General features: G+C 68.6%; 108 protein-coding genes, 1 other RNA gene, 1 pseudogene and 1 riboswitch (1 of these 111 running past the window's edge). Of the genes and pseudogenes, 73 read left to right on the plus strand and 37 right to left on the minus strand.

Annotation, left to right across the window (positions count from 1 at the left end):
- Positions 1-271 (plus strand): hypothetical protein (locus HOV77_RS01555; protein ID WP_290856446.1); only part of this gene is annotated, 271 nt, incomplete at its 5' end.
- A gap of 184 nt (positions 272-455) precedes the next feature.
- Positions 456-1310: a hypothetical protein gene (locus HOV77_RS01560; RefSeq protein ID WP_290856453.1), complete on the plus strand. Its 855-nt coding sequence runs from the start codon at positions 456-458 to the stop codon at positions 1308-1310.
- 82 nt (positions 1311-1392) lie between these two features.
- On the opposite strand, the gene HOV77_RS01565 is transcribed toward HOV77_RS01560, so the two are convergent.
- The 3 genes from HOV77_RS01565 to HOV77_RS01575 form a co-directional block, all read right to left on the minus strand.
- On the minus strand, positions 1393-2301 hold the full coding sequence (locus HOV77_RS01565) for a phytanoyl-CoA dioxygenase family protein (RefSeq protein WP_290856455.1): 909 nt from the start codon (positions 2299-2301) through the stop codon (positions 1393-1395).
- Between the two features lie 255 nt (positions 2302-2556).
- Positions 2557-3405 carry a hypothetical protein gene (locus HOV77_RS01570; RefSeq protein WP_363259448.1) on the minus strand — a complete coding sequence of 283 codons (849 nt, stop codon included), beginning with the start codon at positions 3403-3405 and terminating at the stop codon, positions 2557-2559.
- Positions 3406-3516: 111 nt separating this feature from the next.
- The gene (locus HOV77_RS01575) at positions 3517-4266 is read right to left on the minus strand and encodes an enoyl-CoA hydratase-related protein (protein ID WP_290856461.1); all 750 of its coding nucleotides are present in this window, start codon (positions 4264-4266) and stop codon (positions 3517-3519) included.
- A 52-nt stretch (positions 4267-4318) separates the two neighbouring features.
- On the opposite strand from HOV77_RS01575, the gene hemW reads away from it, so the two are divergent.
- Positions 4319-5530: a radical SAM family heme chaperone HemW gene (gene hemW, locus HOV77_RS01580; RefSeq protein WP_290856464.1), complete on the plus strand. Its 1212-nt coding sequence runs from the start codon at positions 4319-4321 to the stop codon at positions 5528-5530.
- On the opposite strand, the gene HOV77_RS01585 is transcribed toward hemW, so the two are convergent.
- Positions 5523-6020: a DUF4870 domain-containing protein gene (locus tag HOV77_RS01585; RefSeq protein ID WP_290856467.1), complete on the minus strand. Its 498-nt coding sequence runs from the start codon at positions 6018-6020 to the stop codon at positions 5523-5525. The two genes, hemW and HOV77_RS01585, sit on opposite strands and share 8 nt — an antisense overlap.
- Positions 6021-6300: 280 nt before the next feature.
- Between HOV77_RS01585 and hrcA the strand changes: the two genes are divergently transcribed.
- The 4 genes from hrcA to HOV77_RS01605 all read left to right on the plus strand — a co-directional run bounded on the left by hrcA (position 6301) and on the right by HOV77_RS01605 (position 11588).
- Positions 6301-7320, plus strand: a complete 1020-nt coding sequence (hrcA, locus tag HOV77_RS01590; protein ID WP_290856469.1) for a heat-inducible transcriptional repressor HrcA — start codon at positions 6301-6303, stop codon at positions 7318-7320.
- A 10-nt stretch (positions 7321-7330) separates the two neighbouring features.
- The gene (gene dnaJ / locus HOV77_RS01595; protein ID WP_290856471.1) at positions 7331-8464 is read left to right on the plus strand and encodes a molecular chaperone DnaJ; all 1134 of its coding nucleotides are present in this window, start codon (positions 7331-7333) and stop codon (positions 8462-8464) included.
- A 3-nt stretch (positions 8465-8467) separates the two neighbouring features.
- Positions 8468-9199, plus strand: a complete 732-nt coding sequence (locus HOV77_RS01600; RefSeq protein ID WP_290856473.1) for a 16S rRNA (uracil(1498)-N(3))-methyltransferase — start codon at positions 8468-8470, stop codon at positions 9197-9199.
- 145 nt (positions 9200-9344) lie between these two features.
- Entirely contained in the window at positions 9345-11588 is a 2244-nt protein-coding gene (locus HOV77_RS01605) for a pectinesterase family protein (RefSeq protein ID WP_290856475.1), read from the plus strand.
- A gap of 15 nt (positions 11589-11603) precedes the next feature.
- On the opposite strand, the gene HOV77_RS01610 is transcribed toward HOV77_RS01605, so the two are convergent.
- Complete coding sequence (locus HOV77_RS01610; RefSeq protein WP_290856477.1) at positions 11604-14030, minus strand: hypothetical protein; 2427 nt, start codon at positions 14028-14030, stop codon at positions 11604-11606.
- 155 nt (positions 14031-14185) lie between these two features.
- On the opposite strand from HOV77_RS01610, the gene HOV77_RS01615 reads away from it, so the two are divergent.
- From HOV77_RS01615 to HOV77_RS01645, 7 genes are all read left to right on the plus strand, one after another.
- On the plus strand, positions 14186-14530 hold the full coding sequence (locus HOV77_RS01615; RefSeq protein WP_290856480.1) for a histidine triad nucleotide-binding protein: 345 nt from the start codon (positions 14186-14188) through the stop codon (positions 14528-14530).
- The gene (locus HOV77_RS01620) at positions 14527-15873 is read left to right on the plus strand and encodes a serine hydrolase domain-containing protein (protein ID WP_290856482.1); all 1347 of its coding nucleotides are present in this window, start codon (positions 14527-14529) and stop codon (positions 15871-15873) included. Before HOV77_RS01615 ends, HOV77_RS01620 begins: the two co-directional genes overlap by 4 nt.
- Positions 15874-16128: 255 nt before the next feature.
- Complete coding sequence (locus HOV77_RS01625) at positions 16129-17175, plus strand: PhoH family protein (RefSeq protein ID WP_290856484.1); 1047 nt, start codon at positions 16129-16131, stop codon at positions 17173-17175.
- A 71-nt stretch (positions 17176-17246) separates the two neighbouring features.
- A complete protein-coding gene (gene ybeY, locus HOV77_RS01630) occupies positions 17247-17765 on the plus strand; it encodes an rRNA maturation RNase YbeY (protein ID WP_290856487.1) in 519 nt (172 codons plus the stop codon).
- Positions 17765-19030 (plus strand): hemolysin family protein, encoded by a 1266-nt coding sequence (locus HOV77_RS01635; RefSeq protein WP_290856489.1) that lies wholly within the window; start codon positions 17765-17767, stop codon positions 19028-19030. Before ybeY ends, HOV77_RS01635 begins: the two co-directional genes overlap by 1 nt.
- Positions 19023-19394, plus strand: coding sequence for a cytidine deaminase (locus tag HOV77_RS01640; protein ID WP_290856492.1), 372 nt, complete (start codon positions 19023-19025; stop codon positions 19392-19394). The genes HOV77_RS01635 and HOV77_RS01640 overlap by 8 nt, the downstream gene beginning before the upstream one ends.
- Positions 19391-19837 carry a GNAT family N-acetyltransferase gene (locus HOV77_RS01645; RefSeq protein ID WP_290856494.1) on the plus strand — a complete coding sequence of 149 codons (447 nt, stop codon included), beginning with the start codon at positions 19391-19393 and terminating at the stop codon, positions 19835-19837. Before HOV77_RS01640 ends, HOV77_RS01645 begins: the two co-directional genes overlap by 4 nt.
- Here the strand turns inward: HOV77_RS01645 and era are convergent.
- Together era and HOV77_RS01655 are read right to left on the minus strand one after the other, a co-directional pair.
- A complete protein-coding gene (gene era / locus HOV77_RS01650; protein ID WP_290856496.1) occupies positions 19834-20721 on the minus strand; it encodes a GTPase Era in 888 nt (295 codons plus the stop codon). The genes HOV77_RS01645 and era overlap by 4 nt on opposite strands.
- A 37-nt stretch (positions 20722-20758) precedes the next feature.
- Positions 20759-21310: a Uma2 family endonuclease gene (locus tag HOV77_RS01655; protein ID WP_290856499.1), complete on the minus strand. Its 552-nt coding sequence runs from the start codon at positions 21308-21310 to the stop codon at positions 20759-20761.
- A 167-nt stretch (positions 21311-21477) separates the two neighbouring features.
- Between HOV77_RS01655 and gatB the strand changes: the two genes are divergently transcribed.
- Positions 21478-22971, plus strand: coding sequence for an Asp-tRNA(Asn)/Glu-tRNA(Gln) amidotransferase subunit GatB (gatB, locus tag HOV77_RS01660; protein ID WP_290856501.1), 1494 nt, complete (start codon positions 21478-21480; stop codon positions 22969-22971).
- A 79-nt stretch (positions 22972-23050) separates the two neighbouring features.
- Here the strand turns inward: gatB and HOV77_RS01665 are convergent, their stop codons facing one another.
- Positions 23051-24565: a metallophosphoesterase gene (locus HOV77_RS01665; protein ID WP_290856504.1), complete on the minus strand. Its 1515-nt coding sequence runs from the start codon at positions 24563-24565 to the stop codon at positions 23051-23053.
- The gene (locus tag HOV77_RS01670; protein WP_290856506.1) at positions 24565-25668 is read right to left on the minus strand and encodes a PQQ-dependent sugar dehydrogenase; all 1104 of its coding nucleotides are present in this window, start codon (positions 25666-25668) and stop codon (positions 24565-24567) included. Before HOV77_RS01670 ends, HOV77_RS01665 begins: the two co-directional genes overlap by 1 nt.
- Before the next feature lie 198 nt (positions 25669-25866).
- Here HOV77_RS01670 and HOV77_RS01675 point away from each other — a divergent pair, with 198 nt between their 5' ends.
- Together HOV77_RS01675 and HOV77_RS01680 are read left to right on the plus strand one after the other, a co-directional pair.
- Positions 25867-26235: a VOC family protein gene (locus HOV77_RS01675; RefSeq protein ID WP_290856508.1), complete on the plus strand. Its 369-nt coding sequence runs from the start codon at positions 25867-25869 to the stop codon at positions 26233-26235.
- Positions 26236-26319: 84 nt separating this feature from the next.
- Positions 26320-27174 carry a 2-hydroxyacid dehydrogenase gene (locus tag HOV77_RS01680; RefSeq protein WP_290856806.1) on the plus strand — a complete coding sequence of 285 codons (855 nt, stop codon included), beginning with the start codon at positions 26320-26322 and terminating at the stop codon, positions 27172-27174.
- On the opposite strand, the gene HOV77_RS01685 is transcribed toward HOV77_RS01680, so the two are convergent.
- Complete coding sequence (locus HOV77_RS01685) at positions 27168-27527, minus strand: PH domain-containing protein (protein WP_290856511.1); 360 nt, start codon at positions 27525-27527, stop codon at positions 27168-27170. The two genes, HOV77_RS01680 and HOV77_RS01685, sit on opposite strands and share 7 nt — an antisense overlap.
- 96 nt (positions 27528-27623) lie before the next feature.
- On the opposite strand from HOV77_RS01685, the gene HOV77_RS01690 reads away from it, so the two are divergent.
- Positions 27624-28712 (plus strand): exo-alpha-sialidase, encoded by a 1089-nt coding sequence (locus tag HOV77_RS01690; protein ID WP_290856513.1) that lies wholly within the window; start codon positions 27624-27626, stop codon positions 28710-28712.
- The gene (locus HOV77_RS01695) at positions 28709-29389 is read left to right on the plus strand and encodes a hotdog domain-containing protein (protein WP_290856515.1); all 681 of its coding nucleotides are present in this window, start codon (positions 28709-28711) and stop codon (positions 29387-29389) included. Before HOV77_RS01690 ends, HOV77_RS01695 begins: the two co-directional genes overlap by 4 nt.
- Positions 29390-29513: 124 nt before the next feature.
- Here HOV77_RS01695 and HOV77_RS01700 read toward each other — a convergent pair whose 3' ends face one another.
- From HOV77_RS01700 to HOV77_RS01710, 3 genes are read right to left on the minus strand one after another with little or no spacing between them, the layout of a single operon-like run.
- Positions 29514-30056 carry a hypothetical protein gene (locus HOV77_RS01700; RefSeq protein ID WP_290856521.1) on the minus strand — a complete coding sequence of 181 codons (543 nt, stop codon included), beginning with the start codon at positions 30054-30056 and terminating at the stop codon, positions 29514-29516.
- 18 nt (positions 30057-30074) lie between these two features.
- The gene (locus HOV77_RS01705; RefSeq protein ID WP_290856526.1) at positions 30075-32312 is read right to left on the minus strand and encodes an FtsX-like permease family protein; all 2238 of its coding nucleotides are present in this window, start codon (positions 32310-32312) and stop codon (positions 30075-30077) included.
- Complete coding sequence (locus tag HOV77_RS01710) at positions 32309-33031, minus strand: ABC transporter ATP-binding protein (protein WP_290856528.1); 723 nt, start codon at positions 33029-33031, stop codon at positions 32309-32311. The genes HOV77_RS01705 and HOV77_RS01710 overlap by 4 nt, the downstream gene beginning before the upstream one ends.
- A 109-nt stretch (positions 33032-33140) precedes the next feature.
- Here HOV77_RS01710 and HOV77_RS01715 point away from each other — a divergent pair, with 109 nt between their 5' ends.
- On the plus strand, positions 33141-34367 hold the full coding sequence (locus HOV77_RS01715; protein WP_290856531.1) for a sensor domain-containing protein: 1227 nt from the start codon (positions 33141-33143) through the stop codon (positions 34365-34367).
- Positions 34352-34999 (plus strand): response regulator transcription factor, encoded by a 648-nt coding sequence (locus tag HOV77_RS01720; protein ID WP_290856533.1) that lies wholly within the window; start codon positions 34352-34354, stop codon positions 34997-34999. The genes HOV77_RS01715 and HOV77_RS01720 overlap by 16 nt, the downstream gene beginning before the upstream one ends.
- Positions 35000-35080: 81 nt before the next feature.
- Here the strand turns inward: HOV77_RS01720 and glyA are convergent, their stop codons facing one another.
- Positions 35081-36346 (minus strand): serine hydroxymethyltransferase, encoded by a 1266-nt coding sequence (gene glyA, locus HOV77_RS01725; RefSeq protein ID WP_290856535.1) that lies wholly within the window; start codon positions 36344-36346, stop codon positions 35081-35083.
- Positions 36347-36374: 28 nt separating this feature from the next.
- Positions 36375-36466: riboswitch (ZMP/ZTP riboswitch) on the minus strand.
- Positions 36467-36573: 107 nt separating this feature from the next.
- Here glyA and HOV77_RS01730 point away from each other — a divergent pair.
- Entirely contained in the window at positions 36574-38547 is a 1974-nt protein-coding gene (locus tag HOV77_RS01730; RefSeq protein WP_290856538.1) for a cellulase family glycosylhydrolase, read from the plus strand.
- A gap of 166 nt (positions 38548-38713) precedes the next feature.
- On the opposite strand, the gene HOV77_RS01735 is transcribed toward HOV77_RS01730, so the two are convergent.
- The 3 genes from HOV77_RS01735 to ilvD all read right to left on the minus strand — a co-directional run bounded on the left by HOV77_RS01735 (position 38714) and on the right by ilvD (position 42530).
- Positions 38714-39931, minus strand: a complete 1218-nt coding sequence (locus HOV77_RS01735; protein ID WP_290856544.1) for a bifunctional glycosyltransferase family 2/GtrA family protein — start codon at positions 39929-39931, stop codon at positions 38714-38716.
- Between the two features lie 64 nt (positions 39932-39995).
- On the minus strand, positions 39996-40580 hold the full coding sequence (locus tag HOV77_RS01740; protein WP_290856549.1) for a thioredoxin family protein: 585 nt from the start codon (positions 40578-40580) through the stop codon (positions 39996-39998).
- Between the two features lie 102 nt (positions 40581-40682).
- Complete coding sequence (ilvD, locus tag HOV77_RS01745) at positions 40683-42530, minus strand: dihydroxy-acid dehydratase (protein ID WP_290856551.1); 1848 nt, start codon at positions 42528-42530, stop codon at positions 40683-40685.
- A 152-nt stretch (positions 42531-42682) separates the two neighbouring features.
- Here ilvD and HOV77_RS01750 point away from each other — a divergent pair, with 152 nt between their 5' ends.
- The 6 genes from HOV77_RS01750 to serA all read left to right on the plus strand — a co-directional run bounded on the left by HOV77_RS01750 (position 42683) and on the right by serA (position 51972).
- On the plus strand, positions 42683-44992 hold the full coding sequence (locus tag HOV77_RS01750; protein WP_290856553.1) for a GGDEF domain-containing phosphodiesterase: 2310 nt from the start codon (positions 42683-42685) through the stop codon (positions 44990-44992).
- 142 nt (positions 44993-45134) lie between these two features.
- Positions 45135-46955, plus strand: coding sequence for an acetolactate synthase large subunit (locus HOV77_RS01755; RefSeq protein ID WP_290856555.1), 1821 nt, complete (start codon positions 45135-45137; stop codon positions 46953-46955).
- Positions 46955-47476, plus strand: a complete 522-nt coding sequence (gene ilvN, locus HOV77_RS01760; RefSeq protein WP_253760931.1) for an acetolactate synthase small subunit — start codon at positions 46955-46957, stop codon at positions 47474-47476. Before HOV77_RS01755 ends, ilvN begins: the two co-directional genes overlap by 1 nt.
- Before the next feature lie 163 nt (positions 47477-47639).
- A complete protein-coding gene (gene ilvC, locus HOV77_RS01765) occupies positions 47640-48650 on the plus strand; it encodes a ketol-acid reductoisomerase (protein ID WP_290856559.1) in 1011 nt (336 codons plus the stop codon).
- Between the two features lie 166 nt (positions 48651-48816).
- Positions 48817-50106, plus strand: coding sequence for a mannosyl-3-phosphoglycerate synthase (gene mpgS, locus HOV77_RS01770; RefSeq protein WP_290856561.1), 1290 nt, complete (start codon positions 48817-48819; stop codon positions 50104-50106).
- 267 nt (positions 50107-50373) lie between these two features.
- The gene (gene serA / locus HOV77_RS01775; RefSeq protein WP_290856567.1) at positions 50374-51972 is read left to right on the plus strand and encodes a phosphoglycerate dehydrogenase; all 1599 of its coding nucleotides are present in this window, start codon (positions 50374-50376) and stop codon (positions 51970-51972) included.
- A gap of 523 nt (positions 51973-52495) precedes the next feature.
- Here the strand turns inward: serA and HOV77_RS01780 are convergent.
- Both HOV77_RS01780 and HOV77_RS01785 read right to left on the minus strand, forming a co-directional pair.
- Positions 52496-53353, minus strand: coding sequence for a hypothetical protein (locus HOV77_RS01780; RefSeq protein ID WP_290856570.1), 858 nt, complete (start codon positions 53351-53353; stop codon positions 52496-52498).
- Positions 53350-54096: a hypothetical protein gene (locus HOV77_RS01785; RefSeq protein ID WP_290856572.1), complete on the minus strand. Its 747-nt coding sequence runs from the start codon at positions 54094-54096 to the stop codon at positions 53350-53352. Before HOV77_RS01785 ends, HOV77_RS01780 begins: the two co-directional genes overlap by 4 nt.
- Positions 54097-54383: 287 nt before the next feature.
- Between HOV77_RS01785 and HOV77_RS01790 the strand changes: the two genes are divergently transcribed.
- Positions 54384-55415, plus strand: coding sequence for a 3-isopropylmalate dehydrogenase (locus tag HOV77_RS01790; RefSeq protein ID WP_290856574.1), 1032 nt, complete (start codon positions 54384-54386; stop codon positions 55413-55415).
- A gap of 165 nt (positions 55416-55580) precedes the next feature.
- The gene (locus HOV77_RS01795) at positions 55581-56666 is read left to right on the plus strand and encodes a branched-chain amino acid aminotransferase (RefSeq protein WP_290856577.1); all 1086 of its coding nucleotides are present in this window, start codon (positions 55581-55583) and stop codon (positions 56664-56666) included.
- Positions 56667-57025: 359 nt separating this feature from the next.
- On the opposite strand, the gene HOV77_RS01800 is transcribed toward HOV77_RS01795, so the two are convergent.
- Positions 57026-57781 (minus strand): bifunctional DNA primase/polymerase, encoded by a 756-nt coding sequence (locus HOV77_RS01800; protein WP_290856579.1) that lies wholly within the window; start codon positions 57779-57781, stop codon positions 57026-57028.
- 240 nt (positions 57782-58021) lie between these two features.
- Here HOV77_RS01800 and HOV77_RS01805 point away from each other — a divergent pair, with 240 nt between their 5' ends.
- The 12 genes from HOV77_RS01805 to HOV77_RS01860 all read left to right on the plus strand — a co-directional run bounded on the left by HOV77_RS01805 (position 58022) and on the right by HOV77_RS01860 (position 69386).
- Entirely contained in the window at positions 58022-59251 is a 1230-nt protein-coding gene (locus tag HOV77_RS01805) for a helix-turn-helix domain-containing protein (protein WP_290856809.1), read from the plus strand.
- On the plus strand, positions 59248-59787 hold the full coding sequence (locus HOV77_RS01810; RefSeq protein WP_290856581.1) for a flavoprotein: 540 nt from the start codon (positions 59248-59250) through the stop codon (positions 59785-59787). Before HOV77_RS01805 ends, HOV77_RS01810 begins: the two co-directional genes overlap by 4 nt.
- 93 nt (positions 59788-59880) lie before the next feature.
- Positions 59881-60882, plus strand: a complete 1002-nt coding sequence (locus tag HOV77_RS01815; RefSeq protein ID WP_290856583.1) for a glyceraldehyde 3-phosphate dehydrogenase NAD-binding domain-containing protein — start codon at positions 59881-59883, stop codon at positions 60880-60882.
- A 160-nt stretch (positions 60883-61042) separates the two neighbouring features.
- Positions 61043-61816 carry a Nif3-like dinuclear metal center hexameric protein gene (locus HOV77_RS01820; protein ID WP_290856824.1) on the plus strand — a complete coding sequence of 258 codons (774 nt, stop codon included), beginning with the start codon at positions 61043-61045 and terminating at the stop codon, positions 61814-61816.
- Between the two features lie 133 nt (positions 61817-61949).
- Complete coding sequence (locus HOV77_RS01825; RefSeq protein ID WP_290856586.1) at positions 61950-62690, plus strand: C4-type zinc ribbon domain-containing protein; 741 nt, start codon at positions 61950-61952, stop codon at positions 62688-62690.
- Positions 62687-63772 carry a bifunctional RNase H/acid phosphatase gene (locus HOV77_RS01830; protein ID WP_290856593.1) on the plus strand — a complete coding sequence of 362 codons (1086 nt, stop codon included), beginning with the start codon at positions 62687-62689 and terminating at the stop codon, positions 63770-63772. The genes HOV77_RS01825 and HOV77_RS01830 overlap by 4 nt, the downstream gene beginning before the upstream one ends.
- A 13-nt stretch (positions 63773-63785) precedes the next feature.
- Positions 63786-65651 carry a DUF2142 domain-containing protein gene (locus HOV77_RS01835; protein WP_290856599.1) on the plus strand — a complete coding sequence of 622 codons (1866 nt, stop codon included), beginning with the start codon at positions 63786-63788 and terminating at the stop codon, positions 65649-65651.
- Positions 65652-65795: 144 nt separating this feature from the next.
- A complete protein-coding gene (locus HOV77_RS01840; RefSeq protein ID WP_290856601.1) occupies positions 65796-66032 on the plus strand; it encodes a DUF3311 domain-containing protein in 237 nt (78 codons plus the stop codon).
- Positions 66032-67663, plus strand: a complete 1632-nt coding sequence (mctP, locus tag HOV77_RS01845) for a monocarboxylate uptake permease MctP (RefSeq protein WP_290856603.1) — start codon at positions 66032-66034, stop codon at positions 67661-67663. The genes HOV77_RS01840 and mctP overlap by 1 nt, the downstream gene beginning before the upstream one ends.
- Before the next feature lie 141 nt (positions 67664-67804).
- Entirely contained in the window at positions 67805-68380 is a 576-nt protein-coding gene (locus HOV77_RS01850; protein WP_290856605.1) for a nucleotidyltransferase family protein, read from the plus strand.
- Complete coding sequence (locus tag HOV77_RS01855) at positions 68380-68661, plus strand: hypothetical protein (protein WP_290856607.1); 282 nt, start codon at positions 68380-68382, stop codon at positions 68659-68661. The genes HOV77_RS01850 and HOV77_RS01855 overlap by 1 nt, the downstream gene beginning before the upstream one ends.
- Complete coding sequence (locus HOV77_RS01860; RefSeq protein WP_290856609.1) at positions 68661-69386, plus strand: metallophosphoesterase; 726 nt, start codon at positions 68661-68663, stop codon at positions 69384-69386. Before HOV77_RS01855 ends, HOV77_RS01860 begins: the two co-directional genes overlap by 1 nt.
- A 61-nt stretch (positions 69387-69447) precedes the next feature.
- Here the strand turns inward: HOV77_RS01860 and HOV77_RS01865 are convergent, their stop codons facing one another.
- On the minus strand, positions 69448-70518 hold the full coding sequence (locus HOV77_RS01865) for a glycosyltransferase family 4 protein (protein ID WP_290856611.1): 1071 nt from the start codon (positions 70516-70518) through the stop codon (positions 69448-69450).
- Positions 70519-70904: 386 nt separating this feature from the next.
- Here HOV77_RS01865 and HOV77_RS01870 point away from each other — a divergent pair, with 386 nt between their 5' ends.
- Both HOV77_RS01870 and HOV77_RS01875 read left to right on the plus strand, forming a co-directional pair.
- On the plus strand, positions 70905-71294 hold the full coding sequence (locus HOV77_RS01870) for a heavy metal-binding domain-containing protein (protein ID WP_290856613.1): 390 nt from the start codon (positions 70905-70907) through the stop codon (positions 71292-71294).
- Between the two features lie 28 nt (positions 71295-71322).
- A complete protein-coding gene (locus HOV77_RS01875; protein WP_290856620.1) occupies positions 71323-71649 on the plus strand; it encodes an STAS domain-containing protein in 327 nt (108 codons plus the stop codon).
- Between the two features lie 70 nt (positions 71650-71719).
- Here the strand turns inward: HOV77_RS01875 and HOV77_RS01880 are convergent, their stop codons facing one another.
- A complete protein-coding gene (locus HOV77_RS01880; protein WP_290856625.1) occupies positions 71720-73825 on the minus strand; it encodes a glycogen debranching N-terminal domain-containing protein in 2106 nt (701 codons plus the stop codon).
- 96 nt (positions 73826-73921) lie between these two features.
- On the opposite strand from HOV77_RS01880, the gene HOV77_RS01885 reads away from it, so the two are divergent.
- Both HOV77_RS01885 and HOV77_RS01890 read left to right on the plus strand, forming a co-directional pair.
- Positions 73922-75142 carry a glycosyltransferase gene (locus HOV77_RS01885; protein WP_290856828.1) on the plus strand — a complete coding sequence of 407 codons (1221 nt, stop codon included), beginning with the start codon at positions 73922-73924 and terminating at the stop codon, positions 75140-75142.
- Between the two features lie 173 nt (positions 75143-75315).
- Positions 75316-76146 (plus strand): SigB/SigF/SigG family RNA polymerase sigma factor, encoded by an 831-nt coding sequence (locus tag HOV77_RS01890; RefSeq protein ID WP_290856627.1) that lies wholly within the window; start codon positions 75316-75318, stop codon positions 76144-76146.
- A gap of 4 nt (positions 76147-76150) precedes the next feature.
- Here the strand turns inward: HOV77_RS01890 and HOV77_RS01895 are convergent, their stop codons facing one another.
- Entirely contained in the window at positions 76151-78550 is a 2400-nt protein-coding gene (locus HOV77_RS01895; RefSeq protein WP_290856630.1) for a SpoIIE family protein phosphatase, read from the minus strand.
- Positions 78551-78685: 135 nt separating this feature from the next.
- On the opposite strand from HOV77_RS01895, the gene HOV77_RS01900 reads away from it, so the two are divergent.
- The 3 genes from HOV77_RS01900 to HOV77_RS01910 are packed head-to-tail and all read left to right on the plus strand — an operon-like array spanning position 78686 to position 81875.
- A complete protein-coding gene (locus HOV77_RS01900; RefSeq protein ID WP_290856632.1) occupies positions 78686-79804 on the plus strand; it encodes a sugar ABC transporter substrate-binding protein in 1119 nt (372 codons plus the stop codon).
- Entirely contained in the window at positions 79801-80652 is an 852-nt protein-coding gene (locus tag HOV77_RS01905; RefSeq protein ID WP_290856634.1) for an ATP-binding cassette domain-containing protein, read from the plus strand. The genes HOV77_RS01900 and HOV77_RS01905 overlap by 4 nt, the downstream gene beginning before the upstream one ends.
- Positions 80649-81875, plus strand: coding sequence for a sugar ABC transporter permease (locus HOV77_RS01910; RefSeq protein WP_290856637.1), 1227 nt, complete (start codon positions 80649-80651; stop codon positions 81873-81875). Before HOV77_RS01905 ends, HOV77_RS01910 begins: the two co-directional genes overlap by 4 nt.
- Positions 81876-82210: 335 nt before the next feature.
- On the opposite strand, the gene HOV77_RS01915 is transcribed toward HOV77_RS01910, so the two are convergent.
- Positions 82211-82750, minus strand: a complete 540-nt coding sequence (locus HOV77_RS01915) for a methylated-DNA--[protein]-cysteine S-methyltransferase (RefSeq protein ID WP_290856639.1) — start codon at positions 82748-82750, stop codon at positions 82211-82213.
- Positions 82751-82780: 30 nt separating this feature from the next.
- Positions 82781-82969: a hypothetical protein gene (locus HOV77_RS01920; protein ID WP_290856641.1), complete on the minus strand. Its 189-nt coding sequence runs from the start codon at positions 82967-82969 to the stop codon at positions 82781-82783.
- 104 nt (positions 82970-83073) lie between these two features.
- Here HOV77_RS01920 and HOV77_RS01925 point away from each other — a divergent pair, with 104 nt between their 5' ends.
- Genes HOV77_RS01925 through HOV77_RS01935 form a run of 3 tightly spaced genes read left to right on the plus strand, consistent with a single transcriptional unit; the run spans position 83074 to position 85687 of the window.
- Complete coding sequence (locus HOV77_RS01925) at positions 83074-83475, plus strand: hypothetical protein (RefSeq protein WP_290856642.1); 402 nt, start codon at positions 83074-83076, stop codon at positions 83473-83475.
- Between the two features lie 9 nt (positions 83476-83484).
- Positions 83485-84765: a low temperature requirement protein A gene (locus HOV77_RS01930; protein ID WP_290856643.1), complete on the plus strand. Its 1281-nt coding sequence runs from the start codon at positions 83485-83487 to the stop codon at positions 84763-84765.
- Positions 84677-85687 carry a hypothetical protein gene (locus HOV77_RS01935; protein ID WP_290856644.1) on the plus strand — a complete coding sequence of 337 codons (1011 nt, stop codon included), beginning with the start codon at positions 84677-84679 and terminating at the stop codon, positions 85685-85687. The genes HOV77_RS01930 and HOV77_RS01935 overlap by 89 nt, the downstream gene beginning before the upstream one ends.
- Before the next feature lie 16 nt (positions 85688-85703).
- Here the strand turns inward: HOV77_RS01935 and HOV77_RS01940 are convergent, their stop codons facing one another.
- Both HOV77_RS01940 and HOV77_RS01945 read right to left on the minus strand, forming a co-directional pair.
- Positions 85704-85997, minus strand: a complete 294-nt coding sequence (locus HOV77_RS01940) for a ribosomal protein L7/L12 (RefSeq protein ID WP_290856645.1) — start codon at positions 85995-85997, stop codon at positions 85704-85706.
- 30 nt (positions 85998-86027) lie between these two features.
- Positions 86028-86303 (minus strand): hypothetical protein, encoded by a 276-nt coding sequence (locus HOV77_RS01945; protein WP_290856646.1) that lies wholly within the window; start codon positions 86301-86303, stop codon positions 86028-86030.
- Positions 86304-86597: 294 nt separating this feature from the next.
- Between HOV77_RS01945 and HOV77_RS01950 the strand changes: the two genes are divergently transcribed.
- From HOV77_RS01950 to HOV77_RS01965, 4 genes are read left to right on the plus strand one after another with little or no spacing between them, the layout of a single operon-like run.
- Positions 86598-88826, plus strand: coding sequence for a nitrate- and nitrite sensing domain-containing protein (locus tag HOV77_RS01950; RefSeq protein WP_290856647.1), 2229 nt, complete (start codon positions 86598-86600; stop codon positions 88824-88826).
- Positions 88804-89211 carry a roadblock/LC7 domain-containing protein gene (locus tag HOV77_RS01955; protein WP_290856648.1) on the plus strand — a complete coding sequence of 136 codons (408 nt, stop codon included), beginning with the start codon at positions 88804-88806 and terminating at the stop codon, positions 89209-89211. The genes HOV77_RS01950 and HOV77_RS01955 overlap by 23 nt, the downstream gene beginning before the upstream one ends.
- Positions 89208-89597 carry a DUF742 domain-containing protein gene (locus HOV77_RS01960; protein ID WP_290856649.1) on the plus strand — a complete coding sequence of 130 codons (390 nt, stop codon included), beginning with the start codon at positions 89208-89210 and terminating at the stop codon, positions 89595-89597. Before HOV77_RS01955 ends, HOV77_RS01960 begins: the two co-directional genes overlap by 4 nt.
- The gene (locus tag HOV77_RS01965) at positions 89578-90156 is read left to right on the plus strand and encodes an ATP/GTP-binding protein (protein ID WP_290856651.1); all 579 of its coding nucleotides are present in this window, start codon (positions 89578-89580) and stop codon (positions 90154-90156) included. The genes HOV77_RS01960 and HOV77_RS01965 overlap by 20 nt, the downstream gene beginning before the upstream one ends.
- 16 nt (positions 90157-90172) lie before the next feature.
- Here the strand turns inward: HOV77_RS01965 and HOV77_RS01970 are convergent, their stop codons facing one another.
- Positions 90173-90712, minus strand: coding sequence for a tyrosine protein phosphatase (locus HOV77_RS01970; protein WP_290856657.1), 540 nt, complete (start codon positions 90710-90712; stop codon positions 90173-90175).
- Between the two features lie 17 nt (positions 90713-90729).
- Positions 90730-91692, minus strand: coding sequence for a DMT family transporter (locus tag HOV77_RS01975; protein WP_290856661.1), 963 nt, complete (start codon positions 91690-91692; stop codon positions 90730-90732).
- 74 nt (positions 91693-91766) lie between these two features.
- On the opposite strand from HOV77_RS01975, the gene HOV77_RS01980 reads away from it, so the two are divergent.
- The 6 genes from HOV77_RS01980 to HOV77_RS02005 all read left to right on the plus strand — a co-directional run bounded on the left by HOV77_RS01980 (position 91767) and on the right by HOV77_RS02005 (position 98863).
- Positions 91767-92678 (plus strand): LysR family transcriptional regulator, encoded by a 912-nt coding sequence (locus tag HOV77_RS01980; RefSeq protein WP_290856664.1) that lies wholly within the window; start codon positions 91767-91769, stop codon positions 92676-92678.
- A gap of 335 nt (positions 92679-93013) precedes the next feature.
- Complete coding sequence (locus HOV77_RS01985; RefSeq protein WP_290856666.1) at positions 93014-95596, plus strand: discoidin domain-containing protein; 2583 nt, start codon at positions 93014-93016, stop codon at positions 95594-95596.
- A gap of 60 nt (positions 95597-95656) precedes the next feature.
- Entirely contained in the window at positions 95657-96646 is a 990-nt protein-coding gene (locus HOV77_RS01990; RefSeq protein ID WP_290856669.1) for an ADP-ribosylglycohydrolase family protein, read from the plus strand.
- A 77-nt stretch (positions 96647-96723) separates the two neighbouring features.
- Complete coding sequence (locus HOV77_RS01995; protein ID WP_290856671.1) at positions 96724-97152, plus strand: YciI family protein; 429 nt, start codon at positions 96724-96726, stop codon at positions 97150-97152.
- 27 nt (positions 97153-97179) lie between these two features.
- Positions 97180-98433, plus strand: coding sequence for an RNA polymerase sigma factor (locus HOV77_RS02000; RefSeq protein WP_290856673.1), 1254 nt, complete (start codon positions 97180-97182; stop codon positions 98431-98433).
- A 34-nt stretch (positions 98434-98467) separates the two neighbouring features.
- Positions 98468-98863 (plus strand): DUF4259 domain-containing protein, encoded by a 396-nt coding sequence (locus HOV77_RS02005; protein ID WP_290856676.1) that lies wholly within the window; start codon positions 98468-98470, stop codon positions 98861-98863.
- 1 nt (position 98864) lies between these two features.
- Here HOV77_RS02005 and HOV77_RS02010 read toward each other — a convergent pair whose 3' ends face one another.
- The 5 genes from HOV77_RS02010 to HOV77_RS02030 all read right to left on the minus strand — a co-directional run bounded on the left by HOV77_RS02010 (position 98865) and on the right by HOV77_RS02030 (position 100824).
- Positions 98865-99116: a hypothetical protein gene (locus HOV77_RS02010; protein WP_290856682.1), complete on the minus strand. Its 252-nt coding sequence runs from the start codon at positions 99114-99116 to the stop codon at positions 98865-98867.
- A 247-nt stretch (positions 99117-99363) separates the two neighbouring features.
- Entirely contained in the window at positions 99364-99555 is a 192-nt protein-coding gene (locus HOV77_RS02015; RefSeq protein ID WP_363259472.1) for a PIN domain-containing protein, read from the minus strand.
- A 6-nt stretch (positions 99556-99561) separates the two neighbouring features.
- On the minus strand, positions 99562-100023 hold the full coding sequence (locus tag HOV77_RS02020; RefSeq protein WP_290856834.1) for a helix-turn-helix domain-containing protein: 462 nt from the start codon (positions 100021-100023) through the stop codon (positions 99562-99564).
- A gap of 55 nt (positions 100024-100078) precedes the next feature.
- The gene (locus HOV77_RS02025; RefSeq protein WP_290856689.1) at positions 100079-100234 is read right to left on the minus strand and encodes a hypothetical protein; all 156 of its coding nucleotides are present in this window, start codon (positions 100232-100234) and stop codon (positions 100079-100081) included.
- Positions 100235-100242: 8 nt separating this feature from the next.
- Complete coding sequence (locus HOV77_RS02030; RefSeq protein WP_290856691.1) at positions 100243-100824, minus strand: HD domain-containing protein; 582 nt, start codon at positions 100822-100824, stop codon at positions 100243-100245.
- 102 nt (positions 100825-100926) lie between these two features.
- Here HOV77_RS02030 and HOV77_RS02035 point away from each other — a divergent pair, with 102 nt between their 5' ends.
- A complete protein-coding gene (locus HOV77_RS02035; protein ID WP_290856693.1) occupies positions 100927-101205 on the plus strand; it encodes a hypothetical protein in 279 nt (92 codons plus the stop codon).
- 126 nt (positions 101206-101331) lie between these two features.
- Positions 101332-101709, plus strand: coding sequence for a hypothetical protein (locus tag HOV77_RS02040; protein WP_290856696.1), 378 nt, complete (start codon positions 101332-101334; stop codon positions 101707-101709).
- A gap of 449 nt (positions 101710-102158) precedes the next feature.
- Here the strand turns inward: HOV77_RS02040 and HOV77_RS02045 are convergent, their stop codons facing one another.
- Entirely contained in the window at positions 102159-103331 is a 1173-nt protein-coding gene (locus tag HOV77_RS02045) for a Fic/DOC family N-terminal domain-containing protein (RefSeq protein WP_290856698.1), read from the minus strand.
- Between the two features lie 610 nt (positions 103332-103941).
- Positions 103942-104338, minus strand: an RNA gene (gene rnpB / locus HOV77_RS02050) — RNase P RNA component class A.
- Between the two features lie 130 nt (positions 104339-104468).
- On the opposite strand from rnpB, the gene HOV77_RS02055 reads away from it, so the two are divergent.
- From HOV77_RS02055 to npdG, 5 genes are all read left to right on the plus strand, one after another.
- Complete coding sequence (locus HOV77_RS02055; protein ID WP_290856701.1) at positions 104469-105230, plus strand: sulfite exporter TauE/SafE family protein; 762 nt, start codon at positions 104469-104471, stop codon at positions 105228-105230.
- 41 nt (positions 105231-105271) lie between these two features.
- The gene (locus HOV77_RS02060) at positions 105272-106318 is read left to right on the plus strand and encodes a hypothetical protein (protein ID WP_290856703.1); all 1047 of its coding nucleotides are present in this window, start codon (positions 105272-105274) and stop codon (positions 106316-106318) included.
- 271 nt (positions 106319-106589) lie between these two features.
- A complete protein-coding gene (locus HOV77_RS02065) occupies positions 106590-107207 on the plus strand; it encodes a hypothetical protein (RefSeq protein WP_290856705.1) in 618 nt (205 codons plus the stop codon).
- 86 nt (positions 107208-107293) lie between these two features.
- Positions 107294-108679 carry an RNB domain-containing ribonuclease gene (locus HOV77_RS02070; RefSeq protein WP_290856707.1) on the plus strand — a complete coding sequence of 462 codons (1386 nt, stop codon included), beginning with the start codon at positions 107294-107296 and terminating at the stop codon, positions 108677-108679.
- A gap of 123 nt (positions 108680-108802) precedes the next feature.
- Positions 108803-109495, plus strand: a complete 693-nt coding sequence (npdG, locus tag HOV77_RS02075; RefSeq protein ID WP_290856709.1) for an NADPH-dependent F420 reductase — start codon at positions 108803-108805, stop codon at positions 109493-109495.
- Positions 109496-109539: 44 nt separating this feature from the next.
- Here the strand turns inward: npdG and panB are convergent, their stop codons facing one another.
- Complete coding sequence (panB, locus tag HOV77_RS02080; protein ID WP_290856711.1) at positions 109540-110376, minus strand: 3-methyl-2-oxobutanoate hydroxymethyltransferase; 837 nt, start codon at positions 110374-110376, stop codon at positions 109540-109542.
- Between the two features lie 277 nt (positions 110377-110653).
- Between panB and ettA the strand changes: the two genes are divergently transcribed.
- The 4 genes and pseudogenes from ettA to HOV77_RS02100 all read left to right on the plus strand — a co-directional run.
- Positions 110654-112330, plus strand: a complete 1677-nt coding sequence (ettA, locus tag HOV77_RS02085) for an energy-dependent translational throttle protein EttA (RefSeq protein WP_290856713.1) — start codon at positions 110654-110656, stop codon at positions 112328-112330.
- A 7-nt stretch (positions 112331-112337) separates the two neighbouring features.
- A complete protein-coding gene (locus HOV77_RS02090; protein WP_290856715.1) occupies positions 112338-112748 on the plus strand; it encodes a thioesterase family protein in 411 nt (136 codons plus the stop codon).
- Positions 112730-113365 (plus strand): hypothetical protein, encoded by a 636-nt coding sequence (locus HOV77_RS02095; protein WP_290856717.1) that lies wholly within the window; start codon positions 112730-112732, stop codon positions 113363-113365. Before HOV77_RS02090 ends, HOV77_RS02095 begins: the two co-directional genes overlap by 19 nt.
- Before the next feature lie 369 nt (positions 113366-113734).
- Positions 113735-114098 (plus strand): annotated as a pseudogene (locus HOV77_RS02100) (YbjN domain-containing protein); its annotated part runs 53 nt beyond the window's last position; the annotation flags it as partial.

A 114098-nucleotide genomic window follows, 5' to 3' on the forward strand; every position in this document is an offset into this window, starting at 1 on the left:
CTGCGCCTCCAACGTGGTGGCCGGCGTCGGTGGCACCGTCGTCAGCAGCACGCCCGACGCGGTCTTCGGCGACTGCCGCAACGCGACGGTGAAGATCACCCAGGACGACCCGACCTCGGTCATCTCCGTCCTGGACAACACCTCGATCAACGCGGCGCCGTGGCAGATCTGCGGCTCCAACTCGGTCGCCGGTGTCGGTGGCACGATCGCGCTGCAGTCCAGCACCACGGTCTTCGGCGCCTGCCACAACGCCGACACGATCATCGACTGACGACTGATCGGGTAAGCGAGTCAGGTACGCGTGGGGCGGGTCTTCGGATCCGCCCCACTCTCATGTCCGGACTGGTACGCGGTAACGAGATCAGCTTCGGGTCGTTACCCAATGTGCAGTGTTTGCAGCATTTAGAAGCATTTGTCCACTTTATTTGGACCAATCTCCAGTACGAGGAGTGACCATGCAGGTGAGAAAGGTGGGGGCGGTCGCCGTCGGCGCGCTCGCGACCGTGGCCGCTATCGGCGGACCAGCCGCCGCGGCGCCCGGCTTGACGACGCAGCAGAACGCCGCCACGACCACCACCGCGACCGCCACTGGCGCCGCCAAGGCGCTGGACAAGGTGGGCGAGCCGTTCTTCCAGCCGCTCATCACGATCGGCACGGGCTCCTCGATCAACGCCGCCGCCTGGCAGATCTGCGGCTCGAACGCGGTCGCCGGCCCGGGTGCCGTGATCACCTCGGGTACGCCGCACACACAGCTCGGCGACTGCACCAACTCGAACGTCAAGTTGAAGCAGGACACCGTGCCGGGTCTGATCTCCATTTTGGACGACACCTCGGTCAACGCCGTCCCGTGGCAGGTCTGCGGCTCGAACGTGGTGGCCGGCGTGGGTCTCCAGGCCGCCATCAACTCCCCGGCGACCGTCGTCGGCGACTGTGACAACGCCAACACGCAGATCACCGACGGCAAGAACGTGGCCGGCCCGAGCAGCCTGGTCTCGGTGCTCTCCGGCTCTATCGTGAACGCGGCCGCCTGGCAGGTCTGCGGTTCCACCGCCGTCATGGGCCTGGGCGTCTCGGCCGGCTTCGACTCGCCGACCACCGTCACGGGAACCTGCCGCGACAGCAACAACTCGATCAGCGTACGCGAGCCGCAGGCGGCCATCCCCGTGCTGAGCAACGTCGTGCTGGACGTGCTGCCGCTGCAGGTCTGCGAGCAGGACTCGCTCATCTCGCTCGTCGGCCTCTCGCCCGCGATCAACAGCCCGGCCAACGTGCTCGGCGGCTGCGTACCGCCGCACACGATCTACCAGTAAGCCGGTTACACGCGAAACGGGGGCCCCGCCGGGGCCCCCGTTCTCGTTCAGCTTTCGCGACGGTCGATTTATTGACGATCGATCAGCGCAGCCAGGGGATGTTGCGGTCGAGCTGGCCCCGCTCCTTCAGCTCCTTGCGCAGCGGGATCTCGTCGTCGATGTAGCCGTCCCAGTTGATGCCCCAGTAGTTCGCCGAGTGCGGCGCCTCGCCGAGCAGCTGACGCTGGACCGGGGTGCGGTTGGCGTACCACTCGCCGTTGGGGTCGAAGTCGATCGCGTCGAGGTGCCGGATCCAGCGGTACGTGTAGCCGATGAACAGCATCTTCCGCGTGATCGTGGAGAGGTTCGTCGACCGGGAGTGCCACTGGCGGCGGTCGAAGATGAACGCGTCACCGGGGTTCGCGGTGATCTCGACGGTGCCCTCGGGGTCCGGGTTGTGCACCGAGAGGTCGGCCGGCCGGGGCAGCGAGTTCTTCAGGTGGCTGCCCGGGATGACCTTGGTCGCACCGCGCCCGGTCTCCGACAGGTCGGAGAGCACGTACGCGATCTTCAGCGAGAACATCGGCCGCGGGAGGTTGGGGTCCATCGTCTCCGGGTCGGAGTTCTGCCGGTACCCGTCCTGGTGCCAGCCCCAGTAGGGCTTCTCCGGCTCCTTGGCCGGCGGGGTCACGTCGAGGTGGTTGTGGTGCGAGTAGATGTTCCAGCCGGCGAGGCCCCACATGTAGGGCAGGACCTTCGGGTGCGTCAGCAGGTCGCCGAACAGCTCGTCCCGGTTGAGGAAGCCCAGGAGGTGCACGGTGCCGTCCTTGTGCCGCCCGGCCTCGAGCTCCTCGGCGTAGACCCGGTCGACCGCCGATTCCAGGTCGGCCCGATGCTCTTCGGTCAGCACGTTGCGCAGCAGCAGGAAGCCCTGCTCGTGGAACTCCTTGCGGTCCACCTCGCTGATCGGCTCGTAGCCGGTGAGGCCGTAGCCGTAGTCCTTCTTCGCCATGTCTCCCCTTGGGTGGTGAGCGGTCTGGGAGGGACCGGTCGGGACCGCTGCTCGGGCTCGGCCGGACACAAAGCGCGATGGTAACTCGCGTTCCTTGCGTTGTTCAGACCGAGATCTGCACCACCGCAAGGCGCTCACGTAGAGCTGATCAGCCGTTACATGGAGTCCACCAGGTTCGGGGCAAATGTCCGATGTGCTGGAATCCTGGCTCGGCGATGCCGTCCGCCCGGTTTCCCACCTCGTGGGACACGACTTTCAGAGTGCCGCGATGACTCGGGAGGCGTCGTTGACCGCGGCCGGCTTCCATTCGCCGGAGTCGGCGGTCCAGACCCGCCCGGCGAAGGTCACGCTGGCCACTCCGTGATCGGCGGCCCGGGCCACCAGCCAGTGGGCGTACGCCCAGCCCTTGGTCGCGTCGGTCGCGCTGACTAGCACCGCCTTCGCCCCGGTGTCGGCGGTGGCGCTGACCGACCCGTAGTCCAGCTTCATCGCCTCGGCCACCTCGCTCAGCGCGCCGAGGTCGGTCACCTCGCCGTCGGCGTCCGGCAGCGTGCAGCGCACCGCGGCGGGGTCCTTGCCGAGGAGGGCGTTCGCGATCACCTCGGCCTCATCGGCCCACTTCTGATACGCCTCCGGGTACGCCGACCGCTGCACCTTCTGGGCGGCCTCGGTGACCCGCATCTTCTGCCAGCCCTTGACCTTGAGGAGGGCGGTGTAGAACTTCTTCGCGGCGTACCGCGGATCGGCGATCTGCTCCGGCGTCCCCCAGCCCTGGCTGGGCCGCTGCTGGAAGAGGCCGACCGAGTCCCGGTCGCCGCCGTCGAGGTTCTCCAGCTTCGACTCCTGCAACGCGGTCGCCAGTGCGACGACCACCGCGCGATCGGGGACCTTCCGCCCGATGCCGACCGCCGTGATCGTCGCGGCGTTGCTCATCTGCGTCAGGTCCAGCCCGACGTTGGTGTCCGCGTTGCTGACCGTGCAGCCGGCCGAGCGCGGGAGGTGGAACGGGTGCGAGCCGTTCTTCGCGACGAAGTAGAGCGCGATCCCGCCCAGCACGGCGACGACCACCAGCCCTACCAGCGTCCCGCGTGCCGCCCTCGTCACGCAGACCACTCTAACCCCGTCCCGCTGCCTTCCCGACCGCGCTGGATCAGGGATCTCGGCCGAATCTTGGAGCCTGATTCGACCCGGATCCCTGATCCAGCGCGAAAGCGACTACGAGGCGAGCCAGGAGGGGGAGCGCTTCTCCCGGGCGGCGGCGACGCCTTCCCGGCCTTCGGCCGAGCTGAAGTGCTTGACGGACAAGGCGGTCAGCTGGTCCATCCCGGTCGGGCCTTCGCGCAGCAGTCGCTTCGTGGCTCGCAGCGCACCCGGTCCGCCGCGCAGCAGTGACTCGCGGTACGCCGCCGCGGCCGGCTCGAGAGCGTCGGCGGGCACACTGCGGCTGACCAGGCCGATCTGCTCCGCCCGGGGTCCGTCGAAGACGTCGCCGGTGAGGAACAGCTCCGACGCCGCCCGGGAGGTCAGCCGGGGCAGCACGACGGCCGATATCACCGACGGGACGACGCCGAGGCGTACCTCGGTGAAGGCGAAGTGGGCGGTGTCGGCGCAGACCGTGATGTCGGCCGCCGCCATCAGCCCGAGCCCGCCCGCCCGGGCCGGTCCGGCGACCACCGCCAACACCGGTTTGGCGTGCTCGGCCAGGGCTTCCAGGACTTCGCCGAGCCGGGCGACCGGCAGTGCTTCGCCGGAACCGGCCTGCGTCTCTTTCAGGTCCGCCCCGGAGCAGAACACCGTGCCGGTGTGGCGCAGCTCGACGAGGCGTACGCCGTCGTCGGTCGCGGCTGCTTCGAGGGCGGCGAGGAGCTCCGCCATCAGTGCGAGGGACAACGCGTTGCGGTTGGCCGGGCTGTCGAGCGTGATCGTGGCCACCCCGCCGGAGTGCGCCGCCTGAATCAGAGCCATGCCCGTCAGGTTAACGGTCGTTCAACAACAGCGCTGGGGCAGACTGGTAGCCATGCCAGCCACGTTGCCCGACGGTGAGCCCGTCCCGACCTCCGGCGAGCTGCCCGCGTCGGCACTCGACGGCGTCGGCGAGCGTGACTTCGGCGTCTATCTGCACGTCCCGTTCTGCGCCAGCCGATGCGGGTACTGCGACTTCAACACGTACACCCCGACCGAGAGCGGGCTGGCGCAAGGCGACTACGTGAGCGCGGCGCTCGCCGAGATCGAGCTGGCGCGACGCGTACTGCCCGAGGCGGGACCGGTCCGGACCGTCTTCGTCGGCGGTGGAACACCGACCCTGCTCCCACCGGACGACCTCGCCCGGCTGCTCGATGCCGTCGATCAGGCGTGGGGGCTGGCCCCCGGAGCCGAGGTCACCACCGAGGCCAACCCCGAGTCGGTCGACCCGGCGTCGCTGGCCCGGCTGCGCAAGGCCGGGTTCACCCGGATCTCCCTGGGCATGCAGTCCGCCGCCGCGCATGTGCTGCGGGTGCTGGATCGCCGCCACACGCCGGGACGGGCCACCGCGGCGGCGGCTGAGGCTCGCGAAGCCGGCTTGGAGCACGTCAACCTCGACCTCATCTACGGCACGCCCGGCGAGACCGCGGCGGACTTCGAGGCGTCGCTCCAAGCGGCCGTAACCGCGGGGGTCGACCACGTCAGCGCGTACTCGTTGATCGTCGAGGACGGGACGCGCCTGGCTGCGCGGATCCGGCGGGGTGAGGTCCCGATGCCGAGCGACGACGTGGCCGCGGATCGGTACCTGGCCGCGGAGGCCGTGTTGAGCGGAGCCGGTCTGGGCTGGTACGAGGTCTCGAACTGGGCGGCTTCGGAGGGAGCGCGATGCGCGCACAACCTCCTGTACTGGACCGGCGGCGACTGGTGGGGGATCGGGCCGGGCGCGCACTCGCACGTCGGCGGGGTCCGCTGGTGGAACGTCAAACGCCCGGCGCACTACGCGAAGCTGCTGGCCGACGGCCATTCGCCGGGCGCGGGCCGGGAACGGCTGAGCGACGAGGATCGCTACGTCGAGGACGTGATGTTGCGTCTGCGTCTACGCGACGGCTATCCACTCGCCCAACTTCGTGACGACGGACCGCTCGCTGCCGAGCGAGCCCGGGCCGACGGCCTCCTGGACGACGCCGAGTACGCGGACGGCCGCGCGGTGTTGACCCTGCGCGGCCGTCTGCTGGCGGATGCGGTCATCCGCGACCTGCTTACTTGATCACGTTGACGGACAACGGATACGAGTAGAAGGCGCCCTCGTTCGCCTTGAGACCCGCGATCACCCCGAAGACCGCCGCGATGATGATGGCGATGGGCAGCGTGATGAAGCCGATGATCGCGCAGAACAGCACGTAGCTCAGCACGGAGATGATGGCCCAGAGGCCCTGGAAGTTCAGCGCGGCGAGCGCGTGCGCCCGCACGGTGGGCGATTCGTTGCCTTTGACGAGCATGGCGATCAGCGGCGGCACCCAGCCGAGCCAGCCGCCACTGACGACGGCGGCACCGGCGCCGCCGAAGTGGGCGATGAGCGCCCACATCTTCTCGTCCTGGTTGGCGAAGCCGGTCGGCGCGACCTGGCCGGTGACCGGCGTGCTGTCGGCAACCGGCGGCGTGGAGCCCGTCACCGGCGGAGGCGGCGGCGCGTCGTACTGAGGGGCGGCCGGCGGCTCGGGGTCCGGCGTCCCCGGAGGGGTGGGGGTTTCACTCATGCGCGACACGGTAAGCCCACAGATCAATATGCGCCAGAGCTCGCATTCGACCGGTTGGCGACACTAAGACGGCCAAATGTCCAGTCATTCGTCGCCGATGGACGTCTATGTCGACACGGCGTACGCCCTCGGTGGCCGATGCGCCAGCGAGCCGCGTATCCGAACAGCCGGTAAACTGGCACTCGCGGCGTACGAGTGCCAGAATCGAGCCGCAGCCCGACCCTCGCCAGGGCCGGGGCCCCGACCGCACAGGACAGGGCAGAGGCAGGGAGGTGCGCCGGTGGGTCTCGACGATCGCAAGCTCGACGTCTTGCGCGCCATCATCGAGGACTACGTGTCGACGCAAGAGCCCGTCGGCAGCAAGTCCCTGGTCGAGCGGCACTCCCTCGGCGTCTCCCCGGCGACCGTACGCAACGACATGGCCGTCCTCGAGGAGGAGGGCTACATCCGGCAGCCGCATACGAGCGCGGGCCGGGTCCCGACCGACGCCGGTTACCGCCTTTTCGTCGACCGGCTGTCGAAGATCAAGCCGCTCTCGCCGGCCGAGCGCCGGGCGATCGAGCGCTTCCTGCTCGGCGCGGTCGATCTCGACGATGTGGTGCACCGCACCGTCCGGCTGCTGGCGCAGCTGACCCGGCAGGTCGCGGTGGTGCAGTACCCGTCGCTGTCCCGGTCCAAGGTCCGGCACCTGGAGTTGGTGCCGTTGTCGACTACGCGGATGATGTTGGTGGTGATCACCGACACCGGCCGGGTCGAGCAGCGCCAGGTCGACATCCCGGGCACGCTGCCCGCCGACGACGTGCTGGAGCTGCGCCGCATCATCAACGCCAAGCTCGGCGGTCAGCCGCTGACGCAGACCCCGCCGTTGGTGCAGAGCCTGGTCGAGGAGGTCAGCGACGACCTGCGCCCGGCCATGACCACGCTCGCCACCGTGCTGCTGGAGACCCTGGTCGAGCGGCACGAGGAGCGGATCGCACTGGCCGGCACGGCCAATTTGACCCGCGGGGGCATGCTGGACTTCGCCGGCTCGATCCGGCCGGTGCTCGAGGCCCTTGAGGAGGAGGTCATCCTCCTCAAGCTGATCGGCGAGCAGTCCGGGTCGACGCGGGTCAGCATCGGTGACGAGAATGAATACGCCGATCTGCGGGCGACCTCCATCGTGAGCACCGGATACGGGCCGGGTGGGCAGATCGTCGGCGGACTGGGCGTGCTCGGCCCGACCCGGATGGACTATCCCGGCACGATCGCGACCGTCCGGGCGGTGGCCCGGTACGTGGGCGACCTACTCGCACAGAACTGAAGAGGATCACGTGGCCAAGGACTACTACGGCATCTTGGGCGTGCCCAAGGACGCCACCGCGGACGACATCAAGCGCGCTTATCGCAAGCTCGCGCGGCAATACCACCCCGATGTCAACCCGGACCCCGAGGCGCAGGACCGCTTCAAGGAGATCAACGCCGCCTACGAAGTGCTCTCCGACGACCACAAGCGGCAGATCGTCGACCTCGGCGGCGACCCGCTCGCCCCCGGTGGCGGCGGCATGGGCGGCGGTCCCGGCGCGGGCGGCCCGTTCGTCGGGTTCCAGGACATCATGGACGCGTTCTTCGGTGGCGCGACCGCCCGGGGACCGCGGCCACGCGTACGCGCCGGGGCGGATGCGATCATCCGGCTCGATCTGGAGCTTCAGGAGACGGCGTTCGGCGTGGAAGCGCCGCTCACCGTGGACACCGCCGTCCTCTGCTCGACCTGTTCGGGCGCCGGGACGGCAGCCGGCACCCACCCCGTGACCTGCGACATCTGTCACGGCAAGGGCGAGGTGCAGTCGGTTCAGCGTACGTTCCTCGGCCAGGTCGTCTCGACTCGTCCGTGCGCCGCCTGCCAGGGCTTCGGCACGACCATCCCGAACCCGTGCGCCACCTGTGGCGGGGAGGGCCGGGTGCGTACGCGGCGGACGCTGACCGTGAAGATCCCGGCCGGGGTCGAGGACGGCATGCGCATCCGGCTGGCTCAGCAGGGCGAGGTCGGTCCCGGCGGTGGCCAGCCCGGCGACCTCTACGTCGAGATCCACGAACGGCCGCACGACGTCTTCGCCCGCAAGGGCAACGACCTGCACTGCAAGGTGACGGTGCCGATGACGGCGGCGGCGCTGGGCACCCGGCTCACCATCAAGACCCTCGACTCGGAGGAGCAGGTCGACGTGAAGGCCGGCACGCAGCCCGGCGCCACGGTACGCATCAAGGGCCGGGGGGTTCCGCAGTTGCGCGGCAGCGCTCGGGGCGACCTGTTCGTGCACCTCGATGTGCGTACGCCGACCAAGATCACGCCGGATCAGGAGCGGATGCTGCGCGACTTCGCCAAGTCGCGGGGCGAGGAGATGGCCGAGCTTGCCAAGCAGACCGGCGGTTTCTTCAACTCGCTGCGCAACGCGTTCAACGGCCACTGATCCGTGAGCAAACCGCTGTTTCTGGTCGACGCGCTGCCCGCTGCCGGGCGGTTCGTCCTGGAAGGTGCGGAAGGTCGGCATGCCGCCGACGTCCAGCGCCTGCGTCCGGGCGAGGAGCTGCTGCTCGGCGACGGTCACGGCGGTGTCGCCCCGGCCGTCGTCAGCTCCGTCGGTAAGGGCACGCTGCTGCTCGACGTCGGCGCGGCGGCGGTGGCCGAGGTCGCGCAGCCGCGGATCGTGGTCGCGCAGGGCCTGGCCAAGGGCGACCGTGGCGAGCTCGCGGTCCAGGCGATGACCGAGGTCGGCGTGGACGAGATCCTGCCCTGGGCGGCCGCGCGCAGCGTCACCCAGTGGCGCGGCGATCGCGGCGCCAAGTCACGCGACAAGTGGGCGGCCACTGCCCGCGAAGCGGCCAAGCAGGCCCGCCGCGCGTGGGTCCCGTCCGTGGGCGGCTCGCCCGACGTCTCGACCAAGCAGCTCGCCGCGCGGATCAGTGCCGGCTCCGCGTTCGTCCTTCATGAGGAGGCACTTGTACGCCTGGCGGCCGTCGATCTGCCGGACACCGGTGACCTGATCCTGGTCGTGGGTCCGGAAGGCGGCGTCGCGCCGGACGAGCTTGCCACGTTCACCGAGGCCGGGGCGATTGCCGTGCGGCTGGGCGACAACGTTCTGCGTACGTCGACGGCGGGGGTGGCGGCGATCAGCCTGCTGAACACCCGGCTCGGCCGGTGGTGACTGCAACTGCAAACGGTTGCAAACCTGTCTGACGTAGTCAATTGACCCACTCGGATCTGCTCAGACATGGCCGATCTAGCTCTTCGATACATTTGCATGTGCAGAAATATTGGTAGGCCGCGCCGGTTTTCGTAACGTGCTCGGCATGCGTACGACACGTCTGGTGCTCGCCGTCTCCCTCGTCGCCCTCGGGCTGACCGCCGGACCGGCGCCCGCAACCGCGCAGGGCCCGCAGAACGGCCCCGGCCGCGACGCCCTCGCCGCCAACGACGGCTGGGCCTCGGCGACGACCGGCACGTCCGGTGGGGGCGCGGCCGATCCCGCGCACACCTTCGTCGTACGCGATCGAGCTGGGCTCGTGGCCGCGCTCGGCGACGGCACCGACACCACGCCCCGGATGGTCTACGTCGCCGGCAAGATCGACGGCGACGCCGCCCCGGACAACTGCGCGAAGTACGCCGACCCCGGCTACACGCGAGAGGCTTACCTCGCGGCGTACGACCCGGCGGTTTGGGGGCGGACGACGAAGCCGAGCGGACCGCTCGAGACGGCCCGTGCGGCGTCGCAAGCGAGGCAGTCCGCCGAGACGAAGATCCGCGTCTACGGCAACACCACGATCTTCGGCCTCGGCGGCGGCGCACGCCTGTCCGGGATGAACCTGATGCTCAGCGCGGCCGACAACGTGGTGATCCGCAACCTCGACGTCGAAGCCCCGGTCGACTGCTTCCCGAGCTGGGACCCGACCGACGGCGCGGAGGGCAACTGGAACTCCGAGTACGACGCGATCACGCTGACCTACGCGTCGACGCACGTCTGGATCGACCACAACAGCTTCAGCGACGGCCGCTACCCCGACTCGACCCAGCCGCTCTACTTCGGACGGCCCTATCAGTGGCACGACGGGCTCGTCGACCTGATCCGAGGCAGCGACTTCGTGACGATGTCGTGGAACGTCTTCGCCGACCACGACAAGACCCACCTCATCGGCAACACCGACAAGACCACCAACGGCGACGAGGGCAAGCTGCACGTCACCATTCACCACAACATCTATCGCAACTCCGGCCAGCGGGTGCCACGGGTACGCTTCGGCCAGGTCGACGTCTACGACAACCTGTATCAGGTCACCGACCCGGACGCGTACTCGTACAGCTGGGGTGTCGGCGTCAACTCGGCCATCGTCGCCCAGCACAACGCCTTCGAACTGGCCGACGGCGTCGATCCTGCGAAGATCATCAAGTACTGGAAGGGCACCGCGATAACGGCGTCGGACAACCTCGTGAACGGCGCTGTCGTGGATCTGCTTTCGGCGTACAACTCGGCGAATGTGGAGCAACTCGGCGCGGACGCCGGCTGGACCCCGACCCTGCGCGCCACAGTCCATGCTCCGGCCCAGCTGGCGCGAGTGTTGCGCGAGCTGGCCGGAGCGGGCCGCGCGGGCCGCGCGGAGACCATCACGGTCGACCCGCTCGGTGACTTCCCGACCGTGCAGTCCGCAGTGGACGCCGCACCGACCGGCAGCCCGGCGCGGGTGACCATCCGGGTACGCCCCGGCGTGTACCGCGGCACCGTGACCGTCCCCTCGGACAAGCCGAATCTGGCGATCGTTGGAACCACCGGCCGGGCCGAGGACGTGGTCATCGTCGAGAATCACTGCAACGGCTGCCTCAAGCCGGACGGCACGACGTACGGCACCACCGGCAGCGCGACGGTCACCTTGAAGGGCAACGACTTCCTCGCGCGCGACGTCACTTTCGCCAATGACTTCGACGAGGCCGGCCACCCCGAGATCAGCAGCAAGCAGGCGGTCGCAGTGAAGACGACAGGCGACCGCATCCTCTTCGACGGCGTGCGATTCCTCGGCAATCAGGACACGCTTTACGTGGACACCCCGGTCGTCACCGCCACCGCCCGGGTCTACGTTCATGACTCCTATGTGGAGGGAGATGTCGACTTCATCTTCGGCCGGGCGACCGCCGTCTTCGACCACGTACGCATCCACGGCCTCGACCGAGGGCTGAACCCGGCGGGCTACTTCACGGCGGCCAGTACGCAGCTGTTCAACCCGCGGGGTTTCCTGATCACGCACTCGACGCTGACCAGCGACGCCCCGGCGCAGTCGTACTACCTCGGGCGGCCCTGGCACCCGAGCAACGACCCGAACGCGCAGGCCCAGGTCGTGATCCGGGAGAGCAGCCTGCCCGCCGCGATCAAGAGCACCCCGTGGACCGACATGTCCGGCTTCTCCTGGCGGGACGCCCGGTTCGGCGAGTACGCCAACACCGGGCCCGGCTCCGTCGGCGACCCAGCCGACCGGCCCCAGGTCGCTGACCCCGGTTTGGTCACCGTCGCCGCCTACCTGGGCGACTGGACCCCTGGGTGCCTATGAGCGCCGAAATTACCTCTATACCTCGCGATCAAGGTTCTGCGTGGCATCGCTGTACATCACTGATGCACTGATGTCGTCGGCGCTTTGTGGTCGCTTTGGATAGTTCGACCACATCCGCGTATAAGGTGAGTCGTCTAGACTGATGAAACGCAGCACCTCACCTCGATCGGAGAACCGCGCCGACGGCATGGCATGCTGTGGCACATCTAGCTCGGGCAATCCCAACCAGGCGAGCCCCGACGGGCGGTACAGGATCAGCTGGTGTCCTCTGGTGGCCGTCAAGGTGACGATCGACCGGCTAGCCTCATCACGTTCCGTGCGAGTTCGGCGGTAGTGCATTCGGGCAAAACCATTGACCTCTATCGTTTCAATCGCCTCTCTGATCGCGGTAAGAGCGATTCGTAGGCGATCACCTGGATTTGTCGTTCTTCTCCGTGGGTGCAACCATTCGTTCCTCGCTTCATTGATATCTGCGCCTATTAACCCTCTCGTCAAACCTTGCAGCGCGTCCAGGATCTCCGTCCGACTGTCGCTAAGTAAGTCTAGGAATGGAACAATATGTGAGAACGGAAATTGCTCCAAACTCTGCGACTTAAACCAGATCGGAATACGATTCTCTGATCGAAGATACTCATCTTCGCGGCTGATTGTGCTCTTAAGGTATTCGGCAATCAGGCCGAAGCCACGGGCCAACGGGTAGAGCGTTAGTTTGCCGTCAAGATTCAGTCGCGGATTTCCTGACTCGTCTACGTCGTGTGCTGCTTGTGTCTTAAGGATTTCAAGCGCGGCCACGCTATCTTTGTGAGGGCGGTACGTGAACGGCTGCTCGCTCGAGAAATGATCATTAGCAAGACACCACGTCGTGTACAGTAGAGAATCCTGCAAAATGGCCTCGACCTGAACGAAATAGTTTACAATTTGACCGCGGAGCTGCTCTTCGTCGACATCGAACGCTTTCAAATCTCCTTGTCGAGTCAGGCTAACCATCTTCTCATGCTGCTGCCAGAACATCTCATGAGGGTCGAAAGAATCTTCCACAGAAAAGCCGAGTTTCCATAGAACTGCGTCGACTCGCTCGTGATCAGTTGTTAGCGTGCGTTCGTTCAGCATGAGTTTCTCGGCTGCGACTATAAAGTTGCTCCGTCGTGCCAAAAGAAGAGCATTCACAGCTTCGCGCGGCGTCCGTGATCTAAGATACTGCTCAACTACGGCCTCAATATTTTCCGTGCCATCATCTCGAAGTTGCAGATGCCAGGCAAGTTCTAGTCGATCTTCCTCGCTGTCGAATCGATACATTTGTCGGACTAGGCGGCGCAGTCGCAAGACGGCCAACGACTTCTCGTTGGGTCGCAGGCGAAGACCATTAACGCTCAGCTCCGGACGTAACCCAAATGCATTACCCATGGGACGTTGCGACAATCGGGGTCGCCTCACCTCGGTCGGCGGGATCTCGATGTCGCCGGATGATATCAAGGCATCTATCGCTGCGAATATTTCTCGATTAGCCGTAAGAAGTACTAGTTGAATTAGCTCTGCGGAATTAAGGCGAGCCGCTATGCTCGACGCCGGCCCGCCAGGCCCTCCCAACTCGCGAAGGATAGTCCGAAGCTCGCCACGTGTATCGTCGAGCAAGCGACCTGCTAGGGTTTGTAGTTCGCCCAACGTAAGAGCATCACCAATTAGGCTGGCTATCGAGTCGCCGGCGAAGTCATCGTAGGGGTCCGCTGGATAGATGGAGAACCGCCGGAAATAGCCCGACCAGTCGCTAGAGCTCGGGAATTCTCGTGCGAGAATCTTGTCGGACTTCTCTCGGCTCTCGTTAATGTCTGCTTCTCGTGCTGTCTCCAGTTGATGGTAGTGAAGGCGCGTGCACGTGTCGTCCGCGCAATGGTATGCAAAGCGAAGGCTTGGGCTCAAACTACGACGTTCTTTAGATCGCAGCAATCCGTACGGGCCGACAACGAGATTGCCGACTTGGAAGACTCCTTGCGGCGTGCCATCCATGAGCTCGAGGGTGTCACGGTGAGTTACTCGACTTTTCCTGTTGAGACCTAGGTCATGAGCCTTGTCGTACAACAGCCGACCATATGTGTATGGGTACCTTATTTCGGCGTCGCGAACCTGCTTGGAAACCGCCGAGGCTAGTCGTTGAATGTCTGTTGCAGTTGGATCGATAAGCGAATCCACCTGTAGCAAATCGAGGTAGCAGATGAAGCGTGCGCAGGGATATGGGACGCCCCGCTTCATCATTTTCTCGACGACACGCTCGCCGTCTCCCGTAAGCACGAGTGGATCGTATAACGGCTGGGTTATCTTATATTCGCGCCCGATGATGCAGCGTTCGACAAGAGTCCGAAGATCTAGCAATTCATTGAGTGCGCGTCGGAACTCAATGTCACCATAACGCTCGGCGAGTTGATCATCGGTCAGCGGTTCCGACATGTCCAAACGATACCGTGAAACCTTGATGGAAAGCGATGGTTCGCTCGCTCATGAACTTAGTGCAATTTCCTGGAGAGTTGACCGAATAGCGCCCAGTCGTTCGGTGCAGAGTGTGAGCCACCGGCTCGGTAGCGACAACCGTTAAGGTGAGCGACGTGACCGATTGCCTGTTCTGCCGGATCGTGGCGGGCGAGATCCCCGCGACCGTGGTGTACGAGACCGACGCCGTGCTGGCCTTCCGGGACATCCGGCCGAAGGCCGGCGTCCACGTGCTCGTGATCCCGAAGCAGCATTTCGACAGCGTGGTCGAGCTGGGCGCCGATCCCGCTGCGGCGGGTGCGCTGATCGCGGCGGTCGGCGAGGTCGCGCGAGCGGAGGGCGTCGTCGAGCCCGGCTTCCGGACGATCTTCAACACCGGCCCGGACAGCGGCATGGAGGTCCCGCACGTGCATGCCCACATCTTGGGCGGTGGTCCGCTGGGAGCTATGGTCGCTGGGTGATCGACTCCGTCACCCGCTCCGTCCAGCGTCTACAGGCCGACGCCCGGATTCCCGCCCTCACCGTCGCCGTACGCCGCAACGACCGTCCGCTGTGGACGATGGAGGTCGGCGAGTCGGGGACGAGCCGGCCGCTGGATTCGCGTACGCGTCTGCGCATCGGCTCGGTGACGAAGACGTTCACCGCCGTGCTGATCATGCAGGCGCGCGATGCCGGGCTGCTCGATCTGGACGACGCCATCGGTACGCATCTGCCGATCCCGAAGCACGGTGAGCTCACCCTGCGGCGGCTGCTCAGCCACACCGCCGGGTTGCAGCGGGAGCCGTTCGGGGACGTGTGGGACACGCTGCGCGTACCGGGGGCGGAGCAGTTCCTCGCCGATCTCGACCGCGCCGAGGCGCTCTACCCCCAGTCGCGTCGCTTCCACTACTCCAACCTCGCGTACGCGCTGCTCGGGGCGGTCGCGGCGGAGAAGTTCGGCGCGTCGTGGGCGTCCCTGGTCGCCGACCGGATCGCCGCCCCGCTCGGACTGGAGAGCATCGGGCCCGACGTCGACGAGTTGTGCGCCCAGGGCTTCCTGGTGGACCCGTACTCCGATCACGCTCGGCCGGAACCATCGACCGACTTCGGCGTCTTCGGCCCGGCCGCTCAGCTCTGGGCGACCGCGGCCGACATGGCCACCTGGGGTGCCTTCCTCGCCGACCCGGCCTCGGCCGACCCTGACGGCAAGGTGCTGGCCGCCTCGACGCTGCTGGAGATGCGCTGGCCGCACACCGTACGCGACGACGAGCAGTGGGTCTCCGGGCTCGGGCTCGGCCTCATGGTCTACCCGCGACCGCAGCGCGTGCTGTATGTCGGGCACAACGGGGCGATGCCCGGCTTCCTCGCCTCCGTCTACGGGCGGGTCGGTGGAGCGGGCAACCCCGGTGGCGTCGGCGTCGCGGTGCTGGCCTCGTCGGGGACCGCCGACGAGATCTTCCCGTTCGCACACAACCTAGTCGATGAAGTGCTCGGCGCCGACCCGCCCGCCATCGCGCCCTGGCGGGCCGGCGAGCCCGCTCCGGCGGCGTACCGGTCGGTGTTGGGTCGCTGGTGGGGCGAAGGGTACGAGTACGTGTTCCGGTGGTCTGACGGTCGCCTCACCGCCCGGGGTGCGGACGACCCTGCCGGGCTGCCGCCGTCGGTGTTCGAGCCGCTGGAGGGCGACGTTCTGCGTACGGTGTCCGGCCGGGAGGTCGGCGAGCTGCTCCGACTGCATCGAGACAGCGAGGGCGTGGTCACCCGGATGCATTGGGCGACCTACCGCTTCACCCGGTCTCAAGAGACCTTCGACGGCCAGCTCTAGTCCCGCGAACGCGGCGGAGCCGCCGCGGTGTGAGCGGCGCGAAACCCGACGGATCACGGATATCGCGGCCAAAACCGCCCATGATCACATGCATAACCGTGATCTGCGGCGGAAAGCGTGCCGATCAGAGCCGGATGAGGTGGCGTTTTCCCACAGATCAAGGTGGGAATTCCGGTGGCGAAGCCCGGTACCATGGACTCCACCGGACGCCGCAGAGCACGGAGAGCAGGTGCGAGAAGGCCGTAGCGCCAGCCCATGACAGAGACCGTTTCGAGCAACCAGCAGACCCCTGAGCGGGTTCAGACGAAGTTGACCGTCAACGACCCGCACGCGATGGTCAAGCTCTTGGGCGCGGGCGACGGCATCCTCCGGCTTCTGGAGAAGTCCCTCGTCAGTGACGTCCTCGTGCGGGGCAACGAGATCACGATCTCCGGCCCGGCGGCCGAGAACGCCTTGGCCGAGCGGGTCTTCACCGAACTCCTGGAACTGATCGAGAAGGGCGAGACGCTGACCGAAGACGTGGTCCGCCGCAGCATCGGCATGCTCACCTCGGGTGAGGCCGAGCGTCCGGCGGAGGTGCTGACCCTCAACATCCTGTCCCGGCGCGGCCGGACCATCCGGCCGAAGACGGTCGGCCAGAAGCGCTACGTCGACGCCATCGACCAGCACACGATCGTGTTCGGCATCGGCCCGGCCGGTACCGGCAAGACCTACCTGGCCATGGCGAAGGCGGTCCAGGCGCTCCAGGCCAAGGAGATCACCCGGATCATCCTGACCCGCCCGGCGGTCGAGGCCGGCGAGCGACTGGGCTTCCTGCCCGGCACGCTCAACGAGAAGATCGACCCGTACCTGCGGCCGCTCTACGACGCGTTGCACGACATGATCGACCCCGAGTCCATCCCGCGGCTGATGACTCAGGGCACGATCGAGGTCGCGCCGCTGGCTTACATGCGCGGCCGGACGCTCAACGACGCCTTCATCATCTTGGACGAGGCTCAGAACACCACGCCCGAGCAGATGAAGATGTTCCTGACCCGGCTCGGCTTCGGCTCCAAGGTCGTGGTCACCGGTGACGTCACACAGGTCGACCTGCCCGGTGGCACGAGCAGTGGCCTGCGGGTCGTCCAGGACATCCTCGATGGCCTCGAAGACGTCCACTTCTCGAAGCTGACCAGCGCCGACGTGGTCCGCCATCGGCTGGTGGGCGAGATCGTCGACGCGTACGCGAAGTGGGACGCGGAGCAGAACGCCACGCAGATGCCGCACAACCTGCAGCCCCGGCGCGCCGGCCGGCGACGCTGACACGGATCCGGCGGCCTGGCGAAAGCCGGGCCGCGGGAAACGCAGCCGGGCCGATGAAGGAAAATGACGAGATGTCCATCGAGATCGCCAACGAGTCCGGCTTCGAGGTCGACGCCGACGAGATCGTCGCCGTCGCCCGGCACGCCCTCGACGAGATGGGCGTGAACCCGCTCGCCGAGCTGTCCGTGCTGCTGGTCGACGTCGACTACATGACCGAGCTGAACCACCGCTGGATGGGCGGTGACGGGCCGACCGACGTCCTGGCGTTCCCGATGGACGAGGAGACGATCGACCACGGTCCGGCCGAGGGCCGGGCCGAGCCCGCGCTGCTGGGCGACATCGTGCTGTGCCCGGAGGTGGCGACCCGCCAGGCCGCGCAGTTCGGCTCGGACGACCCGCGGATGCGGCAGCCCGACGCGCCCGCGCCCACCCCGTCGCCCGACTACACCATGGCCGACGAGCTCCAGATGCTGACCGTCCACGGCGTCTTGCACCTGCTCGGATTCGACCACGGTGAGCCCGAGGAGGAGCGCGAGATGTTCGGCCTGCAGGCCAAGCTGCTCAACAGTTGGCGGGGGCGCGGGCGCTGATGTCCGATGGTCCGTTGATCTGGACGGCGGCCGCGCTGGTTGTCGTCGCCGGGTTGGTGGCCATGACGGAGGCCGCGCTCGGCGTGGTGTCTCCGGCCCGAGCCGGTGAGATGGCCAAGGAGGGTCAGCGGGGCGCCGCGACTCTCCAAATCATCGCCGGTGACGTGGTACGCCACCTCAACCTGCTGCTTCTGCTCCGGATGGCGTGCGAACTCGTCGCCACCGTCATGGTCACCCTCGTCGCCGTCGACACCTTCGGCACCGCCTGGGGGGCCACCTTCACCGCCGCTGTGATGACCGTGATCCTCTTCGTGGTCATCGGTGTCGCGCCGCGGACCCTCGGCCGGCAGCACGCGTACCGGGTCGGGCGATATGCCGCCCCGATCGTGTTCTGGCTCAGCCGGGTCCTCGGCCCGTTGACGCGCCTGCTGATCGTGCTGGGCAATGTGCTCACTCCCGGCAAGGGCTTCCGCGAGGGCCCCTTCGCCACCCAGGTCGAGCTGCGCGAACTGGTCGACCTCGCCGAACAGCGCGGCGTCGTGGAGCACGGCGAACGCCAGATGATCCACTCCGTCTTCGCGCTCGGCGACACGATCGCCCGCGAGGTGATGGTTCCGCGTACCGAGATGGTGTGGATCGAGAGCGACAAGACTCTGCGCCAGGCGCTCCAGCTAGCTTTGCGGTCCGGCTTCTCGCGTATCCCCGTCATCGGCGAGTCCGTCGACGACGTGCTCGGCGTCGTCTACCTCAAGGACCTGGCGCGCTCGCTGACCGGCGGATACGACGAGGTCACCACGGTCGGCCGGGTGATGCGCGAGGCCGTCTTCATCCCGGAGTCCAAGCCGATCGACGACCTGCTCGCCGAGATGCAGGCGGCCCGGACGCACATGGCCGTGGTCATCGACGAGTACGGCGGCACCGCCGGCCTGATCGCGATCGAGGACATCCTGGAGGAGATCGTCGGCGAGATCACCGACGAGTACGACGTGGAGCGTCCGCCGATCGAGCACCTTCCCGAGGGCGCGGTCCGCGTCTCGGCCCGGCTGCCCGTCGAAGACCTCGGCGAGATCTTCGACGTCGAACTGCCGACCAACGAGGTGGAGACGGTGGCCGGTCTGCTCGCCCAGGCCCTCGGCCGCGTACCGATTCCGGGCGCGAGCGCCCAGGTGGGCGGTCTCACCCTCACCGCGGAGGGCGCGACCGGCCGTCGCAACCGCATCGACACCGTGCTGGTCACGCCGCAGAAGGAGCTGCAGGATGCCTGACACCCCCGCCCTCGCGCCCGCTCCGGCCGAACTCACGGCCGAGGACGCGAAGCTGGTCACTCTCGCCCGGTCGGCGCGGGCTCGCGTCGCCGCTCTCGAAGGGGCGGCGGTACGCGACCAGGACGGCCGCACCTATACCGGAGTGACGGTGGCCCTGCCCTCGTTCGGCTTGGGCGCTCTGCAACTGGCGGTGGCGGCGGCGGTGGCCGCGGGTGCCACGACGCTGGAAGCGGCGGCGCTGGTGACCGAGGCGAGCACGCTCGACTCGCAGAACGCCGATGCCGTACGCGACTTGTCGGGAGTTGCGCCGGTCTACCTCGCCGACGCCACCGGCAAAGCGTTCGCCGTGCTGCCCGGCGAATGACGAGCGGCGATGACTTCGTCGTCTGTCACGAGCTGGACGAGCACCGCCTCGCACAGCTGACGGCCCTGTTCGCCGAGGCGTGGTGGGCCAGTGAGCGTACCGAGGCGGAGATCGCGGCGCTCGTCCGTGGCTCGGATCTCGTCGTCGGCCTCGTCCGGCGGTCGGACGACCGTCTCGTGGGGTTCTGCCGAGTGCTGACCGATTGGGCGTACGTGGCGTTGATCTTCGACGTCGTCGTCGCCGGAGATGTCCGCGGCAGAGGGCTCGGTGATCGGCTCATGGCCGATATCGTGGCGCGCCCGGAACTGTCGGCCGTACGCAGCCTGGAACTGGTCTGTCAGCCCGACCTCGTCGGCTTTTACGAGCGGTGGGGCTTCACCGATCAGGTCGGCGGCTCGCAGCTGATGCGGCGTACGACCGACCCCCGGTTACGTCGCGGCTAGAAACCGAGCCGCCGGAGCAGCTTCGGGTCGCGCTGCCACTCCTTGGCGACGCGTACATGGAGGTCGAGGTAGACCTTCGTGCCGATGAGGTCCTCGATCTCGACCCGGGCGGTCGCACCGATGTTCTTCAGCCGGGAACCGCCCGCCCCGATGACGATCGCCTTCTGGCTGGGCCGCTCGACGTAGATGTCGGCGAAGACCCGGGTCAGCCGGTCCTCCGGCAGGATCTCCTCGACGAGAACCGCGATCGAGTGGGGCAGCTCGTCGCGTACGCCCTCCAGCGCGGCCTCGCGGATCATCTCGGCGATCAGCACGTGCTCCGGCTCGTCGGTGAGCATGTCGTCCGGGTAGAGCCGGGGCGATTTCGGCAGGTGCCCGACCATGACGTCGACCAGCACGTCCAGCTGTTTCCCGGCGACCGCGCTGACCGGCACGACGTCGGCGAAGTCGCCGAGCTGGCTGACGGCGAGCAACTGTTCGGCGAGAGCCTGCTTGCTCACGAGGTCGGTCTTCGTGACGACCGCGACCACCTTGGCCTTGAGCTCGGCGATCTCGGTGGCGATGAACTTGTCGCCCTTGCCCACCGGTTCGTCGGCCGGTATGCACAGCCCGATCACGTCCACCTCGGACCATGTGGTCCGGACCAGATCGTTGAGGCGCTCGCCGAGCAACGTCTTCGGGCGGTGCAGCCCGGGGGTGTCGACCAGGACGAGCTGCGAGTCAGGCCGGTGCAACACGGCCCGGATCACGTGCCGGGTGGTCTGTGGCTTGTTCGACGTGATCGCGATCTTCTGCCCGATGATCGCGTTGGTGAGGGTCGACTTGCCGGCATTCGGCCGCCCGACAAAGCAGGCGAAACCGGCACGGAACTGATCATCAGCCACACGACTACGCTACCGGTCAGCCCAGCGGCGGTTCGCGTCAGCCCGGCAGTAGGTCGCGCGGGTCGATCGTGACGTTGACCGGCTCGGTCAGGACCAGCGGTGTTCCAGGCGCAGCCGTCGCAGCTTCTCGATAGGTATCGCCCTCTAGATGGTAGAGCTGGAGGACAGGACCCTCCGGCTCGACGAGGAGATACCACTCGATACCGGCTTGCGCGTAGTAGTACATCTTCGTTACTCGGTCATGCGCGGCGTTGCTGGGCGAGGTGATCTCGCAGACGAGGCGGATCTCGTCCGGGCTGAGACTCAGCGCCTCCAGGTCTCCCGCCTCGGCGATCACGAGATCGGGGATGACGACCCGGCCGGGTCGCAGTCGAAGATTGATCGCCCTGAGGACAACCAGGCCGGCCGCGTCGGCGGAGCCGAGAAGCTCGGTGGAGAGATGGCCGGAGATCATCTGGTGTCGCCTTGTCGGCGCTGGACTCACGTAGAGGCTCCCATCGAGGAGCTCAATCGGCACAGAAGTCTCGCCCAGGGCGAAGTACTCCTGCTCGGTCCAGGGCAGCAGGTGTCTGCTCAGCACGATCGTCATGCCCACCTCCACCGACAGATTCCCCAGAGCGTCATTCTGCCCCGCCTGATGGATCGGCATGCGACGGCGGAAACCCGGTCGCGGGACCGAGGGGTCGGCCGACTACCCTGGTCGGGTAGTTTGCCGCGTTTCGTAGCTCGCCGAGAGCATGTGCCGAGGAGTCCAGCATGACGACGGTTGCGCCGCCCGCGTACGACGAAGTGACCGCGACGTTCGAGCCGGTCGTCGGGCTGGAGACGCACGTCGAGCTGGGTACGCGGACCAAGATGTTCTGCGGCTGCCCGACCGTCTTCGGGGGCGCGCCCAATACGCAGGTCTGCCCGGTGTGCCTCGGACTGCCGGGCAGCCTTCCGGTGGCGAACAAGGCCGCGATCGAGGCGACCATCCGGATCGGCCTGGCGCTCAACTGCTCGATCGCCGAGTGGTGCCGGTTCGCCCGCAAGAACTACTTCTACCCGGACATGCCGAAGAACTACCAGATCAGCCAGTACGACGAGCCGCTGTGCAGCGACGGGTGGCTGGACGTCGAGGTCGACGGCGAGATGGTGCGGATCGGCATCGAGCGGGTGCACCTCGAGGAGGACACCGGCAAGACGCTGCACGTCGGCGGGGCGACGGGCCGCATTCACGGCGCGTCGGAGTCGCTGGTGGACTACAACCGGGCCGGCATCCCGCTCGTCGAGATCGTGACGAAGCCGATCCCGGGCACGGGTGCGAAGGCGCCGATCGTCGCGCGGGCGTACGTCAGCGAACTCCGGGACGTCATCCGCTCGCTCGGCGTCTCCGACGTACGCATGGAGCAGGGTTCGCTCCGCTGTGATGTGAACACCTCCCTCAACCGGCCGGGCGAGGAGTGGGGTACGCGTACCGAGACGAAGAACGTGAACAGCTTGCGCAGCGTGGAGCGTGCGGTGCGGTCGGAGATGATCCGCCAGGCGGCCGTGCTGAGCGCGGGCGGCACGATCACCCAGGAGACCCGCCACTTCCACGAGGACACCGGCGAGACCACCTCCGGCCGCTCGAAGGAGACGGCGACCGACTACCGGTACTTCCCGGAGCCGGACCTCGTGCCGCTCGCACCGGACACCGCGTGGGTACGCGAACTGCAGGCCGCGCTGCCGGAGTTGCCCCGCGTACACCGTCAGCGGCTGCAGCGCGAGTGGGGGCTGTCCGATCTGGACATGCAGTCGGTCGTGAACGCCGGCGCGGTCGAGCTGATCGAGGCCACCATCGCCGAAGGCGCCGTCGCCGAAGCCGCTCGCAAGTGGTGGCTCGGCGAGCTGTCGCGTAAGGCGAACGAGACCGGCGTCGAGCTGGCCGCCATCGGGGCGACTCCGAAGCAGGTCGCGCAGCTGCAGAAGCTCGTGGACGACGGCAAGCTCACCGACAAGCTGGCCCGCCAGGTGCTCGAGGGCGTCGTGGCCGGTGAAGGCGACCCGGAGCAGATCATGCAGGCCCGGGGCATCGAGGTGGTCTCCGACTCGGGCGCGCTGACGGCCGCCGTCGACGACGCGATCGCCGCCAACCCCGACGTCGCCGACAAGATCCGTGGTGGCAACGTCGCGGCGGCCGGGGTGCTCATCGGCGCGGTGATGAAGGCGACCAAGGGGCAGGCGGACGCGAAGACCGTCCGCGAGCTCGTCCTGAGCCGCCTTTCCTGACCGGAACCCTGCAGATCACGATTACGCAGGCCAAAACCGCGCGGTGAGGCCTGCATTACCGTGATCTGCAGCGAAAGAACTAGCCGGTGGGAGTCGGCGTCGGCGCAACGGACGTGAAGGGTGCGACCTTCCGGGTCAGCGACACTTGAGCCAAGCCCGTCCCGCCCACGTGGATGTCGTCGTACGCCTGAAGGTCGGCCGATGCCGTCCCGGTGGGTGCGGAGAAATACAACACCGACATCGCCAGCGGCAACGGCGTACCAGATTCAAGTCCGCGAAGGCCCGCACCGCCGGTCGAGCCTTGAATCAAGAGCAGGCTGGCGTCCTCCGTGGCGCCGGTGCCGGGCTCCGCGGGCATGGTCGACACGGAGCGGGCGTGGGTGTGCCCGGCGAGGATGATCGGGCAGTGACCCGCGATCGGGCCGGCCGCGATCGGGTCGTGGATCAGCGCCACGTCGACCTTGCCGTGCTGGGCGTCGATGGTGGCCGCGAGTTTCGTGCCCGATGAGCGGACGAGGTCGACGGTCTTGTCGGTGAGCAGCGAATCGCTGGCGCGTTCCTGCTTGTCCGGCGTGAAGCGGGGGTCGCCGATGCCGGCGAAGGTGATGCCTTTGACGGTGGTGATGCCGTTCTCCAGGACGATCGCGTTCGGCTGGCTCGCGACCTCCGACGAGGTCAGTGCCGAGTCGTGATTGCCACGGATGTAGATGTAGGGAACCTTGAGCAGGGCGATCGAGTCGGCGTACGAGCTTTCCATTTCGCTGCCCCAGTCGTTGATGTCGCCCGTGTCGACCACCACGTCGATCTTGAACTGCTCGACGACGGATCGGACGACGGTCCACGCCGCCGGGTTGAGGTGCATATCCGAGATGTGCAGTACGCGTACCGTCCCAGGCGCGGGATCGTAGGTGGGCAACGAGGACAGCGTGCTGTACAGCGTCGAGACGTTGTTGACCAGCTTCTGCAGCTGATCGGCGTACGCCGTGTAGTTCTGCGCGATCTTCCGGGCGTCGCCGACGACGGCGGGGGCGTTGGCGAGCAACCCGTCGTACCGGGGCTCGGACAAGGCGTCGGCCCGGAAGGTGGCGAGCGCCAAGCCCAGCGAACCCCCGGTGACGACCAACGCCAGCCCACCGCACAACGCCACCCGGCTCATCCGCCGGAACACCAACGCGGCGAGCGCCATCGTGGCCAGGATCGCGACCGACAGCGTACGCAGAACGAGCCGCACGAGGCCGCTCAGCACGTCGTCGACGGCGTGCTCGCTGGCCCGGCTGATGGCGGTGCGATCCGAGATGAGCTGTTCGGTACGCCCACGGTCGAGCGAGTCCATCTGGACGGAGACGTGAGCCGGGCCGTCGTGGGTGTCGAAGCTGAGCGAACCGAGCGGCGGGATGTCGACTTCGCTGTCACCGTAGAGCGTGGGCTCGATCGACAGGGTGGCCTGGAACGGGCCGACCGGGGTGGAGGTGTGGGCGCCGAGCGCGACGCCGATCCACACTCCCGCCAGGGTCACGATCAGGACACCGAGGGTACGCACCGCAGCGCGCAGCCCGCTGGCGTCGAGGATCGTCCTAACCCGTAACCGCCGCATCAACCAAGACTTACCCGAAGAATCCGGTCATCGCTACTCTCAGGCTGGCCGCGTCCGTCCTTATTGCTGGTCAGCACCCAGACGGAACCATCCGGGGCCAGCGCGGCGTGCCGCAGCCGCCCGTACTCGTCGAGCAGCGCCGCGACCGGCGGGGCCGCCATCGTCCCGGCCGCGCCGTTGAGGGGTATCACCCACAGCCGACGCCCGCGCAGACAGGCCACGACCAGGCGATCATGGCTGATCGTCGCGCCCGAGCAGGACGCCTCGTCGGGCTGCCAGGCGACGACCGGGTCGACGAATCGGGCGTCGTGGGCGGCTCCCTCGACCTCCGGCCAGCCGTAGTTCTTGCCCGGCTCGATCCGGTTGATCTCGTCCCAGTTGTTCTGGCCGAATTCCGTCGCCCACAGGTGACCGCCCGAGTCCCAGGCGAACCCCTGGACGTTGCGGTGGCCGTAGGACCAGACCAGCGAGTCGCCGAACGGGTTGCCCGGCGCGGGCTTGCCGTCGGTGGTCATCCGCAAGATCTTCCCGCCGAGGCTCTTGAGGTCCTGCGAGTTCCCCCGGTGTGAGGCGTCGCCGGTCCCGGCGTACAGGAAGCCGTCCGGTCCGAACCCGAGCCGCCCGCCGTTGTGAATCCCCGAGATCGGGATGCCCGTGACGATCGGCTGCGGCTGTTCGCCGATCTTCCAGCGGGCGATCCGGTTGTCCGACTTCGTGGTGTAGTACAGAAACAACGTCTGGTCCTGGGCGTACTGCGGGGACGCGGCGATGCCCATCAGCCCGCCCTCGCCGTTCGAGTCCGCCTCGGTGATCTTGCCGACCTCTTTGCTGGTCCCATCGGTCGTGACGGCAAGCACGCGGCCACTCTCGCGCTCGGTCACCAGCGCGGAGCCGTCCGGCAGGAACGCCACCCCCCACGGCACCTCGAGCTTTTCCACCAGCACCGTCGTGCTCACCACCGTGGGCGGGCCGGCCGTCGCGGTCGAAGCGGGCACGGTCGGCGCGGACGGCGCGACCACGTCCGGGTTGCGGCTTTCGGAACAGCCGGTCAAGCCGGCTGTCAAGGTCACGGTCGCGATCGCCACGGCGAGGGCACGGCGCATGGCACCAACCCTACGCACGCTCGTCCAGGGTGTCGTCATGAAGACGACGACACAGTGTCGTGTGCTAGGTGTCGTCACAAGACGACGACACCGCACCCGGTCGATCGGTTCCTTCAACGTGTACGCACAACGCAGCGGTCGCCGCCGGCAACTAGGTTGCGGCTGTCCTGGTCGGGGAGTGGAATCGGGGACGTGCCGATGATTCGCAACGTGGCGTTCGACTGCGCCGACCCGTACACGCTCGCCCAGTTCTGGGCCAAGGTGATGCACGTCCGGCTCGATGACGACCACGAGCCGGACGATCCGGAGACCGGGATCCAGCCGCCCGAAGGTCCCGCGCTGTACTTCCAGCGCGTACCGGAGCCGAAGACGGTCAAGAACCGGGTGCACATCTGCCTCACCCCGGAGATTCCCCGCGACCAGGAGGTCGATCGCGTTCTGGGGCTGGGCGCGACCCTCGTCGCCGACCATCGGCGGCCCGACGGACTCGGCTGGGCCGTGCTGGCGGACCCCGAAGGCAACGAGTTCTGCGTATTGCGGAGCGAAGAGGAGCGCCGTCGAGCCTAGGCTGAACGGGTGAAGATCTGGATCTCGCACCCCGACGCCGTCGACTTCCTGGGCCCGCTGCCGGATGGGGCGGACCTCGCGTTCCTGCCCACCCCCGACTCGCCGCTGCCGGGCGACCCCGCCGAGGTGGAGTTCTGGGTGCCGCCGTTCCTGTCCGGCGGAAGCACGACCGTCCTGCTGCCCCGGATGACGTCGCTGCGAGTGGTGCAGCTGCTCTCGGCCGGGGCGGACGCCTGGGCGCCGAAGGTGCCACCCGGCGTCACGCTCTGCGACGCTCGTGGAGTCCACGATTCGAGCACCTCGGAGTGGGTGCTCACGGCCATCCTCAGTTCGCTGCGACGGTTCGACCACTTCGCCCGGGCGCAGGCCGACCGCCGGTGGGCGTACGCGGAGGTCACGCCGACGGATGAGCTGGCCGGCAAGCGGGTGCTCATCGTCGGGGCGGGATCGATCGGCTCGGCGGTCGCCCGGCGACTGGAGCCGTTCGAGGTCTCCCTGACTTTCGTGGCTCGCACCGCTCGCCCGGCCGACGGCGTACGCGGTGTCGACGAGCTTCCCCACCTGCTGCCCGAGGCCGACATCGTGGTGGTGCTGGTGCCGCTGACCCCGGCGACGACCGGCCTGATCGACAAGGCGTTCCTGGCCGCGATGCCGGATGGGGCGCTGCTGGTCAACGCCGCCCGAGGCCCGGTCGCGTCGACCGAGGCGCTGGTCGCCGAGTTCGGCACCGGCCGTCTGTGGGCGGCGCTCGACGTGACCGATCCGGAGCCGCTGCCCGCCGACAGTCCGCTGTGGACGATGTCGAACGTCCTGATCACGCCGCATGTGGCGGGGTCGGTGCGAGGTGTGCTCCGGCGGGGCTACCAACTCGCCGGAGCGCAAATGCGCCGGTACGCCGCCGGCCAGGAACTCGTCAACGTCGTACGCGACGGCTACTGAGCCTGTTCAAGTGCCTTTCCACTCGCCTGCACGAGCCGGGGGAGGTCCTCCGGGCGTACGGCGGTCAGCGTAATGCGGCTGCCGTCGGTGAGGGCGGCCTCCACCCTGTTGCGGTCGGCCGGGACGAAAGCGTCGATCCGGGACCACGCGATCTTCCGGCTCGCGAAGAGCGCGCGTACGCGTACCCCGTTCGAGTCGGCGTCGGTGCCGGAGCGCCACGCCCAGACGGCGAACGCGGCGATCGCCAGCGGAACGAAGACGAACCATCCCGAGGCCCGGAGCAGGGGCAATGCGCCGATGGCCGCGATGAGGCCGGCGACCGGCACGGCGGTCGGCTGACGGAAGCTGGTCACCTGCGGATTCTCGCATGTCCTGCTAAGTGTCGGACATCACGGGAATACTGTCGGGGTTGGTGAAGGCAGCGTCGCTGGACCAATCGGGAGGTTGCGATGTCCGTACTGCTGATGATCGGGACCGGCAAGGGCCTGTTCCTGGCCCGGCGGGAGCAGCCGGGGCAAGCGTGGCAGGTCGGTGTCCCGCACTTCCCGATGACGGCGATCTACGCGGTGGGCATCGACCCCCGCCCGGCTACTCCGCGGCTGCTCGCCGCGATCGACAGCTCTCATTTCGGGCCGAGCGTGGCGGTCAGCGACGACCTCGGCGCCTCCTGGCGGGAGCCGGAGGAAGCGCCGATCGCCTTCCCGGCCGGGACCGAGACCTCGCTGCGGCGGGTTTGGGCCTTCGCGCCCGGTTCCGCTGCGGGTGACCCGTCCGTGGTGTGGGCCGGCACCGAACCGTCGGCGCTGTTCAAGTCGGTCGACGGCGGGGTGAGTTACGAGCTCGTGCAGAGTCTGTGGGACCACCCGCATCGGCCGCAGTGGGGCGAGGGATTCGGCGGGCAGGCCATCCACACGATCACCCCGCACCCGGCCGACCCTGATCGCGTACTCGTCGCGATGTCGACCGGTGGCGTCTATCGCACCACCGACGGCGGCCGGACGTGGTCCGCCACCAACACCGGGATCAAGGCGTACTTCCTGCCCGACCAGTTCCCCGAATTCGGTCAATGCGTGCACAAGGTAGCCCGCGACCAGGCCAATCCGGAGCGGCTCTACCTGCAGAACCACCACGGCGTCTACCGGTCCGACGATGACGGCGTGACCTGGACCTCGATCGCCGACGGCCTGCCGAGTGACTTCGGCTTTCCGGTGGTCGCGCACCCCGGCCGCGGCGACACGCTGTGGAACTTCCCGCTCACCGCCGACGGCAGCCGGTTCGCCCCGGACTTCAAGTGTCAGGTCTTCCGGAGTACCGACGCCGGGAAGTCCTGGCAGCCACAGTCGGCCGGGCTGCCGACCGAGCCGTTCTACTCGACCGTGCTGCGTGACGCGATGTGCACCGACACCGCCGATCCGGCCGGGGTCTACTTCGGCGGGCGCAGCGGCGAGGTATACGCCAGCCCCGATGAAGGCGAGTCGTGGGAACGCGTCGCCACGCAACTCCCGGGCATCCTCTGCCTCCGGGCGGTCGCGCTGTGAGCGTCACGGTTCTGGTGCCCTCCGCTCTGCGTACGGAGATCGCGGGGGAGAAGTCCGTCTCGGTCGACGCCACCGGCGACCTCGCTGCAGTCCTGGCCGAGGTGGAACGGCAGTGGCCGCGGCTGGGTCGCCGGCTGCGAGACGAGCAGGGACAGCTGCGGCGCTACGTCAACGTCTACGTCGACGGTGAGGACTGCCGGGGCCTGGCCGGACTGGCCACCCCGGTCGCGGACGGCGCGGAGATCCAGGTGCTGCCGTCGGTCGCCGGTGGCTCGGAGTTCACGGCGGCCGACGGAGACAAGGTGCTCGCCGCCAACTTCGCCGACTGGGTACGCGACCTCAGCCTCACCGTCGAAGAGGTCGGCGCGGACTACGCGACGTTGCGCCTGCCCTGGTCGGCACGGCTCGCCCGGGAAGGCGGCGCGTTGTCGGGGCAGGCCCTGATGGCGGCGGCCGACACCGCGACGGTGATCGCGATCAGCTCGGCCAGGGGCGGCTTCGGCCCGATGACGACCGTGCAGCTCAACGCCACCTTCCAGCGTCCCGTCGTCGGAGTCGACGTGCTGGTGACCGCGCGCCTGACCAAGCTCGGCCGGTCGATGGCGTTCGCGCAGGTCGACATGGTGGCCGGCGGAGTTCTCGCCGCCCAGGCCACCACCGTGTACGCCCTGCTCTAAGCCCGCTCGCGCGATCATGGTTGCGAGGAAACGATCAGGGCAGCGGGGACACGACACGCCGGTCGATCACGCCCGAAAGTTCATGATCGCGCGGAAACAACGGAGAAAAGCGCGGGAGAGGAGGTCAGAGGAGGGCGGACCAGAAGGGGACGCGAGCGAGGGACGAGCGAGCGTCCGAGCCCCCGACGCCGAACTCGCGGAAGAGGTAGTCGGCGAGGGTGTCGCCGTACACGGTGACGTCGGTCTGCATGACGGAGAAGATCGGCAGGTCGGCGACGTCCAGCGCGGGGGCGTACCGGTGGCCGTAGACGGGGACCAGTGTCGGGGCCTGCGCCAGGGCGCGCCGGGCCACGCCGACCGCCTTGTCGGGGGTGCTGGGTTTGATGCCCCAGGTCGGGAGCCAGAAGCCGTTCTCCTCGACGTCGAAGAGCACTCCTTCGATCGGGGCGGCCAGGGTTTCGCCGAGGAGGGCGGGGGAGCCGCGCCAGTCGGGCCAGCGCCGTGACCCGCCCGGTACGCCGGCCGCCAGCAGGGTGCGGTGATCGGGATTGAACCGGAAGCCGAACCGGGTTTCGAGGGCGCGCAGTTCGTCCCCGGTCAGGCCGGGCCCGATCGGGGACGGTAGTGCACGCAGCAGCTGGTGGGCCACTGCCTGGGTCAACGGCATGCCGTCAGGATATGCGGATCAAGCCCGGGAACGGGCCGAAGAGCGGGCCGACAGCAGGGCGGAGCTGACGGCGAGCAGCAGGCACGCCCCGGTGACCCAGCCGACGGTGGCCCAGTGCAGGTGGAGGCGTACGGCGGTTTGGGTCTCCTCGGCGAGCCCGTGGGCCATCCCGGCCAGGCCGGGTACCACGACGGCCAGGCCGAGCAGGGCGCCGACCCCGACGACGAACACCGTCTCGACGGCCACCGTACGGCGTACCTGCCGTTGCAGAGCGCCACTGCGGGACAGGACGAGCCGATCGGTTCGGCGGGCCTGGGCCGACATCGCCATCGTCGTCGCCACCGCGATTCCGGTGTAGCCGACCGACAGTCCGATGAGGACGAGCGCGAACAGCCACAACAGCCGGGTGTCTTCGGCGTACTCGCCCTCGGCGTAGGTCTGCGCGTCGACGACGCGAAGACCGAAGGAGGAGCCGCCGGAAGCGGAAGCGCCCATGGCGTACGGAGTCAGCGCCGAAGGATCGTGTGCCCGGACGACGTCCCGGGGAAGGACGAGATCCGCCCCGGACCGGGCAAACGGCACGGACAGCGATACACCGTCCGCGAAGGTCACGACCCGCGTCCCCGAAGCCGCAAACGACGCCCGGCCGAACGCGGAGAAGGCCTGCGAATCGGCGAACACCCGGGTGGTGAGGTCGCCGGAGCCGCCCGAGGCGCGTACTGCCGCGTCGGTCAGACCGGGTGTCTCGTCGGGCAGCGCCACGGAGATCCCGTGCAGCTCACGAGCCTTGCCCGCCGGGTACGCCTCCCGCATGGTCGCGACCATGCTGCTGAGCAGGACGGCGAGTCCGACCGTGGCGATGATCGGCGCGGCCGTGGCCGCCGTACGCCGGGTCGCGGTCTGGATCTCGCCGCGCACGAGCATCCCGGTCGCACCCCGGAGCCGCAGCAGTGGCCAAGTCACGAGTCGGGCCAGCGGTCCGAGCACGAGTGGTGCCCAAGCGGTCGCGGCGACGATCGCCGCCATCGCTGTGAACAGGGCGTTGTCGACTCGGTGGGCGGCATCGGCTGAGGCCGTCAAGATCGCCATAGCGCCGGTCAGAAGAGTGGCCAAGAGGGCGCAGATCCAGCGCATAGGCGTCATCGCCCGAGCCTCCACCGACGCGTCGAGCAGCGCCTCCATCGGGCGTACGCGCGCCGATCGGCGGGCGGCCGACCAGGACCCGGCCAGCCCCACGACCACGCCTACCACGACGGCTACCAGAATCGGCCCCAGCGTTGGGCGTACCACTAGATCTTCGTTCTCCAGCCCCGAATGGACCAGGAACCGGCCCAGGAGAGGCGCGGTGACCAGGCTGAGCAGCGCCCCCGCAGCCGCCGCCGCGACACCCACCAGCAGCGCCTCGCCCGCGATCAGCCGCCGGATCTGCCGGGGCGTGGCCCCGACGAGCCGCAACAGGGCCAGTTCGCGGCGGCGATGCGCGGCCTGGAGCGCGAACGTGCCGGACACGACGAAGACGGTGACGAATCCCCCCAGCGTGGCCATGGCGATGAGCAGCTGCGTGCCGAGCCAGCGGATGCGCGACTCCTGCTCGGGTTCGAGGATCTTGCGCTCGTCGCCGCTGACCACGACGCCGCGATCGCCCACGGTCGGCACAATGTCCGATGTGGACCAGACGCCGAGCGTGACGACACCCGGCGCGAGACGCGTCGCCAGCCGGTCAGACACGTAATAGCCGGGGCCGCTCACGGTGCCGACGACGGTCATCTCGGTCGGCCCGGCACCGGTCAGCAGCGGCACGCGCGTGCCGGGCCGCAGACCCAGCGCGGCGTCCACGACCAGCTCGCCGTCCGCGTCCGGCGCGCTTCCTTCGATCAACTTGTACGCACCCAGCAGCGCGCTGGACCAGTTATGACCGTCCGTGGCCGACAGGGGCCGGCCGTCGACCACCGCCTGGGCGTAGAAGCCGCGGTCCACGACGACCTGACTGACCCCGGGCTGGGCGGTGAGATCGGCCGTCAGCTGCTCGGTCTCGGCGACCGACCAGGGCCGCATCGCCCGGACGACTCCGTCGGCGTTCTCGGCGACAGGCGCGTGCACGACGAGCGGGGCAGCGGCGAACCGCTCTGGGGTCTTCGGCGCGGCGGAGGCGTACACGAGCAGGGAGGTGGCGAGCAGCGTCACGCCGAGCGCGAGCGCGGCGAAGCTGCCCACGAACCCGCTGATGCGGCCGCGAATGGTGGCGGTGGCGATCATCGGACACCTGCTTCGAGCCGAGCCATCCGGGTGGCGATCTGCTCGGCGTCGGCCCCGCTGAGCTCCCCGACGACGCGACCGTCGGCCAGGAAGACGACGCGATCGGCGTACGCGGCCGCGACGGGATCGTGCGTGACCATGATGATCGTCTGCCCGTACGCGTCGACCGAGCGCCGCAGCAGGCCGAGCACCTCCCGTGAGGTGACCGTGTCGAGGGCGCCCGTCGGCTCGTCGGCGAACAGGACGTCGGGCCGGGTGATCAGGGCACGAGCGATCGCCACGCGCTGCTGCTGGCCACCGGAGAGCTCGGCCGGCCGGTGCTGGGCGCGGTCCGACAGCCCGACCTCGGTGAGGACTGCGAGGACGCGGTCGGCCTTGGGTCGGCGGCCGGCCAGCCGCAGCGGCAGTTCGACGTTCTGCGCGGCGGTCAGCGACGCGACCAGGTTGAACGCCTGGAACACGAAGCCGACGTGCTCGCGGCGCAGCAGCGTACGCCGGTGCTCGGACAGCCCGGCCAGCTCGACTCCGGCCAGCGTCACGCTGCCCGACGTGGGGTCGTCGAGGCCGGCGGCGCACTGCAGAAGCGTGGACTTGCCCGAACCGGACGGGCCCATGATCGCCGTAAAGGTGCCCCGGTCGAAGTCGAGGTCGACGCCGTCGAGCGCGGTGACCTGCTGGTAAGTCTTGCGGAGACCGTCGAGGCGGACTGTGGTTGACATGCCTTCGATTCCAGTCCGATTCGGCGTGGAGATCATTGCCACAGGCGTGACTTCACGGGTAGTGCCAGCACTACCGCTTTTTTGAAGTCGATCTCGTTATCGTCGAGGCGTGCAGACCCGAACCGCCTGGCAGGCCATCGCCCAGCGGCCGCTGCGGTTCCTGACCTCGTCCTGGCCGTGGCGCTCGTTGGCGTACCTCGTGACCGGGGTGGCCGTCGGCGTCGTCACCGGCCTGCTGATGATCGGGCTCGCGGCGGCCGGGGTGCTGTTGCTGATCGTCGTCGTCGGGATCGGCGTCCTCGTCGTCACCGCGCTGGCCGGGATCTACGTCGCCCGGTTCGAGCGCTGGCGGCTGCGGCTCGTCGATCTCGACCGCGCTGCCGACCCGCACCGGAAGCCGTCCGCGCCCGGTCTGCGGGCCTGGCTGACGACCCGGTTACGCGAGCAGGCGACCTGGCGGGAGTTCAGCTTCGTCGTCATCTGGCTGGGCGGGCTGTGGTTCGTCGACCTCGGCGTCCTGGCCCTGACGCTGTGGCTGCCGTTCTACTTCATGAGCGTGCCGATCGCCGACCCGAATACCTGGCCCTGGATGGTCATCGGGATCGCCATGCTGCTCCCCGCGCCGTACACGATCACGGCTTGGGCCGGCGCCCGCGCCGCCCTGACGCGGGCACTCCTCGCGCCGCGGGACGACGAGCTCGGCGTACGCCTCGACGAGGTGACCCGGTCGCGGGCGCGCCTGGTCGACGCGTTCGAGTCGGAGCGGCGGCGGATCGAACGGGACCTCCACGACGGCGCACAGCAGCGGTTGGTCTCGCTCAGCGTTCAGCTGGGCCTGGCCCGGCTCGACGTCGCGCCCGACTCGGCCGTCGCGAACCAGCTGGCGGCAGCACAAGAGCAGGTCACGTTGGTGCTGAGCGAACTGCGCGACCTCGTACGCGGAGTGCACCCGCAGGTGCTGACCGATCACGGGCTGGCCGCCGCGATCGAGGAGATCGCCGACCGTGCGCCGATTCCGGTCACCGTCGACATCCGCCTGCCCGGCCGGGTGGCCGGGGTGGTCGAGCTGACGGCGTACTTCGTGATCGCCGAAGCGCTCGTCAACGTCGCCAAGCACGCCAGTGCGTCGCATGCGTCCGTCCGGGGCCGCCTCGAACCCGACCTCCTCGTCATCGAGGTACGCGACGACGGCGTCGGCGGGGCGGACCCGTCCGCCGGCAGCGGCTTGACCGGGCTGGCCGATCGAGTCGCCGTCGTGGACGGCCGCGTACGCCTGTCGAGCCCGCCCGGCGGCCCGACCCTGCTCCACGTGGAGATCCCATGCCACTCCGTGTAGTCCTGGCCGAGGATTCGCTGCTGCTCCGCGAGGGACTGATCGGGCTCCTGAGCCGGTTCGGTCACGAGGTCGTCGACGCGGTGGGGGAGGCGGGCGCGATCGCGGCGGCGGTTCGGGCGGCCGAGCCCGACCTGCTCATCACCGACGTACGCATGCCGCCCAGCAACACCGACGACGGCCTGCGCGCTGCAGTCGAGCTGCGTCAGGAGCGGCCGGAGCTGCCGGTGCTCGTCTTGAGCCAGTACGTCGAGCAGTCCTACGCGGTGCGCCTGCTCGACTCGGGCGGTGGGCTGGCCGTCGGTTACCTGCTCAAGGACCGAGTGGGAGCGATCGCCGACTTCGTGCAGGCGGTCGAGCGGGTGGCCGAGGGCGGCACGGTCGTCGACCCCGAGGTCGTACGCCAATTGCTCCGCCGACGCCGGGATCCGCTGGAACGGCTCAGCGCCCGGGAACGGGAAGTGCTGGCGTTGATGGCGGAGGGCCGGTCGAACGCGGCCGTCGCGAAGCAGCTGTTCGTCACCGAAGCAGCCGTGAACAAGCACGTACGCAGCATCTTCGCCAAGCTCGACCTGCCTCAGGACACCGAGGACCATCGGCGGGTGCTCGCCGTGCTCGCGTACCTCCGCGCTTAGCTGCCTTTCCGCTGCAGATCACGGTTACGCAGGCCAAACCGGCTGCGGGAGGCATGCGTAACCGTGATCTGCAGGAACGGTCTAAGCGGTGAAGCCCGGCATCGGGTGCGCCGCGAGCAGGTCGCGTACCTCGCCGGCGATCCGGTCGAGGGCGGCGGTGTCCTCCTTGACGGCGGCCGTGACCGTCTGGTCCATCCACTCGGCGACCTGCGGCATCTGCGCCTCGGTGAGGCCGCGGGTAGTGAGCGCGGCGGTGCCCAGCCGGATGCCGGACGGGTCGAACGGGCGGCGGGTGTCGAACGGTACGCCGTTGAAGTTCAGCTCGATCCCGGCCGCGTCCAGCGCCTTGGCGGCCGGCTTGCCGGGGATGCCCTTGCTGGTCAGGTCGATCAGGATCAGGTGGTTGTCGGTGCCGCCGGAGACCAGGTCGAAGCCACGCTCGTTGAGCGCTGCCGCCAGGGCCGACGCGTTCGCGACGATCTGGTGGGCGTACTCCTTGAAGGACGGCTGGGCCGCCTCGTTGAGCGCGACGGCGATGCCCGCGGTGGTGTGGTTGTGCGGGCCGCCCTGCAGACCGGGGAAGACGGCCTTGTCCACGACGGTGGCGTGCTCGGCCTTGGCCATGATCATCGCGCCGCGCGGGCCCCGCAGGGTCTTGTGCGTGGTGGTGGTGACGACGTCGGCGAGGCCGATCGGCGACGGGTGCGCCCCGCCCGCGACCAGGCCGGCGATGTGCGCGATGTCGGCCATCAGGATCGCGCCGACCTCGCGGGCGATCTCGGCGAACGCCGGGAAGTCGATGGTACGCGGAATGGCGGTGCCGCCCGCGATGATCAGCTTCGGCCGCTCGGCCAGGGCCAGCTCGCGGACCTTGGTCATGTCGACGCGACCGGTCTCGGGCTCCACGCCGTAGTGGACCGGGCGGAACCACTTGCCCGTGATCGAGACGGGCGAGCCGTGGGTGAGGTGGCCGCCGTGGGCCAGCGACATGCTCATCACGGTGTCGCCGGGCTGCAGGAAGGCGAGGTAGATCGCGAGGTTGGCCGGGGAGCCGGAGTACGGCTGCACGTTGGCGTGCTCGGCGCCGAAGACGGCCTTGGCGCGCTCGACGGCGAGGCTCTCGATCGGGTCGATGAGCTGCTGGCCCTCGTAGTACCGCTTCCCGGCGTAGCCCTCGGAGTACTTGTTGGTCAGCACCGTGCCGGTCGCCTCGAGCACGGCGGAGGAGACGTAGTTCTCGGACGCGATCATCCGCAACTTGTCGTGCTGGCGCTGGGCTTCGGCCTCGATCAAGTCGGCGAGAGCGGGATCCTCGGCCGCGAGGTGGGAGATCTTCGGCTCGTGCATGGGGTCAACCTCCTGGCAGACGTAACCCGGCCGGCACCCAGGCGCACGGTGCATGTGGCCGATCGGATCGCTCCCCGGTGGTTCTCCACCCGAAGTTCGGCGCCAGTCGCGACCTGTCGAAGTTTAGGCCACCTCGGTCCGGGGGCTATCGGAGTGTTGACACTTAACCGGTTCAGTGATGTGATGGCGCTCTCACACGGACATCCATCGCCTCTAGGAGTACGCCCATGCTCCGGCGCTTCTGCCTGCTGCTCGCGGCCTGCCTCGCCGTCGTACTGCCGGTCACTCCGGCGGCCGCCGCAGACTCCGGTTATGTCACCCGTCAGGGGACTCAGCTGAAGCTGAACGGCAAGCCGTTCAAGTTCTACGGCAGCAACAACTACTACCTCATGTACCAATCTCCGGCGATGGCCGACGACGTCTTCGCCGACGCGCACGCCGCCGGGTTCACCGTGCTGCGTACGTGGGCGTGGCTGGACATCGGCAACGCCGACGGCAGCGATTCGGTCGCCGGCAAGGCCAACGGCGTGTACCTCCAGTACTGGGATCCGGCGACCGGCGCGCCCGCGTACAACGACGGGGCGGACGGCTTGCAGCGCCTCGACTACGTGCTCTATCGCGCGCGACAGAGCGGGATCAAGCTCGTCCTCGCCTTCACGAACAACTGGAGCGACTTCGGCGGGATGGATCAGTACGTCCGCTGGGCCGGCTTGTCACACCACGACGACTTCTACACCGACGCCCGGATCAAAGGCTGGTTCAAGGACTGGATCAGCCACGTGCTGAACCGCGTCAACCCGCTGACCGGGGTGGCGTACAAGGACGACCCGACCGTCATGACCTGGGAGCTGGCGAACGAGCCCCGGTGTCAGGGCTCGGGCGGGTACCCGGCTTCCGACGCCTGCGGGATGCAGCACCCCGAGACGATCACCGCGTGGGCCGACGAGATGACCCGGCACGTGAAGTCGATCGACCGCAAGCACCTCGTCAGCGTCGGCGAAGAGGGCTTTACCTGCGACAACCTCGGCACCGACGACTGGACCACCAACTGCGGGCCGGGCACCGACAGCGCCGCCCTCACCGCGCTACCCGCCGTCGACGTGATGTCCTTCCACCTCTATCCGGACGGCTGGGGCAAGACGGCGTCGTGGGGCACGCAGTGGATCGAAGACCACATCACCACCGCGCACAGCCTCGGCAAGGCGGTGATGCTCGGCGAGTTCGGCTACAAGGACAAGGCCACCCGCAACCCCGTCTATCGCGAGTGGACGGACACGATCCGCGCCAACGGCGGCAACGGCTTCCTCTACTGGATACTGTCCGGCTCGCAGGACGACGGGGCGCTCTACCCCGACTACGACGGGTTCACCGTCTACTGCCCGAGCCCCGTCTGCACCACCATCGCCAACGGCGGCGACGAACTCGTCCACGGGCAGAGCAGCCGTCCGCCGGTGGCCGACCACGACACCGCCGTCACCGAGTTCGACACCCCGATCGGGCTGCACCCGCTGGCCAACGATGTGGCGTACCGGACGTATCTGCGGCCCGCGTCGCTCGATCTCCAGCCCGACGTGGCCGGGGTCCAGGGCTCGGTCACGATCGCCGGTGGCGTCTTCACCGCGGCCTCCGGCGACGTGAGCTTCGTGCCGACGTCTGGGTTCGTGGGCAAGGCGACTGCGCACTATGTGGTACGCGATGCGGCCGGTCGCCGCTCGAACGTGGCCGACCTGGTGGTGACCGTCAAACCCGATCCGACGGCAGCGATCCTGATCGAGTCGTGGGAGTCCGGAGTGGACGGATGGGCGCCGGGAAGCTGGCAGGCGAACGCCGGAACCGTTGCACAGACCGCCGACTTCCACACCGACGGTGCGTACGGGTTGCACGTGGCGGCCGCCGACGGCGGGTGGTTCGGGTTCACCCCGGCCCAGCCGCTGAACCTCGCGGGCAAAGCCACTCTGAAGTACGACGTCCGCGCCGGGGCGTCGGCCGGTACCTCGACGACGGTGGCGTTGCAGGTCGGCTCCGGCTGGGCGTGGTGCCAGGGCTCCTGGATCTGGGTGCCGCAGGGCAGCTCGGCCACGATCGAGATCGACCTGTTCAACGGAGTGTCGTGCGATCAGACCGCGCTGGGCGAGGTGCACGGCGTCCTGATCTACCTCAGCTCGGGCGACTTCGACCTGGACGACGTTCGGGCCGAGTAGCCGGGCTCCGCAGCGGCGCCGGCCGGCGTAGGAGTGGGAGCCGCCCGGCCGGCGCTTCGTCAGGCCGCGCTGGATCAGGGTTCTCGGTCGAATCTTGGCGCAAGATTCGACGCGGAACCCTGATCCGGCGCGATTCGGCGTGGGCGTCCGCGAGGCGGCGTAGGCGTCAGTGGGCCGTGGCGGGACGGAAGACCCAGGCGCGCATCAGCACGAAGCGGAGCAGCGTCGCCAGCAGGTTCGCCACGACGAGCGCGGCCATCTCGACCGGGCGGGCCGGCGTACTGGTGACGGCGTGGAGCACTGCCAGCGACCCGCTCGTGAGGACCAGTCCCAGCCCGAAGATCAGCAGCCCTTGAGCCTGGTGGCGCAAGGCGTCCGCCGATCCGCGTACGCCGAAAGTCAGCCGCCGGTTCGCCGCGGTGTTCGCCACCGCCGTGAGGAGCAGTGCGAGCAGATTCGCCCCCTGAGCGCCCAACCCCGGTGCGAACGCTGCATAGAGCAGCAGGTACGCCAAGGTGCTGGCGACGCCGACGCCGCCGAACCGGATGAGCTGCCCGAGCAGGGTGGTCTCGGCGTCCCGCCGACCGCGGCCGAGTCGTTCGCGCAGGTGCGCCAACGGAAGCGCGCCGGTGAGCAGGTTGCGTCCAACGCGGGCGATGCCGCGCAGGTCTGCCTTGATCGTCGCGACGATGTCGACCCGGCTGTCCGGATCGTCCACCCAGTCGACCGGCACCTCGTGGATGCGCATCCCGGCGTTCTGCGCGAGGACGAGCAGCTCGGTGTCGAAGAACCAGCCGGTGTCCTCGACCAGCGGCAACAGCTCTCGGGCGACGTCGGCCCGGATCGCCTTGAACCCGCATTGGGCATCGGAGAACGACGCGGCCAGGGTTCCGCGCAACAGCAGGTTGTAACCCCGGGAGATCACTTCCCGCTTGGCTCCGCGGACCACCCGGGACTGCCGGGCCAGCCGGCTGCCGATCGCCACGTCGGAGTGACCCGTGATCAACGGCGCGATCAGCGGCAGCAACGCCGCCAGATCGGTGGACAGATCCACGTCCATGTACGCCAGCACCGCGGCGTCCGAGGTGGACCAGACCTGACGCAGGGCACGGCCCCGGCCCTTCTGCTCCAGGCGTACCACTCGGGTATGCGAGAGACTGGCCGCGAGCCCGGCGGCGACCTGCGGCGTGGCGTCGACGGACGCGTTGTCGGCGATCGTGATCCGGAAGCTGTAGGGCAGGTGCTGAGTGAGGTACGCGTGCAGCCGCCGGACGCTCGGCCCGAGGTCGGTCTCCTCGTTGTAGACCGGAATGACCACGTCGAGGACGAGGTCCCGCTGGTCGGCGGGGCGCGCGAGGCCGGTGGCAAGGGTCGGGGCTGTCATGACGTCCAGGCTGGCCGGGCCCGATCAGCGCCGGATCGGCCTGGCCTGGACGCCACCTGTGAACCTAGACGGGCTCGTTGCCCGGCTTCCACTTGATCGAGCAGCCCGTGCTCGGCCAGTGCGGCTCAGGCACCGATTCGCCCGCGAGCACGGCGTCGACCGCGGCGGCCAGCGACTCCCCGGTCGCGACCGAACCGTTCTTGGGCCGCGAGTCGTCGAACTGCCCCCGGTACGCCAACGGCCGGTTCCCGTCGGCGTCGGCCGGGCCGTAGAGGAACAGATCCGGCGTGCACGCCGCCCGATAAGCGCTCGCCACCTGCTGGCTCTCGTCATGCAGGTACGCGAACCCGAAGGCGGCCCGTTCGGTCTGCTCGACGAGCTTGGCCGGGGCGTCGTCGGGATAGTTCTCGACGTCGTTGGCGCTGATCGCCACGGTCGCCAGGCCGAGCTTGGCGTACCGGGTGGTCAGCTCGCCGAGCGCCGCCTCGATGTGCCGCACGTACGGGCAGTGGTTGGACAGGAACGCCACGAGCAGCGCCGGGGACTCCCGATAGTCGTCGAGGGAGACCGGTACGCCGGTCGCAGCGGAGGGCAGGGTGAAGGCGGGCGCGGGGGTGCCCAGCTCCACCATGAAGGAGTTGACGGCCATGTGCCCCAACGTATCCCGCCCGCTCCGTCCATGCAGATCAGGGATATGCATGGTTCCCGAGGCGGGGAAGGCTGCATATCCCTGATCTGCGTGGAAAGGGCCTTAGTCGGGGACGCGGCGATAAGCCCCGTCGCTCGCACTGGTGGTCATCGACGCGTACGCCCGCAGCGCCGCACTGATCGGGCGGACCCGATCGGCCGGGGTGTAGGGCTTGTCGCGCTTGTCCTGGGCGACCCGCCGGGCGTCGAGGACGTCCTGCGGCACCTCCAGGACGAGGCTGCGCGCCGGGATGTCGATGCTGATGATGTCGCCGGGCTCGACCAGGGCGATGAGCCCGCCCCCGGCCGCCTCGGGGGAGATGTGCCCGATGGACAGCCCGCTGGTGCCGCCGGAGAACCGGCCGTCGGTGATCAGCGCGCAGCTCTTGCCCAGGCCCCGGCCCTTGAGGAACGAGGTCGGGTAGAGCATCTCCTGCATGCCCGGGCCGCCCTTGGGGCCTTCGTAGCGGATCACCACGACGTCGCCCGCGACGATGTCACCGGCGAGGATGCCGGTGACGGCGTCGTCCTGGGATTCGAACACCTTGGCCGGTCCGCTGAACCGCCAGACCTCCTCGGGCACGCCCGCGGTCTTGACCACGCAGCCGTCCTCGGCGAGGTTGCCGTGGAGCACCGCGAGCCCGCCGTCGGCGGTGTACGCGTGCTCGACCGAGCGGATGCAGCCGCCCGCCGCGTCGGTGTCCAGTGTGGCCCACCGGTTCTGCGTCGAGAACGGCTCGGTCGTCCGCACACCGCCGGGGGCGGCGTGGAACAGTTCGACGGCCGCGTCGGACGGCGAGCCGCTGCGGATGTCCCATTCGGTCAGCCACGACGTCAGGTCGGGGGAGTGCACGGAGTGGACGTCGCGGTGCAGCATCCCGCCACGGTCGAGTTCACCGAGGATGGCGGGGATGCCGCCCGCGCGGTGGACGTCTTCCATGTGGTACTTCGGCGAGTTCGGCGCGACCTTGGCCACGCACGGGACCCGGCGCGAGACGGCGTCGATGTCGGCGACGCCGAAGTCCAGCTCGGCCTCCCGGGCCGCGGCCAGCAGGTGCAGCACGGTGTTGGTCGAGCCGCCCATCGCGACGTCGAGCGCCACCGCGTTCTCGAACGCCTCACGGGTGGCGATCGCCCGCGGGAGCACCGAGGCGTCGTCGCCGTCGTAGTAGCGCTTGCACAGGTCGACGATCAGCGAACCCGCCCGCTCGAACAGCTCCTTACGGGCGGCGTGGGTGGCCAGGGTGGACCCGTTGCCCGGCAGGGCCAGGCCGATCGCCTCGGTCAGGCAGTTCATCGAGTTCGCGGTGAACATGCCGGAGCAGGATCCGCAGGTCGGGCAGGCCGACCGCTCGATCCGGTCGAGATCGGCCTGGCTGACGGAGTCGTTGGAGGCGGCCACCATCGCGTCGATCAGGTCGAGCTTCTCGTGGACGACCCCCTCGATCGCCACCGTCTTGCCGGCCTCCATCGGGCCGCCGGAGACGAAGACGGTCGGGATGTTCAGCCGCAGCGCGGCGAGCAGCATGCCCGGCGTGATCTTGTCGCAGTTGGAGATGCAGACCAGCGCGTCGGCGCAGTGCGCCTGCACCATGTACTCGACGGCGTCGGCGATCAACTCGCGGCTGGGCAGCGAGTAGAGCATGCCGGCGTGGCCCATCGCGATGCCGTCGTCGACCGCGATGGTGTTGAACTCGCGGCCCACGCCACCGGCCGCGGCCACGGCGTCGGCGACGAGGCCGCCGAGGTCCTTGAGGTGGACGTGACCCGGTACGAACTGGGTGTAGCTGTTGGCGATGGCGACGATCGGCTTGCCGAAATCGTCGTCGGTCATGCCGGTGGCGCGCCACAGCGCCCGGGCGCCCGCCATAGTCCGGCCGTGCGTGGAGGTCCTCGACCGCAGCTCAACCATGCCGCAAAGTCTGCCACCGCAGATCCGGAACGGCTCGTCGCGTACCCACCCCGGTCCATCTGTCGGGAACCCGTCCCTCGAACGCCGAATTGTTAGCGCCGAATCGCACAGCGGGTGCGGAAAGGATCTTTTCGGTACGGCAGAGTGGAATGGTGCTCCTCCCCTCGGGACTGCCGACAGCCGCTCCGCTGGAGCGGCCGCTGGCGCTCGCGGCCACGGTGAGCGCCTTCGTAGCGCTGCCGGGTGCCTGGTCCCTGTGGCGGGCGGCCCGCGCCAGCGGCCGGTCCTCCCGCGGCCCCCGGCTACTCGCCGTCGGGGTCGTGGTGGTCCTGGCCGGGCCGCTCCTCGCAACCGTCGCCGCGCTCGCCTTCCTGGCCGACGGCTGGCAGGACGATCGGCACGGACGCATGATGCTCGGCGGGTTGATCGCGCTCGGCGCCATCCTGGGCGCGCCCATTCTCGGCTGGGGCCTGCTCCGGCTGCCGGGCATCGGCGACACCCCGGGCGTACGCACGAGGCACCTGCTCGACGGGCTGACCATCGGCGCTGCCTTGTTCATCTGCGGCTGGGTGCTCGTGGTCAATCCGCACTCGGCCCTGTTCCCGCTGCCCAGCCGGGGTGGCTGCGTACCGATCGCGGTCGCCGCCGTGCTGACGCCGTTGACGGCCGGACTGGCCCTGACGCTGTCCACCCGGGTCCAGCCGCCCCGCCGGCCGATCGCGCGGGCAGCCGTCGGCGCCGCGCTCGCCGTCGTCGCCGAGACCGCACTCGGCACCGGGATCTGCTACGGCTTGAGCTGGATGATCCTCGTCGGCGGCGGTCTGCTGCCGCTCGGCGTCGGGCTGATGGCGTACCGGCCGCGCTGGCGTGAGGTGCGGGCCGAGTTGGAGCTCCCAGCCCCGACCTCCGGGCTGCTCACCGCGCTGACGCCGGTGTTCGCCATTCTCGTGGCCACCACCTATCAGGCCTCCCGGAACGAGGGGACGCTCGACCTCCCGACCATCGTCGCGGGCATGATCGTCGGGCTTCTGCTGGTGGCCCGGCAGCAACTCGGCTACCTCGACGTCAAGCGGTACGCCACCCGTCTGGCCGACAGCGAGCGCCACTTCCGCGAGCTGGCCCACACCGATCCGCTGACCGGGCTGAGCAACCGCCGCGGTCTGCTGCGGACGCTGTTCGAGGACGCCGTCGGCGGCCCGCCGTGCACGCTGTTGGCTATCGACCTGGACGGCTTCAAGAACGTCAACGACATGCGCGGTCACGACGTCGGCGACGACGTGCTGGTCGAGGTCGGCCAGCGGCTGCGGCTCAACCTGCGGCCCGGCGACGTGGCGGCCCGGCTCGGCGGCGACGAGTTCGCGGTGCTCATGTGGGCCCGTCCGGCCGAGGCGATGCTCGTCGCCGAACGGCTGCTCGGCGTACTGTGCCGGCCGTATCAGGCCCGTCAGGGGATGGTGTACCTGTCGGCCAGCATCGGGCTCGCGGGCTGCAAGGAAGCCGACAGCGTACCGATGCTCATGCGGAACGCCGATCTCGCGCTGCGGTTCGCCAAGCAGCGCGGCAAGAACCGGGTCGAGGAGTACTCGCAGGAGTACGACGAATGGCTGCGGCGGCGTACGACGGTCGAGCACGAGCTGCGGGGTGCGATCGAGCGCGACGAGCTGCGCGTGGTGTTCCAGCCGGTGGTGGCGTTGCCGTCGATGCGCCCGACCGGGGCCGAGGCGTTGATGCGGTGGCATCATCCCGAGCTCGGCACGGTCCGGCCCGACGAGTTCATCCCGATCGCCGAGGACTCCGGGCAGATCGTCCAGCTCGGCACCTGGGTCCTCAACGAGGCCTGCCGGCAGCTGTCCCGCTGGCTCGCCGACGGTCACGACGTCTGGGTCTCGGTCAACGTCTCCCCGCGTGAGCTGCATCCCGCGGAGTACGTCACGCGCGTCACCGAGGTGTTGCGGGCTCATCGCGTACCGGCGTCGCGGCTCGTCTTCGAGGTCACCGAGCAGGCCGTCGCGACCGACCTCGACGAGCTCAAGGCCCGGCTCGCGGCCCTGCGGGACATGGGCGCGCGGATCGCGCTCGACGACTTCGGCTCCGGCTATTCGTCGCTCGGGCAGCTGCGCCACCTGCCAGTCGACATTCTCAAGATCGACCACAGCCTGGTGTGGGACACCGGCGTCCGCGAGTCGCAGCCCGCTCCGATGGTGGATGTGGTGGTACGCATGGGGCACCGGCTCGGTTTGGAAGTGATCGCCGAGGGGATCACCGACAAGGGTCAGCGCGCCACGGTCGAACGGGCCGGTTGCCGATTCGGCCAGGGCAGCCTCTTCGGCTGGGGCGTACCGGCGGAGCACATGGAAGCGCTGCTGGCCTCGTCCCAGCCGTCCATCCTGCCGGCACAGCCGACACCGTTGTCCCAGAAGCTGGGAGAAGTTGACTCAGCCGCTGAGATGCGCAAGAGTTGACGCCATGTCGACCCGGCTCGTCGCCCGAGTACTTACCTGAGCGCACTCTCAGCAAGACCGAGAGTGCGCTAGCCCCGTGCATACAGCACGAGGGCTTTTTTGTTGGGTTCAGACGGCCGTTGGGGTTACCGAGAGGCAGAAGATGACCAGACCCACACCGGAGGCGCTCGCTCAGCGGGCCGCCGCCCATCGGACGGCGGCCACCCCGCCGCCGCCCGCACCCATCCAGGTGACCGGCGCGCAGAGCCTGGTCAAGTCGCTGGAGGCGCTCGGGGTAGAGGTGATGTTCGGGATTCCGGGCGGAGCCATCCTCCCGGCGTACGACCCGATCTTCGACTCCTCCGTCCGGCACATCCTCGTCCGCCACGAGCAGGGCGCGGGTCACGCGGCGACCGGGTACGCACAAGCCACCGGCAAGGTGGGCGTCTGCATCGCGACCTCCGGCCCCGGCGCGACCAACCTCGTCACGCCGATCGCCGACGCGTACATGGACTCGGTGCCCATCGTCGCGATCACCGGCCAGGTGGCGCGGCCCTCGATCGGGTCGGACGCCTTCCAGGAGGCCGACATCCAGGGCATCACGCTGCCGATCACCAAGCACAACTTCCTGGTCCAGGAGGGCGAGGACATCCCGCGGATCCTGGCCGAGGCGTTCCACCTGGCCGCGACCGGCCGACCGGGCCCGGTGCTGGTCGACATCCCCAAGGACGTCCTGACCAACCAGACGACCTTCAGCTGGCCGCCGACCCTGGACCTGCCGGGGTACCGGCCGACCCTGCACCCGCACGGCAAGCAGATCCGCGAGGCGGCCCGGCTGATCAGCCAGGCCAAGCGCCCGGTGCTCTACGTCGGCGGCGGCGTGCTGAAGGCGCAGGCGACCGATGCGCTGAAGGAGTTGGCCGAGCTGACCGGGGCGCCGGTGGTGACCACGCTGATGGCGCGCGGGGCGTTCCCCGACTCGCACCCGCAGCACCTGGGCATGCCCGGCATGCACGGCACCGTCGGCGCGGTGTACGCCTTGCAGCGGTCGGACCTGCTGATCTGCCTGGGCGCGCGGTTCGACGACCGGGTGACCGGCAAGCTGGAGACGTTCGCGCCGGACGCGCAGATCATCCACGCCGACATCGACCCCGCCGAGATCGGCAAGAACCGCCAGGTGGACGTGCCGATCGTCGGCGACGCCAAGCACGTCATCGAGGAACTGCTGACGGCGCTGGCCGGGCAGGACGAGCAGAGCCGCAAGCGGTTGACCGAGTGGTGGAGCCAGCTCGACCAGATGCGCACCACGTATCCACTCGGCTACGAGGAGCCCTCCGACGGAACCCTCGCCCCGCAGTACGTCATCCAGCGCATCGGCGAGATCGCCGGACCCGACGCGATCTACGTCGCGGGCGTCGGCCAGCACCAGATGTGGGCCAGCCAGTTCATCAAGTACGAGAAGCCGGGCACCTGGCTGAACTCCGGCGGCCTCGGCACGATGGGGTACGCCGTCCCCGCCGCCATGGGCGCGAAGGTCGGCCAGCCGGGGACGGTTGTCTGGGCGATCGACGGCGACGGCTGCTTCCAGATGACCAACCAGGAGCTCGCGACCTGTGCCCTGGAAGGCATCCCGGTCAAGATCGCCGTGATCAACAACGGCAACCTGGGCATGGTCCGGCAGTGGCAGACGCTGTTCTACGGGGAGCGCTACTCCAACACCGACCTCGGTACGCACAAGCACCGCATCCCCGATTTCGTGAAGCTCGCCGAGGCGCTGGGCTGCATCGGGATGCGTTGCGAGACAGCCGCCGACGTCGACAAGACGATCGAGGCCGCGATGGCGATCGACGACGCGCCCGTCGTGGTGGAGTTCGTGGTCGGCAAGGACGCCATGGTGTGGCCGATGGTGGCCGCCGGCACCAGCAACGACGAGATCATGTTCGCCCGGGGCGTGCGCCCCATCTTCGACGAGGACGACCTGTGATGGCCACGAAGCACACGCTGTCGGTTCTGGTGGAGAACAAGCCCGGCGTGCTCGCCCGCGTCTCGGGGCTGTTCTCCCGGCGCGGATTCAACATCGACTCGCTGGCGGTGGGGGAGACCGAGCATCCGGAGATCTCCCGCATCACCATCGTGGTGGACGCCGAGACGCAGCCGTTGGAGCAGGTCACCAAGCAGCTCAACAAGCTGATCAACGTGCTGAAGATCGTGGAGCTCGAACCGGCCGCCTCGGTGCAGCGCGAACTGCTGCTGGTGAAGGTGCGCGCGGATCGGCCGATCCGGTCGCAGGTGCTGGAGACGGTGCAGCTGTTCCGGGCCCGCGTCGTGGACGTGGCGGCCGACGCGCTGACCATCGAGGCGACCGGGACCTCGGAGAAGCTCGACGCGCTGCTGCGCGACCTGGAGCCGTTCGGGATCAAGGAGATGGTGCAGTCGGGCCGGGTCGCCATCGGCCGCGGCTCGCGTTCCATCACCGCGGCCCCCGCCCTCCGCTCCGCCGCGTAACCCCCCGTTGATCATGAACCTAGGGTCTCAGTCGACGGCGTGTCGGCACCCCCGACCTCATGGTCAACCGTTCTTGAATACTGAGACGTCCCGTCCCACCGTACGGGCCAGTGACGGTCCGGCGGCAGGATGAGCAAGGTTTGCCCAGGAAGGAAGAGTTCAAGTGACCGAGGTTTTCTACGACGACGACGCCGACCTCTCGGTGATCGCCGGCCGCAAGGTCGCGGTGATCGGCTACGGCAGCCAGGGGCACGCGCACGCGCTGTCGCTGCGGGACTCGGGCGTCGACGTCCGGGTGGGCCTGCCTGAGGGCTCGAAGAGCCGGACCAAGGCCGAGGAGCAGGGTCTGCGGGTCGTCACTCCGTTCGAGGCGGCGGCCGAGGCCGACGTCATCATGATCCTCGCGCCGGACACCGCCCAGCGGAAGATCTACGCCGAGGCCATCGAGCCGAACCTGACCGCCGGCAAGGCGCTCTTCTTCGGTCACGGCCTCAACATCCGCTATGGCCTCATCAAGCCGCCCGCCGACGTCGACGTTGCGATGGTCGCGCCGAAGGGCCCGGGGCACCTGGTCCGGCGGCAGTACGTCGACGGCAAGGGCGTGCCGTGTCTGGTCGCCGTCGAGCAGGACGCCACGGGCGGTGCGCTCGCGCTGGCCCTGTCGTACGCCAAGGGCATCGGCGGCACCCGCGCCGGCGTCATCCAGACCACCTTCACCGAGGAGACCGAGACCGACCTCTTCGGCGAGCAGGCGGTTCTCTGCGGCGGCACGGCCGCCCTGGTCCAGACCGGCTTCGAGGTGCTCACCGAGGCTGGCTACGCGCCCGAGATCGCGTACTTCGAGTGCCTGCACGAGCTGAAGCTCATCGTGGACCTGATGTACGAGGGCGGCATCGCCCGGATGCGTTACAGCGTCTCCGACACCGCCGAGTACGGCGACGTCACCCGGGGCCCGCGCGTCATCAACTCGGCCGTCAAGGACGAGATGCGCAAGATCCTGAGCGAGATCCAGTCGGGCGAGTTCGCCCGCGAGTGGATCGCCGAGGACGACGCCGGTCGCCCGAACTTCACCAAGCTGCAGCAGCAGGGCGCGGACCACCCGATCGAGGAGGTCGGCAAGAAGCTGCGCGGAATGATGAGCTGGGTCGACCGGCCGATCACCGAGACCGCCTGAGTTTTTCGGCACCACCGGAACCTTCAGGTAAGAAGCGGGCCACGCCGGGGCGATCCCTCAGGCGTGGCCCGTTTTGTCGGTCTGCGTCACGGAGTGTTCATCCACTTGGCGTCAAGCGAAACCTCAAGGGTGGGTGCTTTATCGTCCGTTCAGGTATCGTCCGGCCATGCGGTTGGAGTATTCGTACCGAACGGAGCGGTTCGGCGCCGTCCGAATCAGCCCGTTGCAGCGAGTCGTCGAGATCGACGGCTCCGCGGCCGACGACGAGGTCGAGCGGGTCCAAGGGGACGGCTCGACCAGGGTCGTCGGCCGGGACACGCTCCGGGGGATCGAACGCGACATGGTCATCGTCGTCCCCTGCATGAACGAGCCGCGCCGGGTGATCGAGGGAGTTCTGGCGGGCATCCCGCACGACTGCCTGATCGTCCTCGTCTCGAACAGTGACCGGACCCCCGTGGACCGGTACGACATCGAGCTGCGCTCGCTGGAGGAGTACTGCCGGTTGGCCAATCGGCCGGCGTTGGCAGTGCACCAGAGCGATCCCGGGGTGGGCGCCGCCATGAAGGCGGCGGGCATGCCCGAGATCGTCGACGAGACCACCGGCGGCGTACGCGGTGGCAAGGGCGAGGCGATGATCCTGGCCATGGCCCTGGCCGCGATGAGCGGCCGCCGCTACATCGGCTACGTGGACGCCGACAACTACGTCCCCGGATCGGTCCACGAGTACTGCAAGGTCTACGCGGCCGGTCTCGCGTTGGCCGACAGTCCTTACTCGATGGTCCGCATCGCCTGGGACTCCAAGCCCAAGGTACGCGACGGGCGGCTGTTCTTCAGCAAGCGCGGCCGGACGTCGGAGGTCACCAACGACTTCCTCAACCGGCTGCTCGCCGAGTACTCCGGGTTCGGCACCGACGCGATCGTCACCGGCAACGCCGGGGAACACGCGCTCAGCCTGGAACTCGGCCTGCGGATGCGGATGGCCGGCGGCTTCGCCGTCGAACCGTTCCAATTCGTGGAGCTGTTCGAGCAGTTCGGCGGCGTGCTGCCAGACGCCTCCCCGGTCCCGCACGACGTCGGCGTGCCGATGCTCCAGATCGGCACCTGCAACCCTCACTTCCACGACAACAAGGGCGACGAGCACGTCCAGTCGATGCGCTTCCAGGCGCTCAACGTGCTCTACCACTCCCCGGTCTGCCCGCCCTCCCTGCGTACGGAGATCCTCGACTTCCTGATCCTCCAGGGAGCGCTGGAGCCGGGCCAGGAGCCGCCGCGCGAGCGCGTCTACCCCCCGGTGGGCACGCTGGCCCTCGATCGCCTCTACGACGTCCTCGCCGGTGAAGCGACGTCTTTCCGTCAGTTCGGTCACAAGGTGACCGCTGTGACTCCGCGCACGGTCGTGCCGATCGAGCGGAGTGTCATGCAAGACACGGTTCGGGAGACAACGGTGCTGGCATAGGCCGTTGCCCGCCCGGGACGCGCCCGATAGCGTCCCGGGTCGGGGGTGACGTGATGACCGTCACGCCGCGCCAGCCCAGCGGCGGATGCCTCGCAAGCCGTACGATTCGCCTGGTAGAGCCCGAGCGCGGCGTTGCGTTCCGGCGGTCCTCCCCACCCGGAGCGGCCGTCTGCGGCGTGCCACCATCACACGTCATGTCGCGGGCCGGTTCTCTCTTTTCTGCCCTGGCCGGTCCGGCCTGGATCACAAGAATCCCGTGAGGCAACAGTGACTCCCGTCGTTCTCATCGCCGAAGAGCTCGCTCCCGCGGCCCTCGACGTTCTCGCCAACGACTTCGACGTCCGGCACGTCGATGGCACCGACCGCCCGGCCCTGCTGGCCGCGCTCGCCGAAGCCGACGCCGTGATCGTCCGAAGCGCCACCCAGATCGACGCCGAGGCGATCGCCGCCGGATCCCGGCTCAAGGTCGTCGCCCGCGCCGGCGTCGGTCTCGACAACGTCGACACCGCCGCCGCCACCGCTCGTGGCGTCATGGTCGTCAACGCGCCGACCTCCAACATCGTCTCCACCGCTGAGCAGGCCGTAGCGCTGCTGCTCGCTGTCGCCCGGCACACCGCCGCCGCGCACGCGTCCCTGCGGAAAGGCGAGTGGAAGCGTTCGAAGTACACCGGTGTCGAGGTGCAGGGCAAGACCGTCGGCGTCGTCGGGCTCGGTCGCGTCGGGGTGCTCTTCGCTCAGCGGATGGCGGCCTTCGGCACCCGGCTCATCGCGTACGACCCCTATGTCCAGCCGGCCCGCGCCGCTCAGCTCGGCATCCGGCTCGTCGGGCTGGAGGAGCTGCTTCAGGAGAGCGACTTCATCTCGATCCACGCGGTGAAGACCCCGGAGACGGTGGGTCTCATCGGCGTCAACGAGCTCAAGCTGGTCAAGCCCGGCGTACGCATCGTCAACGCCGCACGGGGCGGGCTGATCGACGAGGCCGCCCTGGCCGACGCGGTCGCCGACGGCCGGGTTGCGGGCGTGGGACTCGACGTCTACGCCAAGGAGCCGTGCACCGACTCGCCGCTGTTCGCCTTCGACAACGTCGTGGCGGTGCCGCACCTGGGTGCATCGACCGTCGAGGCGCAGGACAAGGCGGGCCTCGCGGTCGCCAAGAGCGTGAAGCTCGCGCTCCAGGGCGAGTTCGTCCCGGACGCGGTCAACGTGCAGGCCGGCGGTGTCGTGGACCAGGAGGTGCGCCCGCTGCTGCCGCTCGCCGAGAAGCTCGGCAAGGTCTTCACCGCGGTCGCGGGTGGGGTCGCCGCCAGCGTCACGGTCGAGGTCCACGGCGAGATCGTCGCCCACGACGTCTCGGTCCTCAAGCTCGCCGCGACCAAGGGCCTCTTCGGCGCCGTCGTGGAAGAGCAGGTCACGTACGTGAACGCGCCGCTGCTGGCGGCCGACCGCGGCGTTGAGGTCGAGCTGGTCACCTCGGCCGAGGTCGTGGGTCACAAGAATCTTGTGACGGTACGCGGAGCGAAGCCGAACGGTCGCGTCGTCACCGTCTCGGGCACAGTCGTGTCGAACGGTCTCCGCGATCAGGTCAAGCTGACCGCGGTCGACGACTTCGACCTCGAGCTCGACGCCGAGGGCGTGCTCCTGTTCTTCCGGTACGCCGACCGCCCGGGCATCGTCGGCACGATCGGCACCTTCCTCGGCCAGGCGGGGGTCAACATCGCCTCGATGCAGGTGGCCCGGCGGGCTGCCGGTGGCGAGGCGCTGATGACCCTGACGGTCGACAGTGGAGTCGGTGCGGAGCTGCTCCAGCAGGCCGCCGCGTCCATCGGTGCGACCGCGGCGGCAGCCGTCGACCTCACCGAAGAGTGACCGGATGCTTGCTTTGCGTTGCGAGGCCCGTTAACCTGCTGAAGTCCCCAGTGGACTTCGGGTCCGTCTTCGGGTGACGCGACCCGCATTCAGCTCAGAACCGATGGCCGGGACGATTGCCGCGTCCCGGCCATCGGTGCATCCACCCATTGATCATGAACCTATGGTCCCGGGCGCCCTGTCGGCTCGCGTTGTCCGCGGCGTCCCGGCTGGCCCGCCCTTTCCGCGCGATCATGAACCTTCGGTCGTTGTCGTCCGGCGTGTCGTGTCCGCAGCGCCTTGATCGACTCCGCGCGAGCCTGATCGACATCGTCGTCGGGTAGCGGCCCAGGCTCTTACCGGAGCGGCTGTCGCTGCAAGATCAAGTGCCCTAGGTCTGCGATTCTCAGCTCGAAACGGCGATCATGTTCCCGACATATGCGCCAACGGGACTCTGGGCGCATACCTGCGGAACTTGATCTTGAAAATCAACGACTCAGCGCAGGTGACGGGTACTTGATCAAGCAAACGCTGCGGACAATCGCTAGTGCGCCGCGGTGCCCGCCAAGGATGCCGAGTGCAGCGCCCGAGCCTGGGCCACGACCTTGTCGATCGGTTCCCGCAACAGGACCGCAGGGATGACCAGCGCACCCTGAACGTGACGAGCCTGAATTCGACGCCACGGCTTCGGGTGAGCCCGCCGGAGTACGCCGTCGGCATCACGAAGGCGGAAGGCCAGCGACATTCCGTAGCCGAAGTCCACCCGTTCGACGTCGGCCCAGCCGAAGGTAAGCCCGAGATGCGGAATAGTCACTCCATCGGCATCCATTCCGACCAGGGTGCCTCGCCCGCGGTGGGTCAAGAGTGCGACGAGGAGCCAGATCAGGCCCGGGACAAGGCAGATCACCACGGCCGTCACGCGGATGGCTTCGAGGAGACGGCCGGGTAAGGCGTCCAGCGGCAACCGGTTGATCATGTCTTGGATCGAGATGGTGAGGACGACGGATGCACCGGCCCATAAGAGTGCGGTCAGGTCGGGGCTGGGATAGAAGAACCGCCGCCGCGCCGCGAACGGCTCAGCTGCCGGAAGGGGCACTGAGTTGATCATCACTTCGAGATTCGCCCGCTCGACCCCCTCAGCGTTCCGCACGGCGGCGAGCTGCCAATAGAGCATTGACAAGATCAGAACGAGTCCCAGCAGGGTCAGCAGGCTGTACGACAGAGTCAAGATCAGCGACACCGCGATGGCTGCCGAGAACCACTGGGTGACCGTGCGTACGCGGGTGGCCCAGTCCACGGCAGCCCGCTGGATCGCCGGATCCGGATGCGGATAGCCGTTCTCGGCCAGCCGCCGCACCTCGTCCCGGGTGGTACGCGGAAGGTCCCGCCAGCGCAGCGTCATCTGTCCCCCACTGAAGTCGATGCTCTCTTGAAAGCGTGTGCCGTCTGGAGCAGATCCACCAGGGGAGCCCGAAGCCAGTTCGCCCGCAAGAAGACGCAGCCTCCGTTACGTGCGGCGGCGCGGCGCATCCTGCGGCTGACCAGAGTAACTTCCGGTTTGGCGAGGTGGAAGGCGAGCCCCAGATGAGGCGTGGTCGAGTCGGGAATCGGCCAGACGGCGTCGATCTCCGCCCACCGGAGGGTGAGCCGGGCGTGGGGCAGTTCGACGCCGTCCGGAGTGAGCCGCAGCGCCACTCCGGGTCGGCGGGGCATGAACGGGTTGTAGTACGCCTCGACCCCGACGATTACGGCGATCACCACGACCGTGATCGCACTGATCACGACGTGCAGACGGCGCCCGTCGAGGTACGCGTACGCCAGAGCGTAGGTGAGCCAGATCAGTGGAAACGCACTGTCGATGTGCCACCAGCGAGTACGCACCTCGCGCGGTTCGGCCGCCGCGAGGCCGTCCGAGCTGAGCTCATGCAGCGCCCCGACCGCGCGGGGAAAGGCAGACTGCCGTTTGGTGTGCACGACGGCGGCCCCGAAGATCACGAGCAGCAGGGGCACCACAACGTAAAGCGATGCCTCCAGCCACCACATCAGGACGAAGCCCGCGACGACGAGCGCGGCGACGATGGAAAGGCGACGTTCCAGCGTCCGGTACGCCCGCACCGCTTCATCGAGGGCATCGAGGGATGGCATGGCGACATTGTGAGAGATGTTCGCCATGAAGCGGTGACCCGGGTGATCGTGCGGTCGGGTACGCGACAACAGCCCGGTGCAAGATCGTCGGCTCCCGACGATCAATGCACGAATACGCCCACGATTGTCGGAAGCCGACGATCATGGCGGCGCGGACGGCCAAGAATGTCGGAAGCCGACGATCACGAAGGCAACCCAGCGCACCAAGTATCAAAGAGTGAGACGCGAGTACCGCCCTATAGGACAAGGCCCGTACAGTCGAGCGTACCCAACGGAGTGGAGACGTCGTGCGCATCGCAGTCGTGGCTGGTGACGGCATCGGGACCGAGGTGGTCGCGGAGGGACTCAAGGTGCTGCGCGCCTTGGTGCCTTCGGTCGAGACCACTGAGTACGACCTCGGCGCGGCACGTTACCACCGGACCGGCGAGGTGCTTCCGGCCACCGTCCAGGACGAGCTGGCCCAGCACGACGCGATCCTGCTCGGCGCGGTCGGCGATCCGAGTGTGCCGCCGGGCGTACTGGAGCGCGGACTGCTGCTGAAGCTCCGGTTCGACTTCGACCAGTATGTGAACCTGCGGCCGAGCCGGCTGTGGCCGGGCACTGCCGGTCCGCTGGCCGGGGTGAAGCCGGGCGAGATCGACTTCGTCGTCGTCCGGGAGGGCACCGAGGGGCTCTACACCGGCGCGGGCGGTGCGATGCATCGTGGTACGCCGGCCGAGGTGGCGACCGAGGAGAGCCTGAACACCCGGCACGGCGTCGAGCGCGTCATCCGCGACGCGTTCGACCGGGCCACCCGACGCGAGCGCCGCAAGGTGACCATGGTTCACAAGACCAATGTGCTGACGCATGCGGGTGGGCTCTGGGCGCGTACGTTCGACGCGGTCAAGGCGGAGTATCCGGACGTCGCCACCGAGTACCAGCACGTCGACGCCGCTTCGATGTTCATGGTGACGAACCCGCAGCGCTATGACGTGATCGTGACGGACAACCTGTTCGGCGACATCCTGACCGACATCGCCGCCGCGGTGACGGGTGGCATCGGTCTCGCGGCCAGCGGCTGCATCAACCCGCCTTCGGCGTACCCGTCGATGTTCGAACCGGTCCACGGCTCGGCGCCGGACATCGCGGGCAAGGGGATCGCGGACCCGGTGGCCGCGATCTTGTCGGTGGCCTTGTGCCTGGACCACCTCGGTCACCCCGAGGCGGCGCAGAAGATCAACGACGCGGTGACGGCGGAGCTCACGCAGCGCGGCAGTTCCGCGATCGTGACCGCCGAGGTAGGGGACCGAGTAGCCGCCGCCGTAGTAGGCGCGCAGTAGCAACCACGGCCCGGCCGTGGCCGGGCACGAGCACTTCTCCCGATGTCCGGCACAGCCCGGGTCTGCAGTTGAACGACCGTTAGAGGTAAGTTTCAGCCAGACCACGGTGACGCCGCGCAGCGCTGCCGCGTCACCCCAGTGGCATCAGATGGAGGGCACGCCGCCATGGGAGACCTGTTCGAGATCCACCCCAACCCCCACCCGGTCGCGCGGGCGGAGCGCGAGGCGCTTCTGGCCAATCCCGGTTTCGGCCGGGTATTCACCGACCACATGGTGATGATCAAGTACGCGGAGGGCAAGGGCTGGTACGACGCGCGCGTCGAGGCACGCGGGCCGCTCCCGCTCGATCCCGCGACGGCGGTGCTCCATTACGCACAGGAGATCTTCGAGGGGTTGAAGGCGTATCAGCTCGCCGACGGCGGCGTGAGCCTGTTCCGGGCGGACGCCAACGCCGCGCGGTTCGTCGACTCGGCTCAGCGGATGGCGATGGCGCCGCTGCCGCCGGAGCTGTTCCTCGGCGCGATCCGCGAGCTCGTCACGATCGACCGCGACTGGATTCCGGGCACCGAGGAGGCCAGCCTCTACCTGCGGCCGTTCCAGATCGCCAGTGAGGTCTTCCTCGGCGTGCGGCCGGCGAAGGAGTACATCTTCTGCGTCATCGCCTCGCCGGTCGGCGCGTACTTCACGGGCGGCGTGAAGCCGGTCTCGCTGTGGGTCTCCAGCGAGTACACCCGGGCCGCGCCTGGCGGCACCGGCGCGGCCAAGTGCGGCGGCAACTACGCGGCCTCGCTCGCGCCCATGGTCGAGGCGGCGGAGAAGGGCTGCGACCAGGTCGTCTTCCTGGACGCAGTCGAGCGCAAGTACGTCGACGAGCTGGGCGGCATGAACGTCTTCCTCGTCCTCGACGACGGCACGCTGGTGACGCCGCCGCTGACCGGCACGATCCTGCCCGGCATCACCCGTGACTCGCTGGTGACGCTGGCCAAGGCCGACGGCCGGGTCATCGAGGAGCGCCCGATCAGCATGGACGAGTGGCGCGAGGGCGCGCTCAGCGGCCGCGTGGTGGAGTCGTTCGCGTGCGGCACGGCCGCCGTGGTCACGCCGATCGGCACCATCCGGTCCGAGGAGGGCGACTTCACCATCGCCGACGGCGGCACCGGGCCGATCACCGCCGAACTGCGCAAGCGCATCCTCGACATCCAGTGGGGCCGATCCGCCGATCCCTACGGCTGGTCGACGCGCATTCTCTAGATCCAGATCCAAATCCAGGGGTACGCAGAAAGCCCGCGTACCCCTGGATTTTTTGTGGAATGTGGACAGGCGTGACAGCGCGCGGGGAGTCAGCGACGCGGCGGACGTGACGACGTGGGCCGGGCGCCCGCGGGGCGCGAACCGACCGGACGGGACCCGGCGGGACGGGTTCCGGCCCAGCTCATCGAACGGGTGACCCCCGTCAGGGTGTCGACGTCGGGGCGGGTGAGTCCTAGGTTTGCGGGAGTGCTGTGGTGTGCCATGTCAAACTCCTTCGATACCCCGACCAACGACACCAGACGTGGCCGGACACTGGCACACCCCCAGCATTCGGACATTCTGCAGGGCATCGCGGACGTTCAGGCAGCCCGCCGTAGAACTTCCACCGGACTGTCCGTAGTAGACCGTGTCGATCGCCGGAGCGTCATCGGGTACACCGTGGCCGCGGGGGCAGGCGGCGCGGGGGTGATCGTCCGGCTGTGCCGGGCGTCCAGCAGCGAGGCGTCGAGCGCCACCATCGCGGCGACGAGCGCCTGCTGGGCCTGGTCACTGGTGGGCAGCCGCCAGCCGACGTCGTCCGGCGAGACCTCCCAACGCACCGGGCCACTGCGCAGCCGGGTCGGCGGCAGCGGAACCCAGGAGTCGGTGGAGTGGCACAAGACGTCCTCCCGGCCGGACAACTCCGGGCCGAGCTGGGCCGCCTCCCCCCGACCGGTACGCACGAAGAACATCCAGCGGTCCTGGGGAGTGACGGCGACGGGACCCCGGAGGGAGCCGGTGACCGAAGGCCGGCCCGGACCGGTGACCGGGCCGCAGACGGCGCGCGCGCCGAGCAGGGCCGGAACCTCGATGACCTCGATGCCGTGGCCGGTGGCCAGGAGCAGGGAGTACGGCGCGTCCTGCCACCACTCCTCGATCTGTGCCGGATCGGTGGTGGCGTCGGCGTCCCAGTGGGCGAGCGCCGGGTGGCACGAACTGGTGACGCACCCCGGCCGTCCACATTCGAATCGCGACGGCGCTTCGTCTCCCGCGGGTTCGAGCCAGGCCCCCGGAGTGACGGTCCAGCTCTCCTCGGCGAAGCGCAGAGCGGCTCGCCGGAGTCGGAAGTGGGACACCCATCTGTCGATGGCCCAGTGCATCTCGTTGTACCCCCTGTCCGTTGACCTGCTGGCATCCACCTGGTGTTTCCGGAATTGCCGCATTGTCGAGCATCACTGTGCGGTACGGCGTCACCGGTACGGCGTACATCTCGTTGGACCAGGCAACAGCTTGTGCAACTTGCATCGAAAATTACGAGCGAGAGCGGTAACCTCAGCGCACATGGTGTGCGACTAAGCCCCGGGGAGGTCGAGCACGTGGACGAGCTGCCGATAGGAAGACGGGTCGCCTACTGGCGCAACCGCCGGAAGATGTCTCAGCAGGTTTTCGCCGACCGTCTCGGCAAGTCGAAGAGCTGGGTCGACAAGGTCGAGCGAGGCGTACGCCGGCTGGACAAGTTCTCCGTGGTCTACGAGATCGCCGATGTGCTCTCGGTCGACGTGCAACTGTTGCTGGGCAAGGAACCTGAGCGCCGGCCCGAATCGGTGAACTGTGTCGACGCCGTCGAGGTCGCCGAGATCCGCGCCGCGTTGGAGCGCTATGACGCGTTCAGCGCGTTCTTCGCCCCGGCCACCGAACCGCCGCCCGTCGTGGAGATGCGCAAGGCGGTGAACCACGCCTGGCTGACCTTCCAGCACGCGCGCTACGGCGTACTGGCACGGAGTCTGCCGAAACTGTTGCGGGATGCGCAGGCCGCCGACACGGCGTACGCGACAACCGATCAGGCGCGCGACGTGGCGAACCTCCTCGGCCAGGTGTACCAGCTCTCGTCGTCGGTGCTCCGCAAGCTCGGTGAGCTGGAATTGGCGTGGCTGGCGGCCGACCGGTCGATCGCCGTCTCGCAGCGATCCGGTGATCCGTTGCTGGCCGGCACGGCCACCTATCGGGTGGGCTCGGCCTTGCTCGCGCTGGGACGTGCGCGACCGGCGTTGGAGATCAACGTCAACGTGGCCAACCGGCTGGCTCCGGGATCCGGTGACACGTCACCCGAACAGCTGTCCGTCTACGGAATGCTGCTGCTGCAAGGCGCGATGGCCGCCGCCCGGATCGGCGACAGCGCCACCATGCGCGACCTGCTCGACGGCGCGGCCGAGGCGGGGCACGCGGTCGGCGAGGACCAGAACCATTACTGGAGCTGCTTCGGGCCGACGAACGTGCTGCTGCACCGCGCGGCGGCGAGTGTCGAACTCGGCGAGGGCGGCCTGGCCGTCAACGTCCACGAGCAGAGCATCCCGACGTCGTCGTTCACTACGCTGATGCCGGAACGCCGCGCGCATCACTACCTCGACATGGCTCGGGGCTTCGCCCAGGTCGGTGACGTCGACCGGGCGGGGGAGATGCTGCTGGAGGGCGATCGTCTCGCGGCGGCGGAGATCCGCTGCCGTCCGATCGCCCACGAGGTACTCTCGGACGTCCTCCGCCGCACCAAGGGCACCCCGTCGGCGCCCATCGCGGAACTGGCCGAGCACATGGGAGTCGGCGTTTGACCGTCCTATATGTAGTCACCTGCGGCTCGCCGGCCGCGCGTGACGTCGCGCGCCTCGTCACGGGTGCGCAGGAGATCGGTTGGCAGGTCTGCGTCGTGGCGACGCCGGACGGCCGCAAGTTCATCGACGTCCCCGCGCTCGCCGAGCAGACCGGGTACGCCGTCCGCAGCACCTTCAAGAACCCGGGCGAGCCCGATCTGCTGCCGGCCGCCGATGCGATGATCGTCGCGCCCGCGACCGCCAACACCGTGGCGAAATGGGCCGCCGGGATCGCCGACACCCTCGCGCTCGGGCTGCTCTGCGAAGGGCTCGGCCGGGGACTGCCGATCGTCGCCGTTCCGTTCACCAATTCGGGGATGGCCGGTCATCCGGCCTTCGGCGAGGCGCTCGACCGGCTGCGGGGCTGGGGGGTGACCGTCCTTTGGGGACAGGACATCATGCCCACCTTCCGGCCCGGCGAGGGCGAGGCGCATTTCGCCGCGATGCCTTGGGATCTCGCGCTCGGTGAGATCCGCAAGCGTTTGGATGTGGCCTAGGTGGACATGGCCTAGTCTGCGACGATCCCTCTCGGATACTGTGGGGTCGCTGAGCGTTAACGCTCGGTCCACAATTCCAAGGGGGACGCTCTGTTGGCGGTCAGAGTCGGCATCAACGGCATGGGCCGGATCGGCCGAACCTTCTGGCGGGTGAGCCGCTCCCGGCCCGAGCTCGACGTCGTCGCGATCAACGACCTCGCCCCCGCCGCCAACCTGGCATACCTCATGAAATACGACTCCGTGCGAGGCCGGTTCCCAGCCGAGATCACGAGTACGCCGGACGCGATCGTCGTCGACGGAGTGCCGATCGCGGCGTACCAGGAGGCGGAGCCGGACCGGCTGCCGTGGGGTGATCTCGGCGTCGACGTCGTCCTGGAGGCGACCGGCCGGTTCTTCACCGCCGACCGGGCCGCCGGTCATCTGCGCGCCGGAGCCGGCCGGGTGCTGGTGTCGACGGCCACTGTGGACGCCGACGCGACCGTCCTCATGGGAGTCAACGAGGACGCCTTCGACCGCGATCGGCACCGGATCGTGTCGCCCGGCTGTTGCACCAGTAGCGCCGTCGTCCCCGTCCTCGCCGTACTCCGGCAGCTGGGCGAGCTCAAGGAAGGCACGCTCACTACCGTCCACGCGTACGACGCGACGAAGAGCGCGCTGCTGGACTCGCCGCACTGGAACCCGCGGATGGGCCGGGCGGCGGCGGCCAACCTGATCCCGGTGCAGCTGAAGCCGGGCAGCCTGCACGCGATGGGGCTGGCCGTCCCGGAGATCGCCGGACGGGTCGACGGGCTGCACGTCCGGGTGCCCACCATCATCGGCTGCCTCGCCGACCTCGTCGTACGCATGCCGAACGCGCCCTCGGCGGAGGCGGTCAACGTCGCGCTCGCCGCTGCGGCGGCCGGCCACTTCAAGGGGGTGCTCGGCTACACCGAGGAGCCGGTGGTCTCCTCCGACATCGTCGGCACCGCCGAGTCGAGCATCGTCGACGGGCAGTTCACCACGGTCGTCGGCGACACGGTGAAGGTCGTGGCCTGGTACGACAACGAGTGGGGTTTCGCCCACCGCCTCGCCGACGTCACCGGGTTGCTCGGGTAGCGTCAGCCGGATGAGTCCCGAACCCGGCTCGCCGGCCCCCGCGCAGTCCGCCGGCCCGGCGTCTGCGGACCGGATCACGGTTCCGGGTCGAATCTTGCCCCAAGATTCGACCGAGAACCCTGATCCGGTGCCGACGGCGGGCGTGCCGACGGTCGCCGACGTGGTGGCCGCGCTGGACGAGTGGTACCCCCCGGCGACCGCCGCCAGCTGGGACCGAGTCGGGCTCGTCCTCGGTGAGCCGACGGCTCCGGTCGAGCGGGTCCTCTGCGTCGTGGACGTCGTCCCAGAGACCGCTCGGCAGGCGCTGGACCTGGGCGTACAGCTGATCGTTTCGCACCACCCGCTGCTGTTCCGCGGGGTGTCGTCGGTCGCGCCGACCACGTACGCCGGTCGCATCGTGCACGATCTGATCCGCGGCGGCGTGGCGTTGCACGTCGCGCATACCAACGCCGACGTGGCCCCGGACGGGGTGAACGAAGCGCTGGCCGACCTCTTCGGGCTGACCGACCGCGTACTGCTGACGCCGGAGGGCATCGGCCGGGTCGGCACGCTCTCGGAACCGCTGACCCTTCGCGAGCTGACGACGTTGGCGGCGCGGGTTCTGCCCGCCACCTCGTGGGGCGTACGCGCAGCCGGCGACCCCGATCGGCGGATCACCCGATTGGCCGTGAGCTCGGGGTCGGGCTCGGAGCACCTCGCCCAGGCGGCCGAGATGGGGGCGGACGCCGTCGTCACCTCCGACGTGAAGCATCATTACGCGAGCGAGCACATCGCCGCCGGTGGTCCCGCGATCGTCGAGGCCGCCCATTGGGCGACCGAGTGGCCGTGGCTGCCCCGGGTGGCCGGGCTGCTGCGGAATCGGTTCGGGATGGAGACGTTCGTCTCCGAGCTCCGGACCGACCCGTGGAACTTGGCCGTCCCTGGCGGAGAATGATCAGTGAGCAACGGAGTCGATCAGGGCGCTGGGCACACGACACACCGGTCGATCACGACCACAAGTTCATGATCGGCGGGAAAGCGCCCCGGCGGGAAAGCGCCCGGCGGGACAGGGCAGGGAGAGGGAACGTATGAAGGCCGCACCGGAGGATCAGCGCCGCCTGCTCGACCTGCAGGCCATCGACACGACCCTGGCTCAGCTCGCGCACCGGCGCAAGACGCTGCCGGAGCTCGCCGAGCTGGACCGGCTAGCCCGGGAGATCTCGTCGTCGTCGGACGAGCGGGTGCGGGCCCAGGTCGACGTCGACGATCTCGATCGGGACATCGCCAAGCAGGAGCGCGAGGTCGACACCGTACGCCAGCGGCTGGCCCGGGATCAGCAGCGGCTCGACGACGGCCGGTTGCCCGCGCGCGAACTGACGGCGATCGAGCACGAGATCACCGCGCTCAAGCGTCGCCAGTCCGACCTCGAGGACGTCGAGATCGAGATCATGGAACGCCGGGAGCGGGCCCAGGCCGCGTTGGACGCGGTCGAGCAGCGGTTGAGCCAGGCGCGGCAGGACCGCGAGGCGACCGAGACGAAGCGGGACGAAGCGCTCGCCGAGATCGCCAAGGAGGAGGAGTGGAAGGCGGCCGCACGTAAGCCGCTCGCCGCCGATCTGCCCACCGACCTGGTGACGCTCTACGACAAGATCCGCGAGGTGTCCGGCGGGCTGGGTGCGGCACTCGTCCAGCACGGTCGCTGCGGTGGCTGCCGGATCGAGCTGGCCGGGGCGGACCGCGTACGGGTGAAGTCGGCTCCGGCGGACGAAGTGGTCCGCTGCGAGGAGTGCCGCCGGATCATGGTGCGTACGGCCGAGAGCGGGCTGTGAAGGTCATCGTCGAGGCCGACGGCGGCTCGCGGGGCAATCCCGGGCCGGCCGGGTTCGGCGCGGTCGTCCGCGACGCGGGGACCGGAGCAGTGCTCGCGGAACGGTCGGAGTCACTCGGGATCGCGACCAACAACGCGGCCGAGTACTCGGGGCTCATCGCCGGGCTGAAGGCGGCGGCCGAGGTGGGTGCGACCGAGGTCGACGTCCGGATGGACAGCAAGCTCGTCATCGAGCAGATGGCCGGGCGCTGGCAGATCAAGCATCCGGGGCTGCGCCCGCTCGCGGCGCAGGCCGCCGATCTGGTCCGCGGGTTCCAGGCCGTCCGCTACCAATGGGTGCCGCGTGAGCGCAATCAGCACGCCGACCGGCTCGCCAACCAGGCCATGGACGCCGCGACCCAGGACGAGATCGCCGAGGCGGCCTCCGAGCAGAGCTGGGAGCCGCGCGAGGATCCGCCGACCCGCCTCATCCTCGTCCGGCACGGCGAGACGCCGCTCACGGCCGAGAAGCGCTACAGCGGCCGCGGTGACGTCCCGCTCGCGCCGGTGGGTGAGGCTCAGGCCCAGGCGGCCGCCGTCCGGCTCCAGGCTCTCGGTCCGCTCGCGGCCGTGGTTTCCTCTCCCCTCACCAGGTGTACGCAGACCGCCGGATACATCGCGGAGATGGCTGACGCGGATCTCCCGGTCCAGGTGATGCCGGACCTGATCGAGGTCGATTTCGGGCAGTGGGAGGCCCTGACCTTCGCCGAGGCTCGCGAACGAGACCCGGCGGCGATGCAGGCCTGGCTCAAGTCGACCGCAGTCGCGCCGCCTGGCGGGGAGTCCTTCCAGCGAGTGGCGCAGCGAGTTCGCCGGGCGATCGGGGAGCTGCGCCAGAAGCACACCGGCCAGACGGTGGCCGTGGTCTCGCACGTCTCGCCGATCAAACTGATCCTCCGGGACGCCCTCGCGGCGGGCGACGCATTCCTGTATCGCCTGTACCTGGACCCGGCCGGAATCAGTGTCATCGACCTATATCCCGACGGTGGAGTGGCGGTGCGGTCGGTGAACGAGACCGGTCATCTGCCGCCCAGGAAAGCGTGATTCACTTCCCTCCGTGATTCGGGAGTCCACCGCCCCTCTGCGCCTGCGCGCCGTCCACGCCGCCCTGCTGCTGGGGGCGTACGCCGTGGTCACGATCGAGGCGTTGAGCGCGTTCGACGCCCTCAACCGGTGGTCGATCGCGGTCGTGTGGCTGGTCTTCGCCGCGGCGTTCGCCGGGTGGTGGGTACGCCGTGGGCGCCCCCGGCCGAACCCCGCCCGCCGGTGGGCCGATGCCCGAGCCTGGTGGGTGGCCGCCTCGAAGATCGAGCGCTTCCTCGTCAGCGTCATCGGCGGGCTCTTGCTGACCGAGTTGGTCATGGCGATCCTGGCCGAGCCCAACAACTACGACTCCCAGACGTATCACCTCTCGCGGATCGAGCACTGGGTCGCCGACGGCAATCTCGAGGCGTACCCGACGGCGATCCAGCGGCAGATCAGTCTCGCCCCGGGCGCGGAATACCTGCTGGCGCACCTTCGCCTGCTGACCGGCGGAGACGCCCTCTACAACCTTGTGCAGTGGAGTGCCGGCGTACTGTGCGTCTTCGCCGCCTCCCGCATCGTGGCCCAGTTCGGCGGCGGTCGCCGGGCTCAGCTGCTGGCCGCCTTCGTCGTGGCGACCACGCCGATGGTGACCCTCCAGGCGAGCAGTACGCAGGTCGACCTGATCGTCGCGGGTTGGGTCGCCTCGGTCGCCACCCTGGTGCTGGACGACACGCGCCGGAAGGCCACTCTGCGTACGGTGGCGTGGATCGGGCTCGGTTTCGGGCTGGCCGCCGTCACCAAGGCGACCGGCCTGCTCGGGACGGCCCCGATGCTGCTGCTCTGGGGGATCGCCCAACTCCGCCTCGGTCGCGTACGCGATCTCGCCCGAGTGGCCGGGACGTCGGTGGCGATCCTGGCGATCGCGGCTGTCCTCTGTGCACCGTTCTACTACCGGAACTACCAGGTGTTCGGCAGCCCGCTCGGTTCTTCCCGGCTGACCGACTCGGTCCCGATGCAGCGGCACGACCCGGCGGCGATCCTGGTCAACGGGCTGCGCATCGGACAGACCGCGCTCGACACTCCGGTCGCACCGCTCAGCGACGCGGTCGCGGCGGCGATCGAGGGCGTCTCCCGGGCGGTCGGCGTCGACCCGCAGGATCGCGACATCACCTTCGGTGTGACTACCTTCCCCGTCGTCGCCTGGTACCCCGACGAGGATCGCGTCTCGCTGCCCATCCAAGGCGTACTGGCGCTGCTCGGGATGCTCTTCGGCCTGATTCGCCCGAACCGCTTCACCCAATCCCGCCGGCTGCTTCAGGCGTACATTTCAATGATCGCGATGGCCGGGTTGCTCTATGCCGCGACCGTCAAATGGCAGCCCTGGGGCAACCGCCTGATCGTCTTCGCACTGGTCCTGGCCGCGCCGGTCGCGGGCCTGTGGCTTGACAAAGCCATGGCGCGTAGGTGGCCGATGCGCCTGACGGTGGTGACCATCGTCGTGGCCGCGCTGTCGGCCACCCTGGCCGTGGGGTACGGCTTTCCGCGCCGCCTGGTCGGCAAGGGTTCGGTGTTCACGACGAGCCCGGTCGACACGCGGTTCCTTCGACGTCCACAATGGACCGGCGATTTCCGCTGGGCCCGTGACCAGATCGAGGCGTCCGGCGCGCGGCGGATCGGGCTCGTCCAGCAGAACGACAATTGGGAATATCCGTGGTGGGTGCTGCTGCCGGGGCGTGAGTTCGTGGCGATGCAGTCGGTCGTGCCGCAGCGCCCGCCGGCTCGCCCGGACGAGGTCGACGCCATCGTCTGCACCGGTGACCTGGTCGTATGCCGAAAGATCGTCCCCAAGGACTGGACGCTGACGACGCACGGTTACGTGGCGTACGCACACCGCTGATCGAAGTCCCGGCTGAATTCCTGCGAGTAGGACCGTTCGGCGCAGCGGTGTGACCGTTCGGCGCTCGGCCGCGCACCCGCGACTGTCGCGGCGTCCCAAGATCTGGTCTCCTTCGCGCGACCCGCGAATCCAAGGAGGCGTTCCATGGGTGAACCCGCCCAGCCCGCTCCCGATCCGGCCGGCGATCGCAGCCCGTGGAACTGGCTGCTGATCATCCCGATCGTGGTGCCGCTCATTCCGGCTCTGTTCAACGCCATCGAGCCGACGTTCATCAGCTTCCCGCTCTTCTACTGGCTGCAGCTGGCCTTCATCGCCCTCGGCGTGGCCACCACCACCGTCGTCTACCAGATGACCAAGAAGCGCGGCGGAGGTGATCGCTGATGTGGGAGAAAGTGCACGTCGTCGAGCTCGTGGTCTTCGTGGTGCTCTTCCTGGCGGTCAGCGCGATGGGCTTCGTCGCCGCTCGCTGGCGTCGCCCGGCCACCATGGAACACCTCGACGAATGGGGCCTGGGCGGGCGCAACTTCGGCTCGTGGATCACCTGGTTCCTCATCGGCGGTGACCTCTACACGGCGTACACGTTCGTCGCGGTTCCGGCGCTCATCTTCGGGGCCGGCGCGATGGGCTTCTTCGCGGTCCCGTACACCGTGATCATCTATCCGATGGTCTTCCTGGTGCTGGTCCGGCTCTGGTCGGTGTCGCACAAGCACGGCCTCGTGACGCCCGCCGACTTCGTCCGGGCCCGGTTCGGCTCGCCGACGCTGGCCCTGCTGGTGGCGATCACCGGCATCGTCGCGACCATGCCGTACATCGCGCTCCAGCTCGTCGGCATCGAGGCGGTGCTCAAGACGATCGGCCTCACCGGGACCTCGACGGTCGCCCGGCACCTGCCGATCATCATCGCGTTCGCCATCCTCGCGGCGTACACGTACCAGTCGGGCCTGCGTGCGCCGGCGTTGATCGCCTTCGTCAAGGACTCGCTGATCTACATCGTGATCCTCGCGGCGATCTTCATCCTCCCGGCGAAGCTGGGCGGCTGGGACGCGATCTTCGGCGCGGCCCAGGCGAAGTTCGACGCGACGAAGGCCAATCCCAACGACGGATTGCTCCTGAACGCCAACAACCAGCTGCAATACATCACGCTGGCGTTCGGCTCGGCGCTGGCTCTCTTCTTGTACCCGCACTCCGTCACCGGCGTGCTGGCCTCCAAGAACCGCAACGTGCTCAAGCGGAACATGTCGGCGCTGCCGGCGTACTCGCTGTTGCTGGGTCTGCTGGCGCTGCTCGGGTACGCCGCCATCGCGGCCAAGATCGTCCCGCTCCCCGGCACCAAGACGCCGGACACCAACACGGTCGTCCCGCTGCTCTTCCAGAGCGAGTTCCCGGCATGGTTCGCGGGCATCGCGTTCGCCGCGATCGGCATCGGCGCGCTCGTCCCGGCCGCCATCATGTCCATCGCCGCGGCGAACCTGTTCACCCGCAACATCTACAAGGAGTACCTCAACAAGGAGGCCTCCCCGGCGCAGGAGGCGAAGGTCAGCAAGATCGCCTCGCTGGTGGTCAAGGTCGGCGCGCTGCTCTGCATCATCCTGCTGGACCCGCAGTTCTCCATCGACCTCCAGCTCATCGGCGGCGTGATCATCCTGCAGACGCTGCCGTCCGTCGCGATCGGACTTTTCACCCGGTGGTTCCACAAGGGAGCGTTGATCGCGGGCTGGGTCGCCGGAATGGGCTTCGGCATGTGGATGTTGTACAACGTCAGCAACGCCGTTCGTGATCACTGGGCGGGGTCGAACTTCCCGTTGTCGAAGCTCGGCTTCGACACCAAGATGACGATCTACGCGGGGCTCGTCGCCGTGGTGGCGAACCTCCTGGTCGCTGCCCTCGGCACGGTGGTTCTGCGGGCCTTCAGCGTCGCCGACGGGGCGGACAAGACGGCTCAGCCGGACTACTTCGTCGACGAGGACACGCCGCGGGGGACGGCCACGCCGACCGAGGCCGCCGTGGCCTGAGGCTCGACCTGGGGAGGTCGACCGCGCTGGATCAGGGTTCTGGGTCGAATCTTGACGCAAGATTCGACCCAGAACCCTGATCCAGCGCCTTGAGGGGGACCGCGCGTGTACCCCGCCGATGATCAGGGTATGCGAGCCGATGTGACCAGAGCCGATGACGAGGCGCTGATCGAGGCGCTGAAGGTCGGGGCGAGCGTCCTCAAGGGCGCGGAGATCCCGTTCGTACTGGCGGGTGGGTACGCCGTGTACGCACATGGTGGCGCATCCAGCGACCACGACGTCGACTTCCTGATCAAAGCCGACGACGTCGACCGGTCCCTGGAGGCGATGGCCGCCGCCGGTCTCAAGACCGAGCGTCCACCGGAGGACTGGCTGGTCAAGGCGTACCACCGGGGCACGCTGGTGGACCTCATCCACCGGCCGGTGGACCGGGAGGTCGACGACGACACGCTGGCCGACTCCACCGTCATGAAGGTCGCCGCCCTCAGCATGCCGGTGCTCTCGCCGACCACGCTGATGGTGCACAAGTTGCTGACCTTCAACGAGCACTACTGCGACTACTCCAAGGGCCTGCCGCTGGCGCGGTCGCTCCGCGAGCGGATCGACTGGAGCCGCGTACGCCGGGAGACCAAGGAGTCACCGTACGCGACGGCCTTCCTCCGGCTGGCCGAGCTGCTGGAGATCACGCCGCCGCAGTTGGAGACAGGGGACGCCTGATGAAGGACGAATATCTGCTGGCCCAGGTGCAGCGGCTGCTCGCCGAGGACGGCGGCGAACTGGGCATCGACGCGCTCCGCCGGGACGACACGCTCGTCCTGCGGGGCGAGGTCGAAAGCGCCGACCGCTGCCGGGAGGTGGAGCGCCGGGTGGCCGACGCCTTCCCGGAGCTGACCATTCTGAACGAGCTCACCGTGCCCAGGGTGCACAAACCTCAGGAATCCGAGGAACTGACCGGCCGCCCGGCGGCCGCCGGCGCGACGAGTGAGGATCGGCACTGATGGGACGCGTACGAGTCGGAGCGGTCGGCGATGTGCACCTCGATCGGGACGTGGTGGGGCGGTTCCGGCCGGCCCTGGACGACGTCGCCGAGCACGCCGACATTCTGCTTCTTGCGGGTGACCTGACCCGGCACGGTACGCCGGAAGAGGCGGAATGCGTGGCGGCGGAGTTCGGCGGGCTGGACGTACCGGTGGTGGCCGTCCTGGGCAACCACGACTACCACGGCGACCGGGTCACCGAAGTCACCGGCATTCTGCAAGCCGCCGGGCTGACCGTGCTGGAGGGCGAGGGGACCGTCGTCGAGACGCAGAACGGCAACCTCGGCGTCGCCGGGGCCAAGGGCTTCGGCGGCGGCTTCGCCGGCCGATGTGCGACGGCGTTCGGCGAACCCGAGATGAAGGACTTCGTCCGGCATACGGAGTTCAGCGCGAGCCTGCTCACCAAGGCGCTGGAGTCGCTCGAGTGCGACGTACGCGTAGCCCTGACGCACTATTCGCCGGTGCCGGACACCCTGCAGGGCGAACCGCTGGAGATCTACCCGTTCCTGGGCTCCTACCTGTTGGCGGAGGCCATCGACGCGGTACCCACTCAGTTGGCCATCCACGGGCACGCCCACGCCGGCGTCGAACGAGGTGTCACCCCGGGCGGCGTACGCGTCCGGAACGTCGCGCATCCGGTGATCCGGCAGGCGTACAGCGTCTTCGTCATCGACCAGACCTGCTGAACTGCCCAGGCAGGAACGTGGCCCGCGGGGTGCACTCCCGCGGGCCACGTGCATCATCAGGTCAGACGAGTGCGAGCCGACCGGCCGACTCGACCGCCTGCTGATAGACCTGGGCGTACCCCCGGGCCATCGCCTTGGCGCTGAACAACTCAGCCACCCGGCGCCGGCACGCGGCCGGGTCGATCCGGGTCACGTCGTGCAGCGCCTGCGGCAGTTCTTCGGGATCCTCGCAGATCAGACCGGTGACTCCGTGCTCCACCACTTCGGGAACCGACCCGGAGCGCAGGGCGACGACCGGCGTACCGCAGACCATCGACTCGATCATCACCATGCCGAACGGTTCCTGCCAGGTGATGGGGAACAACAGACAACGGGCGTTGACCAGCAGTTCCCGCTTCTGGCCGGCATCGGCGACGCCCATCGCGACGTCGTCCGGCCCGAGCATCGGCTCGATGACCTCTTCGAAGTACTCCTTCTCGACGGCCTCCATCTTCTTTCCCGCCATGATCAGCGGGAGTCCGGCCCGATGCGCCGCCTCGATCGCGAGGTGCGCCCCCTTCGTCGGGTGATATCGGCCGAGGAAGAGCGCATAGTCTTGCTTGCGCTCGGCGTACGGCCAATCGTTCGGGCGTAATCCGTTGTAGACGGTGCCGACCCAGTTGAGTTCGGGCGCGAGCCGCCGCTGCTGATTGCTGATCGAGATCAGCCCCACGTCAGTGCCGAGCGCCCGGTAGAACCGGCGGTTCTGCTCGTGCGCCGGGCCGTGCACCGTGGTCAGCGCCGGTATGCCGAGATCGGCGTAGATCGCGCCGTTGAGCGGGCCCGAGAAGGTGTGGTCGTGCACCACGTCGACCGCCCGCCGGGCGATCAGCTTCTGTACCGCTCGCCGGGTCATCAGGGCGATCTCCACCTCGACCGCCGGGTCGCCGAGCCGGTCGCCGAGCGTCCCCGGCCATACCGGGACGAGTTCTCCCAGCGTGCCGTTGCGCCCTGCGCCGACCAGTGTCACCTTGTGTCCGGCGGCCATCAGGCCGTCCGTCAGATCGGCCACGACCGCCTCGATCCCGCCGTAACCGGCGGGCGGTAGATCGAAATAGGGCGGCGCGACCATCACTATGCTGAGCGATTCCACGACCGCGTCCATACCCAGGTAAAACGCCGATATGCAAATTGCCCCGTTTGTGAGTAGGGCCCATGTCTGTCACGGCGTGTCGGACAGGACGCGCCGGGCGGCGGTCATCCGAACGGGGTGAGACGGCGTACGCCGGACGTCACCCGGTCGGGCGTTTTGGGTCCACCGCCTGGGGGTATTGGCCGTTCTTCCCAAGAGCGTGGTTTTCCCTAATGCGCCCGGAAGCGCCGTTTAGTGGCCAAAGCCGTCCGGCGCTGGATCAGGGTTCCGGGTCGAATCTTGGCTCAAGATCCGACCCGGAACCCTGATCCAGCGCTCCAAGGACCAGAGCCAGGTGGGACCGGGTCGCGCTGCGATGGGCGGGTTTGACGATGGAGATGGCTGGCATGCGGTCCGGGATCGTCGTCGTGACGACCGAATGGATCGCCGGATACGAGGTCGAGACGATTCTGGGGGCGGTCATCGGGGTATCACCCCATTCGATCAGCCCGTACTTGGAGGGCATGCGGTCGCTGGCCGACGGCCAGGGCGTGTCCAACACCGAACGCATGGACCTCATGCGGCGGTGCCGTGAGGAGGCGATCGAGATGATGGCGTACAACGCCCGGCAGGTGGGTGCGAACGCGGTCATCGCGATGCGGATGGATCACCGGCAGGTCACCGAGGTCTGGAACGAGATCTGCGCGTACGGCACGGCGGTTCGTGCGGTTCCGGCGGTTCCGGCTCCCGCTGCCCGGCGCAAGAGGGTAAGTTCGGTCGAGACTATGCGCCTCTAGAAGAAACGGATGTGCGCCGATTGCGGCGATGCGTATGGATGACCAGGATTTCGCGGTAGAACGAAAGTCTGAGCCGGACGCCACCGCGGTGATCGTCCGGGGCGACGTCGACTTGACGACGGTCGCCCAGCTCACCGAGGAACTGCAATCGGCGACCCAGGGCGAACAGGACGTCGTCATCGATCTCGCCGGCGTCACCTTCATCGACTCGACCGGCGTACGCGCACTGGTCGAGGCGTACCGGTCGGCGCGGCAGGCCGGGCTCCAGCTGTCGGTCCGGGGCGCCCGGCACTGGGTCGCCCGGGTGCTGGAGGTCACCGGCGTCGCGACGATGCTCTCCGCCCAGTCACGCTGAACGCCGGCCGCGCTGAAACGCTCGGTGAGCGCGCCCGGTCGCGGTCAAGCGGCCCGAAAGCTGGAGCCGCTCAGGACAGGACGACTGTCCACTCGGGAGGAAGGCCGCTGATGTGCGCGCCGTTCGTCGACGCGCCGATGCGCAGGTCGTAGTCGCCCAGCCGGAGCCGGCTCAGGTTGATCCGGCCCCAGGACGGCGGCAACGCCGGAGCCAGGCGCAGGCGCCGGCCGGGCACGTCCGGGTCCAGCCCGAGGAACGAGCGCACCATCAGCAGCGGAGCCGCGCTGGCCCATGCCTGTGGTGAGCACGACGTCGGATAGGGGATCGGCGGGGTGAACGCGTCGGCGGAGAACCCGCAGTACAGCTCGGGCAGCCGGCCGCTGAACGCCTGACCGGCCCGGATGAGTCCGTCGGCCAGCCGGTGCGCCAAGGTGACCGCGCCGGGGACGTGCGCGTACCGCATGAGCCCGGCGATCGCGATCGCGGTGTCGTGCGGCCAGACCGACCCGTTGTGATAACTCATCGGGTTATACGCCCCCATGCGGTCGGACAGCGTCCGCAGCCCGAAGCCGGAGTCCAGCTCGGCGAGCCCGGCGACGATGCGTTCGGCGTGCTCGTCGGGGACGATGCCGCTCCACAGGCAGTGCGCCGGATTGCTCGTGACCGAGTCCACCGGCCGTTTGTGCCCGTCCAGCGCGATCGCGTAGAACCCCTCCTCGGGCAGCCAGAACCGTTCGGCGAACAACTGCTGCAGCTTCTCCGCCTTGGCGCGGCAGGCCGACGCGGTCGCCCGTTCGCCCACCGCTTCGGCCAGCTCGGCGCGCGCCCGCCACGCCGCGTACGCGTACCCCTGCACCTCGGCGAGGGCGACCGGCGGCTCGGCGAGCCGGCCGCTGGCGTCGTTGATGCCGTCCCAGCTGTCCTTCCACCCCTGGTTGTCCAGGCCGCGATCGGTCGCGCGCTGATATTCGAGGAAGCCGTCGCCGTCGCGGTCGCCGTGTCGCTCCATCCAGGACAATGCGGCGTCGGCGGCGGGGAGTAGCGCGCGGACGGTGCTTTCGGCCGCGCCCCACCGCCAGACCTCGCCGAGCAGCGCGACGAACAGCGGTGTCGCGTCGACCGTGCCGTAGTAGTTCATGCCGCCGAGCGCCTCGACGTTCTGCGGGCCGAGCCGCATCTCGTGCAGGATGCGCCCAGGCTGCTCCTCGGTGCGCGGGTCGTGCTGGGTGCCTTGCAGCGCGGCGAGCGTCTGCAGCGTGCCGACCGCGAGGCTGGGGTCCAGCGGCAGCGTCATCCAGCTGGACAGCAGGCTGTCGCGACCGAAGAGGGTCATGAACCAAGGCGCGCCGGCGGCGACGTAGATCCGCTGTGGCTCGTCGGAGTCGATCATGCGCAGCGCTTCCAGATCGTGCACGGTCCGCCGGAGGATGCGGGCCAGCCCCGGGTGATCGACCGTCACCCCGGTCACCCGATCGCGCCACGCGGGTTCCTGCTGCTCGGCGGGCAGATCGCGGAACCGCGGCTCGATCCGGCAGTTGGCCACCACCGGCTGCGCGATCAGCTCGACCGTCCAGCTCTCGCGCGGCGGGATCACCACCTGCCACACCAGCCCCGCGGTGCTCACCGTCGGCTCGCCGGCCGCGTGGACCAACAGACCGCGGGACCCGTCTTCCCGGCTGAAGAACAGCTCCATGCCAGATCTAGTGGTACGCGGAGAGGGCGCGCCGGGGCGCCCCTCCTTGACGGCGAACAGATCGGCGAAGTCGGTGTCGACGAGCAGCTCCACGGCGACGGCAGTGGCCTCGCGGGCGACGTTGCGCAGGGTGATCACTTCTCGCATCCCGCGCCCGAGCCAGCGCTGGCGGTCGACCAGCATCGTGCTGTCGTGCCGGCCGGGGACCGCCGGACGACGGCCGATGAACCGGGCGGTGAACGCGTCGCTGTCGACCACCGACAACGGTTGCGGAGTCTGCCCGTCCAGCCGCAACTGCCAGCGCGACAAGATCCGGGCATCTCGGAAATACAGCCCTTGGAGGCCGTTGCCGACGATGTCGCCGGAGGCCTCACTGATGCAGAACGTGGTGCCCTCCACGAGAGTCACCACTCCGCGTACGCCGCTGAGCACGGGCGGTTCGGGCGCGTCGAACGGATCGGGGGCAGCCAGGCCTTCGGTCACAGATCCGGGCGTACCCGGGCGTGTCGGGGTTTATGCCCCGTAGCCGGGGGTACGCCGCCGAACATGCCGACATCGACCCGATCGGGGTCCCGCGCGCTGCGCATCGCCCTGGTCTCGGAGCACGCGAGCCCGCTCGCCCAGCTCGGCGGGGTGGACGCCGGCGGGCAGAACGTCCACGTGGCCGCGCTGGCGACCGCTCTGGCCCGGCGCGGACACGAGGTCGAGGTCTTCACTCGCCGGGATGATCCGGGCCCACCGGAGACGGTCGAATCCGGCGGCTTCCGCGTCGTCCACGTTCCGGCCGGCCCGGCCGGACCGATAGCGCGCGATGATCTCCTGCCCTACATGGGGGAGTTCGGCGCGTGGCTTGCCGCTCGGTGGACCGGTACGCCGCCCGACGTGGTGCACTCGCACTACTGGATGAGCGGAGTGGCCGCCCTCCGGGCCGCCGAGGGTACGCCGGACGCGGGTCGCCTCCCGCTTGTCAGTACGTTCCACGCGCTCGGCGCGGTCAAGAAGCGGGTGCAGGGAGCGGCCGACACGAGCCCGGCCGAACGGGAGGAACTGGAGCCCCTGGTCGCCCACAGCGCCGACCGGGTCATCGCGCAGTGCGCCGACGAGGTTGGTGAGCTGCTGAAACTCGGCATCGGCCGGGACCAGATCGCGGTCGTCCCGTCCGGCGTCGACCTCGACCGCTTCCAGCCCGGCCCGCATGGTCCCCGGCTGCGGTCGCCCCGGGAGACGCCCCGGATCCTGGCCGTTGGGCGAATGGTCCCGCGAAAGGGCTTTCTCGACGTGATCAAAGCGGTTCGTCGGGTTCCGGGGGCGTACCTGGTCATCGCGGGCGGTCCGCCGAAGGGGCAGCTGCCCGACGACCCCGTGGCCCGGCGGCTGCTGGAGGCGGCCGAGGAACTCGGCGTCGCCGACCGCGTGGAACTGCTCGGTGGCGTACCGAACGACCGGATGCCGGAGCTTTATCGCTCGGCCGATCTGCTTGCCTGCACTCCGGCGTACGAGACGTTCGGGATGACTCCGCTGGAGGCGATGGCTTGTGGCACACCGGTTGTGGCGTACGCCGTAGGCGGGCTCGCGGATTCGGTGGCGCACGGCGTCTCCGGCCTGCTGGTGGCGCCCGGCGACGTCGACGGCCTGGCGAAGGCCATCCGTGAGCTGCTGACCGTGGAGCCGCGCCGGTACGCGTACGCCGTCGCCGGGATGAGTCAGGCGCAGGCCCGCTATCCCTGGCCTCGAGTGGCCGAACAGGTGGAGGCGGTATACCGATCGGTTATCGCCCGTCAGCTGGTCAGCTTGCACTGACAGCTGAGGGGACTAGACTGTGATCGCGTCAAAACGCCTGACGCGACAGCGGCGCGGTTCGCCGGGGCGCTGTGCGGCACTCAAGCAGTCGGGTGCCACCGTTTCTGGACACCGAAGGTTCCAGCGAGAGGCCAAGGGCTGATCGTGTGGGGCCGGCGCAGGTGACAGCAGTCATGTCCATGACCCAGGAAAAGGTCAGGTTCCAGTCCGGCACGCAAACCTCCGAGCACACCACGGTGGCATCAGGCGACTTCGAGGAGATGACCTCGGAGACGCTGGCTCGGATGCAGAAACTCGATGCTGACGACCCCGAGCGGGCGCGACTTCGCGAGTCGGTCATCGAGGCGTGCGTACCCCTCGCGCGGCGTATCGCGCTGCGTTTCGGCAACCGCGGTGAGGAGATGGACGACCTGACACAGGTCGCTCTGGTCGCCGCGATCAAGGCCGTCGACCGGTATGACACCGATCGCGGCGAGTCGTTCCTGCACTACGTGGTCCCGACCATGGTGGGCGAGCTCAAGCGGCACTTCCGTGACCGTGGATGGATGATCCGCGTGCGCCGCCAGCTTCAGGAACTGCACATGGAGATCAGCCGCACGATTCCGACGCTGAGCCAGTCTCTGCGCCGGGTGCCGACCGTGGCCGATCTCGCCGAACACCTGAAACTGAGCACCGATCAGGTGAGCGCCGGCCTCGAGTGCGCGCGGGCCTACCGCGCCTACTCGCTCAACGCGCCGGTGCGGGGTGCGGACGTCGACGTCGAACTCGGCGACCTCGTCGGGGGAGTCGACAACGAACTGGAACTCGTACCGGAGCGGCAGGCTCTCTGGCAGGCGGTCTCCGCACTGCCGGCCCGGGAGCAGAAGATCCTGGTGCTGCGGTACTTCGGAAACATGACCCAGGCGGAGATCGCCAAGATCGTCGGCGTCTCCCAGATGCACGTCTCCCGCCTTCTGACGCAGTCGCTCAACCGGCTGCGCCTGGTCCTGCTCGAAGACGCCTGATCCGTCAGTCGTCCGAATAGGACAGTGCGACGAGACATGCCTCGTCGGTGCGAGCCGGGGTCGGCACCGTCAACGCCGACTCCGGCTCGCCCACGCGTACGCCCCGGCCGAGCTTGTTGCTCAGGTTCTTCAGCGGATCCCGGGCCCGCCGGTCGAGGACGCCGTCGGTGTAGAAGACCAGGGTGTCGCCCGGCTCCAGCTGGGCCGAGCGACTGCTGAAGACGGCGTCCGGGAGCAGGCCCAACGCCGGACCCTCGGGCGGCTTCAGCGCCGTCGCGGTGGCGGTCCGCCCGCGTACCAGGATCGGGGGCAGGTGACCGGCCTGCGCCCAGGTCGCGACCTTCGTCTCGTGGTCGACCCGGGCCAGCGCCATGCTGGCCAGCGGCGGATCCGGCAGCCGATGCAGCTCGGTGTTCAGGACGGACAGGATCGCCTCGGGCGCCAGCCCGGCGATGCCGAGCGCGACGACCGGCGGCATCAACCGGGCGACCGCTGAGGCGGCGGTCAGGCCCGAGCCGAACATGTCGCCGACCACCAGCATGAGGTCGCCGTTCGGCAGCAGCTGGGCGTCGCAGAAGTCCCCGCGCAGGGGAGCCGTGCGATCGGTGGCGAAGTGCTGCCCGACGACCCGCAATGGGCCGCTGCTGTGGTCGAAGGATCGGGCCGGATACACCAGGTCCATCAGGGCTCTGGTGAGTTCGTGCTCGGCCGCGAGGCGTACTCGCTGGGCCGAAGCCTGAGCCTGCGTGCGCCGCAACTGGACGTCGAGCTGGAGCTGCTCCGAGATGTCCTGGACCAGTAGCCGCACCGTGCCGCGGGGATCGGTGTCCTCGGGCCGGGGGCCGTCGCCCGCCGCGAAGGCGCGCAGCCGGACCAGCTCCTCGCCACCGCGGCGCAGGTTGATGTCCACTGTGGCCTGACCACCGTGCGCCGCGCGCCGCAACGCCTCGGTGAGGACCGGCCGGGACTCGGGCTCGGCCAGCTCGACCAGGGCCGTACGCGACAGCGGACCCTTGCGCGCGGGGACGCCGAGGAGCTCGTACATGCCCGGCGAACACCACATGCGCCGGCCGATCGGATCCCACTCGCACCAGCCGAACCGGCCGAGCTGCTCCATCTGGCTGACCTGTTCCTCCAGCCGGGCGAACTCGTCCACGCGACGCCACGACGCGATGACCGCGCCGGCGATCGGTGCCGCGCGGCGCGCCTTCACGACGCGCTGCCAGCTTCCGGCGACCCAGGCGTCCTCCGGTTCCGGCCCGCGCTCCCACGACGTTCCATCGGCGAGGGTACGCACATAGGCGTCGAAAACGCCGTTGGTCAGCAGACGCGGGTACGCGTCGAGCAGCCGCCGGCCGAGGGTGTCCGGTTCGTCCGCCTGGGCCAGCGGGCTCATCGCCGCCACGGTGAAGTCGATGACCACCCCGGCGGCGTCGCGGATCGGCGTGAGCAGCTGAGTCATGCCCGAGGTGCCCTCGATGACGCGCTGGATCCAGCCGAGGTCGCCGGTGAGCGAGGCGGCGGTGCCCGCGATGGCCTGCGCCCATACGCGGCCGAGCGCCCGGCCCGACTCCTCGGCGAGGCGGTCGAGATAACTGCGGTCGAGCGCGGAGAACGGCCGCGCCTGCCCCCACGAGATCAGCAGTACGCCGGTCACCCGCGACTGAATCGCGATCGGGTAACCCACCATCGCCGGACCCGGCCCGACCAGGGCGAGATCGGTCTCCGCCTGCCCGTCGAAGAGCACCGGATGCGCGTGCCGCACGACTTCGCTCATCGGCGTCGCGATCAGCGAGGGAATCCGGCGGGCTTCACTGATCTGCTGAGCGGTCCAGCCTTCCGCGCCGATCAGGCGCAACGAGCCGTTGGGTTCGGCGGCGAACACGGCGACCCCGCTCGGCGCCGGATCACCCGCGTTCGCGTGAACGGCGGAGGTGACTCCGGTGATGTCCTCGGCGGCGGCGTACGCCGAAACCGCCCGGCGCAGCCGGCGCTTCGCCTCGGCCGGCCAGCTCGGCGGCTGGGTGGGTGCGAGGCCGGTCATGACGGTGATCGGCCGCGGTTCGGGGGTGATCGAGAGCACCTCGGCGCGGCGGGGACTCGGCTTCGCGGCGGCGGCCGGAATCGGCGGCTCCGCCGGGCTCACCTCCGACGCCGGGCGGTCCGGCGGGGCGATGCCGTTGACGATGTCGGCGGCGACGTCGACGAGCGGGGTGTTGGTGTCCTGCGACTGCTGGGAGATCTGGCTGAACGCCGTCTCCGGGTCGCACCCGAGACGTTCGGCGAGGATGCCTTTGGCCTGCTCGATCAGGGCACGCGTCCGCATGGCCCGCCGCAGTCCGGCGACCTCTTGTTCGAGGCGCTGTACGCGGACCGGCCAGTCTTCCGCCGTGCTTTCCACCACCGGGCGATCATATGGCGGGCTTGTCCTCCGCGCCCGTTGTCGGCCGACTCCGCTGGACCGAGGGCGCTCGGCATCGGCTTGAGCAAATCGGGCGAAATCGCCCTTTACCGGGGTGAAAGTGGTTAGCTAACCACTATGATGCGAGGACAGTGGCGCCGCCTGGTGGCCGCGAGCGGATTGGCGCTCGTGCTGGCCGCGACGGCATGTGGCAATTCGAACGACGACAACGGCGGCAGCTCCACCGGCGGCGGGGAGAGCACCGACAACGGCTTCAAGATCGGCATTCTCCTGCCGGAGTCCAAGACGACCCGGTACGAGACGTTCGACAAGCCGTACATGGAGGCGAAGATCAAGGAACTCTGCGCCAAGTGCGAGATCCTTTATCAGAACGCCGACCAGGACAGCTCGAAGCAGCAGTCGCAGGCCGAGGCCATGCTGACGCAGGGCGCGAAGGTGCTCATCCTGGACCCCGTCGACGCCTCGGCGGCGGCGACCATCGTGAACAGCGCCAAGGGGCAGAACGTCCCGGTGGTCTCCTACGACCGGCTCGCCAAGGGTCCGATCGCGTACTACGTCTCGTTCGACAACAAGAAGGTCGGGCAGCTGCAGGGCCAGTCCCTGCTGGACGCGCTCAAGGCCGGGGGCGACCCGAAGCGCGCCGACATCGTGATGATCAACGGTTCGCCGACCGACCCGAACGCGGCCGACTTCAAGGCCGGCGCGCACTCGGTACTCGACGGCCAGGTGAACATCGGCAAGGAGTTCGACACCCCGGACTGGTCGCCGGACAAGGCCCAGCAGGAAATGGAACAGGCCATCACCGCCCTGGGCAAGGACAAGATCATCGGCGTGTACGCCGCCAACGACGGCACCGCCGGCGGCGCGATCGCGGCGATGAAGGGCGGCGGCTTCACCAGCCCGTTCCCGCCGGTCACCGGGCAGGACGCCGAGCTGGCCGCGATCCAGCGGATCGTCGCCGGTGAGCAGTACATGACCGTCTACAAGGCGATCAAGCCCGAGGCCGAGATCGCGGCCGCCATGGCCGTCGCCGCGGCGACCGGGCAGGCGTACTCCGGCGAGACGACCACCACGGTCAACAACGGCACCGCCGACGTCACCTCGGTGCTGCTGACCCCGGTCGTGGTCAAGAAGGACACCATCATGGACACGGTGGTGAAGGACGGCTTCTACAAGGTCGACCAGATCTGCACCTCGCAGTTCGCCTCGGCCTGCGCGGCGGCTGGTATCAAGTGACCGCCGCGGACTCTCCGGTGCTCGCGCTGTCGGGCATCTCGAAGCGATTCGGCGCGGTGCAAGCGCTCACCGACGTCAGCCTGGAGGTGTACCCGGGCGAGGTCGTCGCGCTCGTGGGCGACAACGGCGCCGGAAAGTCCACTCTCATCAAGGTGATCGCCGGTGTCGGCCCCGCTGACACCGGCGAGATCCGGTGGGAGGACCGGCCGGTCAACATCACCAAGCCGGCCGACGCGACCGGGCTCGGGATCGCGACCGTCTATCAGGACCTCGCGCTCTGCGACAACCTCGACGTCGTCGCCAACCTGTTCCTCGGCCGGGAACTGACGAGGACCAGGGTCCTCGACGAGATCGGCATGGAGAAACGCTCGCGCGAGCTGCTGGGCAGCCTCTCGGTGCGGCTGCCGAGCGTACGCGTGCCGGTGGCGGGCCTGTCCGGTGGTCAGCGGCAGTCGGTGGCGATCGCGCGTTCCCTGCTCGGCGAGCCGAAGGTGGTCCTGCTGGACGAGCCGACGGCGGCGCTCGGCGTCGCGCAGACGGCCGAAGTGCTCGACCTCGTCGAACGGCTCCGGGAACGGGGCCTCGGCGTGATCCTGATCAGCCACAACCTGGCCGACGTCAAGGCGGTCGCCGACCGGGTCGTGGTGCTGCGCCTGGGGCGCAACGCCGGCGCCTTCGACCCCGACCAGACCAGTCAGGAGGAGATCGTGCAGGCGATCACGGGCGCCCTGGACAATGCGGTCACCCGCCGCCGGGCCCGCAGCGAAGCGCCGCCGGGAGACTCCGCCGCGGGCTCCTCCGTGGACTCGTCCGTGGACGAGGACCGGGAGCTCGGGGGTGAGGGATGACGAACGCGACGATTCCCCCGCCCGCGGCCGGCCCGCTCGCCGAGACCGAGACCCGTTCGGTGTGGGAACTCATCAAACGCCGCGTACGCGGTGGCGAGCTGGGCGCCTGGCCGGTGGTCATCGGGCTGATCGTCATCTGGGTGGTCTTCCAGGCGCTCAACGACCGCTTCCTGACGGCGCAGAACCTGTCCAACTTGGCTCTGCAGATCACCGCCGTCGGCATGATCAGCGTCGGCATCGTATTGGTGCTCCTGCTCGGCGAGATCGACCTGTCGGTCGGTTCGGTGGCCGGCGTCTGCGCCGCTGCGCTGGCCGTCCTCTCCGTACGCAGGGGCTGGTCCGACGTAGCCGCCATCATCGCGGCACTGGTCCTCGGTGCGTTGATCGGGCTCCTGCAAGGCACCATCTTCGCCAAGCTGGGCGTACCGGCGTTCGTCGTGACGCTGGCCGGCAACCTCGGCTGGCTGGGCCTCCAGCTCTACCTGCTGGGCTCGGAGGGCACCATCAACGTGCCGACCGGCACCATCACCGACCTGATGAACACCAAGCTCAGCCAGGCGGCGGGCTGGATCGTCGGGTTGATCGTCGTCGCCCTGTACGCCTTGGCGGCGTTCAGCGGCCGGGCTCGGCGAGCCTCGGCCGGCCTCCCCGCGGCATCCCTGCGCACCGACCTAGTACGCGTCATCGGCCTCGCCGCGATCGTGGTGGCGACCGTCGCCGTGCTGAACTCGTGGCAGGGGGTGCCGCTCGGCCTGCTGATCCTCGTCGGCCTGGTGGCCCTGCTGGACCTCGTGCTCCGCAAGACCCGGTACGGGCGCAGCATCTTCGCCGTCGGCGGCAACATCGAAGCAGCCCGGCGAGCCGGCATCAACGTGGCGGCGATCCAGATCTCCGTCTTCACGCTGTGCTCGACGTTCGCCGCACTCGGCGGCATCCTGCTCGTCTCCCGCGGCTTCTCGGCGACCCAGACGACCGGCGCCAGCGACGTCCTGCTGCTCGCCATCGCCGGAGCAGTCATCGGCGGCGTCAGCCTCTTCGGCGGCCGGGGCAGCCCCTGGGGCGCCCTGCTCGGTGCGGTCGTGCTCGGCTCGATCAGCTCCGGCATGCTGCTGATCGACGTCGACTCCTCCGTGCGCTACATGATCACGGCAGCGGTCCTGCTCGCGGCGGTCATCCTCGACTCCGTTTCACGTCGGGGGCGGCGGTCGAGCGGTCGCGGCTAGCCCTACGGGGTTGCTCTGTATTGGCTGCGGCTTCGCCGGGGCGCGCTGCGTATTGGCTGCGGCTTCGCAGGGGGCGCGCTGCCAAAATCGCACCGAAGAGGGTGGGGTGGGGGTTCGCTCGTTGGCGAATTGTCCGACTTCCATGATCATGGTCAATTCTGGGTCGCTATATCACAGCCCAGAATTGACCATGATCTTGCGCCGCCATGATCAGCGGAAGTTTCGCGGTGCTATAACCCTACGAAAACTCCGTTGATCATGGAAGTCGGACAATTCGCCAAAGCACGAAGCCCAAGCCCCACCCTCTTCGGTGCGATTTTGGGTATCCCGGAGAGTTAGTCGAAAAGGGAAGGCTGCAGAACACCCTCCAGAACCAGAATCCGCCGCTTGAGCTCGATCCCAGGTCCATACCCGCCGAGCCCGTCAGAGGCGAGCACGCGATGACAGGGAACGACGACCGGGATGGGATTGCTGCCCATGATCTGGCCGACCAGCCGCGCACTGCCGTCCGGCAGGCCGGACCGGGCGGCGAGTTCGCCGTAGGTGATCGTCGTCCCGAAGGGAACGGTCTCATAGAGCGTACGCAGGACGCGCTCCTGCGGCCCAGAGGTCAGCGACCAGTCGATGGGTAGGTCGAAGACCTGACGCCGACCGGAAGCCCATTCGGCGATCTGTTGCCCGGCCGCGCCGACGAGCACGTCAGACGCCGAAGCGAGCACGTCAGACGCCGAAGCGGGGCGTACGCCCCCATGCCGAGCAAGAGACCGGACGGTGGCTCCGCTGCCGTCGAAGGAGACGCAGGCCAGCCCGTCGTCGGTGGCCGCCACGGTCAGGGGGACCAGCGGTGTGGGCACGGAAAGCCAGGCGAACTCCACGTCGCCGAAAATACCGCCGAGGTATGACAGTCAGTCGTCGCCGGACCAGGCCCGATCCTCGGCCTCCTTGTGAGCTTCGCGTTCACGGATGATGTCCAGCGCGCGGGCGGCGGTCGCCTCGTCCGGGAACGGGCCGAGCAGATACTGCTCAGCCTCCTGCCGGCCGTGCTCGGGCCGCCGGTGTTTCAGGCAGTAGAACCACGGTTCGGAGCTCTCCATGCCTTTCATGCTCGCATGCGCGGCAAGCGCTCGCTGGAAAGCCGCGAGCAGCCGGGAAGGAGGAACACCCGCCGGGAAGCCGGAATGTCGGGCAGGATCGGGGCATGACCGACTACACCGACGAGGAACGCAAGACGCTGCGAGACGCCGGATTCGGGGCGATGATGCTCGTCTCCCAGGCCGATCCGGGCTTCTTCGCGATGTTCTCCGAGAGCATGGCGGGTGCGAAGGCGCTGGCGGCGGCCCCGGCCGAGCTGCGGGATCTGTTCAAGGGCGGGGGCATGCCCTCGGTGCCCAAGGGTGGCGCGGCCGAGGTCGAGTCCACCGTGCTCGGCCAGTTGCAGCAGGCGGTGCAGATTCTGCAGGCCAAGGCGCCGCAGGATGTTCAGGCGTACCAGGATGTCGTGGTCGCCGCCTGCGATCAGGTCGCCCAGGCGAAGGGTGGCGTGCAGGAGACCGAGACCGCCATGATCGCCAAGGTGAAGGCGGCCGTCGGCGTGGCCTAGTCTCGGCGCATGAGTGGAATCCACGACTGGGAGCCGTTGCGCCGAGCCACCTGGCTCGAACTCTTCTGCGATCTCGTGTTCGTGGTCGCGGTCGCGCGGCTCGGCCAGCTGCTGCACCACGACCACTCACTCGGCGGGGTGGTCGCCTACGCCGGGCTCTTCGTCGCCGTCTGGTGGCTGTGGATCAGCTTCTCGTACTTCGCCGATCTCTTCGACGACGACGGCCCGTGGCATCGCGCGGCTCAGCTGATCGCGGCGCTCGGGGCCGCCGTACTCGCGGTCACGATCCAGCCCGGGTTCGACTCCGCGCGGTTCGCCGCCATCTTCGCGCTGCTCCTGCTCTTCTTGACCGGCTTGTACGCGATCATGGGGCGGTCGGTTCCGCGAGCTGCGGAGTTGTGCCGCTGGTATGTGATCGGCTCCGCCTCGGGTGCTCTCCTCTGGGGTGCTTCGCTACTGGTCAGCGGGCCGGCGCGGTACGCCCTCTGGGTCGTGGCGCTCGTCGTCAACGCGACCGTCTCCGGGCCGTTGGCGTACGCGCGGATGAAGAACCCGCCCGTCCAGGTCTCCCACATGCCGGAGCGGTTCGGGCTGTTCACCCTGGTCGTGCTGGGTGAGGCGGTGTGGAGCACGGTCGCCGGGATCACCGAGGGCGCATGGAGCCCCGGCGCGGTGACCGTCGCCGTCAGCGGATTCGTCATCGCGTGCGGCATCTGGTGGGTCTACTTCGGAGCGTTCGACGAGGCGGCGATCGACCGGGCCCTGGCCGGTGGCCGTAACGCCCAGGTGCGGTCGTTCCTCTACGGGTACGGCCACCTGATCATCTACGTCTCGATCGCGGCGACCGGGATCGGCGTGGAGCTGGCGGCCGAGATGGCGGCTCACCACCACCACGGCACGCTGCCGCTGTTCGCCTTCGCCCAGGTCGCCATCATCGCCGGGTTCCTGCTGATCTCCTCCGGCATCGGGCTCGACTTCGGCGTCAGCCGGCGTACGCACGCCGTCATGATCGGGCTGAAGTCGCTGATCGGCGTGACTGCCTTGGGCCTGGGGCTGTTCACCGAGTCGCCGGTGCTGACCGTCGCCGCAGTCGCCGGAGCCTGGCTCGTTCTCCTGGTCGCGGAGGCGATCATCGTTCATCGACTGGGTCACCCTAAGATCATCGACGGGGCGGACGCCCCAGTGACCTGGGGAGGCGCAGATGCGGCGATGGCTGCCGGTGGCGATGACGGCGTTGGTGCTGACGACGTCGGTACTGACGACGGGGTGCGGGTCAAAGAAGGAGCCTGAGTTCACCGACGGCCGGCCCGGCCTGGTGGGCAGCGGCGCCGGGGTGACCGACGTCCAGCCGTCCGGCGCGGGCGACGCGCAATCCACCCCGGCCGCGAGCGCGTCCGCGATCCCGCCGACCACCGGCGCGGTGGTCAACGGGGCGACCTCGGCCCCGATTCCGGCCGGGCAGCCGCAGCTTGTGCGCCTCGGTGTGCCGGTGGCGAAGTGGCAGGCGGAGTTCGATCGCATCGTCGCGGCCAAATACCGGCTGGTGCACTTCGACGGCTACGAGGTCGGCTCGCAGACCTTCGTCAACGCGCTCTTCCGGCCGAGCGACGGGGTCGCCTGGCAGTCGCGGAGCAACCTCACGGCGTCGGCGTACCAGACGGCGTTCGACCAGTTCAAGGCGCAGGGCTATCGGCTGGCCGACGTGAACAGCTACCTCGTGGGCGGTCAACTCCGGTACGCCGCGATCTGGCGCAAGGCGGCCGGCCCCGCCTGGATCGCCTACCACGGCGTCTCACAGAGTACGCACCAGGCGAAGCTCGACGCGCTCACCAAGGAGGGCTACCACCCCGTCAGCATCTCGGTCGTCGCGCCCAACGACACTCCTCAGTGGACGGCGATCTACGTCAAGGAGGACGCCGGCTCCTGGCTGGCGAAGTCGTGGCTGACCCGGGCCGAGTACCAGACCCAATGGGACGCCGCGATGGCCAAGGGAATGCGGGTGAGCTACCTCAGCGCGACCCAGTACGCAGGCAGCGTCCGGATCTCCGTCATCTTCCAGGCGGGCAGTGGTGCGTACGAGGCACGCTTCGGGCTCTCCGCCGCCGACGCCGCCACGAAGACGGGCGCGAACCAGTCGGCTGGACGCCTGACTCAGGCCGTCGCGGGGTACGCCGCCGCCGGTTCCGCCCGATTCGCGCTCGCCTGGTCGTAGCGCCTTACCAAGGCGGCTACAGCCGATCGACGATGTCCTTGGCTTCCTTCAGACTCAGTCCGGTCTGTTCGCGTACAAGTTTGACCGCGTGAATGATCTGGCCCCGCGACTTGAGCTGGGCCGCTTGCGCGACCACCTCGGGAGCCGGCGGCCGGCCCGCGGACGGCGACGAAACGACGTTCGGTGACCGGGCCGCCAGCTGGCCCGAGACGAGATCGTCGGGGCGGCGGGACTTCGAGGCCCGGCCGAGGAGGAACGCGACGATCGCCACTCCCAGCAGGAGGGCGATCGTCGGCAGGTCGAGATCCACGTTGCGACCCTACAAGGCCGCGGCCAGACGTCAGAGCTTGGTTGTCAGGAGCGTCGGCATGCCGGCCGGTACGCCGATGGCCGGAGCGTCGGTGAGAGTCGGCTCGTCGTCGGGTGCCGCGGCCAGCAAGGCGCGCAGGGCGGCAGCCCGGTCGGCGATCGCGGCGTCGGCCAGCTGGCGGAGTTTCTCGGCCTCGTCGGCGGTCAACCGGTAGAGACTCGCGACCCGGTCCGGCTGGAGACGGGTGGCCCGGGCGAAGTCCTTGTCGATGGTCAGGCGGGCGATGGCGTCGGCGAACTGGGACATCGTGACTCCTTACCTCCGCTTTTACCTCTTGGCTCCGCGCGGTGATCTCAAGGTAGGCCCCCGAGGGCGCTCCTGACCTCAGGTTCTGTACGGAAGTTGGGGCATCCGGTCGGCTAGGTACCGGCCTCCGTACATCCGGGCGACCGCCGGGGTGGCTTATCGGCGAGTAGTCGTCCGGGATGTCGCACAACGGGTGCGATGGGCGAACCGCATATCGATGTCTAGTGGCATCCCGTCGGGCCGTCACAGATAGTGGCGGCTCCCGTACCCCTGACGATGGTGGGAACACGACGGATGAGCTCTCGCACTTCGCGCCTGCGGGCGAAGATCGCCTTCCTGCTGGCCTCGCTCGCCGCCCTCTGGGCGTTCGCGGCGTTCGTGACGGTCCGGGACGGCCTCACCCTCCTCTGGATCCGTACGCTGGACTCCGAGGTCGGCCGCCCGACGAACGCGCTGGTCGAATCGGTTCAGGAGGAACGCCGGCAGTCGGCCGTCTACCTGGCACTGGTGGAAGCCGGTGACGGCGCGGCGACCGGAGCCGCCCGGGCCTCCCTCGAGACCGCCCGACAGCACACCGACGAGGCGGTGACCACCTTCCGGGCCTCCGTACGCGAGACGGCCGCCCGCTGGGCGCAGTCGGACACCACCGCCGCCCGCGTCGGCGAGCTCGACGGGCAGCTGGCCGAGCTGGCCACCGAGAGATCCGATGTGGACGCCGGACGGCGGGATCGGTCGGCCGTGACCGCCTACTACACCGACGTCGTGCGTACCGGGTATGAGATCTTCGAGACGATCGCGATCTTCTCCGACCGCGACATCAACAGTCGGCTGTCGTACCTGCTGACGTTGTCGCGGGGACGCGAACTACTGTCCCAAGAGGACGCTCTGATCTCGGGTGTCGTCGCGGCCGGTCGGTTCAGCCCGGCCGAGGCGGCGGAGTTCGCCCGGATCGTCGGCGCGCAGCGATATACCCGGTCGGTCGGCGTCGCCGGGTTGCCCCAGGACGCGGCCATCTACCGGCCGGTGCTGGAAGGCCAGGATCTCGGCCGGTTCCAGGCGCTCGAGGACCAGATCGTCCTGCAAGGCCCCGGTGTCGCTCCGGTCACCGCGGCCGCTTGGCGAGGCGCGCTCGACCCGGCGCTGGCCTCGCTCGCCCAGCTCGACCTCGACCTCGCCGATGCCACGATCGACCAGGCCACCGGGCCGGCGGTGATGATCGTCGTCCGGCTCATCCTCGCCGCCGGGCTCGGCCTCATCGCCGTGCTCGCCTCGATCATCCTCTCCATCACCACGGCCCGGGCGATCGTGCACCAGCTCCGCCGGCTCCGCGACGCCGCCGACGAGCTGGCGACGGTACGCCTCCCGAGCCTGGTGCGGCGGCTGGCTGCTGGCGAGGAGGTGGACGTTGCAGCGGAGGCGCCCCCGTTGGCGTTCGGCACCGACGAGATCGGGCAAGTGGGCCAGGCGTTCACCCAGGCGCAGGAGACCGCTGTCCGGGTCGCCGTCGAACAGGCCGAGCTGCGGCGGAGCGTACGCGATGTGTTCGTGAGCCTGGCCCGGCGGAATCAGGCGCTCATCCACAGCCAATTGCGGCTGCTGGACGAGATGGAATGCCGGGTCACCGATCCGACCGACCTCGAGGAGCTGTTCCGGGTCGACCACCTCGCCACCCGGATGCGGCGCAACGCCGAGAACCTCCTGGTGCTGTCGGGCTCGGCGGCCGGCCGAGGCTGGCGGCGGCCGGTCCCGATCGCGGACATCCTGCGGGCCTCGTGCGCGGAGGTCGAGGGCTATCACCGGGTGGTCATCCAGCCCGGTGACGCCGCCGAACTGGCCGGTCGAGCCGTCGGCGACGTCATCCACCTGCTCGCCGAGCTGGTCGAGAACGCGTTGTCGTTCTCGCCGCCGGACACCACGGTCCACGTCCGCGGCGCCCGGGTCGGCACCGGACATGTGCTGGAGGTCGAGGACCGCGGGCTCGGCATGAACGAGGCCGCCCTCGAAGAGGCGAACGAGCTGCTCCGCGAGCCGCCGGAGTTCAAGCTGACGAGCACCGCCCGGCTGGGCCTGTTCGTGGTCGGCCGGTTGGCCCACCGTCACGAGATCGAAGTGCAGCTGCGGCGCTCGCCGTACGGCGGGATCACGGCGATCGTCCTGATCCCGGAGAAGCTCATCTCCGGCCGTCCGCCCGCGTCGGAGTTGACCGCGCTGGAAGCGGCGATCGCGCTCCCGTCCGTGCCGGAGATCCGCACCCGGAACTCGTCGTCCCCGGTCGCGCTCGCGGTGCGGACCGAGCCACCGGTCCGGGTGGTCACCGCGCGTACGCCGTCGGGGCTGCCGGTGCGGCAACGGCCCAGTCCGCCGTCGGAGCCGCAAGCGCGCGACATCCGGGACCTCATGAGCGCCTTCCAGCGCGGTACGCAACGCGGCCGGGCGGAAGCCGTCGAAGCACCTGTGGAAGCGAAGCCCGTCGAAGGAAAGCCCGTGGAAGGGGAGTTCAATGACGCAGCGACCGACCGCTGAACTCGGCTGGCTGGTCGACGACCTGGTCAGTCGCCTGCCCGGAGCCGAGATGGCCGTAGTGCTGTCCGCCGACGGATTGGTGATGGCAGCCGCGTCCGGCACCGCCCGGGAGGACGCCGAACACCTGGCGGCCGTCTCGGCGAGCATGTTCGGGCTGGCCCGCGGCGCGAGCCGCCGGTTCGGCAAAGGCGTCGTACGCCAGGCGGTGATGGAGATGGCGGCCGGCTTCCTCTTCGTGAGTTCCGGGGGCGCCGGGGCCTGTCTGGCGGTCATCACCGACGACTCCGCCGACATGGGGCTCACGGCGTACGAGATGGCGATGCTCGTGACCCGCGTCGGCGACTACCTCTCCACGAACCCCCGTACCCCGGCCGCCGTCGAGTGACCGCCTCGGACCCCCTCCAGCCGGACCATCAGCACTGGCTGGACGACGACGCCGGTCCGGTCGTCCGCCCGTACGCCCTCGCGGCGGGCACGACGGTGGCCGCGACCGAGGAGTTCGACCTCATCGCGGTGGTGATGGCCAGCCGGGCACCGGCGCCCGGCGACGCCGCGCTCGGCACGGCCTCGGCCCGCATCCTCCAGCTCTGCCAGGAGCCATTGTCCGTTGTGGACTTGTCTGCTCGGATGAACCTGCCGGTCGGCGTGGTGCGGGCGCTGCTCGCGCAGCTCGCCACGCGAGACTTGATCCGCCGGAGCCCGACAGGCCCGGTCGCCAGGCCCAGTGAAGAGACGTTCAAGGCGGTCATCCATGGATTACGGGCACTCTGACCTCGTACTGCCGACGGCGTACAAGATCGTCGTCGCGGGCGGGTTCGGCGTCGGCAAGACCACGCTGGTCGGCTCGGTCAGCGAGATCCAGCCCTTCTTCACCGAAGAAGTGCTCACCGACGCGAGCCTCGGGGTGGACGACGTCTCCGGGGTGGAGGCGAAGACCACCACGACGGTGGCGCTGGACTTCGGCCGCATCCGCATCAGCCAGGAACTGATGCTCTACCTGTTCGGTACGCCGGGCCAGGACCGCTTTCTGTTCATCTGGGACGAACTAGTCGAAGGCGCGATCGGAGCGGTCGTCGTCGCCGACACCCGGCGGCTGGAGGACTCGTTCACCTCGATCGACTACTTCGAGCGCATGGGTGTGCCGTTCATCGTGGCGGTCAACTGCTTCGACGGCACCCGGGTGTACGCCACCGACGAGGTGAAAGCCGCGCTCAACCTCGATCCCGGCGTACCGGTGCGGCACTGCGACGCGCGGAAACGCGACTCGGTGAAGGAAGTCCTCGTGACATTGCTGGAGCACCTGCTGACGCTGCGCGCCGTCGCCGCCTAACGGCTTGCGTGCCGGATCACGGATGTGGGTCGAATCTTGACCCAAGATTCGCCCCAGAACCCTGATCTGGTGCCAAAAGATCGGCGAGGCGGCGTAGCAAAGCGCGTTGCTCTTCGGTCTCGGGTGCGGGGACGCCGCGCGCCTCCGAAACGAGCTCCATGGCTTGCTCGGCCGTCGCACCCAGGGCGATCAGGGCGGCCGCCACGACCATCCCGGAGCGGCCGATCCCGCCCCGGCAATGCGCGACGACGTAGTCGCCCGACCGCAGCCGCACCGCCAGTTTCGCAGCCAGTTCGGCGAGGTCGTCGAGGTCTGGCACGGAGAAGTCGGCGATCGGGAAGTCGATGTACGCCAACCCCGCGTCCCGGGCGGCCTCGGGTTCGGCGGCCAGCCCCAGCAGGTCACGCTCGCCCTCGGTGAGCGCGCAGATCAGCGCGTCGACCCCCTTGCGGCGCAACCCGTGCAGCGTGCGTACCAGTGCGTCGCCGCCGGCCGGACGAGACATCATCGCCAGTCGTCCCGAGACCGGCCAGTCCACGAGAAACGGTCCGGCCATGGGCGAATCTTATGACCTCATTCGGCGTGGCGATTGCGGGATCCGCCCCGTCGGATCGGCACCTGCAACACCAGCACCGCGGCCAGCACGATCACCCCGCCGACGAGCTGCCCCGGCGTAAGGCGCTCACCGTAGACGAGGGCGGTGGACGCGACGGTGACCGCGGGTTCCGCACACGACAGGATCGACGCGGTGGAGGCTCCCACCAGCCGGATGCCCGCCAGAAGGGTCGCGATCGGGACCACTGTGGAGAAGATCGCGAGGAGCACGACCCAGCCCCAGCCGGTCACGTCGCCCGGTGCGGCCATCGAGCCCGTCGCGTACCCGGCGATGGTCATCGTCACGCACGCCGAAGTGCAGACGATCGCGGAGAGCAGGAAGACGTCCAGCTCCGTGGGCACTCCGGCGGCCACCGTCAGATACAACGCGTACGCCGCGGCAGCGCCGAGCGCGAGTGCGACGCCGATCCCGGCAGCCGAACCGATCGCTCCGCCGGAGCCCAGGATCAGCACCAGGCCGACGGCCGAGCAAAGGAGAGCGGCGTACCGGCGGCGATCCGGGCTCTCCCGGCGCAGCAGGACGGCCAGCCCGGTCACCAACGCCGGGTACAAGTACAGCAGCAGTCCGGTCAGCGACGCGTCGATCCAGGAGAGCGCGCCGAAGTAGAGCAACGCCTGGGAGGCGTACCCGATGCCCCCGAGGCCGATGCACGTGAGCAGCGTGCGGAGAGTCGGAAAGGCCGGCCGACGGAAGGCCACTACGACCCACAAGACGGCGGCGGCGACGGCGAAACGGCCAGCGAGCATCGCCGGGACGCTGATCCCGGCGGCATAGGACTGCTTGGCGAAGACCGCGGAGAGCCCGAAGCCGGTCGCCGAGACCAGGCACAACAGTGCGCCCAGTCCGGGCGCCGGCCGATGGCGAGGAGTCGAGGCGCGCCGATCGGCCAGCTCCCGGGTTGGGGCCACTTCCGTGGTCATGACTGGAGACGGTAGGCCGGATCGAGCTATCGAGGTAGCCTGTTTTTCCTCCGGGACCCCAAGGAAACGCCTTGATGACGCTGCACCAGCTGCGGTGCTTCCTCGCCGCGGTCGAGCACGGCTCGTTCACCGCCGCCGCGACCGCGCTCGGGTACGCCCAGCCGTCGGTCTCGGAGCAGGTCCGGTTGCTGGAACAGCACGTCGACGCCCAGTTGTTCCGCCGGGTCGGGCGCGGGCTGGTGCCGACCGAGGCGGCCCGGGCGTTGGTGCCGCACGCGGCGGCGGCGTTGGCCGCGGTCGAAGAAGCGGGCCGGGCGGTCGCCGACGTACGCCAGGTGCTCACGGGCACCGTCCGCTTCGGCATCTTCAAGACCTCCCGCTTCTACCTCGGGGCGGACCTGGTCGGCGACGTGCTGCGCCGGCATCCGGGCGTACGCCTGGAGCTGGTCGGGCAGAACTCGGCCGAACTGCGTGACCTGCTCCGCAAGGGCGCACTGGAAGCGGGGTTGATCGCACTGCCCGTCGAGGAGGAGGGGCTCGCCGTCAACCCCGTGATGCGCGACGAACTCGTCTACCTCAGTGCACACCCGGATCGCCTGGTACGCCCGGTGACTCCGGCCGCCCTCGCGGCTGCGCCGCTCGTGCTGCCCGACGTCAGCTGGCGCGACGAGGACTCCACTCGCCGCGCGCTCGTCCACAGCGTGCAGTCCGCTGGGCGTACGCTACGGCCCCGGGTCGAGGTCGAGGACGTGGAGACCGCGCTGGAAGTGGCAGCGACCGGGCTCGCCGACACCGTGATCTGGCGTGGCGTACTGCATCGGCTGGCGGATCGCCTGCCACCCGGGCTGGGGTGGACGCCGCTGCGGCCGCGGCTCTACGAGACCTTCGCGATCGTGCACCGGCCGGACGCTCAGCTGTCCGCCGCCAGCCGGGTCGTCATCGAGCTCGCCTCCGCTCGGATGCGGGCGCTCGCCGCTGCCCTCTAGCGCCCCCTTGGGGCTGCCCCGCTTGGGGCTGCAGATCACGGTTACGCATGCTTCCGGGGCGGTCGGAAGCATGCGTAACCGTGATCTGCAGCTAACCGGCGCGCTGCGGGGAACGGGCGGGGCGCAGGGAGCGCGCCGGGGGAGCGTTTTCTCAGCCGGCGAAACGTTGGCACATCGCGAATTCGTTGCCGCCGACAGCAAAATGGCTGGCCAGGCGTTGTCGCATGGAAACCGTCCGGAAACAAGGTCTTGACATCGACGGTAGTCGGGATGAAACCTCTCTCCAGAGAGCGCTCTCCAACCCCCGTTCCCGACTCCGTCCCCCTGGAGATGTCATGAGACGTCTGCACGCCACAGCGGTGGCGGTCGCGACAGCTCTGCTCGCGACCTGCTTCGCCGTCGTGCTCACCGGATCGGCCAAGGCGGCCGACCCGCTGCTCTCCCAAGGCAAGCCCGTCACCGCCTCGTCCACCGAGAACGCCGGAACTCCGGCCGCGAACGCGGTCGACGGGAACACCGGGACCCGATGGTCCAGCGCGTTCAGCGATCCGCAGTGGATCCAGGTGGACCTGGGCGCCACCGCCGCAGTCAGCCAAGTCGTCCTGCAGTGGGAGGCGGCGTACGCGACCGCGTTCCAGCTTCAGGTTTCGGCCGACGCCACCACGTGGACGACCGTTTACAGCACCACCACCAGCACCGGCGGCACTCAGACGCTCACGGTGAACGGCACCGGCCGCTACGTCCGGATGTACGGCACCGCACGGGCGACTGCGTACGGGTATTCGTTGTGGGAGTTCCAGGTCTACGGCTCCACCGGCGGAACCAGTTGCGGCACCGCGAACGCCGGGCTCAACCGGCCCGCGACCGCATCGTCGGCCGAGAGCGCCGGAACGGCGGCCACCTACGCCGTCGACGGCAACACCGGGACCCGTTGGTCGAGCGCGTTCAGCGATCCGCAGTGGATCCAGGTGGACCTCGGCAGCGTTCAGACGGTCTGCCAGGTCGTCCTGCAGTGGGAGGCGGCGTACGCGACCGGTTTCCAGATCCAGGTTTCCGACACCGGATCGACCTGGACGAGCATCTACAGCACCACGACCGGTACCGGTGGCACGCAGACGCTGACGGTCAACGGAACCGGCCGCTACGTACGCCTCTACGGCACCGCCCGGGCCACCGGCTACGGGTATTCATTCTGGGAGTTCGTCATCCGTACGCGCACCACGGCCAGCCCGACTCCGACGAGCCCGACGCCGTCGCCGACCGGCCCGCAGTTGCCCGGCGGCGGCCCGCTGGGCTCGAACGTCAAGGTCTTCGACCCGAGCATGTCGGGTGCGACGATCCAGAGCCAGGTCGACGCGATCTTCGCGCAGATGGAGTCCAACCAGTTCGGCTCCCAGCGGTACGCACTGCTGTTCAAGCCGGGCACGTACAGCGGGTTCAACGCGCAGATCGGGTTCTACACCTCGATCGCCGGTCTGGGGCAGAACCCAGGTGACGTACGCATCAACGGTGACGTCACGGTCGACGCGGGCTGGTTCAACGGCAACGCCACCCAGAACTTCTGGCGGTCGGCCGAGAACTTCTCGATCTACCCGTCGGCCGGGTTCACCCGGTGGGCCGTCTCGCAGGCCGCTCCGTTCCGGCGGATCGACGTGCACGGCGACCTGAACCTCGCGCCCAACGGCTACGGCTGGGCGAGCGGCGGCTACATCGCCGACTCGCGGGTCAGCGGCCAGGTCGGCCCCTACTCGCAGCAGCAGTGGTACACCCGGGACAGCCAGATCGGCAGCTGGGGCAACGGCGTATGGAACATGGTGTTCTCCGGAGTCCAGGGCGCGCCCGCCCAGGCCTTCCCGAACCCGCCCTACACGACGCTGGCCACCACTCCGGTGAGCCGGGAGAAGCCGTACCTCTACGTCGACGGGACCGGGGCGTACCGGGTGTTCGTGCCGTCGCTGCGGACCAACGCGTCCGGGACGACCTGGGCGAACGGGTCGACGCCGGGCACCTCGATCCCGTTGACCCAGTTCTACGTCGCCCAGCCCACCGACTCGGCGGCCACCTTGAACCAGGCGCTGGCGCAGGGGCTCAACCTGCTCTTCACGCCCGGCGTCTACCACCTCAACCAGACGATCAACGTCACGCGGGCCGACACCGTCGTCCTCGGTCTCGGGTACGCCACCCTCATCCCCGACAACGGCGTGACCCCGATGACCGTGGCCGACGTGGACGGCGTGAAGATCGCCGGTCTGCTCTTCGACGCGGGCGCGGTGAACTCGCCGGTCCTGCTCCAGATCGGACCGGCCGGGTCGTCGGCGAGCCACGCGGCGAACCCGACCTCGATCAACGACGTGTTCTTCCGGATCGGCGGCGCCGGCGCGGGGAAGGCGACGACCAGCCTCATCGTCAACAGCAACAACACGCTCATCGACCACATCTGGGCCTGGCGCGCCGACCACGGCACGGGCGTCGGCTGGACGGTGAACACCGCCGACACCGGCCTCATCGTGAACGGCAACAACGTCACGGCCTTGGGCTTGTTCGTCGAGCACTACCAGAAGTACGAGGTGATCTGGAACGGCAACGGCGGCAAGACCATCTTCTTCCAGAACGAGATGCCGTACGACCCGCCGAACCAGGCCGCCTGGCGAGCCGGTGGTTATGCGGCGTACAAGGTGGCCGACACCGTCACCTCGCACGAGGGCTGGGGACTCGGCAGTTACTGCTACTTCAACGTCGACCCCACCATCGTCGCCGATCACGGCTTCGAGGTCCCCGTGAACGCCAATGTGAAGTTCCACGACCTGCTCACCGTCTCGCTCGGCGGTAACGGCACGATCGCGCACGTAATCAACTCCACGGGCGGACCCGCCCAGGGCACGGCCACCGTCCCGGTGAACGTCGTCAGCTTCCCCTGACGAGGCCGCTCCCACGCGCCGCGCGGACCCGCCCAGTCCGCGCGGCGTACCCTCCTGAAAATGCGAAGAGCGAGTGGCGCGATGTTCGGGCTTGCCCTCGGCGATGCGCTGGGCAAGCCCACGGAATTCATGCGGTACGCGGAGATCAGCGCGCGATTCGGGCCAGGGGGTCCGGCCGAGCCGGACGGCGAGCCGGCCCTGGTCACGGACGATACGCAGATGACCCTGGCCGTGGCCGAGGCACTGCTGGAGGCCGAGGTCCTCGACGCTGCGACCCTGGAACCGTTGTGGCGCAAGCGTTTCATGGACTGGGCGGTGAGCCCGGAGAACAACCGCGCCCCCGGCATGACCTGTCTGCGCGCGATCGAGCGGCTGGCCGACGGACGGCCGTGGATCGCCGCGACCGAGGCCGGTTCCAAGGGCTGTGGCGCGAACATGCGGGTTGCGCCGGTCGGCCTGGTGCCCGGCGTGGCCGACGCGGACCGGGCCGGGATGGCGCAGTTGCAGGCGGCCCTGACGCACGGACACCCGACCGCGCTGGCGGCCAGCGACCTGACGGCTTTCGCCGTGCATTGGCTGCGCGACGGCCTCGCTCCGCCCGACCTCCCGGCCAGGTTGCGGCAGCGCTGCGCCGACCAGCGCCGCGTCTACCACCACGACTGGCTGGGCGACCTCTGGCAGCGGCCCGGTGAGACGACGCCCGAGGAGTTCATCGCGCGCGGCTGGGACGAATGCGCCGCCGTCGTCGACCGGTTGGACGCCGCGTTGTCGATCGGCGATCGCGTCTCCGACCCGTGCCTCGCGACCGGGGAAGGCTGGATCGCCGAAGAAGCGCTCGCCACCGGCCTGCTCTGCTTCCTCCTGTACGCCGACGACCCGGTCGCGGCCCTCCGTCGCGGGGCGATGACCTCCGGAGACTCCGACTCGATCGCGTCGCTCGCCGGTGCGTTCGCTGGAGCGGCGTACGGGCTGGCCGCCTGGCCTGCGGATTGGGTCCGCCGCATCGAGTACGCCGCCGACCTGGAGCGGATCGGCCGCACCTGGGACTGATCGTTCTGCCGCCAGGTGTCGTCTGCCGCTTCGCTCGTTCGACGTATGGGTGACGTTCTCAAGTGAGGAGTTTCGAGATGCGAGTAATGGTGATCATCAAGTCCGACGAGAACGCCGAGGCAGGCGTACTGCCCGGTGACGAGGTCGTCGGCGCCATGGTCAAGTACAACGAGGAACTGATCAAGGCTGGGGTGATGCTCGCCGGCGAAGGATTGCACCCCAGCGTCAAAGGTGCGCGGGTGACCTTCAAGGCCGGCAAGGCCACCGTCGTCGACGGCCCGTTCGCCGAGGCCAAGGAGCTGATCGCGGGCTTCTGGCTGTGGCAGGTCAAGTCGATGGACGAGGCCATCGAATGGGTCAAGCGGATGCCCGCCTCGCAGGGCACCTCCGACGATCAGGTCGCGGAGATCGAGATCCGGCAGGTCTTCGAGAACGAGGAATTCGAGGGGCAGATCGACCCGGAGCTCCAAGCTCAGGACGCGCGGCAACGTAGCGGCTTGCAGTGACGGCGGCCCGGCTGCTCTGATAGGGCGGTGTCGGCAGCGCATCGGGCAGTGGACGCCGTCTGGCGGATCGAGTCCGCCCGGATCATCGCCGGGCTTGCCCGAGTCGTCCGCGACGTCGGGCTGGCCGAGGAACTCGCTCAAGATGCGATGGTCGCCGCGCTCGAACAATGGCCTGAGTCAGGCGTACCGGATAACCCGGGCGCCTGGCTCATGCTCATCGCCAAGCGCCGCGCGGTCGACTATCTGCGGCGGCAGGAGACGCTGACCCGCAAGGTCGCCGAGTTGGGCCGCGATCTCGACGACCACGAGGAGTCGTTCGAGGCCGAAGTCGACGCCGCGCTCGACGACGACATCGGCGACAACCTGCTCAGCCTGGTCTTCACCGCCTGCCATCCGGTGCTGTCCCCGGAGGCTCGGGTGGCCCTGACCCTGCGACTGCTGGGCGGGCTCACCACGGAGGAGATCGCGCGGGCGTACCTGGTTCCGGAGACGACCGTGGCGCAGCGCATCACCCGGGCGAAGAAGACGCTGGCGCAGAAGCAGATCCCGTTCGAGACGCCCGGTGGCGCCGAGCTGAGCGACCGCCTGCCCTCAGTCCTCGAAGTCGTGTACGCCATCTTCAACGAGGGCTACGCCGCAACTGCGGGGGAGAGCTGGATCCGCCCGACACTGTGCGAGGAGGCGCTGCGTCTCGGCCGCATCCTGGCCGAACTCGTCCCGCGCGAACCTGAGGTGCACGGCCTGGTCGCGTTGATGGAGATCCAAGCCTCCCGGCTACGCGCCCGCGTCGGCCGCGACGGCCGTCCCGTGCTGCTGCTCGACCAGAACCGGGTCCTCTGGGACCGCATCCTGATCCGCCGCGGTCTCGCCGCCCTCGACCGCGCCTTCTCGATCGGCGAGCCAGTCGGCCCGTACACGCTGCAAGCCGCCATCGCCGCCTGCCACGCCCGCGCAGTGACCGCCGAAGACACCGACTGGGCGCAGATGGTGCGCCTCTACGAACTGCTCGGCGAACTGACCCCCTCCCCGGTGATCGAGCTCAACCGGGCGGTCGCCGTCGGCATGGCCAGCGGGCCGGAAGCCGCGCTCAAGCTGGTCGACGCGCTCGCCGACGACCCGGCGCTCTCGGCGTACCACCTGCTGCCGAGTGTGCGCGGCGACCTCCTGGCCAAACTCGGCCGCACCGCCGAAGCCCGCGCCGAGTTCGACCGCGCCGCTTCGCTGACCCGCAACGAGTCCGAGCGCGTCCTGCTGCTTGAGCGAGCCCGCTCCCTACCTTGACCGGTACGCGAACAGCAGTGCCATACTCGCGCTCATGGGAACCTGGGACGCCGGACCGTACGACAACGACGACGCCTCCGACTGGCTGGAAGACCTCTTCGAAGCCGACCCCGCCGAATGGTCGGACATCATCGCCGAGACCCTGACGGCTGTCGTCGACTGGGACGACTACCTCGAATACCCGGAAGCCGCCGAAGCAGTGGCGGCCGCCGCCGTCGTCGCCTCCCAACTGCCCGGCATGGAGGCGTACGCCCCGGAGATGTTCGCCGACGACGAGGAGCTCGACTTCCCCGAATCACTCCGCGACCTCGCCGTACGCGCCCTGGACCGGATCGTCGGCGACGAGTCGGAATGGCGCGAGCTCTGGGACGGCAACGGCGACGAAGCCGTCGACGTCGTACGCGAACTCCGCACCGCCCTCGCCGGCTAACTCACACTTCTACGGCCGACCAGCCGGTCCGGGACGCTCCACCGAGGCGCTCGGCGCTCACCAACGCCTCGACCGCGTCGGCGCTCTCGGCGAGGACTACGCCGTCGGGCGTGCTCTCGGCGTACAAGCGGATCTCGAAGATCTCGCCGACGGCCTCGATCCCGACCCACGAACCCGACGCGACCACCTGCTGGATCGGAACCCCGCGCCGCAACGCTCCCACCGCCTCGCCCGGCGTCATCCCCACGGCCATGGGGCTATCTTTCACCCTCCTGATGTCGTCAGCGGCCCCTCACGACACCACCAGGGCGAAACATCGTCATGAGACCAGCCGTCGAACTTCGTCCGCAAAGTTCGTCGTACCGGCGTTCTCTAGCGCAATGAGCAGGCCGTGCAGAGTCGTAGGCTCGCGCTTGTAGCGCTCAGCTTGCGCAGTCAGGACTCAGCCGCGCCTACCTTGACCGCTGCCGCGCGTACGTGGCGATCCGTTTCATCGCAGGTCATCGAGGAGATGAGTGGCTCGTGACCGGTGCGGATGTGGCACCTTCGCGGACAAGAACGCGATGAAGCTCGTCGAGGATCTGAGGAGACCAATGTGGTCGATACAAATCGGCGGCAGCGAGTCTGAGCAGACTGTCGCGTAGGTACATGGGAAAGAGGACGCACGTGTCGAGGAGGACCGAGAGTGTCATCGTCGATCACCGGGTCCGCGTGGGGCCTGCGGACTTGCGATAGCCGTCAGCTTCCTCGGAAGCTTCGATCAGCTCGTCCAGTGCTGCCTCACGAGCTGAACGTCGGTTCTCTTGGAAGGCGAGGACATCGCGGAGCCGGACGCGACGGTGGCGCCCCGGCTGTTCAAACGGGATGAGTCCCTCATCGAGCATCTTGACGAGCGTGGGGCGGGATACCCCCAGCAAGTCGGCCGCTTCCTGGGTCGTCAGGCGCTGATTGTGGGGTGCGATCGTGACAGCCTGACCGCGAGCCATCGCCTGGACCACTTCGCGGAGGACCTCGTACACCGGGGTTGGGAGCCGAAGTCTCGCACCGTCCGGTCCCACGAGCTCCGCCGACCGGCCGGAGCCGAGCCGGCGAAGCATGTCGAGCAGCTCGTCGAGCGGTTCAGTAGGCGGAAGGACGGTGAGATCAGGTACGGCGATCATCACGCCGCTAGCGTACGCCAATTCGAAAGAAACGAAAGGTTCTCCATAGGTTATGTCACTGCTTCGCCACCCAGTAGACCTGCTTGTGGCCCCGTGACTCCAGTTCGGCCGCTTGCGCGTCAGCTGCCTCGCGCGAAGCGTGACGGGCGACCTCGTACCGATTCCCGTTGTCGTCCTGCCGCCACACGACCCAGATCGTCTCCTCGGCCATGTGACCATCTAAGCGGATGCCCGCCATGCTTGCCCGCCCGCGATCGGCTGAGCGACTCGCTCCACGCGGTCGATCGCGGCTAGCAGCGTCGGTCGAGCCCTCACCCAGAAACGGGTAACGAGGCGTTCGGGGCCGTAGCGCTCGCCGATCTCATCCAGCCGCGTAGTCACCTCAATCGGGGTGCCGTCGGGCGTAGTGGTCATATCGGCGTACCACAGCGCATCGGCAGTGATGGAGTGCTCCTGCTCGAACTCCGCGACCAGAGCCCCAGCCAACCCCCGCTCCTCCGCCTCGAAGAGGGCACAGGAGTGGTACGCAACCAGCGCAGCGAGGCGGGGAGACTGGCCCTGTTGGAGGAGCCACCGAGCACCATCCAGGGAATGAAAGCCGGTGTGCGCGATGTTCGGCGCGTACCCGATGTCATGTAGCCAGGCAGCGGCGATGAGCAAGTCGCGGACCTTCTCTGGGACCACCCGGGCGATCTCGCGGGCTTTTGCCGCTACGCCCTGTACATCTTGCCAACGCCTAGGTAAGGAGGCCGCCAACTCCTGCGCGGCATGTCCCGACGCCAATTCGACCAGTTCAGGCACGTGCGGGAGCCTATACACGCTGCCAGAACTCCCGCTACGGACGGCTACGGAGCCCAAGTCGTCCCAAGTCGTCCTTCCGTGGCGACCCGGGACAATGTCGGCGTGGATGCCTACAGCCGATTTGCCGATGTTCCCGAAGACCAACTCCAACAAGTCGGCTCGAATGCCGACGCAGCGAAGATCGTCGCGCTCATGGAGGCTGACCTCCGAGCGCACCCGAATGCCTGGGAGAACACAGACCTGGCAACGTTCCTCGGCGCTCTGGCCCGCTGCATCGATGCACAGCCGCAGCTCTACGGCAACCTTGGACAGAGCTACCCGGCGATCCCCTCTTGGAAGCAGTTCGCCGAAGCCCTTGTCGCGGCGACTGGCTACGAATAGCCAAGTCAACTAGGCCCCCGCCAACGGTCACGCGGACGGAATCGCCTGACGTGCCCGTCCCAGGTGATGGTTTCCGCAAGGGAATCTGCTCGCTAGCCCGCGGGACGCGTTGCTACGGTCGCCGCCATGCATAGCCTGCCCAGCGTCGACCGGGCCGACGTTCGCAAGACTGACGACAGCTCTGCCCTGATCCTGTCCGCAGGTGGGTTGCACGTCGTGATGATCCGTGTCCGCTACGACGGCAGGTGGAATGACGTGGAAGAGGTGATTAACAGCTCTGGTGACGTAGCCACTGGGGCGGTGAACGCCTGGACCCTCATTGGTCGAGTACTGTCGCTGGAGTTGAACCGCGAGGCAGCGGTGAAGCTGCGGTTTCCGCGTGACTACCGTGTGGACCTCGCCTTGTCTGGCGACCAACTCAATCTGGTTCGGACCAGCCTTCTGGAGATTCTGTCTACGGCCTGCTTCGTCGTAGAAACGCCAGAGGGCCGCGTCACGAGCTGAGCTCGGAGGTCGGGCCGTGGAGTTCCGCACCCCTCAAGCATCTGCTGGTAGCTGGCACAAGATAGGGCGGAGAGTCCTGGTGAGAACTTTCTTTACGTCTTCAAGGCGGCCCTGACGGGCCGCACGCGCCGTCGCCAAAGGGGCCGGGCCAAGGCCCGCCGCTTCGCCGGGACGGGACCAGGGCCTGGGGGCCCTGGCCCGCCCGGCGGCGGTGATAGCCCCGCGACGGCGCGACGGACTAAGAGCAGGGCCTGCGGCGCGAATCCCCCGACAACAGGATGGGCGGCAATCCCGTCACCACCGACCCAGGCAGAGCCGACCCGGAACCTGCCCTCCTGGTCAAGGTCGTTCTGCAAGTGTGGAGCTCCACCTTGACCAGGAGGGCAGAACCCGGGACCACGGAGTGTGGGTCGACGGCGACGGGATGGCTACGCTTGTCAAGGCGAGGTTTACGCCTGGTAAATCTCCATGACTTCGCGGGCGACAAATAAGCGGCCGTACTTCTTTCCGGTCCATTCCACGATGAGGCCAAGCTTCACAAGTTTTGGAATCACCTGGTTGACCGCGACGTAGGTGACTTCGTAGCGTTTCGCCGCGTCCGTAACGGACAGCATCGGATAACCGATCAGGTCTTCGGTGATCTTTTCGGCTACGCCCCGCACCTTTGCCTCTCGCAATGTGGCTAGGGCTTGGTCTCGCCAGTCATGAAGACGATCAATCTTCTGCACGGCTGTGGTGGCCTGGACTCGTACGGCTTCGCAGAAGAACTGGATCCAGTCGTCGAAGCGACCCGTGATGCTGCATTGGAGTAGGTGGTTCTGGTACGCCTCACGTTCCCGTTCTAGCCACGGAGACAAGTTGAGTACCGGAAGCCGCATCTCTCCCGCCCGTGCGAGCTGAAGCACACAGACCAGGCGACCGAGGCGTCCGTTACCGTCGTTGAACGGGTGAAGGGATTCGAACTGATAGTGACCAAGTGCCATCTTGACCACAAGAGGGATGGAGTTATCACGGTTGATCCAGTCAATCCAGGCGTCAACCCCGCTGCGTAGTTGATCGCCGGGCGGTGGGGGAACGAACCGCGCGTCAGAAACCCTTCGGCCGCTACTGCCGATGAAGACCTGTTTGGTCCGGAGGTGGCCGGCATCCGGCCCATCACCGGGTGTCCCAGCGATGAGAATCTTTTGAAGGCTCTCCAGCATGGCCACGGTGATCGGGTAGGTCTGGATCCACTCAAATGCAGTCTCGGCCGTTCTGACGTAGTTTCGAACCTCTGCCACTGCCGCGCCGACGGTGCTCGTTCCGGCGAAGTCCGCTTCTAGAACTTCATCCAGTGCCGCGTAGGTTCCTTCAAGCGCTGACGTGCTCACTGCCTCGCGGCGGATCGCGGGGCGAACCAGCAGGTACGGGTTAGGCAGCCGGAAGGCCGCTTGATCAAGGCGAGCGATCGCGGCGGAAGCCTCAGCTACCAGCTTGTATGTCTCCTGGTTTAGGTCGAGCAGGTCTGGCAACGGGTCGGGTATGAACGCGAAATGGTCGAAATCTTCGCCAAACCTGCCGTCCGTACCGGTAATGCGGACAAGCCTGCCGACCGGCGTCTTGCTGAAGGCACCAATATCCACGGCTTCTAAACTATCATCCCGTAAACTTTAAATCTGGTCCGCAGATCTAAACCAGAACGCAGAAGCCTGCTCGCAAATGAAACTAGGAAGCGAGCCGGTTTAAATCTGCCGACGAGATTTAAACCGGTCCGGATCTCATAACGCCCGTCGTCAACCCTGCGAAAACTACGACCAGTTATCTCGCGTCGCCTAACAGCCCAGCTCTACGATTTATCGATATAAGTCGATTTCGCGCCGGGTATACGCTCCGTTGTGGCGAAGCCATGCTGTGCACCGAAGGCAACGGAGCGTATACCCGGTGCGCGCGCGCGAAACTAGTCTCTTCCTTCATGCTTCGCAATCCCTGGGCCCAGACGACCAGCCCTCCGTTGTCACCAGATGCCACAACTGGCCGATGATCGCCTGGGCTGTAGCGGGTAGAGGAGTTTGTCCGCCTTGCGGTCCTCATGCCGGGCACCATCAAATCTTTGGCTCTGTGTCGGGCCGTCTCTGGGCCGTCTGGGCCGTCATCGGGCCGCGAAACGGCGACCAACGACAACCAACGAGAACCAAGAACGCCGTGAATACGCCCATCTCAGAACGCAGGGAACCGGCTTGATCAGGAAGGCGACGGACGAGTCGGCCTGTACGCCGGATTTTGTGCCGCCCTCCGGAGAGGGCGCGGCGGCCATCCATCTCGGCGCACCGTTGCCGATGCGCTCCAGCGGCCTACCCGCAGGCTTGGGCGGGCAGCCCTCGAACGCCTGCGCAGGACCCGTGGGTCCCTCTTGGCCTTGCTCCGGGTGGGGTTTACCGAGCCACCCCGGTCACCCGGGGTGCTGGTGGGCTCTTACCCCACCGTTTCACCCTTACCCGATCTCCGATGGAGTCGGGCGGTCTGTTTTCTGTGGCACTTTCCCGCGGGTCGCCCCGGGTTGCCGTTAACAACCACCCTGCCCTTTGGAGTCCGGACGTTCCTCGGCATCACCGCGGGCCCGCAGTGATGACGCGACCGCCCGGCCGACTCGTCCGTCGTAGTGACAAGGATACTGATCAGGTTCGCCCGGAGTCGATCAGGGACCCATGGACACGACACACCGGTCGATCACGACGGTAAGTTCATGATCGCGCGGAAAGGCGGGGCCTGGGGAGGCGCAGGTGCAGGCACAGCATGTGGTGGTGTTGCTCGCGGCCGGGTTCGGCGCGGGTGCGGTGAACGCCGCCGCCGGCGGGGGTTCGCTCATCAGTTTTCCGGCGCTGATCGCGACCGGTTTGCCGCCGAAAATCGCGAACGTCACGAATTCGGTGGCGGTCTGCCCGGGGTATCTCGCGAGCGTCGCGGGGAGTTGGCGCGACGTCGGCGACGAGCGGCGTACGTTGCTGCGGTTGTTGCCCACGATCGCGCTCGGCACGGCCACCGGCTGCGCGCTACTGCTGGTCACGTCGGCGGAGGCGTTCGAGCGGGTGGTTCCGTTCCTGGTGCTCGCGGCCGCCGCGGTGCTCGCCTTCCAGGATCGGCTCAAGGCAGTGGTGGGTCATCCCCATCAGATGAGTACGCGTAAACGGGCGGTCGCGCTGCACGGTCTGGTCGGGCTGGGCTGTGTGTACGGCGGGTACTTCGGAGCCGCGCTCGGTGTGATGCTGGTGGCGGTGCTTGGGCTGCTCGTCGACGGTTCGCTCAGGCAGATCACCGCGATGAAGAACGTGGTCTCCGCCGCCGAGGGGCTCGTGACGATCGCGTACTTCGCCGTCTTCGCGGATGTCCAGTGGTCTGCGGTCGCACTGCTCGCCCCGGCGACGATTGCGGGCGGGTACGCGGGCGCGCGGATCGCCCGGCGGATTCCGCAGCGGATCCTGCGGGCCGGCATCGTCGCGTACGCCGTCGTAATCGCGGGAATCCTGTTCGTCCGCGCCTTCTGAACACAGCCGAAGCGATCTACCATCGTCGAAGGAGAAGGGCGGTGCCAATGTCTACTTCGGTCTCCGATCGCGACCATCTGATCGCGGCCGCGCTGAGCCTCGTCGCCATCGGCGGGTTGCACCTCGACGGGTGGGCGCACGCCAATCGGCCGGGGCTGGAGACCTTCTTCACGCCGTGGCACGCCGTCCTCTACTCCGGTTTCCTTCTGACCGCCGGGTGGCTCGTCCTGCTCGGCGTACGCCTCGGGGGCCGCAGCGCCGGCCCGCTCGCCTGGTGGAGTGCACTGCCTAAGGCGTACAAGTCGGGGATCGTGGGGGTGGCGGTCTTCGCCGCCGGCGGTGCGGGCGACATGCTGTGGCACACGCTTTTCGGTGTCGAGACGGGCGTGGACGCGCTGTTGAGCCCCACGCACCTGGTGTTGCTCGTGGGCGGGATGCTGTTGTTCTCCTCGCCTGCGGTGGCCGCGGCGCGCGACTTCACCGGACGGTGGCCGGGCGTCGTGGCGATTGCGCTTTCGACGGCGTCGGTGGCCGGGGCCGGCGCGTTCTTCCTGAGCTATCTGGAGGTCTTCCAGTGGCCGCGGGCGTCGCAGCTCTACGTGCCCAACGGGCCGAACGAGGGCAGCGCGGTGCTGGGCTTCGGCGGATATCTGGCGAATACCGCGGCGATTCTCGTGGCGATCCTGCTGCTGCGGCGATTCCTGGATCGCGCGCCGCTCGGCGTGCTCACCGCGGTGACCGCCACAGTGTCGATCGGCGGCGCGGCGTTCACCGAATTCGCCTATCCGGCCCCGATCGTGGGCGCGATCGCCGGTGCGGTGGTGGCCGACGCAGCGCTCGCCTTCGTGCCATGGCCCTGGGACCGCTGGCTCGTGCTGGGTGCGCTCGCTCCGCTCGCGATTTGGAGTGGGCAGCTCATCGGCGTCGAGGTGAGCGTCGGAATCGGCTGGACAGTGGAGTTGTGGGCCGGCGTCGTCGCACTTTGTGGTCTCGCCGGGCTGAGTCTGGCCCTGCTCACCCGCCCGCGTGACGTTCCGGCGGCGCGTCGCGACGAGCCGATCGCGGCCGAAGCCACCCTCGTCGGGTGATGCGCGCCCGGCCTCCCTTGTCGACGGCCGAACGCTGATTCCGCGCTGCCGCAGCGCTTTTCACCGCGTACGCCGAATGGTGCGAGTCGCCATTCGGCCGTCCGTCCAACATCGCCGGAGAAAAGAATTCTCCGATTTTTCGCTGAAATACACACACATGGCCGAATTGCGATGCATAGTGACGTTGAGCAACAGCGGCAAAAGTGCCGAGGTTGCACAAACGTCCGCAGCGGGCGAAGGGCCTGTCGGACACATCCGTGAGGAGGAGACGATGGCCGAAGCTAAGAAGGCCACCCGACCGGCGGCGAAGAAGACCACCGCCAAGAAGACGGCGGCCAAGGCGCCGGCCGGCCGCGCCGCAGCGGTCAAGAAGTCCGCCGCGGCGAAGAAGACGACGGCGAAGAAGACCACCGCTGCTGCGAAGAAGACGACGGCCGCGAAGAAGACCGCCGCCAAGAAGACGACGGCGAAGAAGACGATGGCCGCCAAGAAGACCACCGCGAAGCGGGTGACTGCGGCGGTGAAGAAGTCGACCCGTCCCGCGGCGAAGAAGACCACCGCCGCGAAGAAGGCGGCGGCGAAGAAGACCACGCGTCCGGCCGCCAAGAAGACCACCGCTGCTAAGAAGACCACCGCGGCGGCGAAGAAGACCACCGCGGCGGCGAAGAAGACCACGGCCGTCAAGAAGACCACCGCGGCTGCGAAGAAGACGACGGCCGCGAAGAAGACCACGGCCAAGAAGACGGCCGCGAAGAAGACCACGCGTCCGGCCGCCAAGAAGACCACCGCGGCGAAGAAGACGACGCGCCCGGCCGCGAAGAAGACCACGGCCAAGAAGACGGCCGCGAAGAAGACCACCGCGAAGCGGACTACCTCGCGTATGCGCTGATGTCCGACGGGCCGCCGGATGCACGGCCGGCGGCCCGCTGCATGTCTCGACCCGCGTCGGGTGCACGGCACTGGTAGGAATGTGCCGTGGTCACCCGACGCGTTTTCGCCTCCGCCATCGACTTCGGCCCCCTGCGCGCGGAGCTTCATCTGCCCGACTCGTTCCCGTCCGCGGCCCAGGCCGAGGCTGAGGCCAGTGCCGCCGCCCCCAAGCTGCCCGCGCTCGACCGGACCGACGTCGAGTTCGTCACGATCGACCCGCCCGGCTCGCGGGACCTCGATCAAGCGGTCTGCCTGCGGCGCCGCGGTTCCGGTTTTCAGGTGTGGTACGCCATCGCCGACGTCCTGAGCGCGGTGCCCAGCGGGGGCGCCCTGGAAGCCGAGACGTGGAAACGGGGGCAGACCGTCTACCTGCCCGACGGCAATGTGCCGTTGCACCCCGTCGTGCTCAGCGAAGGCGCGGCCAGCCTCCTGCCGGAGCAGGAACGGGCCGCCGTCGTGTGGACGATCGACCTCGACTCGAACGGTGTCACCGAGGGCGTGCACGTCGAACGGGCTCGCGTACGCAGCCGCGCGAAGCTCGCGTACGCGAACGTGCAGCGCGAGGTGGATCAGGACAAGCTGCCGGAGTCGATCGCACTACTGCCCGAGATCGGCCGCCTCCTCGTCGAGCAGGGTCTCCAGCGTGGGGCGATCAACCTGCCGATGCCCGAGCAGGACGTCGTGGTCAGTAAGTCGGGCTGGCGGCTGGAACTGCGCCCGCCGCTGCCGGTGGAGGAGTGGAACGCGCAGATCTCGCTGCTCACCGGCATGGCGGCGGCCCAGCTGATGCTGCGCGGCGGAGTCGGACTGCTCCGAACGATGCCATATCCGACGCCGGAGGCGCTGAGCAAGCTGCGTACGGCAGCGGCCGGGCTCGGGATCGAGTGGCCCGCCGAAGTGAGCGTCGGCCGGGTCCTCGCCGGTCTCGACCCGAAGAACCCCCGGGCCGCCGCGTTCATCGACCAGACCGCTGAGACGCTGCGTGGAGCCGGATACACCGCGTTCGACGGCGTACGCCCGGAGCAGACCGACCATGGCGGCGTCGCCGGGGCGTACGCGCACGTGACGGCCCCGTTGCGCCGCCTGGCCGACCGGTACGCCACCGAAGCGGCCCTGGCCGTCTACGAAGGCCGTCCGGTGCCCGACGAGATCCGGGCGGCGCTGCCGAAGCTGCCCGAGGTGATGGCGGAGACGGGGCGGATCGCCTCCGCCGCCGACCGGGGTGCGATCGACCTCGCCGAGGCGCTGCTGCTGAAGGATCGGGTGGGCGAGGTCTTCGACGCCGCCGTGGTCGACGACGACCAGATCGCGCTCGACGAGCCGCCGGTACGCGCCCGCTGCTCGGGCGACCTCAAGCCCGGTGAGCGGGTGCGGGCTCGGCTCACCGACGCCGACCCCGTCAAGCGGCTGGTGCGCTTCACTGCTGTATAGCGCTCTCTCTTTCGCTGCAGATCACGGTTACCCATGCTTCCCGACCGCTCGGAAGCATGCGTAACCGTGATCTGCAGCGGTCTCGCTGGAGCCGGCCGGATACCCGCCGGTAGGGTCGGACGCATGGCTCTCGACGCGATCTCCCTGCCCGACGTCTCCGGTCTGACGGTCGGCATCCTCGGCGGCACCGGTGACCAGGGACGAGGGCTGGCGTACCGGCTCGCCCGGGCGGGCCAGCGGATCGTCATCGGCTCCCGGTCGGCCGAGCGGGCCGGTGCGGCCGCCGCGGAGATCGCCGCGCTGGCCGGGCAGACGGCCGACGTCACAGGTGCTGACAACGCCGCCGTCGCCGCCGGGTCGGACATCGTGATCGTCGCCGTGCCGTGGGACGGCCACGGAGAGCTGCTGACTTCGCTGCGCGAGCCGCTCGCGGGCAAGCTCGTCGTCGACTGCGTGAATCCGCTCGGCTTCGACAAGCAGGGGCCGTACGCGTTGCGCGTACCGGAGGGGAGTGCGGCCGAACAGGCGGCGGCGCTGCTGCCGGACTCGACCGTGTGCGCCGCCTTCCACCATGTGAGCGCCGCTCTGCTGGCCGACCCGGAGGTCGCCGCGATGCAGCTGGACGTGCTCGTGCTCGGGGAGGAACGGGAAAAGGTCGCCGTCGTGCAGGCCCTCGCGAATCGCATTCCCGGCATGCGCGGGGTGTATGCCGGCCGTCTCCGGAATGCGCATCAGATCGAGGCGTTCACCGCCAATCTGATCGCCATCAACAAGCGATACAAGTCGCACGCCGGTATTCGCGTCACCGACGTCTGACGGCTCAATGAGAAAGCCCCGGCCGGAGCCGGGGCCCTTTCGATTTAGAAAGTATGTTCGGATGCGGGGAACACTCCGCCCCGGACTTCTTCGGCGTACTGCTTGACCGCGTCGGTCAGCACGGTGTTCAGGTCGGCGTACCGCTTCACGAAGCGCGGCGCCGGTCCGGTACGCAGTCCGGCCATGTCCTGCCAGACCAGCACCTGGGCGTCGCAGTCGGGGCCGGCGCCGATCCCGATGGTGGGGATGTCGAGCTCGTGGGTGACCTGCTTGGCGACCTCGCCCGGAACCATCTCCAGGACGACGGAGAACGCGCCGGCTTCGGCGACCGCCCGGGCGTCGGCGAGGATCTGCTCAGCTGTGTCGCCGCGGCCCTGCACCCGGTATCCGCCCAGCACGTGCTCACTCTGCGGGGTGAATCCGATGTGCGCCATGACCGGTACGCCGGCCTGCGTGAGCGCCTCGATCGCAGCGGCACTGCGCCGGCCGCCTTCGAGCTTCACGGCGTGACAGCCGCCCTCCTTGAGGAACCGTACGCCGGTGCGCAGCGCCTGGGTGGGGCCTTCCTCGTAGGAGCCGAACGGCAGGTCCCCGACGACGAGAGCGCGCTTGGTCGCCCGGGTCACCGCGCGTACCAGGGGGAGTAGTTCGTCGACCGTCACCGGCAAGGTCGTCTCGTAGCCGAAGACGTTGTTGGCGGCCGAATCGCCGACCAGCAGCACGGGGATTCCCGCGGAGTCGAAAAGCGCGGCGGTGTACTGGTCATAGGAGGTGAGCATCGCCCACTTCTCCCCGCGTTCCTTCGCCAGCAGCAGATCACGGGTGCGTACGCGCTTGGTGGCGGGCCCGCCGTAGAGGGACGGGACTTCTGACTGGGACATCGGCGTCTCCATGGGTGTGTCTCGAGGCCGCGAGGTGCGGTCCCCGGATGAGGTGATCGTCCCACTTTGCGCAACCGGCCGGTTAACCTTCGTGCAACATCTCACAGCCACCTCGGCGGTCTGCTAGCGCGCTGGATCACGGATCACGGTCGAATCACGGTGCAAGATTCGACCGTGATCCCTGATCCAGCGCCGTAGGGGCGGCCGTGAGGAAGAAACCGGGGCGTGGAAAGATTGACGGGATATCCGATCCGATACCCAGGGGGTTGGCCCGACCGTGGCTCAGTTCATCTACGTGCTGGAGAAGGCGCGCAAAGCGCACGGTGACAAGGTCGTTCTCGACAACGTCACGCTGAACTTCCTGCCCGGGGCCAAGATCGGTGTCGTCGGCCCGAACGGCGCGGGTAAGTCCAGCCTGCTCAAGATCATGGCCGGGCTCGACATGCCGAGCAACGGCGAGGCGCGCCTCATGCCCGGCTACACCGTCGGCATGGTGGCTCAGGAGCCCCGGCTGGACGAGTCCAAGACCGTCCTGGAGAACATCGAGCTGGCGGTGGCCGACACCAAGGCCAAGATCGCCCGATTCAACGAGATCGCCGAGCTCATGGCGACCGACTACTCCGACGAGCTGATGGACGAGATGGGCCGGCTCCAGGAGGAGCTCGACCACGCCGACGCCTGGGACCTGGACTCCAAGCTCGAGCAGGCGATGGACGCGCTGCGCTGCCCGCCCGCCGACGCGCAGGTCGGCCCGCTGTCCGGTGGCGAGAAGCGCCGGGTCGCGCTCTGCAAGCTGCTGCTGGAGGCGCCGGATCTGCTGCTGCTCGACGAGCCCACCAACCACCTCGACGCCGAGAGCGTGAACTGGCTGGAGCAGCACCTCGCCAAGTACCCGGGCACGGTCATCGCGATCACCCACGACCGGTACTTCCTGGACAACGTCGCGCAGTGGATCCTCGAGCTCGACCGCGGCCGCGCGTACCCGTACGAGGGCAACTACTCCACGTACCTGGAGAAGAAGGCGGCCCGTCTCGCGGTCGAGGGCCGCAAGGACGCCAAGATGAAGAAGCGGCTCTCCGAGGAGCTGGAGTGGGTGCGCTCCAACGCGAAGGCTCGCCAGACCAAGTCCCGCGCCCGGCTCGACCGGTACGAGGAGATGGCGGCCGAAGCGGAGAAGACCCGCAAGCTCGACTTCGATGAGATCCAGATCCCGCCGGGTCCGCGCCTGGGCAACACGGTCATCGAGGCCAAGGACCTGGTCAAGGGGTTCGGCGACCGGGTGCTCATCGACGGTTTGTCGTTCTCGCTGCCGCGTAACGGCATCGTCGGCATCATCGGCCCGAACGGCGTCGGCAAGACCACGCTCTTCAAGACGATCGTCGGGATCGAGAAGCCGGACAGCGGGACGGTGAAGGTCGGCGAGACGGTGTCATTGTCCTACGTGGACCAGAACCGGGCCGGCCTCATGAGCAGCAAGACGGTTTGGGAGGTCGTCTCCGACGGACTCGACCACCTCATGGTCGGCAAGGTCGAGATGCCGTCCCGGGCGTACGTTGCGGCGTTCGGCTTCCGGGGCCCGGACCAGCAGAAGCCGGTCAACGTGCTGTCGGGTGGCGAGCGGAACCGGCTCAACCTGGCGCTCACTCTGAAGATCGGCGGCAACGTGCTGCTGCTCGACGAGCCCACCAACGACCTCGACGTCGAGACCCTCTCCAGCCTGGAGAACGCGTTGCTGGACTTCCCCGGCTGCGCCGTCGTCATCTCCCACGACCGGATGTTCCTCGACCGGGTCGCCACGCACATCCTCGCCTGGGAGGGCGACGACGAGGACGAGGCGCAGTGGTTCTGGTTCGAGGGCAACTTCGACGCGTACGAGAAGAACAAGGTCGACCGGCTCGGCGCGGAGGCGGCTCGCCCGCACCGGGTCACGCACCGCAAGCTCACCCGGGACTGACCCGACCTTGAGTAAGCGGTTCGTCTACCACGTCAGCCTCCGCTGGTCCGACCTGGACGCCTACGGCCATGTCAACAACGCGCGCTTCCTCACGCTTTACGAGGAGGCGCGGGTGGCGATGATGTTCGTGGGCGCCCGGTCGGCCGGCTTGGCGACGTTCGAGGAAGGCATCGTCGTCTCCCGGCACGAGGTCGACTACCTGCGCCCGGTGGACTACGGCGATCCGGTCCGGATCGAGATGTGGATCGACGAGCTGCGGCCGTCCCGGTTCACCGTCTGCTACGAGCTTTTCGACGGCGACGTCCTGGCCAGCCGGGCGCGGTCCATCCTGGTCCCGTTCGACCTGGACAAGGGCCGTCCGCGCCGGCTTTCCGATGCCGAGCAGGAGTTTCTGCAGCCGTGGATCTCCGCTTCCTAGCCCGGCTCGCCCGGTTCGACCCACAGGCCCTGGTCCGCGTGCGGCCGGCGGGTCCGAACCAGGTCGCCCTCTGGGGCAGGCTGCCGTGGGGGGTCCTGGTCACGCGTACCGCCGAGGGCTTCACGTCGGCCGACCGCACGTTCGCGGTGGCCGATCTGCTGGCTGGCGCCGAGCATCCGCGAACGCGCGACAGCGAGTGGCGGTGGGCGCTGCCGTCGGCGGCCGCGAAGTCCGTCGAGCTTCTGCCCGCCCAAGTGGTACGCGATATCGCCCGAGCGGCGGCGGAGACCCTGCGCCAGGCGTCCACCGGTGGCGTCGGTGGCCAAGCCGTGGGGTCCCGGCGGTTGCGGGACGCGTTGCTGGATCACGTGGCCATCACGGTCACCGTCGACGCCGCCGACTGGTCCGGCCGGCCGATCGAGGTGCCGCAACGGCTCGTTCAGGCCGTCACCAGGATGGGACTGCTGGACACTGAAGACGTCGATCTGGCCGCCCGTGACGCGACTGTGACTGCCGATGCGGTCGACGTGGTGGTGTCCGGACCGTGGATCGGGCTGTCCGCTCCGGGGGGCATCGCTTGGTATCGGCCGTCTGCGCCGACGCTGCGCCCCTTGTGAAAGCTGTCGCGGAAACCTCGCGCTCCTTGCCAACCCTTACGCAACTACGTTGCGCCATCGGCCATTCGGCCCATCATCGCTGAACCGAACGGATCGTGGATGCGGTTGGGGGGCTGCCAGAACTCGTACTTCCAGGTAACGTTCAGCCTCGGGATCACACGCAAGGTAACCGTTCGGATCCATAGAGGAGCGCGAGCAATGCCGTGGTGGTCAGTTGCGTCATGGTTTACGCCAAGTCGTTCGTTGCGCCATCACACGGGGGATCACGAGACGTCGCTGCGGTCTGCCGCATGCGAGGATCTCGGCCGGACCGCATTCGCCGTCCCGGATGACCTTTCCACGCTCGACCTCGGGCCGGCACCGGGAGCGATCGCTCCGGTGACGCTTTCCCGAGTCGCCACCGCGTTAAACCTTCTCGATGTCCGATATCTCTCCGACGGGTTCGGCAACCTCCTCGCGATGTGGGAGCGGCACGCGCTGCTGTACACAATGGAGGGACCCGATGACGAGATCCTGGTGATCCGGGCTCGGCCGCACGCCACTGTGCCGATCGACTTCGCCGATCGGGCGTACCGGGCGGTCAACGAGTGGAACCACGTCAACCGGTTCGCCAAGGCGTACGTGGGGGATCCGACCGACGGCGGGCAACTGCCGATCTACGCCGAGACCCAGGTCCCGCTCAGTGCGGGGGCCCACGACGCGTTGCTCGTCGAACTGGTCGAATGTGGAGCGT

Origin of the sequence: Hamadaea sp., from assembly GCF_013362815.1 — a bacterium.
GTDB lineage: Bacteria > Actinomycetota > Actinomycetes > Mycobacteriales > Micromonosporaceae > Hamadaea.

What these genes read in the sequence shown, in the direction of transcription:
- HOV77_RS01690 (WP_290856513.1), top strand. Translation starts at nt 27,624, where the DNA reads ATGTCCGTACTGCTGATGATCGGGACCGGCAAGGGCCTGTTCCTGGCC.
- HOV77_RS01925 (WP_290856642.1), top strand. Translation starts at nt 83,074, where the DNA reads ATGACCGACTACACCGACGAGGAACGCAAGACGCTGCGAGACGCCGGA.
- HOV77_RS01890 (WP_290856627.1), top strand. Translation starts at nt 75,316, where the DNA reads ATGTCCATGACCCAGGAAAAGGTCAGGTTCCAGTCCGGCACGCAAACC.
- HOV77_RS01675 (WP_290856508.1), top strand. Translation starts at nt 25,867, where the DNA reads ATGATTCGCAACGTGGCGTTCGACTGCGCCGACCCGTACACGCTCGCC.
- HOV77_RS01605 (WP_290856475.1), top strand. Translation starts at nt 9,345, where the DNA reads ATGCGTACGACACGTCTGGTGCTCGCCGTCTCCCTCGTCGCCCTCGGG.
- HOV77_RS01740 (WP_290856549.1), bottom strand. Translation starts at nt 40,580, where the DNA reads ATGGCCGTCAACTCCTTCATGGTGGAGCTGGGCACCCCCGCGCCCGCC.
- HOV77_RS01735 (WP_290856544.1), bottom strand. Translation starts at nt 39,931, where the DNA reads ATGACAGCCCCGACCCTTGCCACCGGCCTCGCGCGCCCCGCCGACCAG.
- HOV77_RS02015 (WP_363259472.1), bottom strand. Translation starts at nt 99,555, where the DNA reads ATGACACTCTCGGTCCTCCTCGACACGTGCGTCCTCTTTCCCATGTAC.
- HOV77_RS02010 (WP_290856682.1), bottom strand. Translation starts at nt 99,116, where the DNA reads ATGGCCGTGGGGATGACGCCGGGCGAGGCGGTGGGAGCGTTGCGGCGC.
- HOV77_RS01710 (WP_290856528.1), bottom strand. Translation starts at nt 33,031, where the DNA reads ATGTCAACCACAGTCCGCCTCGACGGTCTCCGCAAGACTTACCAGCAG.
- HOV77_RS02005 (WP_290856676.1), top strand. Translation starts at nt 98,468, where the DNA reads ATGGGAACCTGGGACGCCGGACCGTACGACAACGACGACGCCTCCGAC.
- HOV77_RS01575 (WP_290856461.1), bottom strand. Translation starts at nt 4,266, where the DNA reads ATGGCTCTGATTCAGGCGGCGCACTCCGGCGGGGTGGCCACGATCACG.
- HOV77_RS01990 (WP_290856669.1), top strand. Translation starts at nt 95,657, where the DNA reads ATGCGAAGAGCGAGTGGCGCGATGTTCGGGCTTGCCCTCGGCGATGCG.
- HOV77_RS01900 (WP_290856632.1), top strand. Translation starts at nt 78,686, where the DNA reads ATGATGCGAGGACAGTGGCGCCGCCTGGTGGCCGCGAGCGGATTGGCG.
- HOV77_RS01720 (WP_290856533.1), top strand. Translation starts at nt 34,352, where the DNA reads ATGCCACTCCGTGTAGTCCTGGCCGAGGATTCGCTGCTGCTCCGCGAG.
- HOV77_RS01870 (WP_290856613.1), top strand. Translation starts at nt 70,905, where the DNA reads ATGCGGTCCGGGATCGTCGTCGTGACGACCGAATGGATCGCCGGATAC.
- HOV77_RS01780 (WP_290856570.1), bottom strand. Translation starts at nt 53,353, where the DNA reads ATGACGCTGCGCTGGCGGGACCTTCCGCGTACCACCCGGGACGAGGTG.
- HOV77_RS01840 (WP_290856601.1), top strand. Translation starts at nt 65,796, where the DNA reads ATGGGTGAACCCGCCCAGCCCGCTCCCGATCCGGCCGGCGATCGCAGC.
- HOV77_RS02065 (WP_290856705.1), top strand. Translation starts at nt 106,590, where the DNA reads ATGGCCGAAGCTAAGAAGGCCACCCGACCGGCGGCGAAGAAGACCACC.
- HOV77_RS01730 (WP_290856538.1), top strand. Translation starts at nt 36,574, where the DNA reads ATGCTCCGGCGCTTCTGCCTGCTGCTCGCGGCCTGCCTCGCCGTCGTA.
- HOV77_RS01700 (WP_290856521.1), bottom strand. Translation starts at nt 30,056, where the DNA reads ATGCCGTTGACCCAGGCAGTGGCCCACCAGCTGCTGCGTGCACTACCG.
- HOV77_RS01625 (WP_290856484.1), top strand. Translation starts at nt 16,129, where the DNA reads ATGACAGAGACCGTTTCGAGCAACCAGCAGACCCCTGAGCGGGTTCAG.
- HOV77_RS01930 (WP_290856643.1), top strand. Translation starts at nt 83,485, where the DNA reads ATGAGTGGAATCCACGACTGGGAGCCGTTGCGCCGAGCCACCTGGCTC.
- glyA (WP_290856535.1), bottom strand. Translation starts at nt 36,346, where the DNA reads ATGCACGAGCCGAAGATCTCCCACCTCGCGGCCGAGGATCCCGCTCTC.
- HOV77_RS01935 (WP_290856644.1), top strand. Translation starts at nt 84,677, where the DNA reads ATGCGGCGATGGCTGCCGGTGGCGATGACGGCGTTGGTGCTGACGACG.
- HOV77_RS01950 (WP_290856647.1), top strand. Translation starts at nt 86,598, where the DNA reads ATGAGCTCTCGCACTTCGCGCCTGCGGGCGAAGATCGCCTTCCTGCTG.
- HOV77_RS01985 (WP_290856666.1), top strand. Translation starts at nt 93,014, where the DNA reads ATGAGACGTCTGCACGCCACAGCGGTGGCGGTCGCGACAGCTCTGCTC.
- ybeY (WP_290856487.1), top strand. Translation starts at nt 17,247, where the DNA reads ATGTCCATCGAGATCGCCAACGAGTCCGGCTTCGAGGTCGACGCCGAC.
- HOV77_RS01585 (WP_290856467.1), bottom strand. Translation starts at nt 6,020, where the DNA reads ATGAGTGAAACCCCCACCCCTCCGGGGACGCCGGACCCCGAGCCGCCG.
- HOV77_RS01795 (WP_290856577.1), top strand. Translation starts at nt 55,581, where the DNA reads ATGGGAGACCTGTTCGAGATCCACCCCAACCCCCACCCGGTCGCGCGG.
- ilvN (WP_253760931.1), top strand. Translation starts at nt 46,955, where the DNA reads ATGGCCACGAAGCACACGCTGTCGGTTCTGGTGGAGAACAAGCCCGGC.
- mpgS (WP_290856561.1), top strand. Translation starts at nt 48,817, where the DNA reads ATGCGGTTGGAGTATTCGTACCGAACGGAGCGGTTCGGCGCCGTCCGA.
- HOV77_RS01875 (WP_290856620.1), top strand. Translation starts at nt 71,323, where the DNA reads ATGCGTATGGATGACCAGGATTTCGCGGTAGAACGAAAGTCTGAGCCG.
- HOV77_RS01785 (WP_290856572.1), bottom strand. Translation starts at nt 54,096, where the DNA reads ATGCCATCCCTCGATGCCCTCGATGAAGCGGTGCGGGCGTACCGGACG.
- HOV77_RS01860 (WP_290856609.1), top strand. Translation starts at nt 68,661, where the DNA reads ATGGGACGCGTACGAGTCGGAGCGGTCGGCGATGTGCACCTCGATCGG.
- HOV77_RS01635 (WP_290856489.1), top strand. Translation starts at nt 17,765, where the DNA reads ATGTCCGATGGTCCGTTGATCTGGACGGCGGCCGCGCTGGTTGTCGTC.
- HOV77_RS01975 (WP_290856661.1), bottom strand. Translation starts at nt 91,692, where the DNA reads ATGACCACGGAAGTGGCCCCAACCCGGGAGCTGGCCGATCGGCGCGCC.
- mctP (WP_290856603.1), top strand. Translation starts at nt 66,032, where the DNA reads ATGTGGGAGAAAGTGCACGTCGTCGAGCTCGTGGTCTTCGTGGTGCTC.
- ilvD (WP_290856551.1), bottom strand. Translation starts at nt 42,530, where the DNA reads ATGGTTGAGCTGCGGTCGAGGACCTCCACGCACGGCCGGACTATGGCG.
- HOV77_RS01640 (WP_290856492.1), top strand. Translation starts at nt 19,023, where the DNA reads ATGCCTGACACCCCCGCCCTCGCGCCCGCTCCGGCCGAACTCACGGCC.
- HOV77_RS01565 (WP_290856455.1), bottom strand. Translation starts at nt 2,301, where the DNA reads ATGGCGAAGAAGGACTACGGCTACGGCCTCACCGGCTACGAGCCGATC.
- HOV77_RS02020 (WP_290856834.1), bottom strand. Translation starts at nt 100,023, where the DNA reads ATGATCGCCGTACCTGATCTCACCGTCCTTCCGCCTACTGAACCGCTC.
- HOV77_RS01825 (WP_290856586.1), top strand. Translation starts at nt 61,950, where the DNA reads ATGAAGGCCGCACCGGAGGATCAGCGCCGCCTGCTCGACCTGCAGGCC.
- HOV77_RS01705 (WP_290856526.1), bottom strand. Translation starts at nt 32,312, where the DNA reads ATGATCGCCACCGCCACCATTCGCGGCCGCATCAGCGGGTTCGTGGGC.
- HOV77_RS01655 (WP_290856499.1), bottom strand. Translation starts at nt 21,310, where the DNA reads ATGACGATCGTGCTGAGCAGACACCTGCTGCCCTGGACCGAGCAGGAG.
- gatB (WP_290856501.1), top strand. Translation starts at nt 21,478, where the DNA reads ATGACGACGGTTGCGCCGCCCGCGTACGACGAAGTGACCGCGACGTTC.
- HOV77_RS01560 (WP_290856453.1), top strand. Translation starts at nt 456, where the DNA reads ATGCAGGTGAGAAAGGTGGGGGCGGTCGCCGTCGGCGCGCTCGCGACC.
- panB (WP_290856711.1), bottom strand. Translation starts at nt 110,376, where the DNA reads ATGTCCCAGTCAGAAGTCCCGTCCCTCTACGGCGGGCCCGCCACCAAG.
- HOV77_RS01970 (WP_290856657.1), bottom strand. Translation starts at nt 90,712, where the DNA reads ATGGCCGGACCGTTTCTCGTGGACTGGCCGGTCTCGGGACGACTGGCG.
- npdG (WP_290856709.1), top strand. Translation starts at nt 108,803, where the DNA reads ATGGCTCTCGACGCGATCTCCCTGCCCGACGTCTCCGGTCTGACGGTC.
- HOV77_RS01910 (WP_290856637.1), top strand. Translation starts at nt 80,649, where the DNA reads ATGACGAACGCGACGATTCCCCCGCCCGCGGCCGGCCCGCTCGCCGAG.
- HOV77_RS01965 (WP_290856651.1), top strand. Translation starts at nt 89,578, where the DNA reads ATGGATTACGGGCACTCTGACCTCGTACTGCCGACGGCGTACAAGATC.
- hemW (WP_290856464.1), top strand. Translation starts at nt 4,319, where the DNA reads ATGCCAGCCACGTTGCCCGACGGTGAGCCCGTCCCGACCTCCGGCGAG.
- HOV77_RS01945 (WP_290856646.1), bottom strand. Translation starts at nt 86,303, where the DNA reads ATGTCCCAGTTCGCCGACGCCATCGCCCGCCTGACCATCGACAAGGAC.
- HOV77_RS01955 (WP_290856648.1), top strand. Translation starts at nt 88,804, where the DNA reads ATGACGCAGCGACCGACCGCTGAACTCGGCTGGCTGGTCGACGACCTG.
- HOV77_RS02040 (WP_290856696.1), top strand. Translation starts at nt 101,332, where the DNA reads ATGCATAGCCTGCCCAGCGTCGACCGGGCCGACGTTCGCAAGACTGAC.
- HOV77_RS01855 (WP_290856607.1), top strand. Translation starts at nt 68,380, where the DNA reads ATGAAGGACGAATATCTGCTGGCCCAGGTGCAGCGGCTGCTCGCCGAG.
- HOV77_RS01670 (WP_290856506.1), bottom strand. Translation starts at nt 25,668, where the DNA reads ATGCGCCGTGCCCTCGCCGTGGCGATCGCGACCGTGACCTTGACAGCC.
- HOV77_RS01755 (WP_290856555.1), top strand. Translation starts at nt 45,135, where the DNA reads ATGACCAGACCCACACCGGAGGCGCTCGCTCAGCGGGCCGCCGCCCAT.
- HOV77_RS01920 (WP_290856641.1), bottom strand. Translation starts at nt 82,969, where the DNA reads ATGGAGAGCTCCGAACCGTGGTTCTACTGCCTGAAACACCGGCGGCCC.
- HOV77_RS01610 (WP_290856477.1), bottom strand. Translation starts at nt 14,030, where the DNA reads ATGTCGGAACCGCTGACCGATGATCAACTCGCCGAGCGTTATGGTGAC.
- HOV77_RS01980 (WP_290856664.1), top strand. Translation starts at nt 91,767, where the DNA reads ATGACGCTGCACCAGCTGCGGTGCTTCCTCGCCGCGGTCGAGCACGGC.
- HOV77_RS01665 (WP_290856504.1), bottom strand. Translation starts at nt 24,565, where the DNA reads ATGCGGCGGTTACGGGTTAGGACGATCCTCGACGCCAGCGGGCTGCGC.
- HOV77_RS02025 (WP_290856689.1), bottom strand. Translation starts at nt 100,234, where the DNA reads ATGGCCGAGGAGACGATCTGGGTCGTGTGGCGGCAGGACGACAACGGG.
- HOV77_RS01995 (WP_290856671.1), top strand. Translation starts at nt 96,724, where the DNA reads ATGCGAGTAATGGTGATCATCAAGTCCGACGAGAACGCCGAGGCAGGC.
- HOV77_RS01645 (WP_290856494.1), top strand. Translation starts at nt 19,391, where the DNA reads ATGACGAGCGGCGATGACTTCGTCGTCTGTCACGAGCTGGACGAGCAC.